The following is a 113191-nucleotide window of genomic DNA, read 5'->3' on the forward strand; positions in this document are numbered from 1 at the left end:
CTAGCGCTGAACCTGCGAGCTTACGACTTCGTGTCGCAAGAGATTCGCGCAGCGGAGGACCCTGAATTTGAGACGTTCTACACGAAGAACATCTTGCTGAACGAGGGCATCCGTGCTTGGATGGCACCTCAAGATCAGCCACACGAAAACTTTGTCTTCCCTGAGGAGGTTCTGCCCCGTGGTAACGCTCTCTAATCCAGTGGTTGCGGGCAGTGGCCGCGACCAAGAGTCATCTGGTTTTGCTTGGTGGGCTGGTAATGCCCGTCTAATTAGTTTGTCTGGTAAGTTGTTGGGCGCTCACGTCGCTCACCAAGGTCTGATTGTTTTCTGGGCTGGAGCGATGACCTTGTTTGAGGTCGCTCACTTTGTGCCCGAAAAGCCAATGTACGAGCAAGGCTTGATCTTGCTACCGCACTTGGCTGCTCAAGGCTGGGGCGTGGGTCCTGGTGGTGAAGTGATCAACACCTTCCCCTACTTTGTAGTGGGTGTACTGCACCTCATTTCTTCTGCGGTACTTGGTTTGGGTGGCATCTACCATGCTGTCCGTGGTCCCGAAACCCTAGAAGAGTACTCCTCCTTCTTTGGCTACGACTGGAAGGACAAGAACAAGATGACCACCATCATCGGCATTCACCTGATCCTGTTGGGAGGTGGTGCTCTGCTGCTGGTGGCTAAGGCGATGTTCTTTGGCGGTCTCTACGATACTTGGGCACCAGGTGGTGGTGATGTGCGGGTTGTCACTAACCCCACCTTGAACCCAGCTACCATCTTTGGCTACCTATTGAAGTCTCCTTTTGGTGGCGATGGCTGGATTGTCAGCGTTGACAACCTAGAAGACATCGTTGGTGGTCATATTTGGGTCGGCCTGGTCTGCATTTTCGGTGGTATCTTCCACATTCTCACCAAGCCTTTTGCTTGGGCTCGTCGGGCTTTCATCTGGTCGGGTGAGGCTTACCTCTCCTACAGCTTGGGCGCTTTGTCTTTGATGGGCTTCATTGCTTCTTGCTTTGTTTGGTACAACAACACTGCTTACCCCAGCGAATTCTTTGGTCCTACGGGTCCTGAAGCGTCTCAAGCGCAAGCGATGACCTTCTTGATTCGTGACCAACGCTTGGGTGCAAACGTCGGTTCTGCTCAAGGTCCTACAGGTCTTGGTAAGTACCTGATGCGCTCCCCCACGGGTGAAATCATCTTCGGTGGTGAAACCATGCGCTTCTGGGACTTCCGTGGTCCTTGGTTGGAGCCTCTACGTGGTCCCAACGGTTTAGATCTCAACAAGATCAAGAACGACATTCAACCTTGGCAAGTACGCCGCGCGGCTGAGTACATGACCCATGCTCCTCTAGGTTCTTTGAACTCTGTAGGTGGTGTGGCAACCGAAATTAACTCGGTTAACTTCGTGTCTCCTCGCGCGTGGTTGTCAACTTCTCACTTTGTGCTCGCTTTCTTCTTCCTAGTCGGTCATCTGTGGCATGCGGGTCGTGCACGGGCTGCTGCGGCTGGTTTTGAGCGAGGCATCAACCGTGAAAGTGAGCCTGTACTCTCCATGCCTGACCTAGACTAAGACTGTCTTTAGTGAATTTGTTTTAGTGTCTAGGTGAATAACTTTCAAGCTCCTGTGTCATAGCAGGAGCTTTTTTAATGGGGCAATGTTTAAGGCGATCGCCCTTGCCTACACAAAAGCAAGAGGATTTGAGAATTTATAGAAACGTAAAGGAAACAAAAAGGAGGGTAAAGCAGGGCCAAGAGTTTGAAATGATAGAGCTAAAGCTCAGTTCTAGGGAGACGAATATGCGTGAATCAGATCTAACCGACGCTTTAAAGTGGACTCCTGAAGCCAAAGTGAAACTTCAAAATATTCCCTTTTTTGTGCGATCGCAGGCACGGCAACGAATTGAGCAATTAGCACGGGAAGGAGAACTGGATACAGTAACGGCTGAACTGGTAGAGCAAGCTCGCTTAGAGTTTGGTCAATAAACACCAACCCCACAGCGCTTCTAATCAACTGCCTTCCGTGTTCATGGCAGTCAAAACGGCCTGCTGGCTGGCGGCTGTATAGATGGAGCGCAGATGATCCATTGCGGCTGAAGTTGGAGGTTGAGCCGTAGCAGCACTGGAGCTAGATTCTGGCTTGATGGAGATCGGGCCTAGCACATCTAAGATCGTTTCCGTGCTAGGAGGAGGCGCAATTACTACCAAAGAGGACTCCAGTTGTTCGTTGTAGTGCCAAAACTGATCGATCTTGAGGGGGGCAATGAGTTGCGATCGCTCATTCGTTGCTTCTTCTGGCGCTGTTTCTGACGTTCCCTCACTGTTGGCACTCCGCATTTGTCGTAAGGCCGCAATAATTTGCTCTTTGGTGCGACCTCGCAACTCAAACAGAACAAACGGATCTTCACTAAAGCGATCGCCCAACAGATAATAAACCGCTCCAATGTGCTTGCAAGGGTTTGCAGGGTCGGGACAAGAGCATTTGCTGTGGATGTCGAACCGCGTCAACGGAAACAAGCTTAAACCATTGCTAGTAAAGACTTCTTCGATGCTTTGAGGCATTTCTCCCGCCAGTAGTTTAGCTGAAAAAATTGCTCGCTGCGACATGGTCTCAATCACATATCCCCATTGTTCATCGTCGAACGGATCGAGGGAGAGCGAGACCTGGTACGGCTCAGGAGCGGTGCCTTGAACTTGGGCAGATACCTTTGGCCCCTGGAACTCTAGTTCTAGAACATTGCCTTGCCGAGCGTAATTGCGAGCTCGTTCTAACCGTCGCCGCCAGCCAAAGGACTCTAGAACATCTACCCAGCGCTGTGCCCACCACTCGCGACTGGGCTGGAGAGAAACGCCATCGGCGGCAGTGGTAGCTTTGGGTGGTGGGTTGTTTTTAGGGAGATTAGGAGAATAGTGGGTCATTCGGCATCCTCATCAATCACAGCACTGCGATCGAGCAAGAGCAGGTTGCGGAGTTGGTCGGTATCCAGCTCGGTTAGCCAATGTTCACCCGCTCCTACTACTTGTTCGGCCAAGGCTTTTTTACTTTCAATTAGTTCATGAATTTTTTCTTCCAGGGTGCCGTTGCAGACAAACTTATGCACCTGGACATTGCGAGTTTGACCGATACGGAATACCCGGTCAGTCGCTTGGTTTTCGACTGCTGGATTCCACCAGCGATCGAAGTGGAAGACATGGTTGGCGCGAGTTAGATTGAGACCTACTCCGCCTGCTTTAAGGGAAAGAATGAAGATTTGAGGGCCTTGTGGATCTTGTTGAAAGCGATCGACCATTTCCTCGCGCTGTTTCTTGGAGGTGCTGCCGTATAGGAATGGAATTTCTTGCTTGAGCTGTTTTTGTAGGTGGTCTTGTAGCAATTTGCCCCACTCAGCAAACTGAGTAAAGATTAGGGCGCGATCGGCTCGGTTAGCACCTACTTCTTCACTCGTCGCTAAAATTTCTTCCAGCATTTCCTCTAAGCGCTGAAGCTTGCCTGAACGAGCTTTAAAGGATGAAGTAGTTAGTTTTGCATCCTTCTTCTTTCCGCTTTCATCCTTCTCCAAATCTGGGTGGTTGCAGATTTGCTTTAGCTTCACCAGTAGTGCCAAAATCATGCCTCGCCGTTTAATGCCTTCAGCGTTATCAATCTCGGCCAAGGAAGCATCGACAGCCCGCTGATATAGTTTTGCTTGCTCGGTGGTGAGTCCACAGAAAATGGTCATTTCCTGCTTGTCAGGCAAATCTTGGATAATGCTGCGATCGCTCTTGAGACGGCGCAGAATAAAGGGTTGCACCAGCGATCGCAGAGTTTTGAGCGAGGCAGTATCGCCATAACGCTCGACCGGAATCGCAAACCGTCGTTGAAAGAAGTTCTTTGGCCCTAAGTAGCCAGGATTGAGGAAGTCCAAAATGGACCACAGCTCCGAGAGGCGGTTCTCTACGGGAGTTCCTGTCAAGGCAATGCGAAAGTGGTTCTCTAACTGTCGGACTGCTTGCGATTGCTTAGCGTCTGGATTTTTAATATTTTGAGCTTCATCTAGCACCACCCCCTGCCAACTCACAGTTTGTAGATCCTTCAGATCTCGCTGAATCAGCGCGTAACTTGTAATGACTAAATGTTGCCCTTTAACAGTTTTGGCAAAAGCTTTACCTTTAGGACGCTTGTCACCGTGATGCACCATCACCTTGAGGGTGGGAGCAAATTTCTTTACTTCTCGCTCCCAATTCCCTAATACAGAAGTGGGACAGACCAGCAAGGTCGGTTGTTCTAGAGCGTTTTGCTCCTGTAGATGTAACAAGAAAGCAATGAACTCCACGGTTTTACCTAAACCCATATCGTCCGCGAGGCAAGCTCCCAAACCCCAGCGCTCCAGAAATGCTAGCCATCCTGCACCACGGGCTTGGTAGGGGCGCAGTTCTCCTTTAAAGGTAGCGGGAGTGGCGATCGCTTCTACGGATTGACTGCCAGAGGTGAGGGCATTGATCAGCTCTTGCAAGGCACCGGAAGCTTCAAAACTCACAACGGGAAGCTTTTCAATCACTTGAGTGTCGCCTGTGCTAATTCGCAAGGCATCCTCTAGAGAGAGAGCCATCTGGTCTTTACGTTCTGCGAAGAAGTTCTGGGCGGCGCGGATATCTTGAGGACGCAGTTCTACCCACTCACCGTTGATTTCGACCAAAGGTGTACTGAGTGCCACCAACTGGTCGAACTCTGCTTTGGAAAGCGTTTGACCCCCAATGGACAAACCCCAGCGGAAATTCAGCAGGCTTTGTAGCCCTAAACGGCGATCGCCCGCAATAGAAGTCTCTGCTTGAATTTTCAGTCCGAGACGGTTGGCCCAGCCCTCTTGGTTGGCTAGCCCAGGGGGGAGAATCACGCCAAAGCCGCTGTCTTGCAAGCGCCAAGCTGCCGTTTTAATAAACTCGTACACCTGCAAAGCGGTGAGACGACAAAACTGAGGTCGTTGCTCGTGTAAGCTCGGTTCTAGCAACGGGTACAGTCTTGAAGCGAGGCCTAAGCCTGCTAGTAGCGTTTCTTGTGGTCGCTCAATCGTGCGGCCTAAATACACTAACCGCTCCACTGGATTGCTCCAAATGGTGGGGGCACTCAGCAAAAAGTCGGCATCATTAGCTGCCTGCAAGAAATACTCTAGGAGCCATTCCATTTGACCGCTGACCGGAGGGTGCAAATAGAAGCAAGTCCGAAACCGCCGTTGCTCCACCAAATAATCTTGGAGCGGAGCTGTCCAGGTCTGCAAAGCGGATTCTAAGCGCCCTACGGTTGTTGGATCGGTTGCGACTAAACCAGATTCAGTGCTTAACGCTTGAAGCCACAGTTGCAGAGCTGGGTCAATGGCCGCGTCTGGTTTACGGCGATCGCCTGAAGCTGGCGTAAAAGTTGGAGGAGTTGCGATCGTTCTAACTTGTGCATCCAGCGTATTGTTTAAGAATTCTCGAATCAAATCTTGCGGAGCTAGGGGTAAGTCTAGGGCTTGAACTTGTGACGCAGCTTGAGATGCAGCTTGATAAGTGCGGCAAACCGCAGGTAAGTGCTGCCCAAACTTTTCTAATCGAGCTTGGTCAGTGGCGCTGTCTAAAAGCACTTGCCAATGAGCAATTACTGTATTGCCATTGGTTTTCACCATTGGCAGAAACTTCGATCGCGCCAGCAAATCTAGGCTCCAACGAGCCATGTGGGACCAAAACCGCAAATCATCGCCCACAAACGAGTCTTCCGCACCAAAGGAACTCAGCGGCAAAGCCTGCAAAAATTGCATTGCAGCCAGTGGGGGTAAACAAAACCCTTCGACTCGCCAAGGAGAGAGACAGAGGACATCGGGTGTGACTTCAGCTTCACTAACTGCCGCAGCCGAATGTTGTGGGATAGCGGCTGTGGCTGTAACCCAAGTGGGTAAAGCCAAAACTTGCGATCGCCAAGTGATCTCGCCATCGGCAGTGGTAGCAGGTTCAACAGCGATCGCAGTACTCGCAGTACGTTTACGAGAGCGTCCCGCGGGAGTTGAGCTTGCGGATGGAGGTGGCGTAGCGGCATTGGCCGCCGGAGTTGGTAAAGTCCACTTGAGCTTGCCCGCTTGTTGCAGCGATCGCAGAAGATCGGCTAACTCGCTAGGTGCGATCGCGAAGGGATGCTCAGGAACTTGGTCAGTGGTAATGGCAGTGTCTTCAGCAATCCGTCGCCACGTCTCACCCCAAACAAAAAAACAGCCCGTGAAATTCAAAGATGAATGCTCGCCTAGTTCTGATGCACTCTGATGAGCCACATTTTTGGAAGTTTGCAGTAACCAACTACCGTGTAAAATTGCCATGCGATTTTAAGTTGCCGAATTTTAGCAGGATTAAAAGTTGGAGTAAAACCTACCGAAGCTTGCCATCTGCGTAGCCATGACTTTCTCGAACTAAAAATTCTGGGCTGATAACTCTTTTGGTGTTCTCTAAATGAACATCCAGTTGCCGCTCTATAAAACGCTGCGAAATGGAATGTCAGCTAAGTTAGATCGGATGCAGCTTGCCGATCGCGAGTGGGTTCGGGAACTGTTGAATATTGTCATTATTGAAGGCCAAACCTATCCTCAAATACAACCTTTGAGCGAAAGTGAATTTGCAGCTTATTGGACGACTCATGATGCCTTTGTCGTGCGGGGGGTGAGCGACCTAGAGGGCCAAGACCTAGGAGGCCAAGAATTACCGAACATCCTAGGAGCGTTTTATCTCAAGCCCAACTTTCCGGGACGATGCAGCCATCTCTGCAATGCTGGGTTTATTGTGCAACCGAGTCTGCGGGGCCAAGGAATTGGACGCTGGATGGGGGAAGCAATGTTAGCGATCGCCACTGCCCAAGGTTATGAGGCCGTGATATTTAACTTGGTGTTTGCCACCAACACCCCTTCCATCAGCCTATGGCAATCTTTAGGATTCAGCACCATTGGCCGAATTCCTGAAGCCGTACAGTTAGGTGATGGCTCTCAAGTTGATGCCCTCATTCTATATCGGTCTTTACGCTGATTGTGCTTACCAATAACTTGTTGAATCATTGCTCAAGCCGTGAGCATCTCTCGGCGCAGTTTCATGAGCAAGCAATGACAAAATCAGCCATCGAAGGCATGGTTTATACCTGCAATTTCTAGCGAACTCTCCACAAAAAATCATTAATTATTGTTGAGTTGAATGACTAAAGATTGAGGGCTAGGCAAGGAATTGCCTTGGCTAATTTATTCAAGCGATCGCCTCCAAAGACTCTCCTGTAAAGGCAGCACAAGGGCATCAGTGCTACGATTGCCACAGAAGAAAAAAATAAGAACAACAAAGGAACGAACGCTACATGGTAGAGATAGACAAGTCAATATCCTTTGATGGTCGGGATATTCGACTTAAGGTTGGTTTACTGGCCCCTCAAGCAGGCGGGTCAGTATTAATTCAATCGGGCGATACGGCGGTTCTAGTGACGGCTACAAGAGCCACAGGGCGAGAAGGCATTGATTTCTTGCCATTGCTGGTAGACTACGAAGAGAGACTTTATGCAGCAGGTCGGATTCCAGGCGGATTTCTCCGGCGTGAGGGTCGTCCCCCCGAGAGAGCAACCCTGACCAGCCGTCTAATTGACCGTCCCCTGCGGCCACTATTCCCCGGTTGGTTGCGGGATGACATTCAAGTGGTGGCAACCACCGTGTCAATGGATGAGCGAGTCCCCCCCGATGTTCTAGCGGTGACGGGAGCCTCCATTGCGGTGTTGTTGGCTCAGATTCCCTTTAATGGCCCAATGGCAGCCGTGCGCGTCGGTTTGGTGGGTGATGATTTTATTATTAATCCGACCTACACCGAAATCGAGTCTGGCGATTTGGATTTAATTGTTGCAGGCTCTCCTGATGGCGTGGTCATGGTGGAAGCAGGCGCAAACCAATTGCCTGAGCAAGACATGATCGAGGCGATCGACTTTGGTTATGAAGCGGTGCGCGACCTGATTCAAGCTCAGCGTGATTTGCTGGAAGAGTTGGGCATTGCTCTGGTGCAAGAAACGCCCCCCGAAATCGACTCGACGCTAGAGACGTTCATTCGCGATCGCGCCACGGCTCAGATTAAAGAGATTCTGGCCCGCTTTGAACCAGACAAAAAGGTACGAGATGCCGCTTTAGATCAGGTCAAAGAAGCGATCGCCAGTGAGATCGCAGCTTTGGAAGAAACCGATGCGGTACGAGTCGCCGCCGCCGCAAACTCTAAAGCGCTCGGCAACACATTCAAAGACATCACCAAAACCCTCATGCGTCGTCAAGTGATTGAAGACGGGGTGCGTGTGGATGGGCGGAAGTTGGATGAAGTACGGCCCATTTCTTGTCGGACTGGGGTACTGCCTTCGCGCGTACATGGCACTGGCCTATTCAACCGGGGCTTGACTCAGGTGTTGTCGGTTGCCACATTGGGGACTCCTGGAGATGCCCAAGAGCTAGACGACCTGCACCCTGACGAGCAAAAGCGCTACCTGCACCACTACAACTTCCCCCCCTACTCGGTGGGTGAAACTCGGCCCATGCGATCGCCTGGTCGTCGGGAAGTGGGCCACGGTGCCTTGGCAGAGCGAGCCTTAGTGCCTGTCTTACCGACTCAACAAGAATTCCCCTATGTGATTCGGGTTGTGTCTGAGGTGCTGTCTTCCAACGGTTCCACCTCGATGGGTTCCGTTTGTGGCTCTACCCTGGCTCTGATGGATGCGGGCGTGCCGATTACCAAACCTGTCAGCGGTGCGGCAATGGGTCTGATTAAGGAAGGTGAGGAAGTCAGAATTCTGACCGATATTCAAGGCATCGAAGACTTCCTGGGTGACATGGACTTCAAAGTAGCTGGAACCGATAGCGGCATCACAGCGCTTCAGATGGACATGAAGATCACTGGGCTGTCAATGGAAATCATTTCCAAGGCGATCGCCCAAGCCAAGCCTGCGCGGATGCACATCCTGGATAAGATGTTGGCGACGATCGACCAACCGCGTCAGGAACTTTCACCCTACGCGCCTCGCCTACTGACGATCAAGATCGATCAAGATTTGATCGGCATGATCATTGGTCCAGGTGGTAAGACGATTAAAGGCATTACCGAAGAAACCGGAGCCAAGATCGACATCGAAGATGATGGCACCGTCACCATCTCAGCAGTCGATGGCGAAAAGGCGAAGCGGGCACGCAACATCATCCAAGGCATGACGCGCAAGCTGAATGCGGGAGATGTCTATGCAGGCCGCGTGACTCGGATTATTCCAATTGGGGCGTTTGTGGAGTTCCTACCTGGCAAGGAAGGCATGATCCACATTTCTCAGTTGGCTGAGCACCGCGTCGGCAAGGTGGAAGATGAAGTGGCGGTTGGCGATGAAGTGGTGGTCAAGGTCCGGGAAATTGACAACCGGGGCCGCGTCAACCTCACTCGTTTGGGCATTCATCCCGACGAAGCTGCTGCCGCGCGTGAAGCTGTGACTGCGGAATAAGTAACATTAGGTTTTAGCCAGTGAACTGGTATATCGGTTCACTGGCTAAAACTCTTAATTCAAGCGATCGCTTTTTTCCTAACTGGAGAAGGGCGATCGCTTTGAGTTTAATTCTGGGTTCCTAAGTAAAACTGCCCCCTCAAAGCCTTAAACTGGAGGTTGCATTTCGAAGTGTTGTGAGTTTGGCTGAAGCACCTGTGCGCAAAATCGTTATTGCTGGCAACTGGAAAATGTACAAAACCCAGGCAGAATCCCTGGAGTTTTTGCAAGGATTTATGTCCGAATTGGATGCAACCCCAGATGAGCGGGAAGTAGTTGTTTGCGCTCCGTTTACAGATTTAGGACTGTTGTCTAAGAGCCTGCATGGTAGCCGAGTTCAGTTAGGCGCTCAGAACGTTCATTGGGAAGACGTGGGTGCCTACACGGGTGAAATTGCTGGTGCCATGTTGGCTGAAATTGGGGTGCGGTTTGTAGTCGTGGGTCACAGCGAGCGCCGACAGTACTTTGGTGAAACCGACGAAACCGTAAACTTGCGCCTGAGAGCAGCCCAAAGGCATAACCTCACCCCCATCTTGTGTGTGGGCGAAACCAAGCAACAGCGTGACGCTGGCGAAACCGAAGCCGTGATCTTTAACCAATTGGCAAAAGACTTAATTGGCGTTGACCAACAGAATCTGGTGATTGCCTACGAACCCATCTGGGCGATCGGCACTGGTGATACTTGCGATTCAGCAGAAGCCAATCGCGTGATTGGGTTAATTCGTCAGAAGTTAACCAACGCCAATGTCTCGATTCAGTACGGTGGGTCTGTCAAGCCAGACAATATTGACGAGATTATGGCTCAACCAGAGATCGATGGTGCTTTAGTCGGTGGTGCCAGCTTAGACCCTAAGAGCTTTGCCCGGATCGTCAACCACCAAGCGTAGAACCTAGCAACTATACCCAAGCAGGGCACTCACAAGAGGTGCCCCTGTTAAAAATTATTCCAATGGGGCGTCACTGCTGACCTGGGTCGGCAAGCAGATGGTAAATACGGAACCTTGGCCAAACTCACTCGCAACGGTGATGTCACCCCCCATCATTTGACAGAAACGGCGACTCAGCGATAGACCCAAGCCTGTGCCACCATAGCGACGGGTGGTTGAAGCGTCTGCTTGAGTAAAAGGTTGAAAAATTTGTTGCATCTGCTCTGGGGTAATGCCAATCCCCGTATCAGCAACCTCGAAGATAAAACAGTCTAAGCTTGTAGCTGCTCCTAAAGCCAGGCGGGTCTGGCTTTTGTAGACCGTCAAGGTAATCAGCCCTTGCTGCGTGAATTTGGTGGCATTGTTTAACAAATTGCAGAGGACTTGACGCACCTTCATCAAGTCAGCCTGCATAGAACCTAAATTAGCCGCCAGGTTAACCTGTAGCTTGTTATCGTTTTCTCTCAGAGACAGATAAATGGTGGCAACTACCTCTTCTACTAATGTCGCCAGGTCAAAGGTCTCGATATAGAGATCCATCTTGCCTGCTTCAATTTTGGAGAAATTCAGGATATCGCTGATTAGTGCGAGTAGATGATGTCCTGACCTGCCAATCGTCTCCAAACCGGAAGCAAACTCCTCATGGCCCATTTCTTGCAGTTCTTCTTGAATTAGCTCACTGTAGCCAATCACAGCGTTCAGCGGAGTCCGTAACTCATGGCTCATGTTGGCTAGGAAGGTATTTTTAGCCCGATTAGCGGCTTCCGCTGCTTCCTTTGCCGCTTGCAATTTAGCCTCCGCTTGCTTCCGCTCAGTCACATCTCGCCAAACAATTAAGCGACCTGTTAAGCGGTGGTAGGAGTCAGTCAAGGGAGAAATGCGCAGATCGAAGCAGCGTTCATCCTCGCCAGTGCCAAAGCTGATTTCGGTATGTGCTTCTAAAAGGCTGCCATACTCCTGTAGTAAATGCGGCCACTGGGCCAGCACACGCATGGCAGGTTGCCCGATCGCGGCGGCATTCCACCCAATCATTTGTTGGGCCGCAGGATTGAGGTCTACAATCCGATTTTGGAGGTCTAAAACCATCACGCCATCGCTCATGCTTTCAATGACGGCATCTCTGGCTACGGGCACAATGTCGAGCAGACGGAAGCGGAACAATCCCCAAGCTGTCGCGGCTCCTGTGACTGTGAAAGCAAATGGAGTGAGGTCTAAGTGAGGAAAGGGATTTAAGCGTAAGAGGTAGAGGGCATTAGCGAGCCAAGGCGCGATCGCCCCAATCAATAAAGCCCAAGCTTGCCCTCGATAGAGCTGGGGAGAACGCAGCAACGCTTGCACGACGAGAACCGTGCCCAACCCAGTTATGAGGTAGGAGTAAGCGGCATGAATCCAGAACCCAATGCCGTGGGTCACGCTCAGGAGGGTGTAGGAGCTAATTTGCTCAAGTTCCGTCTGGAACCAAATTAGCCGATGCCACTCGTTCGTCCACACCAGAAGTGACATGACCAGCGGTTCAATGGTCAGCAGGAGCAAGTTTCTCCGAGTCATCCACTTGGTTCGCCCTGTGTACTGGAGGGCAAAGAGTAACCAAGCCGCTGGCACCACCACAATTCCGAAGTACTGAACTTTCCCTGCTAAAACTTTGCTAGCGAGATCGCTGCTACTCAGTTCCCAGATATATCCGAGCAACCATTCTGAAACACCCAACATGAACAGGGCAAAGGTGTTAGCAATACTCGCAGAGCGACGCCGCCATGCCAGGTACACGAGGGTGATGGAGACCCCAGCGGCAATGAGGAGCGGAATAGCATAAGGAGTAGACTGCCAGCGCAGCATCCTAGAAAATCCCCACGTTAATAAAGGGGCAGCCTAAAGAGGCTTGTTCAGAAAAAAGTGCATTTTTTCTAGTAACTGATTGAAGTTGACTGGCTTCGTTTCGTATTCATCGCACCCTGCGGCTAGACATCTTTCGCGATCGCCTGCTAGCGCATGGGCGGTCAGCGCGATGATGGGAATGGTGTGGGTGGTAGGAGCGGCCTTGATCTGTTGAGTTGCTTGCCAACCGTCCAGAACGGGTAGGCTCATGTCCATTAGAATCAAGTCGGGTGTCTCTGCTTGGGCGATCGCGATTGCTTGAATCCCATCGGCAGCATGTACAACTTGGTAGCCACGCTTTTGAAGCCGCCGTAACATCATAAAAGAATTCACCTCGTTGTCTTCAACGAGTAAAATTTTGGTCATATTTTTTTGCTAACCTGCTGGCTCAAAAACGGCTAAATAACGGCTAAATATTATTGCTGTATAACTAAGCGTCTCTATATCTAGTTGTATAGCAAGATGCTGAAATGACCACCGAGTTCCTACGTGGGTTGACTTCACCTTCAGAATAGTCTATTCGGTATCTTTCGCTACTGTATATCTAGTGACTTCAATGCTAATGCGTGCTACCTGGACAATTAGAAATAATCGCTTCGATTGGGGAGTACGTACTTACTTGATGGGAGTTCTGAATGTTACGCCAGACAGCTTTAGTGATGGTGGACAATTTGACTCCTTAGCGACAGCCTTAGAGCAGGCCAAACATTTAGTTGCAGCTGGTGCAGACATTCTAGATATTGGGGGGCAGTCTACCCGACCCCAGGCCGCTGAGATAGATGTAGAAACAGAACTGGCGCGGGTAATTCCGGTGATAAAAGCGGTGCGATCGCAACTGGATGTGCCAATTTCGGTAGATACAACCAGAGCGGTTGTCGCTAGAGCGGCGGTAGAGGCTGGAGCTGACATCATCAACGATATTTCGGGTGCAACCTTTGATCCAGAGATGCTATCTACTGTGGTTGCCCTACAAGTCCCTCTGATCTTGATGCATATCCGAGGCACCCCTCAGACAATGCAACAGTTGACTGATTATCAAGACTTAGCTGGCGAGATTCAAGCCTTTTTGCAAGCTCGCATAGAAGCGGCGATCGCGGCGGGAATTAACCCTGCCCATCTGATGATTGATCCAGGGATTGGCTTTGCCAAAACTTACTCGCAAAACTTAGAACTGCTGCGCCGCATCTCAGAGTTTCGAGCGTTAGGTTGCCCGATTTTGGTTGGGCCTTCCCGCAAAAGTTTTATTGGTCATGTTTTGAATCAGCCGGACCCACAGCAACGAGTCTGGGGAACAGCGGCTGCTTGTTGTGCCGCGATCGCTGGCGGCGCTGATTTACTACGACTGCATGATGTCCAGGAGTTGCGAGATGTTTGCCTTGTAGCAGATGCAATTTGGCGGCAAGAACTGGCTTAACTTACAGGTAAAACCTGCCTGAGTCAGGATGAAGCACCATTGCCAGGACCGCCACCGAGTCCCGGATCAAAACCATCGGGCGTGGTTGGTGTTTCCATCAAGTTCTCCAAAGCTTCGCTCAAAGCCTTCGGGTCCATGAAAATGACTTTGGAGTTAGGACTTTCACTAATTTTTTCATTAGCTTCTACATACCGCTGAGCAATTAGGTACTTCAGCACCTCACTCGTATTGGGTTGAGCTTGCAGCGCTTTCGCAATTAACCGCATCGATTCAACCGTGCCCTCTGCCTCAGAAATGGAAGCCCGCTTGCGAATTTCCGCCGCTCGTTGCTGCGCCATCGATTCTAGGAGGGAGGGAGGCGGTGAAATGTTCTGCACCTCAACCCGCGTTACTTTCACGCCCCAAGCTGCGGTCGCTTCATCGAGCTGATGCAGTAGAGTTTGGTTAATTTCGGAGCGAGATGAATAGGTGTCTTCTACTTTCATTTGGCCCAAAGCCGATCGCAGAGTTGTTAGCACCAGGTTTTTAATCCCCAACTCCACATCTTCTACCGAGTAGAATGCTCGCTCTAGCTCTAGAATCCGCCAATAAACCACCGCATCCGCTTTCAAAGCCACGTTGTCTTTGGTAATGGCTTCTTGGGGTTCTACGTCTAAGACTTGCTCCCGTACCGTGTCTTCCAAAACAATGGAGTCTACAAAAGGCACGATAAAGTTCAAGCCAGGAGTGAGTTTGCGGTGATAGCGGCCCAGACGTTCTACCAGCGCTTCGTTGCCTTGGTTGATGATTTTTACAGAGCCAACGGTATAACCCACAATGACTAAAGCTAATGCGGCAAGAATAGACTCCATAAGTCAATCAACTCCCGATGAGTGGGTTGGGCAGAAACGCAGAGCCAAAATTACTCAGACTATGACTTTTCAGTTTAGTGGTTAGTTTAGTCAGCTTGAAGAGAGTCTGTCTGAAATGTTAAGGTCCGGGTAGTTGGCAGGGATAACCAGGAGGGTGTTGCGTTGCCGCCCCACTACATAGACCCGCTGCTGGATTGCGATCGCCACATCTGGCAACTGACAGCAAGCTTGCCAAAGCGTTCCTTCATAAATGACAAGCCCCATTCCACCTGCCGGAATGGCAGTTCTGACCCAAGCTTCGGTATCGTGCTTGAGAGTTTTGGCTTCTTTCGGCATCAGCGATCGCATGAAACTCGCTAGGGTGAAGGACAGCACCCCCCATAAAATCATTTGGGCAAGGGGAGAAGGAACGCCAATGGTGGCGATCGCGGTAATGATGGCGGCGATGCCTAAAGCCGGGATACTCGGTTCAGGAATCAGCGTCCCCAAGGCTAGACAGAGCATGCCGCCAATCAGCCACAGACTATGAGCAGGTAAAGTTACCACCAGAGGTGACCAGTGAAGAGGGGATTCGGATACCAGCATTTGCAAGGGAGCTAGGCTACGTCATGCAGCGTCAATCGTGCAGCTCCAAGCTGGTTGGCAAGATAGTTCAGTTGCTAGATCCTACTTCCAGTGTACAAACTAGTGACTCGTTCTGTTGGAATGTCACCAGTCGGGCTTTTGCCATCCTAATCAGCTAGACAACGATCAGCCAGAACCTGGACGATGCGAACCGAGTTGCCACGCAGAGCTGCCAAATGAGGCACTAACGGTGTAAAGCACTGAGTTACAAGCCACGAAATAATAGGCCAGCGCCGAAACCTGCTGATTTACTTGAGTATTCAGTTGATGAGGTGGTAGGGCTGCTACCTTCATCCAAGGCGCTAAGCTGGCTGGCAATTTTGTGTTCAGGCGTAGCGGAATTTGGGCTGTAGAGAGTGATTGGGCGTAGCCAGAAGTTAAAAACGGTTGGTATTGCTTAGCTTCTGGAGTCAGTTGCTTGATAAAAGCCAAACTCACTCCTTGCAGCAATTGGCGGAGATTTGCGGTTTCTTTGCCTTGCCGTTCTCGCACTAAAGCACTTTGGGTAATCAAGTCACTAAAATTCGCTGGATCACCCACACTCAGATGAGTCCCTCCGATCGCGGTGACCAAATATTTAGGATTAGGCAGTTGGGCAAAAGGTTGTAACTGGTGGGTTAGGGTCGGGGTCAGGCTGTCTTCTGTACCCGTCAAAATCAAGGTTGGCGTCGCGACTCGCTTCAACCCTTCTGGCCCAAACAAGCGACCAATGACGGGATTGAGGGCGATCGCCTGCACCACTCTTGGATCGCGCAAGCTCACCCGACGTTCTGGTAGATCAATAGCGGTACATTGCAACCAGTCGGCGGGAGATAAACCGAGGGGGATGTGCTCTTGGCAAAACTGGCGCAACCCGACCACATTCAGTTCCGCTCCTGCCAAAGCCAAGGCTGTGTACCCTCCTAACGAGTGCCCCATGACGCTGGCTTGGTTAGTATTTAGCTTCCCCCGCAAGGCACCAGGCTTCTGATTCAGTTGTGCCAACTGATCTAGCAAAAAGCTGACATCTCTGGGTCGCTCAACAAACTCGGCGGCTGAGAGTAAAGTATCGCGAGCCTGACCTGGTGAAGGACTGGCTAACCAGGCCATGTTACTGCCAGGATGCTCGATCGCGGCTACCGTCAGCCCATAGGAAGCTAAATGACGTGCCAGATAAGCCAGAAAAGTTCGATTTGCGCCAAAGCCGTGAGAAAGCACAACCAAAGGACCACTAGGGCGATCGCTCCAGTAAAGATCCACAGGAAGAGTACGCTGGCGTTGGCGATCGCGCAGCACCAGAGTCTTTTGCTCTACGACTTGAGGACCAGGCACCGTAGGGTCAAAGGCGGCAGTAAAAGCAGAGTCTACCTTCAACTCGCGCTCTAAAATGGGGCTGAGAGCTTGGCTTTCCCAGTAGGAAAAGTTGAGTTGAGAGGCGAGCGCCGCGATCGAAGTGACATCTACCGTCACAGTTTCTTGGGGGAATGCTCTCAAGATCGCCAGGACACTCAAGCCATCGACCTGACGGGCCGCCAACGTAATCGCGGCTTGCAGTTGTTCTACATTACTACCCGGAATCGCCACGCCCAAGGCAGCTAGCATTCTTTGCCCAGCGGGGGAGCGCAACAGCTCATTCACGACTTGATCGCCAATATTCGGGTCAAGTTCTAGGCGATCGGCCAGAGCTTTGCGGATATCAGGGGTCAAGACTAGCGCATAAGGTTTGAGTGCGGGAGACAGTTTTCCCGTCTTGGCAAATTCTTCTAAATCCGCGATCGCGATCGTCTGCTGAAAGGGGCCGAGGCGTAACGTGAGCCGTTCTGCCGCATGACTAGGGCTGGCAATACTGCAACTAAGCGCGACAGCAGCACTGCATAAGAGCCCTTGCATCCACCTTTGATAACGTTGTGGTAAGGCTGAAGGGATGGCTGGGGAGGAGGCGACTCTCGGCTGAGGCCAGAAAAACTGCGGCATGTTCTCGAATGGCGACAAGTTCAACATCAATGAACTGCTAGAACCGCTTTGGCAAATGACTCTGGGCTATGCAAAAGCCTAAGTTTGCCAAAACACTTAGCAAGACAATTTGGTAGAAGGAATCTGTTGCGGGTTGTTCCCACCTGCTTTAAAGGTAGTAGAAAGTTGAAGCGTTTGATGTATTCCTAATGCCGAGCGGCCGAAAGATTGGTGAGAAATTGGTTAGGGAGTCGGAGCGGGGACAGCAAATTCTTGAGCTGCAAATTTGCGCCCGGAAACGGGGTCAATCACAATGCCGTAGCCAAACTTGACGTACTCTGGCTTCAAAATATTGTCTCGATGGCCGTTGCTATACATCCAGCCCTTCTGAAACATTTCAATATCTCGGTAGGTGAGTCCGACGCTAGAGTCTTGGACATAAATAATGTTCTCTCCTACGCCCACTCGCGGAGTCCCACCGATCGCGTGAAACCGCTCGGTCGGCGTGCGGCCCTCTAACGAGTTGTGAGCAAAATAGTGCCGATTCATCATGTCTTGGGCATGGAGTTGTGCGGCTTGGGAGAGGAGCGGATCTTCTACCAAAGTAGGCAAGCCGTTGAGTTGGCGATCGCGGTTCATCACCTCCAGGCCAAGCTTCTGTAGCTCTGGCAAAGAGCGGGGTGCGGAAGCAGTCCAAAGAGTCGCGATCGGCAGACCAATCTTCCAATTGCTGCCACCAGGACCGTTATAGAGACCGAGATGGAAAACTTTTTCCGGTGATAGCTCCGCCCAAAAATAGTGCGCATCTAACGGATGGCCGCGTTGGGCCTGCTTGATGTAATGAAAAACGGGTGGAATCGTCCATAGGACTGCAAACAAGGCAGCGTAGCTTAACCAAACCTGTTTAGGGCAAGTCTTGCGCCAACTCGATCGCGAACTGCGGGAAGACAAACTTGACATACTGCGATCGCCCTATAGGATGCTCCATTTTCCGGGTTTATCCTATAAAAAGGCAGCTAGCAGAGATACCGTGAAAGCACCGTTGCGATCGCTTCTCAGAAATTTCATGCCCGTAAAAGTGCGACATTGAGCGGGTTTCAATCTCCAGTGATATGTACCACTAGCTCGCGGGTGTGACTGCGTTGGCGATGCTCCCACACATAAATGCCTTGCCAGGTGCCTAGGACTAATCGACCCTGAGCGATCGGAATTTGCTCGGAGCTGTGAGTTAAGGCCGTTCGGATGTGAGCGGGCATATCGTCTGGGCCTTCAGCGCTATGAATGTAGCGTTGGCTATCTTCGGGGACAAGCTTGGCAAAAAAGTTTTCTAAATCGCGTAACACGTCTGGGTCAGCATTTTCCTGAATTAGCAAGCTCGCCGAAGTATGCCGCAGAAACAAAGTACAGAGTCCCGTCTCAATCCCTGACTCCGCCACGATCGCCTGAATCTTGGAGGTGATTGTAGCCAGCGACTTACCCGCAGTTGAGATGGTCACGAAACGTTGGTAATGGCGCATGAATTTTGAATAGCTGGTTAATTGAATAAATTTACTGGGCAAAGTGCTGAATCACCGCTTCAGCGATCGCCTGATTGCCATCGGTTCTGACCGCTTCAGACTGACGCGGGGGTTGAGGTGATTGGCGTAAAAACTCCCAGTTGCTGTGGAAAAATTCATCTGGTTGCAGAATTTGATGCTGAGCATGATCCTGGATGCCTGCTAGCAACACGGGCGATTCAGCAAAGTCATCGCGAGTAATGGTGATAATCGGCAAGTTCTGACGGCAGGCTTCGGCAAAGGTGCTGTATCCCGGTTTGGAGACTAAACGGCCACACAGCGGCATAAAGTCAACCGGACGGTATTGGTGATCAGTGACTTGGCGTATGTTCGGTAAATCTGGAGCTTGGCGATCGAAGGTGATGAATTGCCAATCAGGGAAGCGCTGCAAATTCTGATAGGGAATTTGATCTAGACCCAAACCGCCGAAGGTGAGTAAGACGGTTCGCTCTGGCAGGGCAGTGAGATTAAACGTGGCGCGGAGCTGATCTAAATCAAAGCGAGGCGAGCCTCCGGTTAAACCCACATCTGTGATTTGGGGAAAGGCGCTCATCGATTCGTGGAAAGGTAGGCGAAACAGGCGATCGCACTGTTGGAAACAACCCCGAATCCAATCGGCAATTTCTACAAACTCACCGCCCCAAGCTTGATAGATAAAGTCCCAACCAAAGTTGCTCATCATCCAGCAAGGTACGCCTGCGGCTTTGGCAATTTTGGCAGCTAGAGGTGGAATATCTGCCAACACCAGCCCCACACGATTTTGCTGAATAAAGTTCACTTCTGAGGCAATCAGCGATCGCTCTTGGGCCCGGATATGCCGCAGTTTTTCCAGCGTGGCGGCTTTGTCCATCGTGATGCTGTCGCTTTGGATAATCCCGACATCTAAGCCACGGGGACGGTGAATAAAATCGCCAGTCACATACGACTCCAGTAACCAACGTGGTGCCGTTGTCACCATTGCCACCAAAATCTCTGGGCAGAGGCGTTGAATTTCTGCCACTACCGAAGCAGCACGAGTGGCATGACCAAAACCGTGATTGGTGATTGCCACATATAAAACGGGTCGCGACATGCCTAAGCTCTCCTCCTACCCCACCGTTTGACAAAACTGCTGCACGCCTTCCACCAAGCGATCGATCTCCGATTCTAAAGTCAGGTAATGCACACAAGCACGGACACAATCAGGATTCAAAATGGTACGAACCATTAAACCTTGGCTCTCTAAAAACTGGGCCAGTTGGCGGTGCGATCGCCCAGAAGCTTGATCTACCTGAAACGAAACCAAACCTGCCTCCGGTGGTGCAGTCCGCAAGCAATGCACAGAAGATAATTCCTTCAGTTGCTGCCACAGATAAGCACTCAGAGTTTGAATCCGCTGATAACGAGCTTCCACTGAACCCCATTCGCTCTGAGTCGCGATCGCCACTCTCAACGCAGGATACAAGGCATAGTCGGAAGTGGCTACCTCAAACCGTTTGCCGCCTCGTTCCCACCCTGCGGGTTGGCCATTGACATCCGTGGTGATGCCTCGCCAGCCAATAAAGGTTGGTTGCAAGGTTTCTAACGCTTCTGGGCGAATGTATAGCCCACCGACTCCTGCGGGGCCACACCACCACTTATGACCTGTAAACGCATAAAAATCTACCGCTAGCGCTGCCAAATCGAGCGGTAAAACTCCTACCGACTGTGCTGCATCCACTAAAACCCGTACCGGATGTTGCTGAGTTGGGTAGGCGTGGCAAGCCGCCACAATTTCTCCTAGGGGAAGCAACTGGCCCGTGTTCCACAGAATATGGCTGAGAACAACCAGGCGAGTATTAGCTGTTAAATGTTGCGCGATCGCCGCCACGGGATCACCTTCATTCAGCGTTGCCATCAGCGGACAAACATCTACCGCTACGCCAAACCGACGTTGAATTTCTTGAACCACAGCGATGATGCTTTGATGCTCACAGTCAGTCATCAAAATGCGATCGCCAGGTTGCCAATTGATACCCCAGAGTGCAATATTGCAGCCCGTCGAGACGCTATCCGTCAAGGTGATGGTTTCAGCCGTTACGCCCAACTCTGCGGCGATCGTTTGGCGAGTTTGCTGAGATTCCTGATTAATCCAGACATTGCTGCTATTAGAAAATGGGCCAGCTTGTTGCATATGCAAGTGCGCTTGCTGCATTGCTGCTAAAGCCGCTTGGGGCATTGGGCCTTGACCACCGTAGTTGAAATAAGCTTTATTCGCTAAGGCAGGAAACTGGTGGCGATGACGCTCTAGAAGGTGATGAACCGGAAGCTTGCTGGTCATTAGCGGCTCAAGTCAGTGGGCAAGCCTTAGCATTTTAGCAATTTAAGTTATCACGACATGCTCGTAACCTTAGAATGTTCAATGATTTAGCAATTTGCCTAGAGAAATCAATCCTGGGATACATCCCCAATTAGATAGATTCTTATAAATTATTTAAGGAAAAATATTTGATGTTCGTGTGAGGAACTAGAGTCCCTATGGCAAACTGGCAACTACGTAGCTCCCTGTTGAAATCTGCTCTGATTGTTGGACTAGCGACTGTAATGGGTGCTAGTGGCAGCATCGGCATGGCTCTGATCGGGGAGCAGAGCGCGATCGCTCAAGAACAAGCTCCCGCCGAGGAGACTCCTGCTGAGGAAACCCCAGCTGAAGAGATTCCTGCTGAAGAGGCTCCCGCCGAAGAAGCTCCCGCCGAAGAGACCCCTGCTGAGGAAACCCCAACTGAAGAGGCTCCTGCTGAGGAAGCTCCCGTTGAAGAGACCCCTGCCGAGGAAACCCCTGCCGAGGAAACCCCCGCTCCTGCCGAGCAAGCTTCTGACCAACGAGTCCTTCCCATCGTGCTTGTCTCTACTGCTGGAGAAACGGCTAGCACCACAGTTATTCCTGGCTACCAGCCTCGCTTTAGCAAGATTTTAGGCAGTGGTGCCCTACTTGTGAACGACGAAGATCAAGTCACAGGCTACTACTTCGCGACCACAGGTTTAGAGCCTAGCCAGACTCTGCCTTATCACTTTCATGGCGCTCTGACTGGTGCTAACCCCACCAGTTGCGAAGGCGACAAAGCTCTATTAGATTCCGAAGTTGGTGGCGGCGTCATTACAGATTTGGCCGCGATCGCACCACTGCAATCTAGCGCTGGTGGCTTTGGTCGGGTTGGTTCACCCTTCAATCCTGTTCAGCTATCTGCCCCGGTTGCTTTGGCAGACATCGGCTACCTAAACATCCACTCGACCCAAGGCACTCCTGTTGGCCCTGGCATCGTTTGTGCCAACGTACGTCTAGATCCCGCTGGCTTCGTGCGTAAGTAAGCGTTTTGGTAGGGCCAAAGTTTGGAATGATTTGAGCGGTATGGACTACTCAAATCATTCTCATATACAACCACCAGAGGCCTTTTGCCGTTGCTGATCCTGAGATGAATCTGGGTTCTTCGACAAAGTAGGCTGATTTAGCAGTCTCTAAATACCACAACTAAGCAAATTTCCTGCTAGCGTTGAAGGCATGTTCCTGACTACTGAACTCCTACTACAGTATCAACGCTGTAGTCGAAGAGCCTTCCTAGATATCTATGGGGATCTCACTCAACGAGATCCTCCGAGCGATTACTTGCTCAAGTTAATCCAGGACAGCGCGGCTCATCGACGAACTGTGTTGACAGAGTATGCTTGGCAGCAACCCACCTGGCCGCCGAGAGATTGGATTGCCGGGGGCCAAGCCACCCTGGAAATGATGCGGCAGGGAGTAGAGTGCATTTACCAAGGGGTTCTCCTAAGGGAGACACCAGAAGGAGTGACCTTGGTGAGTCAGCCCGATCTCCTGATCAAGCAACCTGGTCAGTCTTACTTTGGCGATTGGATTTACGTCCCAACTGAAATTAGGTTAGGCAAGCGCCCCAAGCTGGAATACCAAATTCTGGCTACGTTTCATACCTATGTTTTGGCTGCGGTGCAAGGCGCTTGGCCTGAGACAAGTTGGCTGATTCTGCGAGAAAAAGGAGCTTACGAAGTCGATTTGTGGACTTTGTTGCCCCAGATGCAAACGATTTTGCAAGAGTGTTTGCAAACTCTGCTTGCCCCAGAAGCCCCCGAAGTTTTCATTGCTCGCAACCGCTGTAACCTGTGTGGTTGGCTGAACTACTGTTCGGGAGTAGCACAAGCGCAACGGCATCTATCGCTGCTGCCTGGAGTCACTGCTAGCCGCTACACTCAGTTGCAAGCCCTTGATCTAGTTACAGTCGAATCTTTAGCCAGTTCTACACCAACCAGGCTGGAGACTTTACCTGGCTTTGGTCCAGAAGTAGCTCAAAGGCTAGTTTGGCAAGCGCAAGCTGTGTTAGAGAACCGAGCGATCGCCTACCCAGACAAGTCACCTTCCAGCAAGCCTTTAAACTTGTCCCAAGAACTGCCGACTGCCCCAGTCGAACTTTATTTTGACATTGAAGCCGAACCAGACCTGAATGTGGCTTTTCTACACGGGGTATTGGTTGTTGATCGCCGAACTCAGCAAGAAACATTCCATCCCTTGTTGGCGGAGCGGCCAGAAGACGAGGTTTTGGTTTGGCAGCAGTTTTTGGAGTTAGTCAACGACTATCCAGATGCTCCGATTTTTCATTTCTGCCCCTATGAGCCTCAAACCGTAGCGCGCTTGGCGAAGCTGTACGACACACCATCTCCTTGGGTGCGACCACTGCTCAACCGCTTTGTCGATTTGCATGAGCGGGTGACTCGTACGGTAATTTTGCCCGTCGAAAGCTATGCCCTCAAACCGATCGCTCGTTGGGTGGGGTTTGACTGGCGCGATGCCAAAGCGAATGGAGCCCAGGCAATCTGCTGGTATAGCCAGTGGCTAGAAACGGGAGATCGCGCTTACCTAGATGCGATCGTGCAGTACAACGAAGATGATTGTCGAGCCACTTACCAGATCAAAGAGTGGCTGGTAGGTTTCTTGCAGGAATCACTTTGCTCAGAGTTGGTCTAGGGGTTCTGCGCCAGAAATTTTGCGTCCCAGAATCACTAAATCTCGCTCTACGCCATCGAGACTAGCGACTTGCGGGAGATAGCCCCACTGCTGGAAGCCAAATTTCTCAAACAACCGCAAACTCGGTTGGTTATGAGCAAAGATGAAGCCGAGCAAGTTTTTTAAGCCTAGCTGGGGGCTGTGCTGAATGGCTTGCTGCAAAAGAATTTGCCCAATTCCTCGACGCTGATAAGGTGCAGCTACGTAAACACTCACTTCGGCAGTGGCTTGGTAGGCGGGTCTGCCATAAAAAGATTGAAAGCTGAGCCAACCCACCACAGTTTGCTCCTGCTCCATTACCCATAAAGGTCGAGATTGATAGTTGCGATCGCGTAACCAAGCCAAACGGCTCTCTACGGTGACAGGTTGAGTATCCGCTGTGACCCTGCGGCTAGGAATGGTGGCATTGTAAATTTCTACGATCGCGGGTAGGTCAGCCTCCACCGCATCCCGAATTGGCATCTAAAAAACCCCTCAAGAAAAATTTGAGAAAACGTTTGACAAACCCGTGAAACATCAGCATAATAGAAATCGCGACTTGCAAGGGACTGTAGTTCAATTGGTTAGAGCACCGCCCTGTCACGGCGGAAGTTGCGGGTTCGAGCCCCGTCAGTCCCGTAAAATAAAATGTGAAGCATGAGGGATGAAGGATGAATTAAAATCTTCTTCATCCCTCATCCTTTTTCATCCCGCCTAATTGCATCCTTTCTAACTTTGACCTATGACTGTTCGAGTCCGTCTTGCCCCCAGTCCCACAGGGAACTTGCATATTGGTACTGCCAGAACTGCGGTTTTTAACTGGCTGTTTGCCCGCCATCAGGGTGGTCAATTCATCTTGCGGATTGAGGACACTGACATAGAGCGATCGCGTCCGGAATACACCCAAAACATCCTGGAAGGTTTGACCTGGCTAGGCATGACCTGGGATGAAGGGCCGTTCTACCAAACTCAACGGATGGACTTGTATCGGCAGGCAATTCAATCTCTGCTCGACAAAGGCTTAGCTTACCGCAGCTACGAAACGCCGGAAGAGTTGGATGCCATGCGGGAAGCCCAGAAGGCGAGAAGCGAGGCTCCTCGGTACGACAACCGTCACCGTAACCTGACACCTGAGCAAGAAGCAGCTTTTATTGCTGAGGGTCGTCAGCCAGTCATTCGGTTCAAAATCGAGGATGGCCGAGAAATTAGCTGGAATGACTTAGTCCGGGGCAAAGTCACTTGGAAAGGGCGAGATCTGGGCGGCGATATGGTGATTGCGCGGGCCGCTGCCGCTGATGAAATTGGACCACCCCTCTACAACTTTGTCGTGGTTGTCGATGATATTGACATGAAAATCTCCCATGTGATTCGGGGAGAAGACCATATTGGCAACACGCCCAAACAAATTCTGCTCTACGAAGCCTTAGGTGCTACAGCGCCAGAGTTCGGTCACACGCCACTGATTCTAAACTCATCGGGAGCCAAGCTCTCTAAGCGGGATGGCGTCACTTCCATTTCCGATTTTAAGCAGATGGGCTACGTGCCAGAAGCCTTAGCCAACTACATGACCTTGCTCGGTTGGTCTGCACCAGACGCCACTCAAGAGTTGTTTACCCTACCTGAAGCAGCTGAGCTGTTTAGCTTCGATCGCGTCAATAAAGCAGGAGCCAAGTTTGACTGGGATAAGCTGAATTGGATCAACAGCCAATACTTGCATGCAATGCCTGTCGATCGCCTGACAGATTTGTTAATTCCCTTTTGGCAAGCCGCTGGGTACCAGTTTGACCCCACAGGCGATCGCGCTTGGCTAGAGGAGCTCACGAGTTTACTAGCAGCGAGCTTGGTACTTCTAAAAGATGCAGTCGAGATGAGCCAGTTGTTCTTCAACCCGATTGCTTTCACTGATGAAGCCAAGACACAACTCCAGCAAGCAGGCTCGGCTGCTACTCTGCAAGCGGTGGCTGCGGCTTTACCAAGCGACCACAGTCTGACTGCCGAGCAAGCGCAAGACATCATCAAGCAGGTGGTGAAAGAGCAGAACGTCAAGAAAGGCCTAGTGATGCGATCGCTACGTGCCGGATTGACTGGAGATTTACAGGGGCCTGATTTACTTCAGTCTTGGCTGCTTCTGCATCAGAAGGGACAAGATTTACCCCGTCTGCAACAAGCTTTGACGGTGGCTCAGTAAATCTTCGCATCAGCTTTGTAGCAAATTAACTCAATCAAAACGAAAGATACTAGTTACTGAGGGAGATAGGGTGGTAAAACTATCTCAAGCAAAGGGTAGGGAACTCCGTTAGGAACCCTACCGTCTTTTTTACAAGAGTAGTTCTCACCAATCATTTACGGAGTGGGATCGGGCGCAAGCGGGCTCATTACACTCCGAATAACAAAAATGTAGGTTTAGAGCAATGGTGATCTGTTAGCGGCATGATTGCTATTTGCTACATTCCGTCAGTAAGCAGTTAAGGGCAACCAGAATGCGCAACAGTGGGCTAGGCAGAGGAGTAGGATTGCCAATCGCGATCGCGATCGTAGCTGGAGGTTTGATCACGACCCCGGCACAAGCGCAGTCAGCCCAATCTCCCTTACTTTCGATCTTTGAAAACGTTAAACTCGGTCCCAAGTTTTCCCCAGACCCAACTAGAATTCAGGGTATTAGTGGGGGGTCAGTGGCGGCTACAAGTATTGCAAAACGCAATGATACGATAACAGGGCCGTGCAGCGGTTATATGGATACTAAGCCAGACCACACCCTCTCGCTGACAGGCTTTTTCGATTACCTCAGCTTGGAAGTCGAAAGCCCTGAAGATACTACCTTGGTGATTCAAGGGCCAGGTGGCACCTGGTGTAATGATGACCATCAAGGCAAAAACCCTGGTATTGCAGGTCAATGGCTTGCTGGAACCTATAAAATCTGGATCGGTTCCTACAAACCTGCTAGCTACCATCCTTACCGCATCAAGCTCTCAGAAGTTCGTTAATGGTTGTCCGTCCATCATCTCAGCCTATCCATTAATGAGTTTAATGAGTTCAGTTTGAGTGGGGAGTTGCTAAGGTGCCAATTCAGTGACTCCACACTCAAGGGCTGAGGCCTTTGCTAGAGGGCCAATCTAAATGACTTAGAAATCTTCTAGAAGAGAGCTGAGGCGGCTCAAAATTGGATCAGATTCGGGAGATAAAGCCGCTGTTTTTGAGACTGGCTCCTTGATAACAAAGATAGGTTCAAGGGCAATGGGGTCAGTAGGAATGCAAGTCTGAGGTGATAATGGTGACGAAACTTCAACCATGCTAGGTGGAGGAGTCGGCACGGAAGAGGGTAAGGTTGATGGAGCCTGGCTAAGCTGAGATTGTAGGTCTGAAAACTGCTGAGCAATGTGAGTCTCGATCGCTTCAACTTGAGTCGTCAAGTGAATGAGCTGACTAGTTAGTTGATTGAGATACTCCGTTGTCGGATTATTCGTGGGTTGTTTCCAGCTAGAAAACCCGCGATCGCTCTTCGTTCCCAATTCCTCTAACTGCTGAATAACTTGCCTGAGCTGAGCTTCAAGCTGATCAAATTGTTGGGATTGGCTAGCAACTAACTTTGCCTCTAGTTGGGCTACTTGTTGCTGGATTGGTGTTAAGGCTGCTTCAAAGTCAATAGCATGACTAACATCGTGATTGACAGACTGAGTGGGCTCAGTGGCTAATAAGGTTTGCTGGAGCGCTTGCTTACAGAGATCACTGAAACTGTCGTACTGCTCTTCGCTCAATGCTGCTTCGATCGCCGCCAGCAAAGTTTGGTCAGCAGCTTCCGGAGTAAATGTAATAGATTTATTCGTCTTTTTCGGGGGAGTGGGCATGGCAGTCAGACCTTGGTGAGTTGAGGATTAACAGTTGCCAACTGGGCGCGACCATAGAGGTATTGGCCTAAGGCATTCGCTTTGCGCGACGGTTGGGCGAGGTGAATACGCAACTGCGCCTCCTCTAGCAAGGGTTGAAAATCTGGCCAGAAAAATTCGCCGCCCCCACCACTGACGATCACATCTGTAACTCGTTCTGGTAGCCAAGCGATTAAACGGTTCGACAACTCACGGGCAAAACTCTTCCGCAAGCTGGGCAGAATAGCATCCAAATCCGTTGGGCGAGTGGCACCACGCGGACGATAAAACCGTTGTCCTTGAGGTCGATTCACCGCTTCGATTAACGAGAGCGACTGACTATCTGCGCCTTGAATTTGACTTGCCACTTGGTCGTAAAACTGGTTCATGGCAAAGGGTTCGCTCTTGGAGGCTCCGCGCGCAAACCGAAAGCGATCGACCATGAGAAAGTCGGTAGTTTGGTGGCCAATATCCACGATCGCGACTGACAAATTTGGTAAGTCGGGACTATGAGCATCTTTGTCTTGGGCTTCACACCAAATCAGGCTGCCATAGCCTTCTGGCATCACCCACACCTGCTGAATGTTGACCGCGATCGCTTCTCCTCGGTAAGCCAAAACATGAGGCGATCGCAGCAAACTGATTAATTGTTCTTTTTCGCGATCGAACTGCTCTTGAGAGTGGTAGGGCAATCCCAAAACCACAGCTAAATCCCCGCTGAGATTGAAATGCCCTATGCAAGCCAACACCTTCACCAAGGCATCTTCAACCTTGGATTGTCCTACGCCTAAGTTGGCTCCAAAGTCGGCTGCTAATTGCCCGATCGCGTAGCCTCGACCTTGGTGCTCCAACCAAATATCTAATAGCGCATCGGTAGAACGGGACTCAAACCCACCCCGTCGCACTTGATCAACGGTTAAGTGAGCGACATTAGCAGCAATCAGTACTACATCATCGGGATAGCGGCTCACGCAAGCTTTAGTAGAAGTTCGACCTAAGTCAATACTCAAAACTGCAGCATTGCTGGAATGGCCATTGAGTGAATTAGAGGGTTGTCTGGCAGTCATCGAATTATTCACCTCTCGCTTAAATTCATAACTGTGCATGCCCTGTCTTGACCACGAAGCACTGATTCAAGCCCCCAGGAGGGATGGTTGAATAGCCAAAACTCGGTAAAGTCTTGGCATAGGTACTAAGAAATGGATACTGAAAAAAGCCTGAGTCTGGCTGAGCCTAGACCTGGTAAACCTAGCTTTGTAAATCCAGATCTGGCGATCGCTTTCTTTAGGCCCTATTTCTATAGTACAAAAGTACTATATAGCATGGTTTATGAGGAGACAAACCCCTTTGCTTGCCCCAATCCTGATAATTAAGTTAAATTTGATTAAGAAGTTGTTTTAACCGTTCTTAAGCAAGCTCCGACAAACCTGAGCTTGTATAGATATGAAGCTAAGGGAAATTAATTTAGCTGCCCTTGATTCAAAAACTCTATTCTGCGAGTGGGATGGCTCACTCACGCCGAATCTAACTGTTGTGCTCCGTGTTGCTCCGTATATAGAGGCCACTAACTTATGAAATTGTCTTGGAAAACAGTGCTGCTGTGGGCACTGCCCGCTGTGGTCATCGGTTTCTTCTTTTGGCAAGGCGCTTTTGCTCCAACTCCAGTAGATATGAGCAAAAACGCGGCAAGTACCCGCATGACCTACGGGCGCTTTTTGGAATATCTAGACGCAAGTCGAGTCACAAGTGTTGACCTTTATGAAGGAGGACGGACAGCAATTGTAGAAGCGGTTGATCCAGAATTAGATAATCGGGTGCAGCGGCTCAGAGTAGATTTGCCTGGTAATGCTCCTGAACTGATTTCCCGCCTCAGAACCGAAAAAATCAGCTTTGATGTGCATCCACCTCGTAATGATGGTGCCATCTGGGGCCTATTGGGGAACCTAGTCTTCCCAATCTTGCTGATTGCGGGACTCTTCTTCTTGTTCCGTCGCTCTAATAATGTGCCAGGTGGCCCTGGTCAAGCTATGAACTTTGGCAAGTCTCGCGCTCGGTTCCAGATGGAAGCGAAAACGGGTGTCATGTTTGAGGATGTGGCAGGCGTAGAAGAAGCCAAAGAAGAGTTGCAAGAAGTTGTAACCTTCCTGAAAAAGCCAGAACGCTTTACTGCCGTTGGAGCCCGCATTCCTAAAGGGGTGTTGCTAGTGGGTCCTCCAGGAACGGGTAAAACCTTGTTGGCTAAGGCGATCGCGGGGGAAGCTGGTGTGCCCTTCTTCAGCATCTCTGGTTCTGAGTTCGTTGAGATGTTTGTTGGTGTGGGTGCTTCTCGCGTCCGTGACCTCTTTAAAAAGGCCAAAGAAAACGCGCCTTGCATCATCTTTATCGATGAGATTGACGCAGTCGGTCGGCAACGGGGCGCAGGCATCGGCGGTGGCAACGATGAGCGGGAACAAACCCTCAACCAGTTGCTCACCGAAATGGATGGCTTCGAAGGCAACACTGGCATCATCATCATTGCCGCAACTAACCGCCCTGATGTCCTAGACTCAGCTTTGCTGCGTCCCGGTCGTTTCGATCGCCAAGTCACGGTAGATGCTCCCGACATCAAAGGCCGTGTAGAAATTTTGCAAGTCCACGCTCGCAACAAGAAGCTATCTGACGAAGTTTCGATCGATTTGGTGGCTCGTCGGACTCCTGGCTTCACCGGGGCAGACTTGGCGAACTTACTGAACGAGGCTGCTATCCTAACCGCACGTCGCCGTAAAGAAGCGATCACCATGCTAGAAATCGACGATGCAGTCGATCGCGTGGTAGCTGGAATGGAAGGCACTCCTCTGGTCGATAGCAAGAGCAAGCGCTTGATTGCTTATCACGAGATTGGCCATGCGGTGATTGGTACCTTGGTCAAAGCTCATGACCCCGTCCAAAAAGTCACTTTGATTCCTCGCGGACAAGCTCAGGGCTTAACCTGGTTTACTCCCAGCGAAGAGCAAGGCTTGATTTCTAAAGCGCAACTGATGGCTCGGATCATGGGAGCTTTAGGCGGTCGTGCGGCTGAGGAAGTGATCTTCGGCGATGCTGAGGTGACTACTGGGGCGGGTAATGACCTGCAACAAGTCAGCAGCATGGCGCGGCAGATGGTGACCCGGTTCGGCATGTCTGACTTAGGCCCCTTGTGCTTAGAGAGCCAGTCAGGCGAAGTGTTCTTGGGCCGAGATTTGATGACTCGTTCGGAGTTCTCCGATGAGATTTCGTCTCGGATTGATGCTCAAGTGCGCTCAATTGTGGAGCACTGCTACGATGAATCTCGTCGCATCATCCGCGAGAACCGTACCGTAATCGATCGCCTGGTGGATCTCTTAATTGAAAAAGAAACCATCGACGGCGACGAGTTCCGCCAAATTGTGGCTGAGTACACGGTAGTACCCGAGAAAGAGCAGTACGTGCCTCAGCTCTAATCTCTAAAACTCAGAAACTCTAAGAAAGGGGATGGTGAAAACTATCCCCTTTCTTGCGTTTACGGCATGACTAGAAGCGTCCTAGCTAAACTCAATTGACTCGTAATACCGACAGTCCTGACACGGCCCTAGAGGATTCACCGCACAACGCAAATGCGCCGATCGCGCATTAAACCGACAGGTAATATCGCCTGTAAGCAACCCCATGCCTTCGACATAGCGCTGGTCGCTAGAAGCTCGACGGAGATTTTGTAAACTCCGACGTTCCGCCGCTACCATTGCCGCCCTTAATCGGTTCTGGGCTCTAGTTTCCGCACGCTGCAACAGCCATAGCGATAATAGGGGAGGCAATAAGCCTAGTGTGATCACTAAAATGATTTCGATCATGGCAGCCCCCTTGCTACAAACATGATGCGATCGCCAAACATTCTTGGGCCGAAAGGCCAGCCTGGTTGACGTTGCTCTACTTAATCACAATCCTAATGAATTCATCTAGGAAGTGTCTAGCTAGCCAAAAATCCCTACAAGTTTTGAGCTTTGCGGAATTCTTCTACCACTTGCTTTACATCGCGGCGTTTGCCGTCTACTTCGTAGTTGAGTCGTCGCATCTCGGTTTCAGAGATTTTACCAGCCAGCCCCTGGAAGACAGAGCGCAGTTCAGGGTGTTTTTGTAGGGTTTCTTGACGCACAATAGGGGCAGCCTCGTAAGGCGGAAAATATTGCTTATCGTCTTGTAGCACCACTAAACCTAGCGAGTCGATCAGGCCATCCGTGGAGTTTCCAGCGACGAGATCGACTTGCTTGTCGGTAAGTGCCCGATACAGCAAGCCTAGGTCCATCACTTTGGGCTGCTCAGCAAATTTGAGATTGTAAGTTTTCGCTAACCCAGGAAAACCATCGGCGCGTTCTAAAAACTCGTAGCCAAACCCTGCTTGCCACTGTGGAGTATATTTGGCGACTTGGGAAAGAGTTTGGAGATTATTCTTACGAGCATCATCGCCCCGAATCACGATCGCGAAGGTGTTGTTGAAGCCTAGCGGTTCTGTCCATTCCAACTGGAACTGCTGAGCATAAGTTTGTTTCACCTGCTGGTAGACCGCCTTGGGATCGCTAATAGCAGTCTGCTTGAGAATTGCTGTGTAAGCGGTGCCTGTGTATTCCGGATAGACGTCTAGCTCGCCAGCTACGATGCCTTGATGGCAGACAAATGTGCCCCCCAGATTCAAACGGCGATCGACTTCGAGATTGGTTTTCGCTTCAATTTCTTGAGCCAGCAACTCCCCTAAAATCACTTGCTCGGTGAAGTTTTTGGAGCCGACCACGATACGCTGATTGCTAGAGTTGCAGCCTGCGATCGCCAAACTCAAAACGCTTGCGATTAAACCCAAGACAACTGTTCTTCTCATCGGGAACCCTTTAGTGTTAGCCGCCGCTCCAGCCAGCCGAAACCAAAATCTGCCAACAACGCCATCACCGCCGCTGGGATTGCGCCAGCCAGAATGAGTTGATTATCCACTACTGCCACGCCGCGAAAGATAAACACCCCTAATCCACCTGCACCGACTGCCGCTGCGATCGTCGCTAAACCCACGCCAATCACCGTCGCCACTCGTACCCCCGCCAGAATGAAGCCCAGGGCCAACGGCAGTTCTACTTGCCACAACAACTGCCAGTCGGTCATGCCCATGCCCACTCCTGCCTCTCGAATCGCCGGATCAACGCTGACAATTCCGGTGTAAGTGCTGCGAATAATAGGGAGTAGGGAGTAGAGAATTAATGCCAAAATCGCCGTCTGTACGCCAATTCCGCCTAAAAATGGCACTGGAATCAAAAAGCCGAACAGCGCCAAACTGGGAATCGTTTGTACAACATTGGCGAATCCTAAAATCGGCTTACCGAGGTGAGGCTTGCGAGTAATCAGAACTCCTAAAGGAATGCCAAACATAATCGCGATCGCCAGGGCAATTCCCACCATCTGCATATGCTCTAGAGTGTGTTGAGCAATCTCACCCGCATAACGGCTCCAAAACTCACCCAGGTTCATTAATTGGCTTCCCGGTCTGACGTGGTATTAAACGGCTGTAAGCACTGGGTAAAGGCTTGCACTTCTGGAAGGGACGATCGCAAAAATTCTTCTCGTGTCCCCCAGAAGCTCAATTGCCCCTCTTGCATTAAGCCAATTCTAGAAGCGAGCAGAAAGGCTTCTTGCACATCATGAGTCACAAATACCACGGTTTTGCCGAGTTGCTGTTGCAGTTGGCGAAACTCTCGCTGAATTTCTAACCGCGTAATCGGATCCAGCGCTCCAAACGGTTCATCCATCAACAATAATGGTGGGTCAGCCGCTAAAGCTCTCGCCACTCCCACTCGTTGCCGTTGACCACCCGAAAGTTCATGAGGATAACGGTGGGCAAAATGCTTGGCGTCTAGGCCCACAAGTTCTAAAAGTTCCTTGACACGGGCAGAGATGCGATCGCGCTCCCATCCTTCCAGAGCAGGTACCACCCCCACATTCCGAGCCACTGTGAAATGCGGAAACAACCCCACTTCCTGAATCACATAACCAACCCGTCGTCGCAGTTGAATCGGATTCCAATGGCTGGTAGGTTTGCCTTCTACCCAAACTTCGCCACTCGTTGGCAATAGCAACCGATTGATCAACTTGAGAGTGGTAGTTTTGCCGCAACCACTCCGCCCCAGCAAAACTAAGATTTCACCTCGATGCACTTCAAAATTTAGTTGAGTAATCAAAGCACGCTGCTTAAGGCGATAGGTAACATCCCAAAACTTAACGGCAACCTGACTCACCTCTGACATCCATCACCTATTCCGCAACCAATTGCTTCTTTCAATCCTAGTTGGATCAGACCTAAACTGCTCAGCGATCGCCCTCAAATCGAGAATGCGATTGACTTACTCTTGAAAGTTTGGCCTACAAAGGCGTAAATCCTCTGAGAAGCAAGTTTTGTCCCAGTAGCGTCTGGCACTACCAAGGGTTTATTGACACTTTCAGATAGGCGAGTCAAGATCTTAAGAAAGGCAAATCTTTGTAAAGGCTGTGTTGCATGTCTTTCGAGTTTTTATCGCTAGAGACTATCCAGGAATTAGCTCGTCAATATGGCTACTGGGCAGTATTTGTAGGTATTCTGCTAGAAAATCTCGGCTTGCCAATTCCCGGTGAAACTGCGACACTTGCTGGCGGTTTCTTGGCGGGTAGCGGTGAACTGAATTACTGGATTGTCCTCGGTAGTGCAGTTCTCGGTGCTTCGCTGGGCGGGACTTGCGGCTATTGGATTGGTAGATGGGGCGGATGGCCACTGCTCGTTGGCCTCGGTCGCATCTTCCGCTTTCGAGAAGAGCAACTGCTAGAAGTCAAAAATCAATTTAGTGAAAACGCCGGAAAGACGGTGTTTTTTGGCCGTTTCATTGCTCTGCTCCGAGTTTTTGCTAGCCCGCTCGCTGGAATTGCCCAGATGCCGTTTCTCAAATTCATGTTTTATAACTTTTTTGGGGCAACGGTTTGGGCTTCTGTAATGGTGACCCTGGCCTTCTTCGCAGGTCGAATCGTGCCCTTAGAACAGCTAGTTGTTTGGGCCGCTCAATTTGCTGGAGTCGCTTTGTTCCTAGCGATCGCCTGGATTGCAGTTCCTATCTGGTTAGAAACTCGTAAAGCTAAGCAATTAGAACGTCCAGATTAATTCTGAAGCTGGATCAAACTAAATCAGCTTTGGATACCTGTTGGTAAATAGGCAAATTTAGCAGATGGAGCAGTTTTGCATTGCTCCATCTGTTTTTTGATTGTCTTAGAGCTTTTGACTAAATCCAAAGCTAAATGGAAAAGGTTAAAGGCGGTTTTGTTGTGACCAAACCCGCGTGGGTAGGCCCCAAACATAGATAAACCCTTCCGCTGCTTTGTGGTCGAACTTGTCTTCTGCGCCGTAGGTTGCCAAGTCTGGGCTGTAGAGGGAGTTGGCAGATTGCCGCCCCACAATATTAGCATTGCCTTTAAATAGCTTGACTCGTACAGTGCCAGAAACGCGCTCTTGGGTCTGTTGCACAAAAGCGTCTAAAGCTCCCTTGAGGGGGCTATACCAGAGGCCGTTGTAGACGAGTTGGCTGTAGGTTTCCTCAATGCCCCGCTTATAGTGGGTGACATCAGCCGTTAGCGTTAGGCTCTCTAAATCTCGGTGAGCTTGAATCAGCACTAAGAGAGCGGGTGCTTCATAAATTTCACGCGACTTAATGCCAACTAAACGGTTCTCCAGCATATCGATCCGCCCGACGCCGTGATTGCCAGCGAGTTCGTTGAGTCGGGTAATCAGCGCTACAGAATCTAAAGCTTCTCCATTCAGGTGGGTCGGCAAACCCTTCTCAAAGCCAATTTCTACGTATTCTGGTTCGTTGGGTGTCTCTGCGATCGCCTTGGTCAAAGCGTAGATTTCTTCTAGAGGCTCAGTCCAAGGGTCTTCTAGGGGGCCTGCTTCAATACTGCGGCCCAAGAGGTTCCGATCGATGCTGTAAGGTGAAGACTTCTTGACTGGAGCAGGAATGCCAAATTTTTCCCCGTAGGCGATCGTTTCTTCCCGGCTCATGCCCCATTCTCTAGCGGGCGCTAAGACTTTGAGATTGGGGTTTAAGGCGGCGATCGAGACATCAAATCGCACTTGGTCATTGCCTTTGCCTGTGCAACCGTGTGCGACCGCATCGGCACCATATTTTTCAGCTGCTTCCACCAATAGCTTGGCAATCAGGGGCCGAGCCAAAGCGGTAGAAAGGGGATAGCGATTCTCGTAGAGTGCATTAGCTTGAATCGCAGGAAAAGCATACGCTTTGATAAAACCTGCCGTTGCATCGATTACCAAGGACTCGCTAGCGCCTGAGTCGAGTGCTTTTTTGCGGATGGGTTCTAGTTCATCCCCTTGGCCCAAGTCGGCTGCTAAGGTAATAACTTCTTCAACCCCCCACTCAGTTTTGAGATAAGGAATGCAGACGGAAGTATCAACTCCGCCGGAGTATGCCAGCACAACTTTCTTGGCGCGACCCATTGATTTTCTCGATTTGGTAGAACAACTGAGTCCCTATTATGCAACCAATATTCATAAATTCTTGTCAGAATCTCTACAGATACATCATTGATGCTTGATTTTGTTGAGTCACTCAAATGCCATAAGCTTTAAGGCTAGCTAGGTAGCCAAGGCATAGCTGAAGATTGGCTGAAGATATTGAGAGTAAGGTTCCCTTGCAGGAGAAGCTGTGTTTTTTAGTGTTGTCATCCCGACCTACAATCGCCAACCGATTTTAGAAAAGTGTTTGAGGGCTTTAGAGCGCCAACACCTAGCAACAGATACCGAGGTGACTGGTTATGAGGTTGTGCTAGTTGATGATGGCTCTACGGATGGCACAGTCGATTGGATACGCACAAGTGCAGCAGAGTTTCCTCATGTCCGGTTGTTTTGCCAAGATCACCAAGGTCCATCTGCGGCTCGGAATTTGGGGGTGCAGCAAGCGATTGGGGATACGATTATTTTTATTGACAGTGACTTGGTTGTTACCGAACAGTTTTTGCAAGCTCATGCGGATGGTCTAAAGCAAGGCCAGCGATCGCTCCCCGCCCCAGCGACCCCCAATGAGCCGCCCCGCCTCTTCACCTACGGTCGAGTGATTAATACCTGCAATTTTGAGCAACCCACCAGTGAGCCCTACAAAGTCACAGATTTCTCAGCCGCCTATTTTGCTACAGGTAATGTCGCGATCGCTCGTTACTGGCTAGAAAAAGCAGGCTTATTTGATACTCAATTCCAACTGTACGGCTGGGAAGATCTGGAGCTAGGCGTGCGGCTAAAGCAATTAGGTCTCAAGCTGATTAAATGCCCCGATGCGGTTGGTTACCATTGGCACCCACCTTTTGCATTAGCAGAAATTCCGCAACTAATTGATAAAGAAATTCAACGCGGACGCATGGGAGTTTTGTTCTATCAAAAGCATCCCACCTGGGAAGTGCGGATGATGATTCAAATGACTTGGCTGCATCGCGTGCTCTGGGGCTTACTCTCTCTAGGCGGCTCCTTAAATGAACGAACCTTAGCTCCTTTGTTGCAATGGTTGATTGAGCAAGGCAAGCCCCAACTAGCCCTAGAGATCGCTCGTATCTTTCTCAATTGGTACAACGTTCAAGGTGTATATGCCGCTTATGCTGAAATGCAGCAGGCCGCTTCGTAATATATCAGTGACCTCCTTCTTTGGGATGCTTGAGTAGATATACACATTTGCAGTACTTTAGCTTTGGTAAAACTGCTCTACTCTATCTGACCTGTCTTTACAAATTACACCTAGGACACCTATGTTGCGACTCAAGAATTTAGTGGTTTTCACGGCGATCGCAGTTGCTTTGGCAGCTTGTGGCCCCAGCACCGACACTACAACAACTTCTGATACTACGACCACGACTGCTCCTACTACGACCGCTCCTGCGGCAGGTCAAGCTTCGCCCGCAACAGCGACTTCAACCATCAGTGTCACTGACCTAGGCGTGCAGAACATTAGTGAAGTGAAGTTCTATTCACTGCCTGCCGGTACTGAATCTACTAATGGTTATTTTGATGCTGTCAACAATAAGGTGACGCCAGAGCATACCTTACCTAAAACAGATATTTTGACCCTCAACGGCTGGGCAATTCTTCCGACTACTAGCAAGTCAGCGAATCAGGTGATCGTGACGCAGGGTGATCAGAATGCTGTCATCGCGATCGCTCCTGCTGGTGTAGAAAGAACCGATGTCGCCAAAGTCACAAACAACCCTAACTACACAAACTCAGGCTGGACTGTAACGCTCGACCCAGCAACCCTGCCAGCAGACAGAGCTGTTCTCAAAGCTTGGGCTTACAACTCTGATACCAAAGAAGCCTTTCAACTGAGTCGAGTGCACACTGTCACTTTCAATCAATAACTCCGACTCAAAGGAAGACTCTGATTGTGTTACGCTAGAAAAGTTGTCTAAATTCGCACATCCAGGATTTCGGGTGTTTCTGAAGAGCCATGAAGCTCAGAAATACACCTGGATGGAGGATTAACCCGAATCAGGAGTTCAAAAAATATGCCAGTCGTCTCTTTGGCTCAAATGATGGAGGCAGGCGTTCACTTCGGGCATCAAACCCGTCGCTGGAACCCCAAAATGTCTCCTTATATCTACACCTCTCGTAACGGTGTTCATATCATCGACTTGGTGCAAACTGCCCAGTTGATGGAAGAAGCCTACAGCTACATGCGAACTGCGGCTGAACAGGGCAAAAAGTTCCTGTTTATTGGCACCAAGCGGCAAGCAGCTGGGATTGTGGCTCAAGAAGCGGCGCGTTGTGGAGCTTATTACGTCAACCAGCGTTGGTTAGGCGGCATGCTCACCAACTGGACCACCATTAAAACTCGCGTCGACCGCCTTAAAGAGCTAGAGCGTCGCGAAGAAACTGGGGCCCTAGACCTACTGCCTAAGAAGGAAGCTTCTGTCCTCCGCCGAGAACTAGAAAAGCTCCAGAAGTACCTAGGTGGCATTAAAGCCATGCGCAAAGTTCCTGATGTCGTCATCATCGTGGACCAACGCCGGGAGTACAACGCGGTTCAAGAGTGCCTCAAGTTGGGCATTCCCATCGTTTCGCTCTTAGATACTAATTGCGATCCTGACTTCGTAGATATCCCTATTCCAGCTAATGATGATGCCATTCGGTCCATTAAGCTAATAGTAGGTAAGCTAGCGGATGCGATCTATGAAGGTCGTCACGGCCAGCTAGAGGCTGAGGAAGACTACGAAGACTACGAAGGTGCGGAGGATGACTTCGACTACGAAGACAACGATACTTCGTTCCTGCCAGAGGAAGAAGCTGAAGCTGAAGCATAGCTATCCTAGAGTTTTCGCGTTCAAGGTCTCAATCGAGTTGAAGTAGGAATCAAGGCAAAATGGCGGACATCTCTGCACAAAGCGTGAAAGAGCTGCGCGAAAAAACTGGCGCAGGCATGATGGACTGTAAAAAAGCCCTTACCGAGAATGGTGGGGACATCACCAAAGCGACCGAGTGGCTGCGGCAAAAAGGTCTCGCTTCTGCTGGCAAAAAAGAAGGGCGAGTTGCAGCGGAAGGTTTGGTTGGTCAGTATATCCACACGGGCGGCCGCGTTGGAGTTCTGGTAGAAGTAAACTGCGAAACTGACTTCGTAGCTCGCGGCGAAACGTTTCAGACCCTGGTTCGCAACGTAGCTATGCAGATTGCGGCTTGCCCTAACGTTGAGTACGTCAAGGTGAGCGACATTCCCACAGACATCGCGGAGAAGGAAAAAGCGATCGAAATGGGTCGCGATGACTTAGCTGGCAAACCAGACAACATCAAGGAAAAAATCGTTCAAGGTCGTATTGACAAGCGCCTGAAAGAAATGACTTTGATGGATCAGCCTTACATTCGTGACCAAAACATCACGGTGGAAGAGTTGGTGAAGCAAACTATTGCTCAGACTGGTGAAAACATCCAAGTTCGTCGCTTCGTCCGATTCGTTCTAGGCGAAGGCATTGAAAAGCAAGAAAACAATTTTGCTGATGAAGTTGCAGCGATGACTGGGACTAAGTAAAAGTTTTAGCTTGCAGCTTTTGACATCCACAAGGATCGACTGAAGCGTAGTTTGGATAGTAATGTGAAGACAGGTCAAGCTCACCACTCTGACCTGTCTTTCTTCTATTTGGCGGCTTCTTAACCATAGGCAGAAGAATGGTTAGATCAGTTGAACAAATTGAACGCGATATTGCTGCATTAGAGCAAATGCTAGCAGGTACGGCTGATGAGTTTTACAGCGTTGATTCTGGCTATTTAGCAGCGTTGGGACAGGCGGTTAAACAGCAGCTAATTTTGGCAAGCTATCATTTGTGTACTCAAGGGTATCCCCAGCAGTTTTTGCGCTTGTCCTTTAACCAAAGACATCAATTACAGCAGTCTTTGAAGCAACTGGCTAAGCAAGCCCAAGAAACTTTATTGGAGCAACTACGGCGCGTTGGCGAGACCCAACCTGAGCAGAAGTCTAGCGATAAACCAGCCGAGCCTGAGGAGTTCTCTCCCGCTTCGCTGGATGTAGCGTTGACAGAAACTGTCGAGAAACAGTGGCTTGCTGACGTGGCGGAACCCCCAACTGTGGAGCCGCAGCCGAAAGAATCAGAAGCTCCAGAACCCGAAACTCTAAAACCTAAAAGCCAAGATGCCGAGCCTCAATGCTTGACACCAGAACGGTTAGTCCGGTGGCGAGAAGGAGTAGAACGGGCGATCGCTCGAACTTTGAGCCAAGTTTCGAAAGAGGCAAATCATCTATTTCAGCAAGTAGACATCTTGCCAAAAGAGCTGCCAGAAGTTTTACTAGAAGCGGCTTCTAAAGCAGAAGAGGCGGCAGACTCAGTAGCGAGTACACCAAACTTGCTGAATTTGTTGGTGGAGACTGTGGATGAAAATCGGCCTGAAGCAATGCCATCAGGACTTTCTATCACTCATATTGTGGCTATTCATTTGCGTCTGGCAGAAATTGAGTTTACGGATAGCACCGTAGCGGTGTGGCGACAGAAACTACGGAATTTATCCGGGCGGTTGCAATCTCTCGGCAAGGAATACCAAAAGAAGCAACGAGAACGAGCGATCGCAGAAGCTGAATCTGCTTGGCGTGCCAGTTGGTTTGAGGATTAAATCGAGATCCGCTGTCCTAACTTAATCCAGGATTTGTATGGAGGATGCAATTGAGCAATTGGCTTTGCCCCAACCTGAAATAGTGACCCCAACCTCCACAGCGGCAATTCCATCTTCCTCGCCGCCTGATTGGGTGCGGCTGCAAAAAGCCTTGGCCGTGGAAGCAGAGCATGGCTTCAATGATTTGGTGGGCAAACAGTCTCGCTTCAGTGAATTTCTCGCTCAAAGCTTGCAGCAGGCTCCAGAAATTTTGCCGAGTCGCGATCGCAGTCGTTGGCAGGAGATGGCGGGCCAATTTACTAATTACTCCGATTTGAGTTTTGCCCAGCGGCAGCATTTAGTGGCTGATACGCGGCGATTTCTTTATCAAGTGCGGCAAACCTGTGAGCGGACGAACCAAAGTAGTGGCGCTGAAAACGGGCTGGCAGCGTCAGAACCGAAGCCAAAACCTCCTAAAACTGCACCACTAGCCGAGTCACAGCGAGCCATTTCTCCCGATGAACCCCTCACTTATCTATCTGGAATTGGCCCCAAGAATGCGGAACGGCTAGCCAAACTAGGACTTTATACGGTTCGCGATCTGCTGTTTTATTACCCTCGTGACCACATTGACTACGCGCGGCAGGTCCAGATTCGTGACTTGGAGGCTGGGGAAACGGTGACATTGGTGGGCACAGTCAAGCGCTGTACCTGCTTCAATAGCCCTCGCAATGCCAAATTAACCATTTTTGAATTAGTGGTGCGCGATCGCAGTGGGCAAATTAAGCTGAGCCGCTTCTTCGCAGGGAACCGATATCGTAATCGAGGCTGGCAAGAGCAACAGAAACGGCTCTATCCCCCTGGCGCTGTGGTTGCGGCTTCTGGCTTGGTCAAGCAAAGCAAGTACGGCATGACCTTAGAAGATCCAGAGATTGAAGTGCTGGATCACTCGGGGAGCAGCATTGAGTCGGTCACGGTGGGGCGAGTGGTGCCGATCTATTCATTAACCGAGGGAGTCGGGGCAGATTTAGTTCGCAAAGCGGTGATTGCGGCGTTACCTGCCGCCGCTCGTCTGGATGATCCCTTACCGGAGCCATTACAGAAGCAGTATGAGCTAACTGGATTGGCAGAAGCGATCGCGCATATTCATTTCCCGCCCGATAGTGCTGCCTTAGATATGGCCCGTCGGCGTTTGGTGTTCGATGAGTTTTTCTATTTGCAGTTGGGGTTGCTGAAGCGTCGCCAGAGCCAGCGTCAAACTCAAGCCAGTGCCGTCCTCGCTTCCACAGGTCAATTGATTGATCAGTTGTATGAGTTGCTGCCGTTTCAACTCACGGGGGCTCAGCAACGGGTGATTAATGACATCCTCAACGACTTGCAGCAACCTGCCCCGATGAACCGACTGGTGCAAGGAGATGTGGGATCGGGGAAAACCGTGGTGGCAGTCGTGGCGGTTTTGGCAGCGATTCAGGCAGGCTACCAAGCAGCGCTGATGGCTCCGACTGAGGTGTTGGCAGAGCAGCATTACCGCAAGTTGGTGAGTTGGTTTAACTTGATGCACTTACCCGTCGAGTTGCTCACAGGCTCAACCAAAACGGCGAAGCGACGGCAAATCCACGCACAATTACAAACAGGCGAACTGCCTTTGTTGGTGGGTACCCATGCCTTGATTGAAGACCCAGTCACCTTTCAGCGCTTGGGCTTGGTGGTGATTGATGAGCAGCATCGCTTTGGGGTGCAACAAAGAGCTAGATTGCAACAAAAAGGTGTCAATGGCATCCCTCACGTCTTGACCATGACGGCAACCCCCATTCCCCGCACTTTAGCTCTGACGCTCCACGGTGATTTGGATGTGAGCCAGATTGATGAGTTGCCACCGGGACGAAAACCCATCCAGACAACGGCTCTGACCGCTAGCGATCGCACCCAAGCTTATGAGTTAATTCGTCGCCAAGTGGCTCAGGGTTGCCAGGTGTATGTGGTGCTGCCCTTGGTAGACGAGTCCGAGAAGTTGGACCTAAAGTCTGCGATTGAGGAACACCAACGGCTGCAAGAGCAGATTTTTCCAGAATTTCAGATTGGGTTGCTGCATGGCCGCATGACTTCGGCGGAGAAAGAGGAAGCGATTAATCAATTCCGCGACAATCAAACCCAAATTTTAGTTTCCACGACAGTGGTAGAGGTGGGTGTGGATGTCCCCAACGCTACGGTAATGCTGATTGAGCATGCCGAGCGCTTTGGTTTGTCGCAGTTGCACCAGTTGCGCGGGCGCGTGGGTCGAGGGGCAGACCAATCTTTTTGTTTGCTGATGAGTAGCTCCAAGGCAGAAACTGCGCGGCAACGCCTGAAAGTATTAGAACAATCGCAGGATGGCTTTTTTATCTCAGAAATGGATATGCGCTTCCGAGGTCCAGGAGAAGTCCTAGGAACTCGGCAATCTGGGTTACCTGACTTTGCTCTAGCCAGCTTAGTTGAAGATCAAGCGGTGCTGGAAGTGGCGCGGGAAGCCGCCGAGAAAGCGATCGCCAAAGATGCTACGCTCGATCGCTGGCCGCTAATGCAAGCAGAACTAGAATATCGCTATCAGCGGCTCATGGGTGGAGCCATCTTCACCTAAACTCCCCGATTGACACTCCAGTTGGCTAGAGCGTTGACAATCCTCTGTAAGACAATTATTGAGTTGCACTGGAACTAATATTTATGCAACCCCCTACTTTTAGAGCCAAACCTCCGGCTCGTCTACTCACGGCGATCGCCTTCACGGGCAGTCTTCTCATCAGCTGTGCTTCCACCTCCGAAACCCAAGCACCTACTCTAGGCGCCACTACGAGTTCAGCCGCCAATCCCTCGGCCAGCCCCCAAGCTCAGGGGATGAACCACGCGCACCCAGGCTCAAGTCATAATACTGCTCTCGATCTAGGCCCCTCTGAAGCTAATTATGATTTGCGTTTCATTGATGCCATGATTCCTCACCATCAAGGCGCGATCGCGATGGCTAAAGCAGCCCAACAGAAAGCGCAGCGGCCTGAGCTAAAGCAGCTTGCGGCAGCGATCATTCAAGCTCAAACTCAGGAAATTACGCAATTGCAGAAATGGCGGCAACAGTGGTATCCCGAATTTGACAGCACTCCGATGGCTTACGACGCAGAGAAGCGCAAGATGCTACCGATGTCTGCCCAGCAACAGGCAGCGATGATGATGCATCAGGACTTCAGTGCATCCGGGGGTGAATTTGATCAGCGGTTTCTCAGTGTCATGATGCCTCACCACGCAGGCGCGATCGCGATGGCTCAAGACGCTTTGCAGAAGTCACAACATCTAGAAATCAAGCAATTAGCTCAAAATATTCTTACGACTCAAAAAGCAGAGATTCAGAAAATGCAGCAATGGCAAGCCGCTTGGTCTCAACCCTAAGCAAATTGGCTGTAAAAACAAATGTAGTTGCGCTAGCTAAGAGCGATCGGTCCCACACTTTCTTGTTCAATCAGGGTATCTCTGTATGTATAGCGATTTATAGCGATTCAAAACAATTTGCAGGAAGTCGGTCACTGTGCGGCAGTTCCAATTTTTTTCCCTTCGCACCAAACTAATCTTGGCTTTTTTGGGAGTAGCGCTGATCCCGCTGCTGTTGCTGTCTTGGCTGAATAAACACACGGCTCAAGTTACCCTCACCAACACTGCCAACCAAGCTTTGTATGCCGCAGCCAGCCAAACTGCCTTAACCCTAGATGCTTTTATCACTGCCAACTTAGACGCAGTTCGAGTGGATGCGCAACTACCCGGTTTAGCTCAGTATCTGAGTCTCCCGCCAAAGGGACGCTCCAACAGTGAGGCTGAGGCCGAAGCTGCTGCCATCCTAAGTACCCTGACTCGCCGAGATTCGCTCAACATCCTGTCCTACACCTTGTTCGATCGCCAGGGCCGTAGTGTGTTGGCCACGAACTTGAAGGATATTGGCCGTAGTCAGGCTACCGATGACTACATTCGGCAACCTTTGCAAACTAAATTTCCTTATGCTTCACCGATCCGGGTCGGCAGGGATGGTTTTACCAGCCTTTATTTCAGCAGCCCAGTCCGTAATGCCCAAGGCACGATTGTGGGTGTACTAGCTGTTCGCTACAATGCCGCCGCCATTCAACAGCTAGTCGCCCAAAACAATGGTTTAGCAGGTGCTCAATCTTTTGCTGTTTTATTGGACGAAAATCATATTCGTCTGGCTCATGGGATTGCTGCCGAATTGATATTTAAGTCTGTGGTGCCGTTACCTGCCAACAAAGTGAAGGCTTTGATCGAGGCGGGACGATTGCCGCAGCGACCTCCATCTGAACTGGCTACTGACTTACCTGCGTTTGAGCAAGGACTGAATCAGATTACCTGCAAAGCAGTCAGAACCTGTCCACCCACATACTTCACTACGGCACTCACTGGGGTCAATCATCAGCTAAGTGCCGTTGCAGCGGCTAGGCTCAGAACCCAGCCTTGGTTCGTGATTTTCGCGCAACCTCAGCAAGTTTTTTTAGCTCCGATTTACGCTCAAGTTCGGGTAGCGCAGAGATTAGCAGTTTTGATTGCGATCGCCGTGATCATCATCGCGATCGCGATCGCCCAATGGCTTGCCCGACCTTTAGTCCACTTAGCGCAACGAGTTGCTCAGTTTACAGCGGGGCAGCTTAATGCGCGGGCTCATATCGTATCGCAGGACGAAATTGGCAGCTTAGCGACCAACTTTAATGCGATGGCGGAGCAAGTTGGCAAACTCTTCCAAGGGCTGGAGGAACGCACCCATGAGTTGGAAGCGAGTCAACATGTTACCTTCGCTGTGAGTGAGTTATCCAAAGCAATTGTTGATCCCGAATCACTTTTGCAAGAAGCCGTTACCTTGTTGCAGACTCGCTTCAATTTGTACCATGTGCAAATTTATTTATGGGAGCCAGCTACGCAACAACTTAGCCGCCAAGCGGGAGCCAGTGGAGCCGATATCTCTTGGCCTGCTCATCGAGAAATTAGCATCCGGTTAGATTGCCCTGATAGCTTAGTTGCCTGTGCCGCACGCACCCAGAGGTTAGCCGTTGCAGAGTCTAGGCGTATAAGTGAGGCGATCGCCCCTGATTTAACTGCCTTGCCAATGGGCACAGAAGCGGCTGTACCGCTAGTCGCACGAGGGCAACTGCTCGGCGTTCTCGACATTCAAGACGTTTACACCGATCACTTTAGTGCGATTGACCTAGACACCTTCAAAACCCTAGCGGGCCAAATTGCGATCGCCTTAGAAAATGCCCGCCTGTTTGAACAAATTCAAAAAACCGAGGAGCGCTTTCGGCGTATTTTTGAAGACGCTCCGATTGGCATGGCGATCGCCAGCTTGGAAGACGAACAGTTGGTTCAGGTGAACAAAGCCTTTTGCCGCATGTTGGTTTATGAGGCCGAGGCGTTAACTCAGCTCTCGTTTAAGGACATCACGCATCCAACCGACTTGAGTAAAGATTTACGCTTGTTCCAGCAAATGGTGACAGGGGCGATCGCCAGTTACCAGATTGAAAAACGCTACTTGAAACAAACTCAGGAAGTTGTTTGGGCCAACCTAACCGCCACCTTGATTCGGGACCAGCAAGGCGGTGCCAGCTACAGCCTCGGCATGATTGAGAACATTACCGAACGCAAACGAGCGGAAGCAGCGCTACGCCAGTCAGAAACGCAATATCGAGAAAAAGCTCAACAACTACAGGAAGCCCTACACGAACTACAGCAGACGCAAGCCCAACTCGTGCAAAGCGAGAAAATGTCCAGCTTGGGGCAACTAGTCGCTGGAGTGGCGCACGAAATTAACAACCCGATCAACTTCATCTATGGCAACCTAACCCACGCCAAGCAGTACCTCCAGGACTTGTTCAAGTTGCTGCACCTTTACCAAACCCACTATCCTCATCCTGCTCCTGCCATTCAAACCACAGCCCAAGAAATTGATCTGGAGTTTTTGGGAGAAGATTTCGAGCGAATTCTCGCTTCGATGCAAGTGGGCGCGGAACGAATTCGGCAGATCGTCCTCTCCTTAAGAAATTTCTCTCGATTGGATGAGGCGGAAATGAAGCCAGTAGACATCCATCAGGGGCTGGATAACACTCTGGTAATTTTGCAGAACCAACTGAAGCCTAGACCAGGCCATTTAGGCATCGAAGTGATTAAAGAATATGGTCACCTCCCTTTAGTTAACTGCTACGCAGGACAACTGAATCAGGTGTTTATGAACTTACTGACCAATGCGATCGACGCTCTGGAAGCGCGTTGCACCCATCAACCCTTGCAAGATGGCGTGGCTCTAGTTGATCAAGACGCTCTGGTTACACCTCCCAAGATTTGGATCAGCACTGCGGTAGTAAAGCCTAATCAAGTCATGATTCGGGTTGTGGATAATGGCCCAGGTATGACCGAGAGAACCCGACAGCGCCTCTTTGATCCCTTTTTTACAACTAAGGAGGTGGGGAAAGGGACAGGCTTAGGATTATCGATTAGCTACCAAATTGTAGAAAAACATCAAGGACAATTGCGTTGCCTTTCGGTACCTGGAGAGGGCGCAGAATTTATTGTGCAAATTCCTATACAACCAGCCCCTAAATTGAATTCTTAACTTTTGTCAAGAAAATGAGTTGATAGCTACTTAAAAATCACTTTTAGCGGCTTGTAAATGAGAAATTGCCATTAATATCTCTAATTTATCTCTAAGTAGCCTAAAAATTCTCAGCTAATTCTCAGTTAGTTTTCAGCTAGTTCTCAGCTAGTTCTGAATGGTAGTAAACGGATCTATTCAGCTCATGATACCTGCCAGTTGCAGATAGAAATTTAACGACAGGATTGGGCTAGGTTTATTACTAATAAACTCACCTATTTCGGAAACTGTTGCTGGGTCTATGATCCCCAATTTTTATTGAAATTTAAAGGGGTGCATAGAGGTATTTGGCGCTTGCGAGTCTTGCCTCTTATGACTGACCAGTGACGCAATTTCTATTTCTTGAGTGAGAGTTAAACGCACTAGCAGATTACAGCTAGAGAGCGATTCGCTATCGATTGGGAACCAGTAAATTGTTCAGTATCGGTGCCATCTAAACCGAAGAGTTTTTCAAAGCTTGAATTATTTCTTAAAGCATTCAACAGACATTAACAAAGAAAAAAGGAATTTTAACCATGAAATCTGCTGCTCTATCTAAATTTATCGGTGCTGGTGTACTCAGTCTTAGCCTTGCTGCACTACCTCTAACCTTGCCTGCTGGTGCGCAAACTGATGCTGGCACCTCCACCACTTCTGGTACAGATACTACTTCTACCTACAACAATACCGACACTGCTACTGAAGGCGATCGCGACTTTGACTGGGGTTGGTTGGGTCTGCTCGGTTTGGCTGGTTTGGCTGGTTTAGCTAAGAAGAGCCACGAAGAGCCTACTCGTTACCGCGAACCCGAAGAAGTCAGCCGCACTGGAACTCGCTACTAATCCATAGAGTTGTCGTAGTTAGCGTGTTATCTCTCCAAAGGCCAGGGGAGATCTGAAGTAAAACTCTCTTCTTCTCTGGTCTCTTCTCAGAACTTTGGTTTGCTTTTGCAACGCTAACTTCCACCCTAAGGTCATATTCAAGCATTTAATTGCTTAGCTGCATTGCATTCCTTCGCTAGAAATTTTTAGAGGATTTTTGACCATGAAACGGACTACTCTATCTAAGTTAGTTGGTGCTGGTGTGCTGGCTGCTAGCCTTGCTGTTGTGCCCCTGAGCCTCCCTAGCCACGCTCAGACTGACAACAACGCAAACAACAACCCCACTCTAGACACAACGCCTTTCCAAGAAACCAAAGATGACAACAACAATTTGGGTTGGTTGGGTTTGATTGGTTTGTTGGGTCTAGCTAATCTCTTCCGCAAGCCGAAAGAAAATGTCCGCTACCAAGAGCCCGATGTCGTTAGCCGCACTGGTTACAGAGAGTAAGCGATCGTTCTCTGCCTAGGATTTTTATTCGTGTAAATCTCCCTTCCCCCTCGTCATTTTCCGGTTGTATCGGATTAGGGCGAGGGATTTGTTATGAAGGCTACTCGGCCCAACTTTTTGCCCTAGACAATGCTTTTTGCCAGGTGGTGAAGTTTTCTAGCGCTGCTGTGGCGGCTTTCGGCTCAAAGACGCGATCGCTCTGGCGATTATTAACTAGGGCCGCGTAGTCTTGCCAAAAACCGGAGGCTAAGCCCGCAGCAAAGGCTACCCCTTGCACAGTCACATCCCGGACTACCGGACGCTCGACCGGAATCCCCAACACATCTGCCTGAAATTGCATGAGGAAGTTGTTGTCGCAGGCTCCCCCGTCTACCTTGAGCCGTTGTACCTTGGTACTACTACAAGCATCTACTGCTTGTACCACTTCTTTGACTTGGTAGGCGATCGCCTCTAAAACTGAACGCACCAGATGCTCTCGCTGGGCTCCTCCGGTAATGCCGAGAAAGGCACCACGAGCGCTCATATCCCAGTGCGGTGCCCCTAAGCCACTCAAGGCAGGCACAAAGTAAACGCCACCGTTATCGCTCACCTGAGCAGCCATTGCTTCCGTCTCTGCCGCATTCTGAATTAGCTTCAGCCCATCGCGCAACCACTGAATGCAGGCTCCGGTGGTAAACATGCTGCCTTCAAGGGCATAACCCACCTCCGGGGCTCCGGTTTCATCAGCCCGAGTCCAAGCCACGGTTGAAACCAATTGTCCTGGCGATCGGCGGATTTCCGCTCCTGTATGAGCGACGAGGAAGCAACCTGTACCGTACGTACATTTGATTAAACCTGCGCGATCGCAACCCTGCCCAAACAAAGCCGCTTGCTGATCGCCCAAGATGGCAGTGATGGGAATTTCAACTCCTAGTAACTGAGCATCTGTCACACCAAACAAACCTAAGCTAGGTCGTACTTCGGGTAAAAGATGGGCGGGAATGCCAAATATGTCGAGCAGCCGAGCGTCCCACTGGCGCGATCGCAGGTTGAACAGCATTGTGCGGCTGGCATTACTGTCATCTGTGGCATGCACCCGTCCCCCTGTGAGGTTCCACAACACCCAAGTATCAATCGTCCCTGCCAGCACATTGTCTAGGTCAATCTTGCCCGCCGTATGGTCTAGGAGCCATTTCAACTTGGTGGCGGAGAAGTACGCATCAATCACTAAGCCTGTGCGATCGTAAATTTCTGGGGCGTAACCCTGCTCCTGTAACTGATGACAAAAAGGGGCAGTTCGGCGATCTTGCCACACAATTGCAGGATGCAAAGGTTGTCCGGTGGTTTTATCCCACAGCAGACAAGTTTCTCGCTGCACGGTCAATCCGATCGCAGCAATCTCAGTGGCGGCAATGCCTGCTTGCTGTACTGCTGTTTGCATCACCCAACAGGTATCTTGCCAAATCTGTTGCGGATCATGCTCTAGCCATCCGGGCTGCGGGTAGTACTGGGTCAATTCTTTGTAAGCCTGCCCGACAATTTTGCCATCGTGGTTAAACAGAAAGGCTCGATTGCCCGTAGTGCCCAGATCTAGCGCCAGAATGTACTTTGCCGATGGATTGCTCATGAGTTGCTTACTGGTGTATCAATCAGCCTGCGATCGCTTGTTCTCATTATGTGTGGGAGACGCAGACTGTGAATGCAGCTCTTTGAATCTGCCCTTAAAGATGCCTTTAAATCTCTTGAGATTGAGTTTCGTGGGATTGAGATATTAGTGGCAGCACAACCGTAAATTTGGTACCGAGATCAGTCTTACTTTCTACTGTAATTTGACCACCCTGGATGTCTACACAGTTCTTGACGATCGATAAGCCTAGACCGACCCCAGGAATGTTAGTCGCATTTTTGGCGCGATGAAAGGCTTCAAAGAGATGCAACTGGTCGGCAGCAGGAATACCAATCCCTTGATCCTGCACGCTCAAAGTGACGCTGGCACCATCACAAGTAACCTCAAGCTCCACCTCGCTGCCCTGGGGTGAATATTTGATGGCGTTTGAGAGCAAATTAGTCAGGATGTACCGTAATAGCCTCTCGTCTAAACAGACCGACGGATGAAAGCTTTGATAGCGAAATCGGAAAGTATGAGAACTGAATGAGGCAACCTGCATGTCTTCTAGCAGATTGCGGCAAAACCGCTCTAGATCCATAGGAGCAGGGTTGGGTTGCAGCTCACTACTACTGGCTTGGCTCAGCAATAGCACTTCATCGAGTAGATGAGTGATATAACGACTAGCAGTTTGGATTTTCTCGAAATGTTGCTGTTTCTTCTCTTGAGTCATTTTGTGCTCGTAGTGCTGCACTAACTCCGTAGAGGAAACAATTACAGTCAGGGGGGTGCGAAACTCATGAGAAACTGTGGTGACAAAACGGGCGCGTAGCTCATTCAGCTCTCGCTCTCTAGCTAAAGCATGGCGAATCTCTTGCTCCGCCTGCTTCTGCTCTGTCACATCCTCAACGGTGCCTACATGCCCCAGGAGAATCCCAGTGTCAGCAAATAAGGGAGACGATCGCGCGTGAACCCAACGAGTCTCACCCTCTGGCATTTGCAGTCGATACTCATCTGCGTAACTCCCACCTTGTTGGATATGCTCAGCCCAAGCACTAAGCACACGATCGCGATCTTCAGGATGCACCCACTCCATCCAACTAGCTCCCCAGCTAACTTCGGTGCCATTCGCTGCGGTGCTCTTGGGGCTCAAAGCTTGCAACCGGGGATTCATGTAAGTTAAACCACCCGCCACATCTGCCAGGAAAATGCCGATAGGAGAACAAGCGCTTAAGGAGCGAAAAAGCTCCTCACTTTTGTGCAGCGCTACTTGAATTTGGCAACGGAGGCTAATTTCCTCCTCTAGCTCCTGAATTGTCTGTTTTAGTTCCTGAGTTCGTTCTTCGACTCGCAATTCTAAAGTTTGGCGGCTGAGTTCTAGCTCTTGGGTGTACTGCCCTACCTGACGGATCAAGCCATTGAAGGCCGTTGCCAGTCGTCCCACTTCATCGTCAGTTAGGGCTGGAGCTTGCAAGTCAAACCGTGATTCTTGAGCTGCTCGTTGCGCCACTTGGGTCACGGCTTCAATGGGACGAGCGATCGCTTGGCTAGTCCGCAGAGCCAGGACAACTGCGAGTACAACCGACAGCAACAAGCTCGTGTAAGTAATTAAACTGTGTAAGTCTTCTGCTCGATGCATGGCGATGTCTGCCTCCATCTCTCTGGCATGGACATCGTCCAGCAAGAGAGTCAAGTCGTCAGACAAACTATCTAGCTCTAGAGCCGCATCACTATTGGTAAATGCCAGCAATGATTGCTGAGCTGCTGAAACATTAGCTGTTTGTAAACGGCTGCGATCTATCTTTCGCAATACCTGATCTAGCTGCTCCGTATAGACTTCAATCGTGCTGTCATAGGTACGCAACCAAGCTTCTAACTCTACACTGGCCTGACTAAATCGAGCATGAGTGACAACCGCAGTCTGCACCTCTGCCCTTAACCCACGAATTTTCTGCACATGACCCAAAAAGTGCTTGTGCTCATGCTCAAACGCTGGAGGATTTTGGAGTAAGGGAATAAATTGTTGTTGGTGACTGCGAGCAGCTAGGACAGCCAAATTCAAGCTGCTCAATAGCCTCTCTTCCTGGTGAGCTGCTTCCCAGTTTCGCGTTGCGACTCTCGCATAGGCGTCTCCCAGAAGGTGGCCAAAAGTAGATCCAATCACTGCTACCCCAATCGCCAAAGCATGAGACCAACCAATTTTTTGGCGGATACTTTTCGCTCGACGCAACGACCAACGAGTGGGAAAGTCCAGTAGGCCAGCACCCTGTCGAGAATCATAGTCTGACAGCGGCTCAGAAGACACGCGGTGCTGTAGGGAAGACTTAGGAGGATGACTCATAGAAGCAGCGCTGTTAAAGTCCTGCCCTTGACTTAAAGGCAAATCAACGTAGATGGCTCTATGATGCTTGAATAAGTTGGAGGGAAGCATCCGCTATTTGCGCAGACTGTCTCAGTCGATTAGCACAGAACAGCAGGATCAACCAGATAAAATAATTTTCTCAGCTCGGAAATTATTTTGCGAATCGCGACATTTAATGTGCGAACGTACACGTACAAAAATAAAAATGGGCGATACAAGATTCGAACTTGTAACATCCTGCTTGTAAGGCAGGCGCTCTACCGTTGAGCTAATCGCCCGTGACCTGCACCCAATCGTTTGGGCACGAGAATTAAATATAGCAGACATTTTTGTTCTTGTTAATATTTTCTGAGACTAAATTTTCGGATTTTCTGGATTTCCTCGTACTTTACTTCCATGCCCTCTGGTCGAACCCACGATCGCATTACCCTGTGGAGCTTGCCATTAGTGGCAGGTCTGACCTATGGGCGAACTCAAAGTAGCAACCTCACCTTACTAGTGGCGGGTGGATTTTTGTTTGGGGGACTGATGTTTGGTCCTGACCTCGACATTTACTCGCGGCAATATCAACGCTGGGGATGGCTGCGATGGATATGGTTGCCCTATCGCAAAATGATGCGGCATCGTTCCTTTTGGTCTCATGGGCCTGTAGTCGGCACAGCGCTACGCCTGCTTTATTTGGCGACTTGGTTGAGTGCTTTGAGCTTAGTCGGAGTGGCGATCGCCCTTGCCCTCGGCTACCCCGTCCCCGACTGGCCTACTGCGACTGATTTGGCTCAACAGTCAGTTTTGCAGTACAGCCCCGAAGTGATGGCCCTGTGCTTGGGCCTAGAACTGGGGGCGCTGAGTCATTCCTGTAGCGATTGGCTGAGTTCTACTTACAAATCGACTCACAAACGCTACAAAACTCAGGGTTGGAAAGGACTGTTTTACTCCAAGCCTAAAAAGCGTCAACGAAAATCAGCTCCTCGCGCCAAACCGCAGTCTAGGATCATGCCTACGAAACCACAGCCTAGAAACTAGATTGATTAAGGTAAAGATTAAAGTAAATAGTCTTGGTTTTTCTCCATGTCACACCCAGAGGGACAAGTTCCGCTTCCGACTACTGCTGCCCTAACTGCTTTGCAACAACTGATCGAGGTGGTGGCTAAATTGCGATCGCCCGATGGGGGTTGTCCCTGGGATTTAGCCCAAACTCCTGAGACTCTAATTCCTTACGTGATTGAGGAAGCCTACGAAACCGTAGATGCCATTCGCAGCGGCGATCAGAAGGCGATCGCGGAAGAGTTAGGAGATCTCCTGCTGCAAGTGGTTCTGCAAGCCCAGATTGCCAGCGAGCAAGGGCAGTTTAGCTTAACCGAAGTCGCCCAAGGCATTAGTGAGAAGTTGATTCGTCGCCATCCTCATGTCTTTGGGGATGTGGAAGTTGCCAGTGTGGAAGAGGTACGGCAAAACTGGGACCAAATTAAAGATCAAGAAAAAGGAGCCACAACTCAGCCCCCCCTCCTCAGCCAAAAACTCAGCAACTATGCTCGGAGCCTACCGCCTCTAATGGCAGCGATGAAAATCTCTCAGAAAGCCGCAGGAGCTGGGTTTGAGTGGGACAGCATTGACGGCGTGTGGGATAAATTCCACGAAGAACTAGCCGAGTTTCACGAAGCACTCCAAGGAGAGGACAAAGCGCACCAAGAATCAGAGCTGGGGGACTTGTTGTTCACGATCGTCAACCTCGCTCGCTGGCAAGGATTAGACCCAGCGGAAGCCCTACAAGGCACCAATCGCCGTTTTATTCAGCGGTTTGTGCAGGTTGAAGCCGTGTGCGATCGCCCCTTAACCGACTACAGTCTGGAAGAATTAGAAGCGTTCTGGCAACAAGCAAAAGCTAAGTTAGGCCACACTCAACCAACGACTCTCTCAGAGCCATAACTAGCTTGGCAAAGTTTTACGTTTCCTCAAAAGACCAGTTGGGTAAAGGTTCCCTTGCGGTGAGCCAAGCGGCAGGAATACTTTCTACCCCGCTATAGGCTGCAACAATTCCACCTACGATCGCGCAAGTTGTATCAACGTCACCAAAACCCCGTGAGGTCAGCCAAATGGCTGCTTCATAGTTGTCAAGGTGTGTCCTTGCACACCACAGGGCAAACGGAACCGTGTCTTGAGCAGAAATGCGGCTACCATTGCCTAGCACCGCAACTGCCTTCAAAACTTTGGTGTCTGCTGGTAAACCCAACGCTTTTTGAACTAGCGATCGCACTTCAGTAGGAGGCACCAACGACAAAACTTGAGTTAAAAACTCAGCACGACTGGGACGAGAGCCATTCATCCGAAATCGCCAAGCCCAAGCAGTTGCCACAGCCACCGCGATCGCGCCTGCAATTGCTTCTAGATGAGTGTGAGTCACAACAGCCGAGCGTTTGCCTGCTCAACTACAGCGTCTAAGTCATCGGCAAAATAAGCGCCTAGAGGAGCAACTCGCATGGCAGTTCCGTTCCCAAAAGACCCCTGACCTTGAAACAGACTAGCAGCCAAAACTTGCCAAGATTGACCTGAACGGATTTTTGCCAGCATGTCACCCATTGCTCGACCATATCCTCGCTTGGCATCGTAATGCTGAGCAAAGCTGGCAACTAGTGCATCTGACTGAATCTCACCATATCGGCGCAGGATAGCCACCATTGAGAGGGCCATTTGGGTATCGTCAGTGAATGACCAAGATGGTGCGGGTAGTATCTGGAATTGTTTCCACTTAGTCTCAATCTTCGGGTCACGAAAGAAGTTCTCACCGAATGCATCTCCGACGGACAGCCCTACCAAAGGGTCTTGAACTCGGCCTAGTCGGTCACTGTTTTGCATTCACCCCTCCTGTGGATGTTGTTTAATTTGCTTAATTTTTGACTTCTATTTCAAAATCATTGCAAGGAGTTACTAAGGCTGCGATCGCTCAGTATTTCCTCGGTGAAAGCAGCTAATTTTCTTTTTTAATGAACACTTAATCGGACTGAGCTATGAAATTTTGTGATCAGATTCGAGCTTGAGAAATACTAATGGGATAGCTAAGAAAAGATAATTCGAGGCTCTATCGATGTCTATACATCACGTCAGAATTATCAATCTTTGAAGCTCTTTAAAGCATCCCATAGAAAACATGATTGATTTTAGCCGCCTCAAGCTTAGAGAACGCATTTTGTTGGGTTATGGAGTGCCATTAGTCCTCACATTTGCAGCGACTGGGGTAGTAGTTGCTAATGCTAGACATGTAATCGAGCAAAGCCGCATCACAGAAGTAGGTGCCCACATTGTTCAAGAGTGTGACCGTTTAGCAATGACTCTGTATAAACGTCAGACTCATGCGCGTGGGTATCTTTTGACTCGAAATGATATCTTTGCCAAAGCCTATGAAGCCAGTGTTCAAGACTATGAGGAAAGAATAGCTACTTTAGAAAAAGTAATTGCTGTTTCGGGTGAGGACCAGGTTGAGCGCCTGCAAAGATTAAAGGTTTTAGGCAAAGAGATTTCAAAGATTAATAGAAGTCTGATTAGTCTCGTAGAGGCTGGCAAAGTCAAGGAAGCTGGTCAAGAGATGGTGAATGGTCGCATCTTAGGGCTGATTGACGAGGCTGGAGGAATCCTGAATGACCTAACTGAGCATGAAGATGAGTTGCAAGCCGAAAGAGTGAAAGCATCGGAGGAAGCCATGCGATCGCTCATTGTGATGGCTGTGGTAGGTGCGATCGCGGCGAGTTTGCTGGCAATCGTAATGGGACTATTCATTTCATCCCGCATCACTCAAACGATTAATCAGATTGTCTCAGTAGTAGCTAGCTCCTCCACAGAAATTGCCGCAGCCGTAGAACAGCAAGAAAAAACAGTTTCTCAACAAGCGGTTTCTGTGAACCAAACCACAGCAGCAATGGATCAACTGAGCGTCGCTTCTCAGCAATCCGCCGAGCAGGCAGAGTCAGCCGCTACAGGGGCACGTCAAGTGTTGGCTTTGGTCAATGGTCAGCAAGATAAGCAAGCCCGCAACAACGGCGACAGCCTGAGAGCGAAAGTGGGTCAAATTGCCGAACAGATTTTATATCTGAGTGAGCAAACCAACCAAATTGGCACAATTTCTACCTTGGTGAGTGATCTGGCGAATCAGACCAACATGCTAGCGCTGAATGCTGCTGTCGAAGCTTCACGTGCCGGAGACCAAGGAAAAGGATTTGCAGTAATTGCGACAGAAATCCGCAAACTTGCCGACCAAAGCCGCAAGTCAGCCGATCGCATTGGCACTCTTGTGACTGATATTCAAAACGCTACCAACTCTACAGTAATGGTGACGGATGAAGGCACAAAAACCGTTGAGAGCATTGTGGCTGCGGTCAATAATATTTCCTTAAGTAACCAACAGATTTTTTTGACTTCTAAGCAACAGGCGATCGCGATTCAGCAAGTGGTGGATGCCATGACTGCGATCAACCAAGGAGCCAACCAAACCGCAAGTGGCATCGGGCAAACCAGAGTGAGCACGCGGCAGTTGAGTGAAGCGACTTTGACGCTGAAAGCAGTTGTGTGATGGAGAGCGCTGTTTTGAGCAGTAAGAAGCAGGTAGCAAAAAGGGCGCAAGCGACGCGCCCCTCTATCAAGATTAATAATCAACAGAAATTTCAACAGGAACAGGAAACAGAAAAGGGGCGATCGCGCCACTTCTAGAACACGACTGGCACGACAATGGCAGCAATAATGGCTCCAGCCCCCAAAATGCACTGCCAGAAACGATGGTAGCTATCAACCGTTTTGCCACCCACTGTCTTGATCTGGGCTAAGTCTACCCAGGGCATAATGCTGCGGCGAAACCAACCTGTCGCGTTCACTTGCGAGCCTAGCAATCCTTGCACTTGATTGGCCCCAAACATGAAGTTGCCCAAAGGCCCAAAGCGAGAAGCGTAGTGGACATACATCATGCCTGTAGGGTCTTGCAGCTTCAGGTCAGAACCAAACTTATAACCCGCATCACCGCGACCAATCAACTCGCCACTGAGTTTCACGGGGCGACCGCGTAGCGGGCTAGCGTAGGGGTCAGACATTAAGCTCATCACGTCAGTCGCTTGGGCACGGCTGAAATCTGGGAACGTCACCATCATCTTGACCAAGATGCCCAGACCCAAACCGAGCAAGCTGAGAGATACTAAAACTTTCCAGCCAGCGAGCGACATCAGCGCCAAACCAATCACTAGACCGATCGCCAAGCCAATGAGCTCAGCACCGTACAACAAGAGATCAAGGGCAAAGTTGCCGTAGAGCTTGTTCTTGTTCAGGGTGCGACTTTCAGCGACCACCCGCGCCATATCGAACTCAGTTTCTAAACCCAACTGTTCGGCGTAGGTGCTCAAGGCTCGGACTCGTTTCCCGGTCAGAGGGTGGGTGGAATTTAACTCCATCAACCAACCCCAGGGGTTAAACATATCCCACAAGAAGACGCGGCCAATTTTTTCTGGTGAGGAAGCCACTCGGTAGGCAGTGCCGACTGAGCTAGCCGCTTTTGGGTCGTAAATTCCTAGCGCCCGCGTACCTTCGATTAACTTGCTGGGTTCCTTAGCTCTTTGGCCTTCTTCTAATATCCCGTAAGCAATTTTGACCAAGGCGCGAGAGAGGGCATTAGGGTTGCCTGTCGTTTCAGCCGCGAAGTGGTCGGCAAAGTATTCTCTGGTGCGAGAGAGATACAAAACTAGATAGGTGCCGATTAGGTAAAAGATGTAAGCAGCGATCGCGGCAGTTCCCATCGCATCTTTAAGCTTGTTGTCGCCACCGCCACGACTCATGCGACGGGCAAAGCTGTAGATCAGATAGGTGATCTGCACCAGGGTAGCGGCAACGGTCATCACGGCAAAGTCCCAGTGGACAATGTGCCCTAGCTCGTGGGCATACACTGTGGCAACTTCGTCATCGTCGAGGTAGGTGAATAAACCTTGGCTGACGACTAAGCGGGCACTGTTAGGCAAGGAGCCGTAGGTAAAAGCAGTGGGGTTTTCGTCGTTGATGATGCCGAGGCGGGGTTGCTTCAGTTTTTTCTGAGCACAAACTTGCTGAATTACCCGCGCTGCTTCTGGGCTATACCGCGCCACTTCTGGTAAAGAAACCCAGCGAGTGCCGTAGAACCAACCTTGGATCAAGTCCATAAACCAAGGCGAAACAAAGAAGGCGATCGCATTAAAGACCAGGGTAAATCCCACGGCAATGCCAAAGCCAACTCCTGGCTGATCGCTACCGAGAATAAACACCAGGCTCAATGCCAGAACAAACACCATGCCAAACAGCAAGGAAATTGTCACCCCCGAAGCCAGCGCTAAACTGCCACCAATCCCCGCCATGGCTAGCTTGGCTCCTGCCTTAGCCGCCCGGTTTAGTTTGCCAGTAGGCGTAGGCTGAGTTTCTGAAGCCGCAGTTCGAGGAGTTGCCTTAGTAGGCTGAGCGGGCGTTGCAGTGGAGAGTGTCTGGAGAGTTTGCTTAGCCCAAGTGTGAACCTGAGGGTTTTCGTGCAGCGACAACTGCTGGCAGAGCGCGATCGCCTTATCAGGCTGCCCTACACGTTGATATGCTTTCACTAACCACATCTGAGCTTGCAATAGTTCTTTTGATTCCGCCAAAGAACTATTGCGACAGAAAGTTTCTAATAAGTTGATAGCTTCCGAGTAGCGCCCTTGTTTTAGAGCGTCTATTCCAGCCTGGAGCGCTCCCGATTGGGATGACATAAGGATTCTCCGTAGAGAAAGAGGGGATTAAAGGGCACAAAAGCTTTAGGTCAATTCAGCAGCCTGTGCAGTTGATCTTTTGATACCCACAGATCCAATTTTTCTACGCAGAAATCCGCAAAAGTACATGCAATCTTTAAGCAATTTGGCTGAGACGCATGACCCTTTTAGCATCCGTTCACAAAAGCAGGTTGGTAGGGGTGGGTTTAGCTATAGCTCGCTAAGGTTTTTACATGACTCACAGCTGAGGCGATCGTGAGCGGTAATTTGTAACCACCTCCATGATTAGACAGCACTGGGCAGTTGGCTTTTTTCGCGACCTCTAAAACTGCTTCAGTCAGCGCTGCAAAATCCTGCTCTGTCCAGCCTGTCGTTTCTTTACCGCAGTCATCCCGATGCGAGTCGTATCCAGAGAAAATCAGAATCAAATCGGGAGTCCAAGGGATTTGGTCCAACGCAGCTCGAAAAGCAGACAGGCTTTCGTTGGCTCGGTAGAATTGACCCGTTAGCCCCATTTTGGGTGGGAAGTCATCGGCGAACCGGGCAGGTAGCAAAGGAATATTGCAATGTCCCACGGCTTCGGCAGCTGTGGTAGTACCACGTTTCAAATCTGAGGCTTTCGCCATGTACAGGTCGATCGCGCTATGGATGCTGAGGCAATACACACTGCGATCGCCACTGAAAATAGATTGCGTGCCATCACCATGATGAATATCCCAATCCACAATTAAGATTTTTTCAAAGCCTTGCTCTTGAGCATATTTCGCTGCTGCCGCCAACGGATTGAGCAAACAATAGCCATGTCCCCAGTTCGCATGAGCATGATGGCCAACCAAGCTAAAGCAGTAAGCTCGCTCTAAGTTGCCTTGTTTCATCTGGGCGATCGCCTCAAACAAGCCACCCAGCCCGTAAGCATATCCAGGTAGGCAATGCTCCAGTCCCCAGCAACCACCGAGAAGATGCGGCATCTCCAAGTTGAACTTCTCCAGTGGTTTTTCTGCCGCCAGTAACACTAACTGTTGCAAATACTCTCTGGTGTGAACTCGCAAGTATTCACTGTATTTCACCCGTCTGGCTGGGAGCGATGGATAGTCAGAGAGGCTGTTTTCTAGCTCTTGCCGAACTTTGCTGTAGTGGGGAAACGAATAACCTTTGAACGGAATCAAATGACTCGGCTTAGACGTTTGACAAGTCTGCGGGTGAAGGTAGGTGGCGAATTTAGGCATAGAGGTCTAGGAGAAAAAGCGAGAGAAATGATGGATAGACAGCATTCACCGTTAGGATTTAAAGGACAAGTCGAGATTTGCTAAACTTTGGCTTGCTTGTGGCTTTCTATCTAAACCTATGATCGCGTCTCAAGTTGCTTCCCTGTCTCTTCCCGATCTGGCTCGGCAAACCCGTCAAGCTGCGCGTAAGTTAGCGACCTTGCCAGCCGAAGCTAAAAATCAAGCGATTGAAGCGATCGCCCAAGCCTTAGAAACTGCCGCTCCAGAAATTTTGGCTGCTAATGCTGCCGACTGCGAAGCCGCTCAAGTTGCAGGCATTAGCAGTTCTCTCTATGCTCGCTTAAAGCTGGATGAAAGCAAACTAAAAGCCGCGATCGCGGGAGTGAGAGATGTCGGACGCTTAGCTGATCCGGTGGGGCAGGTGCAAATTCACCGCGAACTCGATCAAGGCTTGGTAATGAAGCGGATCTCTTGCCCATTGGGTGTGTTGGGCGTAATTTTTGAAGCTCGGCCCGATGCCGTGATGCAGATTTCTTCTTTGGCGATCAAGTCTGGAAATGGTGTAATTCTCAAAGGTGGGCAAGAAGCGGTGCGTTCCTGCGAAGCCTTAGTGAAAGCCATTCATGCAGGATTAGCTCAGACCGAAATTGATCCTGCTGTAGTGCAACTCTTGACTACCCGCGAAGAAACCTTAGAGTTGCTGAAGCTCGATCAATATGTGGATTTGATCATCCCTAGAGGTTCCAATTCTTTTGTGCGTTTCGTCCAAGACAACACGCGGATTCCAGTCTTAGGACATGCCGATGGTATTTGTCATCTGTATGTAGACAAAGCGGCTGATATTCAGAAAGCAGTGGCGATCGCCGTAGACTCCAAAACTCAATATCCTGCGGCTTGCAACGCGATCGAAACGCTACTTGTTCACACAGACATTGCTTCAGAGTTCTTGCTAGAAGCAGCTCCAGCGTTCCAAGCCAAAAATGTAGAACTGCGCGGAGATGAACGTACTAGAGCAATTTTGAATATTGCTGCCGCCACAGAAGCCGACTGGTCTACCGAGTACAGCGATTTAATTCTGTCGATTAAAGTGGTAGACGATTTAGCTGCTGCGATTGATCACATCAACACTTATGGCTCACGGCATACAGAAGCGATCGTCACAGAAGACCCTAAAGCCGCAGCTCAGTTTCTAGCCGAAGTTGATGCGGCAGGTGTGTACCAAAACTGCTCGACTCGTTTTGCCGATGGCTTCCGCTATGGCTTTGGAGCTGAAGTGGGCATTAGCACCCAAAAAATGCCGCCTCGCGGTCCTGTGGGACTAGAAGGATTGGTAACTTACAAGTACGAGATCACGGGGGATGGGCACATTGCTGCTACCTACGCTGGCCCCGCCGCCAAACCATTTACCCACCGAGATCTGTAATAACTACCTCTCTTGCAACACATCACTAAGGGCGAATGGCCATTTGCCCCTACAAAGTCACTTTGGTTTCAACTGCCTTACTGCTGAATCGACACATGGACTGCATTCAACTGACGGGAATTCGCGCTTACGGTTACACAGGCTTTTTGCCAGAAGAACAAGTTTTGGGCCAATGGTTTGAAGTGGATTTAACCTTGTGGCTGGACTTGTCTAAATCGGGAGCGAGCGATCGCATTGAAGACACTCTGGACTACCGCAACGCCATCGAAACGGTGAAGCAACTGATTAAAACCAGCCAATTCGCTTTGGTCGAGAGATTAGCCAGCGCGATCGCAGAGTCTCTACTGCAACAGCCTGCTCACCCAGCTCAACCTGTCGTGGAGCAAGTCCGAGTGCAACTGTCTAAACCTGCTGCCCCGATTCCTGACTTTGGTGGCAGAATTACCATCGATATTACCCGTACTCGTTAGCCACCCGATGCAGCCCCCGCTCAAAACAGAAACTCCACCTCCGTGCATGCCGCTACAAAAGGTGGAGCTATAAAACCCAGTTAGGAGGTATCTTAAAAACCAAGGTAGCCCTAGAAATCTAGACTTTTCCTGACTTTTAATAAGTTCTTAAGCTCTAGTGGCTCTTGAGGCAAGCTTTTGGTTAGATTCGCTACATTTAAGCTATTTATTGAGCTAACGGCGCTGATTTAAGGTCGCAGGATCAATATTGACTAGCGGCAGAGTGCCATTGCCACCCATGACAGTCGGAAAGCGGCCATCCCATTTTTCGATCGCCTGCTGCTGCAATAGCTCTGACGTTAAAGTCAGTCGCTGCAATCGCTGAGCTTCTGCTTGGCCTTTAGCGCGGTTCACAGCGGCCTCTGCGTCCTGCTTCGCTCGAAGTGCAGTAAATTCTGCTTGTTTCGCCTCTTGCTCAGCAATTTGCTTCGCTTCGATCGCTTTGTTGAACTCTGGCGAGAACCCAAAGTTGACCAACGAGACATCATCTACCAGCAGCCCATAAGATGCTAAGCGCTTCTTCAACTGGTCATCGATTTCGCCTTTTAGCTCGGTGCGCTTGGTAAGAATCTCTTCGACGTTCTTCTTGGCAGTCGCGGCTTTCACTACTTCAGAAACCGCAGGCGTAATAATGCCGCTGACAATTTGTTCTTTGCTGCCAATTCGTTGATAGACCGTATTAACTTGCGCCGGATCGATATGCCAGTTGATGGCTACTTCTGTGGTGACATCTTGTAAGTCCTTGGAAGCAGCACGGGCATTAATGTCGTCCTTCTGTACTCGGACACTCATTTTCTTTACCGAGGTCAGAACTGGCATTACTGGGTGGATGCCTTCATCTAACACTTGATTTTGGACTTTGCCAAAGTGCATCACCACGCCCCGCTCCCCAGCGTTGACGATGACAAAGGGGCGAAAAAGCACTGCTCCTAGGAGAAGGGTCACTCCTCCAGCAATGTAGAGAGCTGTATTAGCAGATGGTAGGGGTGGCATTCCGCGTGAGTTGGGTAATGCAGACCGAGTTGACTTTCCAGTCATGAGAGTTGCTCTGAATTTTAAGTTCTTTAAGTAGAAGCGGGTCACTTCTTACCTAACAAAGTGCCCTTGTTTACTTCAACAGTTGCGATCGCTTTGATTCCGCAGAAACTTTGTACATCACAAATCCAACTTAAGGCGCTACCAGTTGCCACTTAATGACTTAGAGCAAACTTTCGTTCCGTGCTGAAAGTTAAAAACCGCACTGCTGATTCGTAGGAAGTATCAAATAAGAAACAACTACCTAAGTAGGTAAATTTTATTGGGAATAAGAAAGTTAAAAACGCCCGTGTGGTAAATTAATGAAAAGAAATCATTCCTAATAAAGCTCCAACAAGGTTTGCACAGATTTACATCGCTAAATCTCAAACCTTTCATTCCTTGGTTACCCTTTTGTCTATGACAGCTACCCCTACCCGTGGGCAACTAGAACGCACTCTCTCGCAGCGGATTCAAGCGCTCTATCGCGAGCAGCTTGGGCATCAGCCTAGTAAAGTAACCTGCCAACTGTTTGATGAGAAATTAGCGATCGTTCTAGAAGACTCCATCACCCCTCCCGAGCAGTTGTTGGCGAACAGTGGTCAAGAAGAACTCGCTAAACAAGTCCGGGCGGATCTATCTAAAGCCATTGAGCCGCAATTGAGGGAGTTGATTAAGGAGGTGCTGGGGGTTGAGGTGCTAGATCTACTCAGCGACGGCAAAATCGATACTGGACGAACTGGCACGATTGCGGTTTTAGGAGCAACGCCCACTGTTCGCGATCCAGCTTCTACCCCTAAAGCTAAAAGGCAGGGGGAGGAGAACTAAGATAGCGGTGAATCAGCTCTTCTAGGTCATCAACCATGTAGGGCTTACTGATGTAGTCGTTGCAACCTGCTTCTAGAAAGCGATCGCGATCTTCTTTTCTTGCCATTGCTGTGACTGCAATAACCGGAATCCTCAGGGTTTCGGGATTTCGTCTTAAGCAGCGTACGATTTCTGCACCGTCCAAATCGGGGAGCATTACATCTAACAAAATTAGATCTGGCAACTGCTCTTCAGCCATACTCAAAGCCATTAAGCCATTCGTTGCAGTAATGAACGAATAGTTTCCTAAACTTAGGACTTGGCTAATGAGTAACAAATTGTCCTCATCATCATCAACCGCCAAAATCAATGGTTGTTTCACACAATTTGGCTGATCGGTTTCCAGGAAACATTTCAAATCCATATCCTGCCTCTGGGACGAAACGAGCGCACCTGCGATCCCTAACAGAAGCTTGGACGAGGCATTTCCGAAGCGGCAATTTGGCGCTTACTTGTGGCGAACTGGCTCGTAGCTATTTGGTCAGGTTGAACGCTCTAGATTTTCTCGATAAAGCATGAATCAACCATTTATAAGATTTCTTGGTTCTTGATTCTACAAGAGATTCGTAAATAAAACGAACTTTCTGAGACGAAATAATACTGAGTGTAACTGTCTTTAATGTAGTTTTGGACCTCACTGGATTCAAATGTTGCATTACTTTAAGACAATCTCTCAATAAGAGCTGACTCAGTTGATAAATCCAATGATGAAGCCAACTTTTATAGATGCCTTATAAAGTCATCGTCACCCCAAGCTGAGCAAACGAGGCATTCTCTCAGCGACTACGAGCAAATATTGAGAATGGCTCGGAATTAAAACCACAAGGTTGACCACTTACTTGAGCAGATTGAAGCAAGTTGTGAAGCTTCTGACAAAAACTACCAGCACTTAAACGGAGTCTAAGGTCAAATCTTAGTTGATTTCGCGAAAAAACTGAACAGTTTGCTTAAAAGCTTAGCTCTCAGCCTTTTTTCGGCTGAATTCTTTTGTTTCTACGACTTATCTGACAAACTAGCTAGCTTGGTAAAAACCAATCTGGTTTAGCGTGCGATAGATTAAACCTTCTAGGCCCTCTAGAGTATAGGGCTTGCTAATGTAGTCATCCCAGCCTAGCTGCAAGATTTGTTCTCGGTCTTCTACTCTAGCCAAAGCTGTTACGGCAATGACGGGAATTGCCTGAGTTTGAGGATGTTGTTTGAGTTGTTGAATGACTTCAACGCCGCTGATATCTCGCAAGACAACATCCAACAAAATCAGATCGGGTTGATATCTCTTAGCTAAGTTGAGAACCGTTTGACCTTGCAAGGTGTTGATACAAGCAAAGCCGAACACCTTCAGAATTTGAGAGAGAAGCAACAAGCTATCCTCATCGTCATCCACTACCAAGATTAGAGGCTGTTTCACCCAAAGATGCTGGTGCTTATGGCGGAAGGACTCCACATTCATGGTCGATTCGTCAATGATTTGTCATGAGCTTAGTGATTCTGAGAGAAATCCAGGTACTGTCTGCACCCAAAGCGCCAAATTTCATCTCAGTTTAATACAAATCATCGGAAATCTAAATAATTTCTTAAGGATTTTCGCCTGAGCTGTTCTATGCTGTACTCTAAGAAACTTTTTTTCAGCAGAGTAGATAAAATGTTTAGCTTGAGTCTGGCTCTAAGCCAATTGGCGGAATCATTCGAGGCGATCGCTTTCTAGCCAAAGGTGGAGGTTAGGTTTTATGAGGACGTGTTACATTCGTTAATAATACTTAATAAACACTAAGTATTATTGCCCTTGCTCAAGTTCTTGATACCGTAACTTCTGCCCTTATGTTGCCAATAGTTGTTAACGAAGAGCTAGTCCACCGCTTCAATTTCTATCTCCATACTTCTGTCAAACAAGGGATGCGTCATCAAGACGAGCTGTATGCCCTTGCTCAGGAATTTAGCCAAACGGCTCGGCTAACGGCTTACCAAAAGGCTTGTGAACTGGTAGAGCAGGGAGTTCCAGTTGTGGTTACTGCCTCCAGCGTAGGATATGCGGTTTGGGTAAGCTTGCGATCGCTAACCCAAGTTCCCGAAAAAACGACTCGCCAGCCTAAGCCCACTCTCTCTAGTTTGCCTTCAAGGCTGGAGCTTTGCTCAGCTTAACCCTTTAGCTGGCTGGCGTTCAGCTACCTCTACCCTTGCAACTACGGTTCCCTAAACAATGAAAATTCGGATTTCTTCAGAGTTGTCTGACGCAGACTTATATGCAATTTGCGAAGCTGCGGATGTGCTGGCTTGTGAGTGCCCTAGCTATTTAGTCCGTCTGGTGCAAGAGGTGAGAGCTTTTCGTCAATATACGACTGACTGTATCCAGCAGTTTCCAGAAGATGCTACGACTCATCACTGGCTAACGGGTCGAGCCAAGCAGGTGGAAAGTCTGCTGTGTCAAACGATTGTGGAACTGTTGCAGAAAGAAAATCTGATTGATGAACAGAATCAAGTTTGTCTAACTCAGCTTTCCGATCGCTCACGGTCTTTAGCATTAGCAGGGTATCAACCTGAAGTGCGCCTAGCAAGTTAACCTGAGTAGGCAGCGATAATCGAGAGCTAACTCCACTGACTCAAGTACTGATTGAGCTGTTGCTCGATTTGCTGTAAGTGTGCCTCGCCGTTGACTAGACTTTGCTCGTAACATTGCGGGGGTGTAGGTTCTGGTTTGAACTGGATTAGCTTAAACTCAAACCCTTTACCAGTCCCCAAACCGAGGATTAAAACTTCTTCCTCAGGTTGATTAGCATCAATAATTCCGAGAATTTCTTGAATTTGGTTATCTACTTTGCGGTTGAGTTCGGCGATCGCGGCAACAGAGCAAAACACCAGATGGGGAGTCGGTTGAAAGTCAACTCCTAAAACTCCTGGCTCCGCCTCCGAGTGTTGCGCTAGTCCCCAAGCCAAGGCCGCTAATTCTGGTTTGTGCGATTCAACAAATAGTTCTAGCTGCTGCCGCCAACTTTGCTCAGTGGGGTCGAGTTTGGAGCTGAAAAATTCTGGCATCGTATTGGTTCCTTTCCAGATGGTTGCACACAGCAAAAGCGGGACTGCCAATGATTTTAGATGGAAGTGGTACCCGTAGCATTTTAGGTTGCGGCACAGGCTGCTGGTAGAGGTGGCTGAGTTGTAATGACAACTTGCGAGTACCCAGTGGTGCGGAGGAGCTGGCTAACCACTTGCTGAGCGCGATCGCTGGCTTTTTGCAATACTCCTTCTTGGCAAGCAGTGGCCACAATTTTTTTCAGGGCTTGTTGCTCTGCTAAGGTTTGTAGATTTGGCGCGACATCTGGCCCTAACCCTAAAAGACCGCGATCGTAGTCGTACACTTGCGATCGCGTTACATCAATTTTGGCATCAAGGATACGCGGAGGCGGCAGGCGGATTTGGATGATGTCGCCATTAATAACCACATCTTGGGGTTGTAGCTGTCCTAAATCAACCCCTGCTCGCACTTCACCATAGGCAATGTACAGCAGCTTGGTAGTTCCGACCACAAACCCTGCCAACTCGCGATTTTGATGCGTCGGTACAATGGCCTCCATCGCAAAGACTGTGGTACTCAGCTCACTCACGCCTTGAATTTGCCGCAACGCTACCGATCGCACATCCACTTGGGGCGCAGTTTCAGTCGGTCGCCACAGGGCTTGTAAATCAAGCCAAAACTGCTGCCCAGAACGCCAAACTCCCAACAACATAATTAGGGCTATAAGGGCGAGCGCGCCGGTTGACATCCAAATTAGTTGATACAGAAACCCATTTTTGTGAGTCGGCGATTGCTGAGGATGTGCGTCTCTCATGGTCCACAGTTGTAGGTTTGCCTAACTCGATCTTAGGTGGGAACTGCGGTCAGCGCGATCGTGGGGCAGGGTTAGCTTTTTCCAAACGAGTCATGCGAGCTTCTACATTCGTCACTCGCTCTTTTAACTCAATTAGCAAGGTTGCTAGGCGGTCCAAAATGGGTGTAGTTGCAGGAGTTGGATTAGGTGGTGTAATGGTAGGTGCCGTAGGACGACTAGGCTCAGACAGGCGGGTACCAGAACGACTCAAACTGTAGATTTGAGCCTCTAAACGGCTGATCTCAGCTCGTAGTTGATAGCCATCTGACTCTAACCGGGCCAAGCGAGATTCTAATAGGGCTGTGGATTGAGCCGCCAAACGCCCTGGCAACAGCACTAACCCCACGATGACTAAACCAGTAAAACCTAGAATTTTTAGCCAGGGACGATTCATAGAAGTTGCCTCCTAAATAGATTCGGGATTGACCTCAGGAGGCAAGTCTGGAGCAGGAGGTTCGGGTTCAGGGTCTGAGTTAGGCTCAGGCTGTGGTTCAGGAGTCGGAGCCGTCGTTTCAGGCTCCGATTCCGGCAGAGGTGTTAAATCAGGTCCACGCTCGGGGCTGGTTTGAATCTGTCTGAGGGACGTGAGGGAAGCAGCCATACAAGTACCTATCAGTAGTATGGTCAACAGGGGAAACCCTAGCGATCGCTTAGCTGCCAGATCGCTCTAGGGGAGCTTGATTCGTTTGGGGCGTAGGTGCTGTAAAAGCCAAATTCCATGTAGAAGTCACTCCTAGCATGCAAACACCCGCAACTAGCCACGCTAAGGCTACCTCAATACGATTAGGTTTAGAGGCCAGAGTGGTGGGCGAAGCCGCGATCGCCAGTTGCATAATGGGGGGCTTGTGGTCAGACAGCTCTAAGGATTCAGGTTCGGTATAAGGCTCTAGAGCTTGTCTGTAGGCGGGAGAAATGAGGGGACGGGGGCTAACTGCAAGCTTGTTTTCCGAAGGGGACACAGGGAACATATAAAACAGGGATTTAATAGAAGCTATTTTTAGATTTAACTTGAAGGCAAGTAGCCTAGCCTCCTTCAAGTGAGACAGGTTCAGCCTTACCCAGTCTCTGTCACAGGCATAGTATGAGGTGTCAAAATAATGTTGTTAGCGACACTCCCGATAGAGACCCTGCAAGTGCTGCCTGAAAAACTTAGACCAACTCATTGGCCTGACTGCTGTTGTTGCTTTTCTGGGTCAATTTGCTCTCGCTCTGACGCTTTCTGCTGAGCATCTTGAGCGGCATTTTTAGCTTTATTCACTGGAGGTAAGCCTGGCGTCGTTGCTTGTGGCGGTTCACTCTCAGTTGCACACCCAATCGTCAATACCACGAACACTAAAGCGATCGCTCCGTGTCTCAATCTGTGCACAAGTTTGGGCATCCTGCTCCCCTAGAACCAGAACCTAGCTCTAGCATACCCATTAACTGGCTTTCAGTGGATCTATCTAGGTATCGAGGACAAATCACATCTACTTGTGATGATCTTAACGCATCCTTATATGGGTCAGCCGTGCCCCAGTGGAGATGCCATTGCTAAGCTGTTTAGCTGAGCCTGATTAGCTGAACCTGAGGCGATCGCCACTAGCAGGTAACCTTCATGCAACTGGTTGTAGAAACTACCGCAATCCCGGTATGACTGATTCTGAACCGATGGCAACCCCTGACTTACCTACCCCGCTCGGGCCTTTGTTAGTCACCTATGACGACATTGCTAGTGCGGCTCAAAGACTAATGGGCCAAGCAACACGGACTCCTGTAATCACTTCGCAAACTGTCAATCAACGCACTCAGAGCCAAGTTTTCTTTAAGTGCGAAAACTTTCAACGCACAGGCTCATTCAAGTTTCGAGGAGCCTATAACGCTCTGGCCCAACTGACAAAAACCCAGAAAAAGCAAGGTGTTTTGGCGTACTCCTCTGGGAACCATGCTCAAGCGATCGCCCTAGCGGGAAAAATTTTAGAGATTCCCACGACGATTGTGATGCCAGAAGATGCGCCAGCGGTGAAGCAAGCAGCCACGCGAGAGTATGGGGCAGAAGTAGTGCTTTACAACCGCAAAACCACCTCACGCGAAGAGTTGAGCCAAAGCTTAGTTTGCGATCGCGGCCTCACCTTAATTCCTCCGTTCGATCATCCTCAGGTTGTTGCAGGGCAAGGGACTACTGCGAAGGAACTGATTGAGGAAGTGGGACCACTGGATCTCCTGTTGGTGTGTTGTGGCGGTGGAGGATTGCTGTCTGGTTGCGCGATCGCAGCTCAAGCTCTCTCGCCTCAGTGCCAAGTGATGGGGGTAGAACCTGCCCGCGCCGACGATGCTACCCGCTCTTTCTATACTCGCACTCTGCAAACGGTTCACAACCCTGACACCATAGCTGATGGAGCCAGGACTCCTGCTTTAGGCCAGGTGACGTTTCCTTTGGTTTTGCACTATGTCCATGACATGGTGACGGTTTCAGAAACAGCAATTTTACGAACCATGTTTTGGCTCTGGGAACGCCTCAAGATTGTGGTGGAACCCACAGGAGCGCTAGCGGCAGCGGCCTTGCTAGAGGGAGTGGTTTCTGTCCCCAATGCTCGCATTGGTGTGCTCATCAGTGGCGGCAATGTAGACCTGAGCCAAGTAGGGCAACTGATGGCTAAGGTGAGAAAAAAGCCCAAATCAGAAAAACCCTTACCCCTAGCCAGAGAGCTGAGTTAGACGGAGCAGTGAGCGCTTCTCCATCTTCAGTCCAGCGATTTGTTCTATTAGTAGAGATCGGAAAAATCGCTGAACTGAAAGGCGATCGCGCGGATATAAATCAGGAGATAGAAACTAGGAGAAGTAATGCAGCGGTTTGTCACTCGCTTCTTGTGACAGCAGAAGCATTATGGGTCTGGGTAGAGCGCACCACCACGCGACCACATCCGATTTCAGAGGCATTGTTACAGGGTTTTCAAGTTCAAGTGCGATCGCCTAAGTGATCTTAAAGATTTGGTTAAGTAGCATCCCCCTTTAGAATGAAAAATTTTTAATTTAGTCTAGGCAGTGCCAGGTCGGGAAGGCTAAGGTTGTGGAGCAGTTCCTTGCCTGCTTCAGATCCAAACCTGGGTTAGGCATCTATTCACTCCACCCCGTCAGGACTTTCACGACCCATGAACCCTAGCAGTAACCCACAAGAAGAATTGCGACGGCGAGAAAAAGAATTGCAAGAGCGAGAACATGCCTTGCGGCTCCGGGAGCTAGAAGCTGAAATCAATCAAACACATCAGCCCCCTCTTTATGAAACTGCGAAACACCAGCCATCTAAAAAGTCATTGCAGCAATGGTCCAAGCAGCTGGTGAATGTGGCTCAGTTTATGGGCATCGCAGTTGCGGTGATCATCACGATTCGGATTGCAACCTGGCTTACGGGGGTGGTGATTGTGGGAGGAGTAGCTTGGGTCGCGTACAAACTGTTTTTTGAAAGCGATCGCTCTAGACGTTGAAAATAGCTACGTTTCGATTCGAGGCAGCAGCGACTAGACAAGAATTAATCGGGCTGTTCCCTCTCTAAAGCTACTTTTACAACGCCCTCTTCCTCCCCTTCATAGGGGTTTTACCCATGAAAAACTGGCCTGCTTGGATTCCGGTACCGAGTGCATGGATGAGCGCTGTACTGTTGGTTTTGCTAACGGGTAGCCTTGCTTTTGCAGTGAAACTAATTTGGCAAATGGGCTATTTTATGGCTCGATTCCTGCCACCTGTGGCAATCTCCTTTGGCGTATTGGCGCTGCTCTCTCCCATTGTGATCATTGCAATTTTTCATCATTTATTACACCTATTTCTCGATCGCTTTTTTCCCGAAACGCGATCGCCTGAAATGGAGCCCAATTTAGGGTTTTTTCCCAGCCTCATGAGTTGGTGGGAAGGCGTGATGGGATGGTCAGCCATTCTATTAGCGACTTTGGCAACCGTTGGGATTGTGGGCCCCTTCTTGCCCACTTGGCGATCGCTTTACCCCTTATATTCCATGTTTTTAGCTTGGGATAAAACTCACTATTTATTCACGATTCCGACAGTAGTTTGGGTGATTGCGGCTGCCTACATTTATCACTTCGAGCATGTAGTTCGTCATCATCTGATTGCAGTTGGGGCAGAAAATCGAGCAAATCGACGTTAAACCAAGATTCTATTTAGGCATCAAGTTATTTCCTTAATTGAGGCAGGATTCATGAGCGTCAAAGTTGAGGCGGAAGGTTTGTTACTCGATCTAGATCGAGTTGCCAGAGTGCGGCATCAAATGGCTCAACATTTAGACAATATTTCGGGAGCCTTGAGTAGAGCTGAGGTGGAGAGTAGCCAAGCTTCTGGCAAGCTGGAGTTAGACGGAGAGATTCAAGATTTAAACCTCACTAGCCAGAACTTGCGCCAAGGTGTGTTCCGCCTGCTAGTTTTGGGAGATATCAAGCGGGGTAAAAGCACATTGCTCAACGCCTTGATTGGCGAGAACCTGCTGCCCAGCGATGTTAGTCCTTGCACTGCTCTGCTGACTGTATTGCGCTATGGCCCGGAAAAGCAAGTTACAGTCTACTTCAAAGGCGATCGCCCGCCTGAGCGCTTAGACTTCACCAACTTTAGGCAAAAGTACACAATAGATCCGAGCGAAGCCAAACAGCTAGAGGAAGTCAAGCAACTCGCTTTTCCCCAGGTCAGCCATGCTGTGGTGGAATATCCTTTACCCTTCCTACAAAAGGGTGTGGAGATTGTTGATAGTCCTGGACTAAATGACACCGAAGCACGCAACGAATTGTCGCTTAGCTACATCAACAATTGCCATGCGGTTCTGTTTGTCTTCCGAGCTTCCCAGCCCTGCACCCTGGACGAACGCCGCTATTTAGAGAATTATCTTAAAGACCGAGGACTCACCGTTTTCTTCTTGATTAATGCTTGGGACGAAATTCGCAAAAGCTTAGTTGACTTGGATGATGCCGAGGAACTGCGAGAGGCAGAAGCCAAGCTGCGGCAGGTGTTTCGCACGAACTTAGCGGAGTATTGCCGCGTCGATGGTCAAGAACTGTATAACCAGCGCGTCTTTGAACTGTCCTCACTTGATGCTCTGCGTCGCCGCCTCAAAGATGCTGCCGACCCGCTAACCGGAACAGGTTTCCCGGAATTTGAAGCCGCACTTAGTCGCTTTTTGACTCAAGAACGTGCTGTGGCAGAGCTGCGCCAAGCGACGACTTTGGCTCGCCAAGCCTATAACCATGCTCACGAAGCGATCGCCCGTCGTATCCCGCTGCTCGATCAGGATGTGCAGGAACTAAAGGAACGCCTGAAGTCTGTGGAGCCAGAATTTGCCAAACTGAATGAGATTCGCGATCAGTTCCAAGCGGAAATCCGAGAGCTACGCGATCGCAAAGCCAAGGAGATTGCGACTGATTTCTGCTCCTACATTCTCAATTTAGGCACCACGTTCGACACTGATTTCTTGCGCTACCAACCAGACATTAGTTTTTGGGATTTTCTCTCTCAGGGACGGCGAGAGGAGTTTAATGCTGCTTGTCGGCAAGCGTTTGAGCGTTACATCAACGAAAAGATCGTAGCTTGGCAACGTACGGCTGAGCAGGAAATCAGCGCTGCCTTTGCTGAGCTGGGTAGAAGTGCTGCCAGCTATGGCACTGATTACAACCGCATCACCGACACCATCACTGAGAAGTTAATCGGGCAAACCATCTACACAGGCAACGCTTCATCAGAAAATAACTCTCCGACTTGGGCGAGATGGGCGATGGGATTCTTCTCCCTAACATCGGGCAATATTGCTGGGGTGTTTCTGGCGGGAGCAGGGTTTGATTGGAAAAACATCCTGGTCAACTATATTGCGGTGATTGGTATTACCAGCTTTCTAGCGCTGTTTACAGGTGCCTTTATTGGGCCGATTGGTATTATGTTGGTCGGTTTAGGGATTGGTGCTTTGCAACTGGATCAAGCTCGCCAAGAGTTTGTTAAAGCCACGAAAAAAGAGTTCGTCAAACATCTCCCTGATATCGCTCGCGATCAATGGAACCCAATCAATCAACTGATCAAAGATTGCTTTGATGCCTATGAGCGAGAAGTGATGAAGCGGATCAATGATGATATTCAAGCACGCAGAGCTGAACTGGACAATTTAGTAGCGCAGAAGGAATCCCATGAGATTAATCGGGAAGCGGAAGCTAAGCGGTTACAAGCCTTAGACGCAGAAGTATTGTCCGAAATCCGTACCGTTGAATCAGTTTATAACTCCATGTTGCTTCTATCCGTTTAGCTGTGATCAACGATTAGGGATATGCCAATTCCTGACTAGCTGGCAATCGCGTCTACTTTTAACTGCTCATTTCGCTCCACTAAAAAACATCAACAACCATGAGTGCCAAAATTGAAGCGACAGGATTTCTCAACGATTTAGATCGCGTGGCTCAAGTGCGATCGCAGGTCGCCAACTCTTTGGGCCGCATGGTCGATACCCTGAAACAATCCGAGTTAGAGGGAGCCAGTAGTTCGGGGCAGCTCGGTTTAGAACGTGATATCGAAGATCTCGCTGTAGCCAGCAAAAACTTGCAGCAGGGCGTATTTCGGCTGTTGGTATTGGGTGACATGAAGCGGGGCAAGAGTACCTTCCTGAATGCGCTGATCGGAGAAAACCTGTTACCTAGTGACGTCAATCCTTGCACCGCTATCCTTACAGTGTTGCGCTACGGGCTGGAGAAGAAAGTGACAGTGCACTTCAATGACGGCACTCGTCCAGAACAGCTCGACTTCAAAACTTTTAAGCAGCGCTACACAATTGACCCAGGAGAGGCTAAACAACTAGAACAACAGAAAAAACAGGCTTTCCCCAACATTGATTGCGCGATTGTGGAATACCCGCTTCCTCTGCTGCAACGCGGTGTAGAGATTGTGGATAGCCCAGGGTTGAACGACACGGAAACGCGGAATGAGTTATCTCTCGGATACATCAACAACTGCCATGCGATTCTGTTTGTTCTACGGGCTTCTCAACCTTGTACGTTGGGTGAACGCCGCTACCTGGAAAACTACATCAAGGGACGAGGGCTGACGGTTTTCTTTTTGGTGAATGCTTGGGACCAGGTGCGGGAAAGCTTGATTGACCCTGATGATACTGAAGAATTAGAAGAGGCCGAAACCAAACTACGGCGTGTTTTCAAAGCCAACCTAGCAGAATATTGTGTGGCTGATGGCTATGACATCTACGAAGAACGGGTATTTGAGTTATCTTCGCTCAAAGCCCTGCGCTTGAGAGTCAAGAATCCAGACGCTGCTCTCGCTGGTACAGGCTTCCCAGAGTTTATGGGCGCACTGAACATCTTTTTAACCCAGGAGCGAGCCATCTCTGAGTTGCGGCAAGCCAGAACTTTAGCGCGGCAAGCAGCTACTCATGTAGGAGAAGCGATCGCCCGTCGTATCCCTTTGCTGGATCAAGATGTGAATGAACTCAAACAACGAATCAACTCGGTAGAACCAGAGTTCGTCAAACTCACCGAGATTCGCGACCAATTTCAAGATGAGATCCGCAACTTGAGAGATCGTCGAGCCAGAGCGATCGCGGATTCCTTCCGTACTTATGTACTGAACCTGGAGCATACCTTTGAGCAAGACTTTTTGCAGTACCAACCGAATTTGCAATTCATGGACTTTTTCAGTCAAGGCAAGCGAGAAGCATTTGCAGCAGAGCTAGAGAAATCCTTTCAGCAATATGTCAATGACAAGTTCTGCGCCTGGAGCCTCACCGTGCAAAAGGATATGGAAGCCGCATTTACCCAACTCTCCAGCAGGGCTGCGAACTATGGTGCCTCTTATACCCAAGTCACTGACCAAATCACGGCCAAGTTAACCGGACAGAAAATTCAAACTCGCACCAACGCCTCAACTGAAGATGATTCTCCGGCTTGGGCGAAGTGGGCAATGGGTTTAGTTTCTCTCGCCAGAGGCAACTTAGCGGGCGTAGCGATGGCGGGCGCAGGCTTCGATTGGCAAAATATTTTGCTCAACTTCCTGACTGTGACCAGCATTGCCGTGGTGGCGTCGTCTATGTTCGGTATTATGCTCGGTCCCTTGTGGCTGGGCTTAATTGGCTTAGGAATGGGAATGGCGCAAGCCGATCAATCCCGCAAAGAATTAGTAAAAGCCACGAAAAAAGAGCTGGTGAAACACTTGCCGCAGGTGGCTCAAGAGCAGTGGCAACCCATTTACAGTGCGATTCAAGAATGTTTTGATTCCTACGAGCGCGAGGTGATTAAACGCATCAACGACGACATTCAATCGCGTAAAGCTGAGCTAGAAAACCTCTTGCGACAAAAAACGTCCCATGAAATTAACCGTGAGAATGAAATCAACCGCCTCAAAGGAATTGAAAAATCTGTCCTCTCTGACAGTCAAAACGTTGAGACGGCCTATCAAAACTTACTTAGGGTTTAAGCGCGATCGCGCTTTGCCCCTCTTCTGACTTATTTAGCAGAAGTATTTAGCGGATCAGCCACATATTGGAAGGTAGGCTCAGAGTTCCAGGGGCCACGTTCGTCTGGCTTATCTCCATCCGTCGATAAGTTGAAGTAGAGTGCTACAGTCTCATCTGGCTGGATGTTGCCAAACATCGGATCAGTGAGTTTGCCCATGGAATCTAGCGCTTTCATAAACATCTGCGTGTGCGAAATTTCGCGTGTCAACAGATGAACGAGGGTTTTTTTGGTTCCTTCATCGGTACATAACTTGATCAACTCTTCGTAGGTTTGACGAGCGCCCGCTTCTGCGGCAATATTTGCTCTCAAGTCACGCACCACATCTCCGCCTTCGTTCAAGTAGCTAGCAGTCCAGTTATTTCCTTGACTATCTAGAAAGTGAGGCCCCTTACCGCGCACTGCAAAGAGCGTACTCTTGTAGGCTTCTGTTTGGTCCACATCTTTTGTATGAACTTCAATCAGTTTGCCTACCATTTCGAGGTGGCTAAATTCCTCGATCGCGATGTCTTGTAACATGTCTCGAATTCCTGCATTCTCCACATGGAAAGACTGCACCCAATACTGCAAGGCGGCTGAGAGTTCTCCGGTGGCTCCACCAAATTGCTCTAGCATCAACTGCGCAAAGCGAGGATCGGGCTCATTAACTTGAACTGTATGAATGGGTTCTTTTTTATGAAAAAACATAATCTTGGCCTCAAGCTCCTAATAAATTCGGTGCAATGAAATTAAGAGATATCTCAAAATTCACTGTGGATTTTCACAATCCTGCGTTCAGCTTAGGAGGCCTTACAGATTCATTCGTACCGCTGGAGGTATAGTTAATCGAAATAATTGATTTTCCTAAAGGGAGTATAAATACTCGCCTGAGCGCACTCTCTCCCCTTTTTTTAACAAAATTTTCAGCCAAAATTCTCTTCAAATTCTGAGCAAAAATATCACTTTAAGACAAGTATTGATGAGGCTCTTTGCGATCGCTTCCCCAGACGCTCCTACAGACATTTCTAGACAAATTTTTTGAGATTGATATCTTATAAACAGGCGTTCAAGTCAACCTTATGCAGTCACCCAACGCTTCCCAGAATTTACTAACGACGCTTAAAACAGCGGTAGGTCTGCTGGACTTAGAACCCAATTCACCCTTGAAGCAAGATGTCATCGCAGTTTGCGATCGCCTGATCAGTTCTGATTTTCGCATCGCAGTATTCGGCCCCTTCAACTACGGCAAATCTACCCTGCTGAATGCCCTACTCGGTGAAAAAGCGCTACCGATTGACCTGATTCCCACCACAGGCGCAGCGATTCGAGTCAAGTACGGTTCTGACTTATCCACTCGGATTTTGTTGAGCAGTGGCGCTGAGATCTGCGAAACGGGCACCGATGTTTTGAAGCGATTTGCCATCTTAGATGATCAGCGGCGGATGCGAGAGGATGTGGCTGCTGTTGAGGTGTACTGTTCCCATCCTTTTTTGCAAACAGGCGTAGAGCTGCTAGATTTACCCGGAACTAACGATCGCGACGCTCAAGATGCCTTGGTTAAAGACCAACTCTTAACCGCAGATCTGGTCGTGCAAGTCTTGGATGGCCGCAAACTAATGACCCTAGGAGAACGCGAAAACCTGCGGGATTGGTTGCTCGATCGCGGCATTACCACCGTGGTATTCGTCGTCAATTTCCTCAACTTACTGGAAACCGACGACCAAAAAGAAGTGTATCGGCGCATGCGATTTGTCGCTGAGAGTTTTCGTTCACAATTACCTCCGGGTGTTAGCAATCTATATCGTGTCGATGCCTTACCTGCCCTGAGATCCCGCCTAAAAGGAGATATGGCAGCGGCTCAGACGGCAGGACTCCCTATGTTTGAATCTGCTTTGCAGAGCATTGTCCAAGCACAGCGTGGTCAGAGCGAACCTCGTTTACCGCGTGTAGTCGTGTTAGCGAACCAAGTACAACAAGCCTTACAAGTTAAGCGAGAAGCGATCGCCCATGAAATCGCCACAGCAGAACAAACCCGCAACAAAAAAGTAGAAATCCGCCAAAAAGTCCAAAAACTGATTAAAGATGGGTTTCTCGCCAGTGCTACTCAATGCCGCGATTGGCTATCTCTCCCTAACCTGCTCGATCGCTACCAAGCCGATGCTGCCGACGCTCTCCAGAGATTTGACTTCGCCACCTGGGAAACCAACACACTGAAACCTGCCTGGAACGAACAAAAGCGATCGCTCGCCGAATGGGTTTACAAAGCTTGTGAGTTTCTCAACTGTCCTCGACCCACAGATCCGTGGTTTGCTTTCCCTGAAGCGCCTCAAGTCTTCCTGACACAAGACCCACCCACAACCAAAAGCTCCAGTTCATCGAGTGATTCTACACCTGTCGCGATCGCCACTGGGCTAGGCTGGGTGTTAGGAGGCCCATTAGGAGCCGCAGTTTTAGGAGGAGCCAGCTATCTGCTCAATCAAACCACTGATACTCCTGCCTCGGCACCGCCCACTTCTGCCGCAGCTTACACAGTCCAAACTCAGCAAGCTTGTTCGGAGGCTGCGAAAGATTATTTAATTCGCTTCAACACTCTGGCTTTGGCAGCACTGCGCGACTACGAACTCACCGCCGAGCAAATATTCAATTTTTCTGTACCCGCCGAACCCCTAGAACTTTCCCACCAACGCCATCAACTGCGATTGCTAGAAGCTACTTTAGAGAATCTAACCCAAGCCTTAGCATCAGTTCCCCATTAGAGCTACAGGATTAGCGCCTTTGCCAGCGTAGGCTATAAGTATGCTTAAGAATGATGCGGTAACGAGAATTACTTGGATAGGCTAGAAGGTAAAACCTCCTATAGAAACCTTTTATGCATACCACCCAAGATCCGTTTCAGAAGGCCAACTATTTCTTTAGAAAAGCCGACTATGTGAAATGGCATCGGCAGCAAAGTAAGCAACAAATTCTGCGATCGCAAGTTGGGTTTATTGAGACTGCACCCTCTCGCCCGAAAGCTTGCCAGGGTTGCGCTCACTACCATGGCGTGGCTTACGGCACTGCTTATGAGAGCCGACATATGTTGATTTGTGGTTTCCATCCCTATGGTTGGGGAAACCAAGGGACTTGCCCTGACTGGGAAGGCGGCTTCTAAGGCAGTTTAAGTGCTGGTATCTGGATCTGTATCTGGGTCACAGCGAATCTCAACCAAAAAGCCGTCGGGGTCATAAAAGTAGATGCCGCGTCCGGTGGGGCGGGTGACTGGGCCTTCTGCGATCGCGACTTGATTTTGGTGCAGTACTGCCACAGCTTGGTCAAACAATTGCGGCTCGATATCAAAGGCTAAGTGATTGGCACGGGTAAAGCCTCGGCTAGGATCTGGATCGGGTGGTGTGAGATCTGGCTCCCAAAACAAATCGAGCACAGTGCCATCGGGCATGACAAAATTAGCAACTTTCCCTGCTTCTACCAACGCTCTCAATGTACTCGGAACTGCATCTCCGGTTAACTCTTGTAGCCCTAACAAAGTGCCGTAAAACTGTCGCGAGGCTTGCAAATCTTGCACATTCAACGCGATGTGATGCATGCGACGCAGCATACCAAGAGCCAAAGTGGGGTTGCAGGTGGAGAAACTAGATTGCATAACGAGCACCATTCCATTCAGAACATATTGCCAAAACGATCGCCAGCACTTCTATTCAATCTAAATCAGATCTAGAGTAGCCATGTCATTTGATTATTCTTTGGACTTCAAAACCATTGATTTCCGCCAGCACCCAGAACTGTATCGCGTTGGCAAAGGCGAACAAGGTGTGCTGATGGTAGAGCCGTACAAGGCAGAAATTTTGCCTCACTGGCGTTTCAAAACTCCTGCGATCGCTAAACAGTCTAGCGAAACGATTTACCAGATGTTTCTGGACTATCTGGAACAGGGAGATTTTGTTGGAGCAGATATGGCTCGGAAATTTCTGCAAATGGGTTACACGCGATCGCGCCGTTACGCCAACCACAAAAACGGCAGAAAATACCAAGCCAATCCGCAAAAAGCGGGTTCTGAAGCTGATCAGCAGGCAGCACGACAGCAAGTTTTGCCTTACGACGTAGATCCGATCAAGGCCGAATCGGCGGCTATCTTTAAGGAGAAATGGGTTGAGGCCAAGACGAACCCGCACTATCTGCAACTCTTAGCCGAGCATCGCCAAAAGTACGAAGCAAAGCCTCTGTGATCTCGCTACCTGGGGTGGGCATACTGACACGGTTACGTGCAGCAATTCAGCCCTAGCCCCTTGTCGGAAAAACAGCATGAGGCACCCTGACGACCAACCCCAACCCTTAGGCCCAACTGATTGGATGCTAGCGAAAGAATTGGGAGCTGTGATTAGCACTCAGCAACGCTTTTACCAATCCTGCGATGGAGCCTTGAGGGCTTTGCTCAGTCTCTCAGAGTGGGGCATTGTACAAGAAGCAAATGATGTCACTGTGTTGCTGGTGATGTGCCCTACGATCGTTGTGACAGATCGGTTGCTGAAGCGCTGCACGAGCCTAGCTAACAAACTATTGAAGGTTGCCGATACGCCCGCTCATCTGCATATTCAAGGGCCAGACTGCTGGTTTCGCTGTCCAGCGGATATTCTCCGGGGGCAATAGCTCGATTTAGAAGGTGAGGCGGTGGGCTGTACCATCATCCTGAAAGCGCTGTTCACCGATGCCCACGAGCTCCACAATAATTTCGCGATCGCTGGGTGTCCAGTTGCCTTGCCGCGCTGCAATTTCTACCACGATTTGCTGACCTTCTGGGAAGACGCAATAGTGAGTCGTAGCCCAAGCACCATCCCGATACTCAAAGGTATGACCATCATCTTCATAATGAGTCCACTCGCCAGTTCCGGGCCAAATTCGTAGCCTAAGTTCGTCTAGCGATCGCTCATTCACATACTGCATCACGGGAGCCATCGGGATGATGCTCCCGGCGGCGACATAAAGCGGCATCCGTTCTAGCGGTGCATCAGCCAGAATGTGAGTTGGCCCCTCAAACTGCTCTCCACTCCACCAGTCGTACCAAGTCCCTGCTGGCAAATAAACAGCTCGACACTCCACACCCGGACGGTAAACTGGCGCTGCCATCAAGGAAGGACCAAGCAACACTTGGTCGTATAAGCTGTAAGTTTTGGGGTCGTTGGGATATTGGTAGAGCAATGGGCGCAGAATGGGTGCCCCTGTGGTTGCGGCTGACCGGAACAAGCTGTAGAGATAAGGCAGCAAGCGATAGCGTAGCTCGATGTATTCGCGGCAAATGGCTTCCACGCGATCGCCAAAGACCCAAGGCTCATGTTGTGCTGTCCCCATTGAGGAATGGCCGCGCATCAGGGGATACAGCATCCCCACTTGCATCCAGCGGGCAAATAACTCTGCGGTGGCATTGCCTGCAAATCCCCCAATATCACACCCCACAAACGGCACGCCTGATAGCCCCATGTTGCAGAGCATGGGCAGAGACATTTCCAAATGCTCCCACAGCGATTGGTTATCTCCCATCCAGACAGAGGACCAACGCTGCACACCCGCATAACCCGATCGCGTCAGGACAAAGGAGCGATCGGTGGGGCGGAGTTTTTCTAGGGCTTCGGCTGAAGCTTGCGCCATGTTTAAGCCATAGAGGTTGTGGGTTTCGGCGTGGGTAGCTTGCTCGTCCTTCGGGCCTTGCGGCGCATCGAGGGGAAACCAAATTTTGTTGCCATTGTCTCCAAAGGGGCGATCGTCCAGGGCAGGTTCATTCATGTCGTTCCAGATACCTGCTACACCCGCTTCCGTCAGGTTTTTGTGCCAATCTGCCCACCAACTGCGAACTTCTGGGCGTAAGAAGTCAGGAAATACGGCTTTGCTGGGCCAGACGTAACCGTGAACTAGTTGTCCATCCGCTTTCCGGACAAAGTAGTCTTTTTCTAGCCCTTGGTCGAACACGGCATAGTCAGCTTCTGGCTCGTATTTCACCCCAGGATCAACGATGGTTACAGTTTTAAAGCCATCCTCAGCCAAGTTGCGAATCAGTTTGTCAGGTTGGGAAAAGCGTTTGGGATTCCAAGTGAAGACCCGATAGCCATTCATGTAGTCGATGTCGAGGTGGATGACATCGCAGGGAATCCGACGCTGACGAAACTCATGGGCGATTGTTTGCACCACATCTTTAGATTCGTAGCTCCAGCGGCATTGGTGGTAGCCGATCGCCCACTGAGGTGGCAGAGACATCCGTCCGGTTAGCTCGGTGTAGGTGTGGATAATCTGGGCGGGGGTGGGACCGTAGATGATGTAGTAGTCAAGTTCGGGGCCACGGGTTTCCATCCGCCACACCCCTGCTTGATCTGCGCCAATGTCAAACTGGCTCCAGTAGGTGCTGTTGAGGAAAATGCCATAGCCCACTTTGGGCCGTAGCGACATAAAGACGGGAATGGCTTGGTACATCTCATCGCTGAGAGAACCGTAGTCGAGGGCGTCTGTAGTCCAGTTGGTTTTGACTTCGGCGAGTTTGTCGAGGAACCCAGTGCGCTCTCCAAATCCGTAGAAGTGTTCGTCGGCTTCAATCTGTTTCCATGCGGCGATCGCGCCTGTCCGCCAAGCCATACCAGGGGCAACATCTTGGGCGAAGGGGCGGTTTTGGTGGTCGAAACAGGTGAGTTGAGCGGTGTCTCGTTGAATTGAAACTCGGATCTGCTTGGTTTTGACTTCAATCGTAGTGGGAGTTTCTTCGAGGTCGAAGGAGACGGCGGGCCATTCGTGGTCGTCTTTGGTGACGGCCCAGGAGCGACGAGGTTGAAAGGTGCCTGTGGGGGCAAGGCGGACGCGAATCAGGTTGGGAGCCAGGATGCCGATCGCGAGTTTAGGGCCACCACAATCGAGGTGAAGGGTGCGATCGTCTTTTTGAATGGATTGAACTGCGCCAATGGTGGACCAGGATTGGGTAGTGGTAGGGAGTTTTCCAAATACTTGTGGCATGTGGGTTCAACCTGATTTTTATCGGTTTAAGTCTGGGAAATCCGAGCCCTTGGAGGCGCTTGCCCCCAAACCCCCACTGAGGGACGGCTGCGTCCCCCAGGCCCCCTCCAGAGGTAACTTCTGTGTGAGGTGGCTATGTTTTAATTCTGGCTTCTCTGGCTCCCCTTCCCTGTCAGGGAAGGGGCTGGGGGTTAGGCCTCACAGCAAGGAGATCCACACTACCCTTGCAACAATGATTGAGCGCCATCGATCCAGACTTCTGTACCTGTGATGTGGCTGGAGTTGTCGGAAGCAAGAAAAAGGACGAGCTGGGCGACTTGTTCGGAGGTGCCTGGTTTGCCGTCGGTGAGGGGGATTTTGCCTTCCGGAAATTCGACGGGTTCTTGGATGTCTTCTAGGGCGCGGCGTTCGGTGTTTTCGTCGATGTTGGTGGTGATGGCTCCGGGGCAGATGACGTTGACGCGAATCCGGTGTTCGGCGAGTTCCAGGGCAGCCATTTTGGTGAAAGCGACTTGACCTGCTTTGGAGCAGGCGTAGGCGGTGGCTCCGGTGTTGCTGAACATGCGGGTGCCGTTGACGGAGGAGGTAACAATCACGGAGCCGCCTTGCTTCTTCAGCAGTGGGATGGCGTATTTGACGGTGAGAAAGGTGCCTTTGAGGTTGACGTTGAGGGTTTTGTCCCACTCGTCGGGGTCTAGTTCTTCTAAGGCAGTCCAAACGCCATTGATGCCAGCGTTGGCAAAGACGATATCTAACCTGCCCCATTTATCTGCGATCGCCTGAATCGCTTGCTGCATCGCCTCAGGTTGGGAGATGTCAGCTAGTACTGGGATGGCTTCTCCACCCGATTTTTGAATCTCTTCTAGGGTCTGTTGCACATCATCGTCACTGCGGCCTAAGGCGGCTACTTTGGCTCCTTCTTTAGCCAGGAGTTGAGCTGCGGCTTTACCGATTCCAGATCCGGCTCCTGTGACTAGTGCCACTCTCCCTGCCAGTTGCATACGATCTGTTCTCCTCAAATGAATGGTAGCGATCGCTTACTTCACGAAATGAATCTCTTTATTTTTTAAGCCGTCTTTGGCTCCTGCTTGGCAAAACTGGTGGGCGATCGCTTCGCCAATTCCTGTGCCTGCTCCGGTGATAGTGGCAACCTTGTCTGCTAAACGTGCGCTCGCAAGCTACTCTTCTAGTTGAGATAGGCGCAGACAAAGTGCGACCTACTACCCCTTATACTCTGCTTCCTTTAAGACTTTTCCTCTGTCTGTAGTAAGGTTTGGCTACCTCTATCTTCAGTGGGTTTAAGAGATGTAAATCCCCTGTTACCTTGCAGGAGTTGTATGAGTGAGATCCCGATGACATTCACGAAAGACGAAACGATTAGAAGTAATGTAGAAGCTTTCCAAAGCTTAGATGTGGATCAGCAATTGGCGCTGTTCTATTTCATTTACAAAGAGATGGGTGGAGCCATTACGCCTGCTGCTCCTGGCGCTAGCACCGTTTCTCCTGAAATCGCTGAAGGGCTGTTCAACCAAGTCAAGGACATGTCCCATGAAGAGCAGCTGCAACTGCAACGTGATTTAATCACACACAAAAACGGTTTGCTGGCTCGTGAATATGGCTCCATAGGTGACACCACCAAGTTGTTGTTCTGGTATCGCTTGGCTCAGGGTATGGACGCTGGCACCATCATTCCGTTGCCTGCCAACTATCAACTCGCGGCTGAAGCCCAAAGTCTGCTAGAGCAAATCAAAGGTCTACAATTCCAGCAGCAAATCACTCTCTTCCGTGACCTAGTTTCCCCAATGGGTGTTGACTCCGCAACTGCTGAGCACGACAGCGAAACAGGTTTGTAAGTTAGCCTCAGAGCTTTCAAATCAAAAATTTTGATGGCAAGCTAAATCTCTTAGCCCTCTCAAATATTTCAATCACTCTTTAAATCACATTTCCTTCCAGAGTTAGCTAACTGCATTCATGTTGCTCAGTATTTGAGGCTCATGAATGCAGTTTTTTTATGGTTTAAATCACTAAAAATTGTTTCAATCTGCTAATTAATTCTTGAGCAACGTGAAAACTGAAGCAGACTCAATCTCCACGTAGCCCTAGGGGCGACCCTCAACTCTTAGTAATCAGTCATGGCAAATCAAAAAATTTTAGTCATCGATGATGGAAAAACCATTCGCATGCAAGTGCGGGACATGTTGCCACAAGGCAGCTTTGAGTTTTTAGAAGCCAAGGACGGAGTTGAGGGCCTAGATTTAATTCGCAAAATTCGTCCCAACATCGTATTACTCGACTTCTTCATGCCGCGAATGAATGGCTGGGAAGTACTAGAGCAAATGCAAGCTCAACCAGAACTCCAAAGCATCCCGCTCGTATTGATGTCAGGGCGCAAAGAAGAAGTCGTCGAGAAAGTGCCAGACTTATTCGATCGCTTCGAGTTCATCGAGAAACCCTTCGGCCAAAAAGCCTTAATTGGAGCCTTACGCGCCGCGATCGCCAAATCCAGAACTCCAAAGCCAGCCGCGATCGCCACTCCCAAACCCACCACCCCTGCCACTGCTGCTACCACCTCCAACTCAGCCATCCCAGCCCTCAACGTCAAGCTCGATCAGATGCAAGCAGACATTGACAGCTTGAAAAAACAACTCGTCCAAATCACCGGATTCATCAAGCAAAAACTCAAATAACCTAATCCCGCACACCCCACAAAAATTCACTTCTGGAGGGGGTCTGGGGGACGCAGCCGTCCCTCAGCGGGGGTTTGGGGGCAAGCGCCCCCAAGGATTCGGATTTTCCCAAAACCAACAATACCTACTAACTTAATCATCTGTAACCATTCAACAGCAGTCATTCAAGCCTCTGCTGTCCATCGCTGCGGTAATCTGGAAAGAGTGACTTTAAGAAAACCCTTTCACTGCACTGCCTTATGTCCTCCGCTGTTTCCAGTCCTGCTCGCACAATCCGCATCGGTTCGCGTAAAAGTCAGTTGGCTTTAGTTCAGACCTACTGGGTTCAGGAACAGTTACAAAAAGCCTTCCCGGATCGGACATTTGAAGTGCACACCATGAGCACCCAAGGCGACAAAATCCTTGATGTCGCGCTCGCCAAAATTGGTGACAAAGGGCTGTTCACCAAAGAACTAGAGCTAGGCATGATCAACAACGAGATTGACTTTGCCGTCCACTCGCTCAAAGACTTGCCCACCCGCCTACCCGAAGGACTGATGCTAGGTTGCGTCACCGAGCGCGAAAACCCCGCCGATGCTCTAGTGGTTCACGAAAAGCATAAAGACAAACAGCTCGCCACCCTACCCGCTGGAGCCGTCATCGGTACTTCCTCCCTGCGGCGACTGGCTCAACTGCGTCACCACTACCCCCACCTCAGCTTCAAAGACGTGCGCGGCAACCTCAACACCCGCCTCGCCAAACTGGATGCAGGTGAGTATGACGCTTTGATCTTGGCAGTTGCGGGTTTGCACCGCTTAGGGATGGGCGATCGCATTCACCAAGCTATTCCTTCTGAGGTGTCTCTCCACGCTGTGGGCCAAGGTGCCTTGGGGATTGAGTGCCGTGAAGGCGACGCAGAAGTGCTGAACGTGATCAAAGCCTTAGAGCACACCCCTACCGCGCAGCGCTGCTATGCTGAGCGTTCTTTCCTACGGGAACTCGAAGGGGGTTGCCAAGTACCCATCGGCGTGAACACCGAGATTAACGGCGATGCCCTCACCCTCACCGGACTAGTTGCCAGCTTAGACGGCCAAACCATCATCAAAGAGAGCATTACAGGCCCTGCCACTGAAGCCGAGCGCTTAGGTACAGAGCTAGCCAACCAGGCCAAGCAGCAAGGTGCCCAAGAAATCTTGAATCAGATTACTGCTGAAATGCGTAGCTAACTTAGTTTTGCCTTGTACTGTAGGGGCACCTCTCGTGGGTGCCTTTTTTTGTGAAGTTTGCAGAGGAATAGGGCATGGAGTGCGATCGCCATCCAGGCAGCTAGAGAGAAAGGGGCAGGAGTCGGTATGATGACGTTACTAGTTCGGCCAATTTGCCAATCTGACCTGTTCAGCTAACCATTTCAGGGGATACAGGAATTAACATGCGAATTCTGTTTGTTGCCGCAGAAGCAGCCCCAGTTGCCAAAGTGGGTGGGATGGGAGATGTCGTCGGTGCCCTACCACAAGTGTTGCGCCAGATGGGCCACGATGTCCGCATCTTTATGCCCTACTACGGCTTCCTGCCAGATAAGATGTCAATTCCAGCCGAGCCTGTTTGGTCGGGTAGCGCCATGTTCCAGACATTTTCTGTTTACGAAAGTGTGCTTCCTGGGACTGATGTACCCCTGTATTTGTTTAACCACCCAGCCTTCCTACCCCGGCATATTTACTCTGGTGAGGACGAGGATTGGCGGTTCACCCTGTTTTCCAATGGAGCGGCTGAGTTTGCTTGGAACTATTGGAAGCCAAATATTATTCACTGCCACGATTGGCATACAGGCATGATCCCGGTTTGGATGCATCAAACGTCTGATATTGGCACTGTATTCACCATTCACAACCTGGCATACCAAGGGCCGTGGCGCTGGAAGCTAGAGCAGATGACTTGGTGCCCTTGGTATATGCAAGGCCACAACACGATGGCGGCAGCCGTGCAGTATGCCGACCGAGTCACTACCGTTTCGCCCACCTACGCCCAGCAAATCCAGACCGCTGCTTACGGGGAAACGCTGGAGGGGTTGCTGTCTTTCATCAGTGGCAAGCTGAGCGGCATTGTCAATGGCATTGACATGGATTCTTACAATCCAGAAACGGATAAGCGCCTGACGCAAACTTTTAATGCTGATACGCTCGATCGCCGCCCTGCTAACAAGATTGCGATCCAAGAAGAAGTGGGGTTAGAAGTCAACTCTAAAGCTTTCTTGATTGGCATTGTGACCCGATTGGTGGAGCAGAAGGGCATCGACTTAATTATTCAAGTGCTCGATCGCTTTATGTCTTACACAGATTCCCAGTTTATTTTGTTGGGAACGGGCGATCGCTATTACGAAACCCAAATGTGGCAAATTGCTTCTCGCTATCCGGGTCGCATGGCCGCTTATTTGCTCTACAACGATGCTTTAGCGCGGCGCATCTATGCGGGATCGGATGCTTTCTTAATGCCTTCCCGGTTTGAGCCTTGTGGCATTAGCCAAATGCTGGCAATGCGGTATGGCTGTGTCCCGATTGTGCGCCGCACAGGTGGTCTGGTAGATACCGTCAGCCACCACGACCCGATGAATCATACAGGTACGGGCTACTGCTTCGATCGCTACGAACCGCTGGATCTCTATACCTGCATGGTCCGCGCTTGGGAAGGCTTCCGCTTCAAGCCGCAATGGCAGGAAATGCAGCAACGCGGCATGCACACCGACTTTAGCTGGGATAAATCTGCTAGAGAATACTCCAACCTCTATAACGACATCCTGGGCATCCCCAACGAGGCTCCAGAACCAGAGAAGCAACTCGAAGGTGTGCATTAACTAGCGATTTTGGGCGCGAAATTCTGCCGGAGTCAGGCGCATGGGTTCGTTAGGGTTCCAAATGCCCACCCCCATGAGTCTGGCTTTTTCTTGGGCACGCTTTAAGCGTTGGTCGTATTTGGTATTTGGCGATCGCGGTACTGCCAACGCATAGCCCGCTTCTACTAGCTTTTCGTTGACTAGCTTACCATCTAGCCAAATGTAGCCCAGTGTTCGCTCGTAGCGATCGCGAGATTCTAGTCCAGGTTCTAGCAGCACAGGCTTACTGCCGATCAGACGCTCTAGTTGTTGCTTAGCGGCGGGTCCCCAAGGTTGCTGGGCTAAATCTGGTGCATCAATGCCAATCAGCCGTACTCGTTCTGGTGTACCAGGGGAGTTATTAGCAGGGCTGATCTCAATCACCTGTCCATTGGCGATCTGCTCCACTTTTACTAAGGTGCCTTGAGCTGACATCGGGCTTTGGCAGGCTGTCAGTGAAGCTACTAGCAACCAGAGGCCGCAGTCAACTCCCAACCTTTGCCACCACCGCCAGCTCTGGAAACGCGATCGCTCCTGGTCTCGGCTCACTCTCAATCTCAAATCTAAAACCTCAAATCCTCAAGCGGCAATTCTAGTCTTCGTCCAAAGGCAGACCTACTTTGATCTTGCCTTTGCCAAAATAGCGACCAAATTGCAGCTCATAGACTTCATCTTCGTCTTGAGTTTCTACCTCTAAATCAGAGCGGGGGTAGCTGACACAGAGCAAGGCATAGCCGCGATCGCGCAAATGGGGAGAGAGACCCACTGCTTCCGGCTGATCGAGTTCGCCAGAGACAACGCGCACCGCACAGCTCGTGCAAGCCCCATTGCGACAAGCAAAGGGTAGCTCTACGCCTTGGTTCTCGGCGCTATGCAAGATATAGCGATCTTCTGGTACCTGAACCGTGTGGTGGGTACCTTTCTGGCGGTAATGGATGCGAACAGAATAGGAACGGGTCATGAATCTCAAAGCGTGCAAGCACTGCAATCAGGGATTTGTCCATTCAGTAGCAGAGAATTTCCGCAGGAAACTCAGTACCACAATGACAATGGACTATCTATAACTGTGCCAGCTTTTGGCCATCGCTGGGACAAATCTAGGCGCTTAGCACTGATAAATCCGTTTTTTCGAGTAAAGATTTTTGATATGAGTTTTGACGGTGTTAAGGCTGACCTGCAAGGTTTGGGCGATCTCTTGGTAGCTATACTCCTGTTTCAGCAACAGCCAAATCTCGGCTTCTCGTTTGGTCAGTTCCAGTTGTGTCTGCACCAACTGCAATTCTTCTTCCAGGATTGCTTGCCGATCTTGCAGCACAATCAAGATTGCCTGTTCTAGATCAGCCGCCGCAGTTGGTTCACCGGAGTTGGGCAGACCTTTGAGCCAGCGAGCCGAAACTTGTAGTCTCATCGTCGGCTCAATTTGGTAATCCGCTAAGACTACCTGGCTCTCTGGGCAATTGCGTCGCAGAAAGAGGCGACAAAAAGTTTCCAGCTCCTCTGGCAAAGTTGAGCGCGAGGGCGGGAACCAACGGCACAGTTCTACCGCCCGCTGATTCCAATAAATCAGCTGGAGGGTGGGGGACACCACCACAAAACCTTGACCTAATGAATTCAGGACAGCCTGTAACAGTGCCAAATCTAACCTGGCAACCTGCTGTTCTAAGCTAGGGGCAGGCGATCGCTCTGAGTCCACCGCTACAGCAGAGGTAGAGAGTGGAAATGAGTTGCTCATCTGAGCCTTCGAGTTCAAAGCTTTTCCTCCAAGCCGAAATAGGGGTTGAACTCAACTCCTAGAGAAGACATAGAGCAATAGGTAGGTGAATAATTTCAGAGAAAAGTCAGTGGTGTTACTAGCGACAGTCAGTCTAGTGCCGTTAGTAACAGCGTCAGCGACAGGCAATTGGCTAGATGCCTTACGAGAACGTAGCTTCTCAAGCGGGTGATATAAATTACATTAGCTGATGCAGATTTTTGTTTATAGCGGTAAAAGTCAGATAAAAGTCAGATCTAGGTCAGTAAAAATAAATGATGGAAGCTTATTTAGAAATAACTCGCCAAAACCTAGCCACTTCTGGTAGTATTTGCTAAGATAGAAATCCTGTGCTGAAATAAGCAGTGCAGACCCCCCAGGAGAGATGGCCGAGTGGTTGAAGGCGCAGCACTGGAAATGCTGTTTAGGGCAACTTAACGAGGGTTCGAATCCCTCTCTCTCCGTTCCCAAAGATATTCTGCAAATATTAGGTTAAGGCGATCGCCCTGCCCTTGTATCACACTACGCACTTCCACCTTAGAGAGGTTGGGCTATGATCCCCATAGCTTCCTAGGGATAAGGTGTGAGTCAGAATGAATGTGAATGAGCTGCTAAAGCGTTATACAGCGGGTGAGAAGGATTTTGGTGCCATAGAACTACCAAAAGCACCGCTACAGGCAGTCATTCTAAGGGGAATTAGCCTGAAAGGAGCTGATTTAGTAGGCGCGAACCTGAGTGGCGCTGATCTTAGCGGCGCTGACCTGAGTGGCGCTAACCTAACAGGCGCTAATTTAACGGGTGTCATTCTGAGCCGAGCCCGTTTGATAGACGCAATCTTGAGAGTTGCTAATTTGACCCGAGCTGATTTAGTCAAAGCTGATCTTAGTCGAGCTAATTTGGTGGGAGCGAAACTAAAAGCAGCAAACTTGGTTCAAGCCAATCTCAGCCGCGCTAGTTTAGGGGAAGCCGACTTGCACGGAGCGAATCTGTATCAGGCTAATCTGCGGCGGGCTCACTTATATGAAGCAGATCTGATTGGAGCGACGTTGCAAGGCGTAGATTTGAGCAGTGCTGACCTGCTAGGTGCCAGTTTAATCCGGGCTGACCTAACGGATGCTATTTTGACTGCCGCAGATTTGAGCCATACTCAATGGACAGGCATCAATCTGACAGGGGCGAAGTTGCATGGGGCTACGTTGCCAGAAGGAATGCTGGCTCTGGTGCAGTCCTATTCCTTGAGCTAGCGCATTCCTTGAGCTAGCGCCTTTCTTGCCCCCTGGTTATTCAGCTCCTTTGGTCACAACGTCACGCTTCAAAGTCCGATAAGCCACAGATCGAGGCTTCTCTGGGATGACACTAACACTGCCATCCGCTTCCATATAAGCAGCCTTGACATCTGCAAGTTCTTCAATCCCTTGTTGGCGAAATTGACTCATTAATTCATCTTCCGTGATCAGTTCTCGCCGCAGGTTGCGCCGTAACAGTTTACCTTTCTCAACTAAGAGCAAGGGTGGGGGATTGAGGAATTGCTGCACCGCTGGAAAACGAAAGCCTAACCAATTGAGAGCGTAGCTCCAAAAAATGACGGTGCCAATCAGAACCGCCCCTTCTGTAATGGAAGTATAGTCTCGCGCCATCGCGTTCTGAGCAGCCTCAGCAAATAAAACTACGACTAACAAATCTGTAATTGCCAAGCTGCCTAATTGCCGACTAGGGAGCGATCGCAGAACCCCAAACAAGACTAGATAAACAATTGAACCCCGTACAAAAAGCTCAACCAAAGAGAGATTAGGGACAAATAGCTCTCGCCAATCAACGCTGAATAAGGAACTCATCAAGCTTTATACCTACCTGCTGCTTTGCTTCGATGCCATCCAGAAAATTCAAGATAATGCTGCTGGACTTTTCCACAAGGAATAAATTCCATTCATGAAATCCCTCGTCAACGACAATAAGCTGAGAGTTAGGGATATGACCTAAAAACTCTTCAGCCACGCTTAGAGGGGTTGTTAAATCCTGACCACCCCAAAGTAGGAGACAAGGCGCTTGGATCTGGGGAAGTAACGGTTTCAGGTCTCCTTCCAAAGCTACCTTCAGGGTTTCAGCGACATTCTGGAGATGAAAGAAACAGTTGTATGTAAAAGCCTGAAAAATCTGCTGAAGCTGCGGCAACCGAGCTTGAGGCATCTGACCTAACATTTCCACCAAGCGACGCGGCAACACATCTGGAATGGTGCCAGAAGGAATCCCTGTGCTATCAATCAGCACTAGGCTGCTTACGACACTAGGCAGCGTGGCGGAAACTTGGGCCGAAATGCCACCGCCTAGGGAGTGACCGATCAGATGCACTTTTTCTAAATTAAGGATGTTAATAAAGTCGATTAAAAATTGGGTGTAATCGTTGTAATTCCAGACAGATTTTGATCCCGTTGTTTTGCCCAGATTGGGTAAGTAGGGAGCGATCACCCGATACCGTTGGGCCAAGAGGCTCAGCATCTCTTGATAGGGTTCTACCGAAACGCCCCAGCCATGCACAAACAAGATTGGTGGTGTAGCGGTGATCGGTCCCCCAATTAAATAGGAAACATTGCATCCAGCGAAGTGAATTTGCTTTTCAATTAACTGTGTGTTCATCCCATCCCCTTTGTGGTTTGTAACTCCTTAAGGATTAGCTCCTAATGGTTGAATCTGCGACAGCTGTATCCATCCGCTTGAGCAAGCCACGCAGTAGCACCATGCCCACGCCTAACGTCTTGTATCCAACGGTTTCAAATAGCACAGTGATTTTGTCGCCTTCGTAGCGCATGACTGTGCCTATGCCCCAGCTTTTATGCACCACTTGGCTGTTGATAGGGAAAGGCTGATGACCTGTTTCTGGCTCATTCGTGATTCCAGCTTTGCAGTTATCACAGAAACCACAAGATTCTGAAAGGCCTTCACCGAAGTAATTGAGAACAAAACGGCGTCGGCAGTCGCGTACTTCGGCATAGCCCCGCATCATTTCAATTCGCGATCGCACATATTGTTGGCGATGTTCTTGCAGGCGCACTGCTTCCTCGACGGCCTCTTCTAGGTCAGGGAGTGATTCGTTGGGTACCACTTCCCCGTTAGGCAAAGTCTCTAGGACTCCTACTTCGCCCAAACGGTTGAGGGTATTTTTGAGTTTGGAGCGGGACAAGTTCGTAGTTTCTTGCAGTTCGCGGGGAGCCATTGGTTCCTCGCGCTCTTGCAACGCCTGCACCACTTGCTCCACATCCTCAGTCTCAATTTTGCCGCCACTGGCAAAAAAGCGACGCAGGTTAAAGTCTTCGGGGTTGTAGAACAAAACTGCCTGAGCCGATTCTCCATCGCGTCCGGCTCGACCGATCTCCTGATAGTAGGAATCGATGGAGTCGCTAATGTCGTAATGGAAAACGAAGCGCACATTTGGTTTGTCCACACCCATCCCAAATGCAGTCGTCGCCACAATCACTTCTGCTTCATCATTCATAAAAGCGCGATAAGCAGCTTCACGAACTTGAGGGGATTTCCCAGCGTGGTAGACCACGGCTTTCACCTCTTGTTCTTCTAAGGCTTCCGCTAGCTCCTCGGCTCGTTTGCGAGTGGCTACATAGACAATGCCTGGTTTCTCAGCCCGCACCACGCGATCGAGTAGAGCTTCCTGTTTCTCACGAGTGTCTTCGTAACGTTCTACCGCTAACCAAATGTTGGGGCGATCGAACCCTTGCACCACAACCTTGGCCTTTTGCATGCATAGGCGATCGACAATTTCTTCCCGTACGGGCGGAGCAGCGGTAGCAGTCAAAGCCAGAACTAACGGATGACCTAAAGCTTCAATCACCGTACCCAAGCGGAGATAATCGGGTCGAAAATCGTGGCCCCATTCACTGATGCAATGGGCTTCATCGACCACAAACAGCGAAGGTGCGGCTGCTTGGAGTTGCTCTAGCACTTCCTCGTTGTTGAATTGCTCAGGAGCTAAAAACAGAAACTCTAGATTCGACTCGGCTAACTGTGCAAAGGCAGCGGCTCGCTCAGACTCAGCGATCGTGGAGTTGACCACACCAACCTCTGCTAACTTCTGGGCTTCAATGGCTGCTTTTTGATCTTGTTGCAACGCGAGTAACGGTGAAACGACCACGGTAGCGCCTGGAATCAGCAACCCAGCAAGTTGATAAATGGCAGATTTACCTGACCCTGTGGGCATCACAGCTAGTGTGTCCTGTCCTCTTAGGAGGGCGGCGATCGCGTCAGCTTGGCCAGGGCGGAGTTGCTCGTAGCCAAGTTGCGCTTGCGCTATTTGCTGAATCTGCTGTTTGGTTTTACGCTGTTTTGCCATCGTCGTTTCTCCATCCTCACCTATCTAAACTTCGTTGCCCCAACCCAAGAGTGCGGCTGCTCCTAAAGCGGCTGTGGCTGCGATCGCCCCCCAAGTGACGGTGGGGTGAGTATCGAGCCAAGTGGTCAGGCTGGGCTGAGTGGGGAACTCGCCGTTTACTTGGTCGTATCCAGAGATCGGCTCATACAAGTTGGTAGGAGCATCTTCAGATTTGGGTTTATCAGTGCGCTGAGCCTCAAACCCACTCTGGCGCATGAAGGCATCCACGAGTTGAGGTGACAACCGCTGGAGTAGAGTGATCGCCTTACCTGCATCTCCCACCACAATGTCGCGCGTGGGATGTTCGGCCACATAAAGAATGACTTTCGCCACATCGGCGGGCGCATAGAGCGGAGGCACCCCCATAGGCTTTACCCCTAACTTAGTGCGAGCTTTGTCAAAGACGGGTGTATTGATCGAAGCAGGCTGCACTTCAGTAACGCTGACTGGCACTTTGTCGTGCATCAATTCCACCCGCAGCGATTCGAGAAAGCCGTTGATGCCATGTTTAGAAGAAGCGTAAGCACTTTGCAGCGGTAAGGCTCGGATCGCCTCTACAGAAGAGACATGAATCAGCGCCCCGCGTCCTTCCCGCTTTAGATGGGGCAACGCCACCATTGCGCCAAACACTTGCCCCATTAAGTTGATATCAATGATTTGCTTAAACTCTTCCGGGGTGGTCTGTTCAAACGAGGCATAGAGTTCTACCGCCGCGAGATGCACCCAGGTATCCAAGCGGCCATATTGCTGAATCACTTTGTCTGCGATCGCCTGGACTTGCTTAAACTCACGCACATCTGCCGCGATCGCGGTGGCATCTCCGCCTGCTTGCCGAATTTCCTCAACTAAGGAATCTAATCCTGCTTGGTTTCGGGCGGAAACAATGACTTTGGCTCCTTCGCGAGCAAATTGCAACGCGGTCTCTCGGCCAATGCCACTAGAAGCGCCGACGATCGCAACCACTTGTTGGTTGATCGGCTTAAGTTGCATGATATAGAACTCCTTGGTTGGGTTTTTTAACTGGGCTAAAGATGAAGAGGTAGAAGTTTCCGGTTGTTAAATTAGATGACCTCTCCCCCAACCCCTCTCCGACGCGGAGAGGGGCTATGAAAAGGGGTTATGGCTCTAGCTCCTAGCTCCCCTTCCCTACTAGGGCAGGGGCTGGGGGGTAGATTCTTATTAAGGTTGCTGAGAATTATTGAGCATTCCGTTGGCTAGCAAAGCCAATGCTCCCACTGCCACTGTTCCCGCCACTGCGCCCCAGGCAAAAGGCGATCGCATGGCGAACCAATCGGAAACGCTGGGAATAACTAGGTTGCCAAAATCACCATCTACGCGATCGAGTCCCTGAGCGGCAGCGATCGGAGCGAAAACGTTATCAGGAGAAGCTTCTGATTCTGGCTCAGTGGTGTGCTGTCCTGGAATTCCCACGACTGTTAAAACGGCATCAATTAGAGGAGGAGAGATCCGCTGCGCCACATCCAACACTCGACCGACATCTCCCACAATAAAGTCGCGGGTGGGATGCTCAGCCACATACAGAATTGCATCTACGACCAAGCGCGGATCATAATAAGGCGGAATTCCAGTGGGCTTAACACCCAACTTGGTCTTTACCTTGTTGTAATACGGCGTATTAATCACAGAGGGCAGAACACTGGTGACGCTGATTGGTATCCCTTCATGTTGCAGTTCTACCCGCAGAGACTCCAACATCCCTTGCAGCGCATGTTTGGACGCACAATAAGGGCTTTGCAGTGGCAGACTCCGCCGACCTTCCATGGAGGAGATATGAATCAGGGCACCCCGACCTTCTCGCCTTAAGTAAGGTAACGCTGCCTTCGCGCCGTAAACTTGCCCCATCAGGTTGACATCAATCACCCGCTGAAATTCCTCTGGGGTAATCTGCTCAAAGCGAGCCAGCACACCCGTAGCAGCAGCATGCACCCAAGTATCCAGGCGACCGTAACGTTCTACTGCTTTGTCAGCGATCGCCTGGACTTGTTGCATATCGGCAACATCCGCAACCACAGCGATCGCGTCACCTCCGGTCCGTTGGATCTCCGTCACCAGAGAATCCAGCCCAGGTTGGCTCCGAGCCGCTACGACTACCTTGGCCCCTCGCTGAGCAAATTGCAGCGCTGCTTCGCGACCGATGCCACTAGAGGCACCCACGATCGCGACTACTTGCTGACTAATTGGCTTAAGTTGCATCACCTCTGTATCCTTATAACTACAAATCCCTCAGGGGCAAATCTCTCCGGGGATGAATCTGTCACCCAGTTAACTTTAATTAGTTGGACAGGTGAACCCTGCCCAACATAACTGCAAATCTAATTTGGTGAATCCCTACTCTTCTTGATGTCGATTTTGGTAATCCTCAGCAGAGGCAGGATCTAAGTCCCAACGATGCTCATCTCGCTGAGTAAATTTGTCGTTACCGTAGAAGTCTTCGCGATCGCGCATTTCTGTGCCCATTGCTGCGCCTAGGTCATCCACAATATCTTGGTCTGGAGTGGCGACGGTGCCGCCTACCATTTCTTCGCCTTCCATGTGCATGGTCCAGGCTGCATCAACATCTCCACCACTCAGCTCTGGGCTAGTCTCGTTGTAGGCCTGTCGGCGGTTGTGCATGGTGCGTCCGCCAGTGGTCCAACCTGGTTGATCTTTCACCCCCGTGCCATAGGATTCTGTGACTTCCTGAGGCACGTCATCATCCGCAATCTCTTCTGGTCCTTCCGCTTCGTCGCTAAACAATGCGGGATTGGTATATTCATTCAGTTCTGGTGCGTCCACATGTTGGCTCGCGTTCAGTCCTGGTTCTGAACCTGGTCCTGACTTGGCACCAGATGAGGTTTGGTTAGCCATTGCCCTGCCTCTCTGTTTTGCAGTTCTATAGTTTGTAGTTCTATAGTTGCCAAGGTAACGAAGATAAATCTGAACTCACTCCACAAATAGGCAGAAACGCAGGAATAAGGATGGGGCGTGTCCTTGGGACTGCAACTGTTTCGCTCGGTTGGCCCTCTGCAATTAGATAGATAACGGCTTGAGAGGTAAGGGAAATCAGAGTGATTATTTGGATAGGGTAATAGGCAATCGCTTAGAAACACCTAGTTCTAAAGTTCATGAATCAATACAAGCAACAGGTGATTGATTTCTTTAATCAGAGAATTGCCTATGACCAAGAAGGTTCTCGGCACCCTCAAGAAGCAGCCCAGCTCTTAAGTTTTGTACCCTTGCAAAAGCATCAAAGAGCGCTTGATATTGCTACAGGTACTGGATTAGTGGCAATTTCGGCGGCACAAAAAGTTGGAGTGCAGGGTTACGTGGTGGGAGTCGATTTTTCTCCTGGGATGCTGGCTCAGGCTAAGCGGAAGGTTGAACCTCTAGGATTAACAAACATTGAGTTCGTTGAAGCAGATGCAGAAGCTGTAGACTTTATGCCCGAAAGCTTTGACGTAATTTTCTGTTGCTCTGCGATCACATATTTGCCTGATATTCCTAAAACCTTAGAGAAGTGGTATCGGTTTCTGAGACCAGGAGGATTTGTGGCTTTTACCTGTCCTGCTGACACTGCTTACTTGGCCCCACTTCAAGGCAAAGTTTACACAGAGCTATTCAATCTTTCCTTACCTCACATTAACGAACCGCTTAACACGCCTGAGAAGTGTCGTAATTTGTTGCTTCAATCGGGTTTCAGAGAGATTGAGGTTGTAATTGAGCCGTCTGGATGCTATTTGAGCTTAGATGACGGTAGATTAAGCTGGAGCGAAAGTAGTTTTTACCCAAGAGGTAATCCCTTATCTCTATTATCTGCTCAACAACTGGAGCAACTTCAGAGGAAATATCGAGCAGAAATTGAGCAGTTGGCAACGGATGCAGGAGTATGGCAAGACATGACGACCTTCTTTGTGAAGGCTCGAAAGTAAGGGCGATCGCGTCTCGTCAGGCTCTGACAAATAGTTAAAAACTCCGCCCAGTTTTTGCCTAGGCGGAGTTTTTCTAATTACAACATCAATCTAAATTGCTTTACCAGCCTTGGTCAGCGGGGTCACCGTAGGGGTCTTCGCTAGCGGGACGAACGTTTCTCCGGTAGCGGGGGTCATCTGCGGGATCGCCGTAGGGGTCTTCACTGGCGGGGCGGATATTTCTAAATGGGTCCGTGCCATAGCCAGCTTGGTCAGCAGGGTCACCGTAGGGGTCTTCGCTAGCCGGGCGGACATTGCCGTAGGGGTCTTGATAGCCAACGCCATAGCCAGCTTGGTCAGCAGGGTCACCGTAGGGGTCTTCGCTAGCGGGACGCACGTTGCCATAAGGATCGTAACCGTAGCCAGCTTGGTTAGCGGGGTCGCCATAGGGGTCTTCGCTGGCGGGACGCACGTTACCGTAGGGAGGTTGGTCCGCTGGATCGCCGTAGGGGTCTTCACTAGCCGGGCGGACCCGTCGGTCATAGTTCACATCTGGGTCATCTCCCAGTAGGGCATCCTGCATTCTCCGGAAAAAATCATCAACCATGATGGATCTCCTATTTCGGTTTGGTTATCAAGCTGCTCACGGAGGCTCAATCTATCTCAGCCTGTATCCACAACCGCTGAGCAGCAGTTTTTCAATGTGTCCTGTAGCAACTATCCTGTAGCAACTAATCACTACCTAAACCTATATTTAATAAGCGGGAGCGGGCTCACCACTTGCGGCTAGATCGCGGAGGTCACGACCTGTTTCTCGACCGTTGTAGCCTTGGAACTCTTGATAGCGTCGAGCTTCTGCTTCAGGTACTCGAATGCCTTCTCGTGGTGGTGTCACCCAATGCACCTTACGCTGAGCATCCCGGTAGTAAACTCGACCATTTTTGGAGAGGTAATACTGTCCTTCTGGCCCTTGCGCCTGTTTGTTGCGATGCTGATTGTAAAGATAGTAAAGCGCGGCTGCTCCAGCCAAAATGGCAACTTTCTGCTTGTTGTTCAACCCTTGGTTTACCCGTGTATCATTACGGGGAGGCGCATATTGCCTGTCATTACGAGTGTTGTAAGTAGGCGGTTGCTGAGGCGAGGTGACTTGAGAATCGCCACAGGCAGCAAATAAGGGGAAGGTTAAAATCAGAGTTAGTACAAGCGCAAACCAACGAGTCGATTTGTGGGTGGTCGATTTGTCAGTGGTGGATAGGCTCTGGCTCATAACAAAAAGATTTGCTAAATGGACAGGATGCTGTTTCTCACTAATTGAACGAGTCAGGAATGTCGTTTTGGGAAAGTTCGTAAATAGCAGCCCAGCTGGGGGAGAAGCAAGGCGATCGCTGGAGTTTTGGAATGCACCCGAACATAACTTTGAATGCAAGTGATCAAGGCGCTCTATAGGCACTCATTAACGCCAAATTTTGGCAAAGTTCCATGCTGCTTGAGGCAGAAGTTAGCTATCAACTTCCCCCCTTGAGGAGTAGGTAATTTAGAAGAGTCGACGAAGTGCAGGCCAAAAGCTTGAAATTATATTTCCTAGCTTTGAGAGCTTTGAGAGCCGTTGAGTGAGGTCTACTGAGATTTGGTTGAGATCTGTCTGTAGGGCGAGGAGAGGTTGTCCTTGGCGGACGTACGCTGAGACGTGCTTACACAGCATAAGCGTCCAATTAATGTGCCAACCCTTAGGAGGATCACCATGTCTCATCACGGCGAACATACGACTGGCACTAGCGACGAGCAGTACGACCTAGTCAGTGTGCTCTACCATGCCTTAGAAGGGGCTGCCACTTGCGAAGTCTATATTCAGGACGCGGAGGAAGCGGGCGACAGCGAGTTGACTCAATTCTTCCAGGAATTACAGGAAGAAGAGAACAGACGAGCAGAACGGGCGAAAGCGCTACTTGCAGCCAGACTGACTCAATCAACGGCTGCGGCTCGGTAAGCATCTATACCTTTGCACTTAATAAGCCAGGTGATGAGTCACAAGACGAGTTAATTCTGGATTTAGTTTATTTCTCTATCTACTGACAAGAATTCAAGAATTAGTTTCGGCTACAACCATTGATGCTTGCGTGTTTCATTGCAGCATTAATGCCCGCAATCAGAGGTACGGAATTCAATTATGGTATCCAATTACGCTCAGAATGGAACTCCCGCCTCTTCGAGACGAGTTGCCATTTTAATTGAAAACGGTGTTGAAGACTCAGAGTTTCACGTTCCTTATACAGCTCTGAAAAAAGCTGGGGCCGAAGTGGTGGTTCTCGGTTCTCGCATGAATGAGCAGTACAAAGGCAAGCAAGGCAGAGTGTCGCAGGAACCTGATGGCACTACTACAGAAGCCCGTGCCGCTGACTTTGATGCAGTGATTATTCCGGGTGGCATGGCTCCCGATAAAATGCGGACCAATATGAAGACGGTGCGTTTCGTGCAAGATGCGATCGCCCAAAATAAGTTGGTCGCAGCGGTTTGTCACGGTCCTCAGGTTTTGATTGAGGGAGACTTACTTCAAGGTCGCACTGCCACAGGTTTCCGAGCCATTCGCAAAGATATGCAGAATGCAGGAGCTAACTATGTGGATGAGCCGCTAGTTGTAGATGGCAATCTACTCACCTCTCGTCGTCCAGGTGACTTGCCGATGTTTACCACTGCGATTTTGACTCGCCTGGGGCTGAGCATTCCTGACACCACGCTGCCTGATGTCAGCGATCGCGATGCAGGTTGGTGGAAGTTAGGCGAAGAGTGGGGTGGCTCTAGTAAGCAGGAGATCGTTAGCGCCATTAATACAGCGATCGCCGGAGAGCGTTACGGTTTAGAAGCTTTCCAGCAGTATGCCGAGAAGACAGATGACGGTGAATTGCGGTCTGTCTTTCAGCATGTCTGCGCTGCTAAGAAACAACATATCCAGAAGCTAGAAGCAAGGTTACGGCTGTTCGGGGAGCAAGAATCTCTGCAAGCAGTCGCCAGCGGTACCTTGGCGACTCTTAAAGGTTGGCTGCAAACTCGTACCGATGATATTTCGATCTTGCGGCGAGCCTTGGGTGACTTGCAAACGGGAGTTGTAGACACCTATGCCCTGCGTAACAAACTGACCGACCCCACCACTACTCTAATTTTTGATGACATGGAGATCGACATTGCCAAGCATGAGCAGCAAGTCGCCGATCTTTATCATGCTCGCATTAGTGTCGGCCCCGTCAGCCCCCCTCAACCTACCTCTGGTGCCGCAGCCAAGATTTGAGGTGGCAGGCTATTGCAGATCACTAGCTCTCTAAGCTGGTCAGGAGATTGAATCATGAAGCGATTTCAAAACCGAACTGAAGCAGGTCAATTTCTAGCATCGTTGCTGACGCAGTATAGCGATCGCGTTGATGTGCTGGTTTTAGGCTTGCCTCGCGGTGGGGTGCCGATCGCCTTTGAAATTGCTGCTGCCCTCCATGTGCCGCTAGACATTTTTCTAGTGCGGAAGCTGGGTGTTCCTGGTCACGAAGAACTAGCGATGGGCGCGATCGCCTCAGGTGATGTACGCGTGCTGAATCAAGATGTAGTGGAGATGCAACAGATCTCCGATACCGCGCTAGAACAGGTGACGCAGCGCGAACAACAAGAGCTGCAACGCCGCGAGCATTTGTATCGAGGCGATCGTCCGGTGCTGTCTATCTCAGACCAGCTCGTAATTCTTGTAGATGACGGTCTAGCCACAGGAGCCACCATGCGAGCCGCAGTCATGGCAGTGCGGCAACACCAACCCCAAGAAATTGTGGTAGCGGTTCCGGTAGGAGCGCGGCAAGCTTACGAGCAGCTCAGCCCCCAAGTGGACGCCATCATCTGTGCTGTGCTGCCAGAGCGATTTGCCTCGGTGGGAGCCTGGTACGAAGCGTTTCCACAAACTAGCGATCGCGAGGTCTGTGAGTTACTACAACGCTCACAAGATGCTGCTTTCCTCTCGGCTCAGCTAGGTGTTAGTTAACAAACTCAAATTTGAAACTCTAAAGGAAAAACAAATGGAACAAAGTAGTAATCAGCCAATCGTGCCTAACCAGTCTGGCAGTAGCGAGGCCAGTGATGCTGAGCGTTGGGCCTCTCTCATCGGGGGAGGTGCCTTGGTGCTTGCAGGTTTACAACAGCGATCGCTCCGGGGCGTTCTGACCGCAGTCGCAGGCGGGGGATTGCTTTATCAAGGTGTGACTAAGCAAAGCACTGTGCAAAAAGCTCAGGGAGTGCTCCAGCAAGCTCAAGACGCTGTGGGTCTCAACAAAGGCATCAAAGTTGAAAAAACTGTCACCATCAACAAGTCTGCCGAAGAGCTATACCGCTTCTGGCGTAACTTTGAGAACCTCCCCCGGTTCATGAAGCACCTCAAATCTGTCACCGCCTACAACGACACGCGATCGCACTGGATTGCTAGCGCTCCCTTGGGCACCAGCGTCGAGTGGGATGCTGACATCATTCAAGAAGAAGAAAATCATCTAATTGCTTGGGCTTCCGCCGAAAACGCTGATGTTGATAACTCTGGCTTTGTCCGCTTCCAACCTGCCACAGGTGGACGGGGTACTGAAGTCAAAGTGGTGATGGAGTACAACATTCCCGGTGGGGCCGTCTCCGCCGCGATCGCTAAACTTCTGGGCGAAGAACCCGAACAGCAAATTGGCGACGAGTTGCGCCGCTTCAAGATGCTGATGGAAGCAGGCGAAATTGCGACCACCGAAGGACAAACGTCCTGTCGTGCATCTCAATAGGCAGGAGTAATCATTCGATGAGAGCAGTTTGCTGGCATGGGGCGAATGATGTCCGAGTGGACACAGTCCCCGATCCCAAGATTCTCAATCCGCGCGACGCCATTGTCAAAGTCACAGCCGCCGCCATCTGTGGCTCCGATCTCCACATTTATGACGGCTACATCCCTACCATGCAGCCTGGTGACATTATTGGTCACGAGTTTATGGGTGAAGTAGTCGAGATTGGCAGCGAAGTAAAGAAATTGCAACGGGGCGATCGCGTTGTCGTTTCATCCATCATCGGTTGCGGGCAGTGCTCCTACTGCAACCTGCAACAGTGGTCTCTGTGTGATAACTCCAACCCCAAAGGCTGGCTGCAAGAGCAAGTCACAGGCTACTCCACCGCTGGGATTTTCGGCTACTCCCATGCCTTTGGCGGCTATGCGGGTGCCCACGCCGAATATATCCGCGTCCCCTTTGCCGACCACGGAGCAATCAAAGTTCCCCAAGGTATCCCAGATGAGAAACTACTCTTTCTCTCCGATGCTTTTCCCACCGGATATATGGGCGCAGAAATGTGCGACATCCAACCGGGAGATACCGTCGCGGTTTGGGGGGCAGGTGCTGTAGGTCTCTTCGCCATGCATAGTGCCTACATGCTCGGTGCCGAACGAGTCATCGCGATCGATCGCTTCCCCGAACGACTCCGGATGGCAAGAGAGTTGGTCAAAGCCGAAGTGATCAACTACGAAGAAGTAGACGCAGGCGAAGCGCTCAAGGAAATGACCGGAGGCCGCGGCCCCGATAGCTGCATCGACGCTGTGGGTCTAGAAGCACATGGTATGGGCGTGGAAGGCTTTTATGACAAAGCCAAGCAAGCCGTAAGAATGGAAACCGATCGCCCCAACGTGCTGCGACAAATGATGGTTGCCTGTCGTAAAGGCGGCACTCTCTCCATCATGGGAGTCTACTCTGGCTTCGTAGACAAAATGCCTTTTGGCGCTGCCTTCAACAAAGCCCTGACCTTCAAGATGGGTCAAATGCACGGTCAGCGCTACATCCCTATGTTGCTAGAGCACGTTCTTAACGGCGGCATCGACCCCTCCGCTGTTCTCACCCACACCCTCCCGCTAGAAGAAGCCAAACGCGGCTTCGAAATGTTCAAAAACAAACAAGACAACTGCATGCGGGTCATGTTCAAGCCATGACCTAACCCCCTAGCCCCCTTCCCTACCAGGGAAGGGGGAAAGAAGAGTCGATCTCTGTTTCATATTTCAGTGCATTACTTCTTGGTTTTATATCAAAACCTAATTCAAAAGCGTAAAGGAGCAAGATTAAATGAAAGCACTCTGCTGGCATGGAGCCAATGATGTTCGGATCGGTAACGTCCCCGATCCCACCATCCTCAATCCTCGCGACGCCATTATCAAAATTACCTCCACCGCTATCTGCGGCTCTGACTTGCATATCCTTGACGGCTATATTCCCACCATGAAAGAGGGAGATATCCTCGGGCATGAATTCATGGGAGAAGTCGTAGAACTCGGTAGCGCCGTCAAGAACGTGAAAATCGGCGATCGCGTCGTCGTTCCCTTCACCATCTCCTGCGGTGGTTGCTTCTTCTGTCAGCGTGATTTGTGGTCTTTGTGCGACAACTCCAACCCCAACGGCTGGATGGCGGAAGCAGCAATGGGACATTCTCCTTCTGGGCTGTTCGGCTACTCCCACATGTTTGGTGGATATGCGGGTGGCCAAGCCGAATATGCCCGTGTTCCTTTTGCTGATGTGGGCCTGTTCAAAGTGCCTGACGGGCTCAGTGACGATCAAGTCTTATTCCTAACTGACATTTTTCCCACAGGTTACATGGCGGCAGAAAACTGCAACATTGAGCCAGGGGATACGGTAGCCGTTTGGGGTTGTGGCCCGGTGGGTCAGTTTGCCATTAAGAGTGCCTTCATGCTGGGGGCTGAGCGGGTGATCGCGATCGATCGCATTCCCGAACGCTTACAGATGGCGAAAGAGCAATGTGGAGCCGAAATCATCAATTACGAAGAGATTGACGCTGGGGAAGCTGTTAAAGAAATGACGGGCGGACGAGGTCCCGATAGCTGTATTGATGCGGTAGGCATGGAGGCGCATGGTACAGGCCCAATGGCAATGTACGACCAAGTCAAGCAAGCAGTACGCCTGGAAACCGATCGCCCCACTGCCCTACGTCAAGTCATTCTCTCTTGTCGCAAAGGAGGCCATGTCTCCCTAGCAGGTGTGTATGGTGGCTTTCTAGACAAAGTACCTTTTGGGGCTGCTTTCAACAAAGGCCTAACCTTTAAGATGGGGCAAACCCATATGCACCGCTACATCAAACCCTTGATGGAAGCGGTACAGCAAGGCAAGATTGACCCCTCCTTTGTCATTACCCATAAACTGCCTCTAGACCAAGCCCCCCACGGATACGAGATCTTTAGAGACAAAAAAGAGAACTGCATCAAAGTTGTCCTCAAGCCGTAGGCCGTAGTCATGGAGATTGACCCTGCTCCTCAACTTGAAAAGACAGCTTTAATCAATCAGTTGCTCTCGGAGCTGAATAACTTGGTTGAAATTCTAGAAGCTGAGCATATCAAGCCTGACTCTTTGCGGCTCCACTCGCCTAGTCAGGCTGATGGGCTGGAGCCTGTCCCATTGCGATCGCCAATTGTTTAACTTGTCGTTATAGGTCGAAAAATCATGAGTGATACCACAGTCATCAAAGTTCAATCTGCCCAGTCTCCTCATGGTGAGTTGGGGCAGAAGTACCTGGCTGGAGGGGTGACTCTAGCCATGCGGATGTGGGAAAACGAGCAACCGGGTGAATCCAAGCCTGAAACTCGTCGTGAATACGAAACTGTCGGTTATGTGATCCAAGGTCGTGCTGAGTTGCACCTAGAAGGCCAAATGGTGCTTCTAGAAACGGGTGATTCTTGGGTGGTGCCGAAAGGAGCCTTACATACTTACAAGGTGTTAGAGCCATTCACGGCAGTTGAGGCAACTTCACCTCCTGCCTTTGCTCATGGACGCGACGAGCAATAGCTTACTCGTTAAGGGAAGCGATCGCAGATTTCTCACCCGCAGATTGATCAGCGGCAGATTGATCAGCGATCGCTTTGTGCGCAGTTGGGATCTCAATTAAAAAGTGAGTACCTTGACTAGGTGTGGAAAGACAGCGCAATTGACCGTGATGTTTTTCCACCACAATTTGATAACTGATCGCCAAGCCCAAGCCAGTTCCTTCTCCCACCTTCTTGGTCGTGAAGAAGGGATTAAACAATTGGTGCTTAACGGTTTCGCTCATACCAGGGCCGTTGTCACCAATGTCTATCAGCACCGTTGCTTTGTGGGTAGTGGTGCGAATCGTGATGCTGGGTATCGTTGCGGGATTAGCTAGCGATCGCTGCTCATAATCTTCCTCTAGAGCATCAATAGCATTGCAAAGGATATTCATAAACACTTGGTTGAGTTGTCCGGCGTAGCACTCCACCAACGGCAGTTCACCATATTCTTTCATTACAGCAATTTCTGGCCGATGGGGTTGTACCTTTAAACGATTCTGTAAAATCAGCAGCGTACTGTCGATGCCTTCATGAATATCCACGGGCTTCATTTCGGCTTCGTCGAGGCGGGAGAAGTTGCGGAGGGATAGGACAATTTGGCGAATGCGTTCGGCCCCAACTTTCATGGAGGCCAAGAGTTTCGGCAGATCTTCGACCAAGAAAGGCAACTCGATCGCCTCAATCTGAGCTTCAACCGCAGGGATTTTCTCGGTGGTATGTTGCTGATAAAGTTGCACCAGATCGAGCAGATCTTCGGCATAGCGGTTGATATAGGTGAGGTTGCCGTAGATGAAATTTACTGGGTTATTGATCTCATGCGCCACCCCAGCCACAAGTTGCCCTAAACCAGACATCTTCTCCGTTTGAATCAGTTGGGCTTGAGTACTTTGGAGATCTTGCAGCGCTTGCTGGAGCTGTAGGGCTTGCTCTTTGAGTTGCGTTTCTGAATCACGCAGAGCCGATTCTACTTGCCGCCGCTCGGTAATTTCGTCCTCTAGTTGAGTGATCACCTGGCTCAACTCGGTGGTGCGCTCTAGCACCCGCTGTTCTAGTTCTTCGTTGTTGCGTCGCAATTTCTCACGGGCTTGCTCTAGGCTTTGTTCTCGGCTGTGGACTTGCTCGGCCATTGAGTTAAACAAGCGCCCCAAATGTCCCAACTCATCTCGGCGTGACTCATCTAGCTGCATATTGAAATCGCCCGCAGCCACCAGTTCTGTAGCCTGCATGAAGCTGGTTAAGGGTTTGGCGATCTGTTGGCGCAGGACAAAAAACAGCACCAAAATTTCTAGCAATAAAGACAAAAAGCCCAAGAGCAAGATGATACGAGCCGTTTGGAAAGCGGGTTGCGCCAAGATCGACTTAGGATAGACCGTAACGAAATACCAATCGGGTCCCTTGATCTTGGCGACAGCTAGATATTCGTCATGCTGCGCGTTGTCAATAATCACCTGACCCGATCGCAGGGTCTGAATTTTCTGAAAGATTTGCTTTAGATGGCGATCGCCCGACTCCTGAATGTCGAACTCGCCTTTCTTGGCTTGAATCTCCGCTGTACGCTGCGGATGGGCAATTAAGCGACCATCGGAGCGCACAATCATGTTGTAAGCCCCAGGCAAGCGATCGTGGATGGTGCGGTTGAGTAGCTCATCTAAGGTGATGTCTTGGCCCAAAGTGACAATGGGGTTGCCGCTGCGGCTGACAGGGGTGGCACAAGTCACCAACCAAGTTTTACCTACAATGTCGTAGTACAAGCCTGTCCAGACTGTTTCTTGCGCTGGGTTATGTTTTAGGTCAGCCGCCCAGTAATATTCCTGGTCAGGCATGGATAAATCTGAGGTGGCATCAGCGGCCCAAGTTGGCACTTGGGGCCAGTAGAGCACCATAATGTTCTCTGGCAATGTGAAATAGGTGTTTTGCAGCTGATGATGCCACGCCGCACCATACATATTCGCCAGTTGATAGAAGGTGAGGACTCGCTGCCGAATATCTGCATTGAGCTGCACTCGCTTGTCGATGTATACGCCTGCTTCACGAGTGCCATCAAAGATTTCTGAGCGATTGCGAATAGCTCCATCAGGCGATCGCGCAAACAAGCGATCGAATTCAGTTTTGGGATCTTGATCCCCTAATTCCTCTAAGCGCCGGAGCAACTCAGTTTTCAAGACTGCTTGGTTCGTTTCTGCCAACGCAAAGATCGTATTTTCTCGCTCCACCCGCTCTTCTACATACTTTTCCAGTTGCCCCAGTGTTTGGGACTTGAAGCTAGAAATCATGTGGAAATAACTGATCGTGGTTGACACCACAATTACACCCGCAATCCTTACTGCCAGCTTGATCAGCGTGCGACGAGTCAGAGAACCAGTAGTCCCAGGCAATAAAACTTTTGCTGGAGGTTGAGCTTCGAGTTCTGAGTTGTCCTCCTCCGGGCGTCCTCGCCAGCGCTGAGTCAAGACGTTAGGTAGTAGTGGCTTCATGTAAGGAGGCTCTTGAATAAATTGCTACAGGGCAAATGAATCAACTGACATGAAAGCTGTTTCAAGAACGGGTTAATTGTATAGTCTGCTGCCGCTATGAAATTTAGGGTGATCAGGCTCACGGTTGAGCAATTGTATAAAATGTTTTTTTCTTAGATTAGCTAGTTATTCTCTTTGAAAAAACTTATAGCTTTTTCCCCTAGAAAACGGGAGGCGATCCGGAAATTCTCAAAGTTTTTTATTATTTAGGGAGCTAATATTAGCCAAAGTTATTTGGATTATTGATGTATCTATTATTACAAACAATGCTTCAGGCAAATTGCTTAGATTGATGCCGCCAAGTGGCTTAATCTAGATGAGCTAAAGGCAGCCTCTGACCAAGCTCGTCTTATTAAGGGAAAACAGGAAGTGTGGCAATGCTTACTGTCGTTTTTTTAACAAACCTATTAGTTATTTATGACAGTGTAAAGATTTAAATTGATTTTCCTTTAAGTAAGAGAGAATACATTTTTGTTGATAGAGCATTAAGGAAGATGAAGTAGCTCCTCCCTCGAAGTTTTATGTTGCCTTTGGTGTTGTCTCACGAACTGGTCCACCCCTTTAAGTTTTTGTATGACCATGAGATTCGCGAAGGGATGTGTTCTGGCAAAGAGCTGTACTGCCTCTGGAGAAGGTTTCCTGCTGATAGCAGACAAGAAGCGTTTGCCCTAGCAATGGACTTGGCCGAGCAAGACAGTCAAGTATGTATTACCTGTATGAGAGTGGAGTACAAGATCTGGATCAGCTTGAGAACCTTGCCTTCAGATTTTGCTGCTGCTCGACCCATATCAGCAGTTGCTTGAACTGTGAGTTGTGATTGCTGCTCGAATAACTGGGTTGAAAGTGGTGGTACCTCAAGCGTGCCTGAGGGATCTTTCTGCCCCCCATGGCAAGTCATCTCTGCGGAACCATAGCCGGATGGCACAATAGCTGAGATACTTTTACCCGTACACTGAGCAAATTGGTCTGTACTGAGTTTTAACCTTGGGCATAGAACTACGCAGCTACGTTTATCTAGACAATATTCAACCGCAGCATGCGGCATTTTTGGGAACCGTGGTGCCTGGTTTTTTGCCACTCCCAGGTGATACTTCGCTCTGGGTTGAAATTTCCCCCGGCATTGAAATCAACCGGATCACAGATGTTGCCCTCAAAGCCACCTCGGTGCGACCAGGCTTGCAAATCGTTGAGCGTCTGTACGGCTTGTTAGAAGTGCATTCCCGCAACCAAGGAGATACCCGGACTGCTGGGATGGCCATTCTAGAAGCATTGGGAGCGAAAGAGCGCGATCGCCTGAAGCCACGGGTGGTTTCTAGCCAAATTATCCGCAACATTGATGCGCACCAAACTCAGTTAATCAACCGTTTTCGGCGGGGCAATCTGATTTTGGCAGGCCAAACCCTTTATGTTTTGGAAGTTGAACCTGCGGGATATGCGGCTCTGGCTGCGAATGAAGCTGAAAAGGCAGCCGGGATTAGATTGCTAGAGGTGCAAGCCTTTGGCAGCTTTGGACGGCTGTACTTAGGCGGAGACGAGCAAGACATTCTCGCTGGCTCCAGTGCCGCTCTCGCAGCTATTGAAAGCGTGACTGGGCGTGAAAACCCCACTGATCGAGGCAAGGAATAAAGGAAGCACTCAATGGCAAATCCAGAACATTTGGCGCTATTGAAAATGGGTGCTGTGCGATGGCTGGAGTGGAGAACTCACAATGGTGCTGTAGAACCAGATTTGAGCGAAGCAGACCTGAGCGGCATTAACCTCCGAGGCGCAGATTTGCAAGGAGTCAATCTCAAGCGGGTAGACCTCAGCCATACGAAGTTGATTGCTGCCAATCTCAGCAACGCCATTCTCAACAACGCTAATCTTCAAGCGGCTGACTTGATAGAAGTTTATTTGTGCAACGCCGAGTTGGTTGACGCTAGCCTGATGCAGGCAGATTTGCGCGATGCCAACCTCAGCGGAGCCAACTTGATCGGCACGGATTTGCGGGGCACCAATTTTAAGCGGGCTGACCTCAGCGGAGCCAACCTGATTGGCACCGATTTACGAGAAGCCAATCTCCGAGGTGCAGACCTCAGTGAAGCTCGTTTGAGCCGCGCCAACTTGAGCGAAGCCAACCTGATGGCGGTTAATCTAAGTCAAGCAGACCTTAGCAATGGCACTCTCTATAACGCGGAGCTGCTTACTGCTCATCTTTACCAAGCTAACCTCACCAAGGCCAACTTAATCCAGGCGCATCTGGGGCGGGTGTATGCTTCTAGAGCTAACTTGAGCGAAGCGGATTTATCTAAAGCCGATTGCAGTTGGGCCAATCTTAGCAAGGCCAATTTGCAAGGGGCTAATCTCAGTTACGCCTATCTGCGGGGCGTTAACTTGAGTGGGGCGAATCTGCAAGGAGCCAATTTGCAAGGAGCTGAGCTGGGCTGGGCCAACCTGCACAAAGCCAATTTGCAAGGAGCCACCCTCCCTGATGGTTCTACCTGTAGGGGCGAACGGCTGTTGGCCCCTACAGGTAGAACCCAAAAGTTTTAATTCACAATCATGATTTGGCGATCGCCCGGGGTTGGAGTTTTAGTTCCACGCGATCGCCGGGTTTTGGCTCTAATAGTTGGGTTGAGAGTTTGCTAGCCGCTAGTTGAGTGCGTAGTGTATCCGTGCTACCCATTGTTTGGATTACCGCCATCAGCACACCTTCAAAGGTGACATCACCTCCAGCGGCGGTCGGTAGCATCACTTGAGGTTGCACCATCTCCGCCAGTTCCAAAGCGCTGTTTTTCCCTTGAATGATTGGTCCTAATACAGGCACTTTCATATCAATGACTGGGGTGATCACTACATCCACAGGTGCCATCTCTTTCAGAACGGGGACATGATAGCCGTGAGGCTCGTAATAAAGAGTGAGTTCAGAGGCAAGTTCTTTCAAGAAATAGGCGTTTTCGGTGACGAAGGGACCAATCGGTGAGCCGGGTAGAGCTTGGATGGTGACCTGATTGTCTAGATTGAAGCTTTCCCCATGCGCCAGAGTCGTTACTTGGTGGTAACCCAACTCGCGCACCACTTTAGCAGCGCTGGGGGAAGCAACAACCGGAATCGAGCGATCGAGTTGTTTAAGTGTAGGCGGATGCGTATGGTCTTCTAACCCTTGAGACAGCAAAATCAAGTCGATGCGATCGGGAATTGGCCGCTCTTGGGGACGGCTGCCCTTAAACAGCCAGTTGATGTTACCGAAAACTAGCGGCCCGACTAACCAGGGGTCTAGCAGAATCCGCTTGCCTCCCATTTCAATCAGCCAAGAGTTGCTGTCTAGCCAGGTCAGGTACATATTTGCTCGCGTCTCGCTTCCTGCTTTTATTTTACGCAGTTGTTACTGTTTACTCACACCGTGGCGATCGCAGTACTACCAATCGCTTGCTAGCATTGCCTCTGAAGCTTTTCTGTATTTTGAATCACTAAAAGTTTTTCTAGTCAGTTGCCCCCTACGAGAGGTTCAAATCCGGGCAATCCCTGCGATTTTGGTTTGTATGTAGATTGTCTCAGTTTTGCCCTGTTGTTGAATCACCATGAG

At 50.1% G+C, this 113191-nt stretch carries 108 protein-coding genes, 3 tRNA genes and 2 pseudogenes (1 of these 113 cut by a window edge); 61 read left to right on the forward strand and 52 right to left on the reverse strand.

The genetic code is table 11. The features are described 5' to 3' along the window. From NDA01_RS06780 to NDA01_RS06790, 3 genes and pseudogenes are all read left to right on the forward strand, one after another. Nucleotides 1-195 (forward strand): annotated as a pseudogene (locus tag NDA01_RS06780) (photosystem II D2 protein (photosystem q(a) protein)); the annotation flags it as partial. Then, nucleotides 179-1564, forward strand: a complete 1386-nt coding sequence (gene psbC / locus NDA01_RS06785) for a photosystem II reaction center protein CP43 (protein ID WP_190436428.1) — start codon at nucleotides 179-181, stop codon at nucleotides 1562-1564. The pseudogene NDA01_RS06780 and the gene psbC, both read left to right, overlap by 17 nt. A 227-nt stretch (nucleotides 1565-1791) precedes the next feature. Further along, complete coding sequence (locus NDA01_RS06790; protein ID WP_348227346.1) at nucleotides 1792-1977, forward strand: PCP reductase family protein; 186 nt, start codon at nucleotides 1792-1794, stop codon at nucleotides 1975-1977. Between the two features lie 24 nt (nucleotides 1978-2001). On the opposite strand, the gene NDA01_RS06795 is transcribed toward NDA01_RS06790, so the two are convergent. Further along, a complete protein-coding gene (locus NDA01_RS06795; RefSeq protein WP_348227347.1) occupies nucleotides 2002-2910 on the reverse strand; it encodes an SWIM zinc finger family protein in 909 nt (302 codons plus the stop codon). Next, nucleotides 2907-6314 carry a DEAD/DEAH box helicase gene (locus NDA01_RS06800; RefSeq protein ID WP_348227348.1) on the reverse strand — a complete coding sequence of 1136 codons (3408 nt, stop codon included), beginning with the start codon at nucleotides 6312-6314 and terminating at the stop codon, nucleotides 2907-2909. Before NDA01_RS06800 ends, NDA01_RS06795 begins: the two co-directional genes overlap by 4 nt. Before the next feature lie 130 nt (nucleotides 6315-6444). Here NDA01_RS06800 and NDA01_RS06805 point away from each other — a divergent pair, with 130 nt between their 5' ends. The 3 genes from NDA01_RS06805 (at nucleotide 6445) to tpiA (ending at nucleotide 10404) form a co-directional block, all read left to right on the forward strand. Next, nucleotides 6445-7011, forward strand: a complete 567-nt coding sequence (locus NDA01_RS06805) for a GNAT family N-acetyltransferase (RefSeq protein ID WP_431193335.1) — start codon at nucleotides 6445-6447, stop codon at nucleotides 7009-7011. A gap of 316 nt (nucleotides 7012-7327) precedes the next feature. Further along, nucleotides 7328-9478: a polyribonucleotide nucleotidyltransferase gene (locus NDA01_RS06810; RefSeq protein ID WP_348227349.1), complete on the forward strand. Its 2151-nt coding sequence runs from the start codon at nucleotides 7328-7330 to the stop codon at nucleotides 9476-9478. Nucleotides 9479-9675: 197 nt separating this feature from the next. After that, entirely contained in the window at nucleotides 9676-10404 is a 729-nt protein-coding gene (gene tpiA, locus NDA01_RS06815; protein ID WP_348227350.1) for a triose-phosphate isomerase, read from the forward strand. 54 nt (nucleotides 10405-10458) lie between these two features. Here the strand turns inward: tpiA and NDA01_RS06820 are convergent, their stop codons facing one another. Together NDA01_RS06820 and NDA01_RS06825 are read right to left on the reverse strand one after the other, a co-directional pair. Continuing rightward, a complete protein-coding gene (locus NDA01_RS06820) occupies nucleotides 10459-12279 on the reverse strand; it encodes a sensor histidine kinase (protein ID WP_348227351.1) in 1821 nt (606 codons plus the stop codon). Between the two features lie 33 nt (nucleotides 12280-12312). Further along, a complete protein-coding gene (locus NDA01_RS06825) occupies nucleotides 12313-12684 on the reverse strand; it encodes a response regulator (RefSeq protein ID WP_348227352.1) in 372 nt (123 codons plus the stop codon). Nucleotides 12685-12880: 196 nt separating this feature from the next. Between NDA01_RS06825 and folP the strand changes: the two genes are divergently transcribed. Then, nucleotides 12881-13732, forward strand: a complete 852-nt coding sequence (gene folP, locus NDA01_RS06830; protein ID WP_431193336.1) for a dihydropteroate synthase — start codon at nucleotides 12881-12883, stop codon at nucleotides 13730-13732. Nucleotides 13733-13755: 23 nt separating this feature from the next. Here folP and NDA01_RS06835 read toward each other — a convergent pair whose 3' ends face one another. The 7 genes from NDA01_RS06835 to NDA01_RS06865 all read right to left on the reverse strand — a co-directional run bounded on the left by NDA01_RS06835 (nucleotide 13756) and on the right by NDA01_RS06865 (nucleotide 20994). Beyond that, on the reverse strand, nucleotides 13756-14583 hold the full coding sequence (locus NDA01_RS06835; RefSeq protein WP_190436456.1) for an SPFH domain-containing protein: 828 nt from the start codon (nucleotides 14581-14583) through the stop codon (nucleotides 13756-13758). A gap of 90 nt (nucleotides 14584-14673) precedes the next feature. Next, complete coding sequence (locus tag NDA01_RS06840) at nucleotides 14674-15129, reverse strand: NfeD family protein (RefSeq protein ID WP_348227354.1); 456 nt, start codon at nucleotides 15127-15129, stop codon at nucleotides 14674-14676. A gap of 204 nt (nucleotides 15130-15333) precedes the next feature. Further along, nucleotides 15334-17187 (reverse strand): alpha/beta hydrolase, encoded by a 1854-nt coding sequence (locus NDA01_RS06845; protein ID WP_348227355.1) that lies wholly within the window; start codon nucleotides 17185-17187, stop codon nucleotides 15334-15336. A gap of 195 nt (nucleotides 17188-17382) precedes the next feature. Further along, on the reverse strand, nucleotides 17383-18099 hold the full coding sequence (locus NDA01_RS06850) for a CAP domain-containing protein (protein ID WP_348227356.1): 717 nt from the start codon (nucleotides 18097-18099) through the stop codon (nucleotides 17383-17385). A 137-nt stretch (nucleotides 18100-18236) separates the two neighbouring features. Continuing rightward, nucleotides 18237-18635, reverse strand: coding sequence for a secondary thiamine-phosphate synthase enzyme YjbQ (locus NDA01_RS06855; protein ID WP_431193337.1), 399 nt, complete (start codon nucleotides 18633-18635; stop codon nucleotides 18237-18239). Between the two features lie 52 nt (nucleotides 18636-18687). Then, complete coding sequence (locus tag NDA01_RS06860) at nucleotides 18688-19767, reverse strand: glycosyl transferase (protein WP_348227358.1); 1080 nt, start codon at nucleotides 19765-19767, stop codon at nucleotides 18688-18690. 15 nt (nucleotides 19768-19782) lie between these two features. Continuing rightward, complete coding sequence (locus NDA01_RS06865; RefSeq protein WP_348227359.1) at nucleotides 19783-20994, reverse strand: aminotransferase class V-fold PLP-dependent enzyme; 1212 nt, start codon at nucleotides 20992-20994, stop codon at nucleotides 19783-19785. A 197-nt stretch (nucleotides 20995-21191) separates the two neighbouring features. Here NDA01_RS06865 and NDA01_RS06870 point away from each other — a divergent pair, with 197 nt between their 5' ends. After that, on the forward strand, nucleotides 21192-22022 hold the full coding sequence (locus tag NDA01_RS06870) for a hypothetical protein (RefSeq protein WP_348227360.1): 831 nt from the start codon (nucleotides 21192-21194) through the stop codon (nucleotides 22020-22022). A gap of 190 nt (nucleotides 22023-22212) precedes the next feature. Next, complete coding sequence (locus NDA01_RS06875; RefSeq protein WP_348227361.1) at nucleotides 22213-23688, forward strand: TM0106 family RecB-like putative nuclease; 1476 nt, start codon at nucleotides 22213-22215, stop codon at nucleotides 23686-23688. Here the strand turns inward: NDA01_RS06875 and NDA01_RS06880 are convergent. Beyond that, nucleotides 23674-24189: a GNAT family N-acetyltransferase gene (locus NDA01_RS06880; protein WP_348227362.1), complete on the reverse strand. Its 516-nt coding sequence runs from the start codon at nucleotides 24187-24189 to the stop codon at nucleotides 23674-23676. The two genes, NDA01_RS06875 and NDA01_RS06880, sit on opposite strands and share 15 nt — an antisense overlap. Nucleotides 24190-24271: 82 nt before the next feature. On the opposite strand from NDA01_RS06880, the gene NDA01_RS06885 reads away from it, so the two are divergent. From NDA01_RS06885 to NDA01_RS06895, 3 genes are all read left to right on the forward strand, one after another. Beyond that, a tRNA-Asp gene (locus NDA01_RS06885) sits at nucleotides 24272-24345 on the forward strand. A gap of 103 nt (nucleotides 24346-24448) precedes the next feature. Next, nucleotides 24449-25894, forward strand: coding sequence for a glutamate--tRNA ligase (gene gltX, locus NDA01_RS06890; protein WP_348227363.1), 1446 nt, complete (start codon nucleotides 24449-24451; stop codon nucleotides 25892-25894). A gap of 292 nt (nucleotides 25895-26186) precedes the next feature. After that, nucleotides 26187-26690 (forward strand): hypothetical protein, encoded by a 504-nt coding sequence (locus tag NDA01_RS06895; protein ID WP_190551661.1) that lies wholly within the window; start codon nucleotides 26187-26189, stop codon nucleotides 26688-26690. A gap of 138 nt (nucleotides 26691-26828) precedes the next feature. On the opposite strand, the gene fcmC is transcribed toward NDA01_RS06895, so the two are convergent. After that, nucleotides 26829-27551 carry a filament morphology membrane protein FcmC gene (gene fcmC, locus NDA01_RS06900; RefSeq protein WP_348227364.1) on the reverse strand — a complete coding sequence of 241 codons (723 nt, stop codon included), beginning with the start codon at nucleotides 27549-27551 and terminating at the stop codon, nucleotides 26829-26831. A 5-nt stretch (nucleotides 27552-27556) separates the two neighbouring features. Further along, nucleotides 27557-28636, reverse strand: coding sequence for a filament morphology actin-like protein FcmB (fcmB, locus tag NDA01_RS06905; protein ID WP_348227365.1), 1080 nt, complete (start codon nucleotides 28634-28636; stop codon nucleotides 27557-27559). A 504-nt stretch (nucleotides 28637-29140) separates the two neighbouring features. Here fcmB and ftsH2 point away from each other — a divergent pair. Continuing rightward, nucleotides 29141-31027 carry an ATP-dependent zinc metalloprotease FtsH2 gene (gene ftsH2, locus NDA01_RS06910; protein ID WP_190436490.1) on the forward strand — a complete coding sequence of 629 codons (1887 nt, stop codon included), beginning with the start codon at nucleotides 29141-29143 and terminating at the stop codon, nucleotides 31025-31027. 81 nt (nucleotides 31028-31108) lie between these two features. Here the strand turns inward: ftsH2 and NDA01_RS06915 are convergent, their stop codons facing one another. The 4 genes from NDA01_RS06915 to NDA01_RS06930 all read right to left on the reverse strand — a co-directional run bounded on the left by NDA01_RS06915 (nucleotide 31109) and on the right by NDA01_RS06930 (nucleotide 33844). Continuing rightward, entirely contained in the window at nucleotides 31109-31414 is a 306-nt protein-coding gene (locus NDA01_RS06915) for a DUF6464 family protein (RefSeq protein ID WP_348227366.1), read from the reverse strand. A 134-nt stretch (nucleotides 31415-31548) separates the two neighbouring features. Next, entirely contained in the window at nucleotides 31549-32433 is an 885-nt protein-coding gene (locus NDA01_RS06920) for a glycine betaine ABC transporter substrate-binding protein (protein WP_190551655.1), read from the reverse strand. Beyond that, entirely contained in the window at nucleotides 32430-33071 is a 642-nt protein-coding gene (locus NDA01_RS06925) for an ABC transporter permease (RefSeq protein ID WP_348227367.1), read from the reverse strand. The genes NDA01_RS06920 and NDA01_RS06925 overlap by 4 nt, the downstream gene beginning before the upstream one ends. Beyond that, on the reverse strand, nucleotides 33071-33844 hold the full coding sequence (locus NDA01_RS06930) for an ATP-binding cassette domain-containing protein (protein ID WP_348227368.1): 774 nt from the start codon (nucleotides 33842-33844) through the stop codon (nucleotides 33071-33073). The genes NDA01_RS06925 and NDA01_RS06930 overlap by 1 nt, the downstream gene beginning before the upstream one ends. 248 nt (nucleotides 33845-34092) lie before the next feature. On the opposite strand from NDA01_RS06930, the gene NDA01_RS06935 reads away from it, so the two are divergent. Next, nucleotides 34093-34725 (forward strand): DedA family protein, encoded by a 633-nt coding sequence (locus NDA01_RS06935; RefSeq protein ID WP_348227369.1) that lies wholly within the window; start codon nucleotides 34093-34095, stop codon nucleotides 34723-34725. Between the two features lie 144 nt (nucleotides 34726-34869). Here the strand turns inward: NDA01_RS06935 and NDA01_RS06940 are convergent, their stop codons facing one another. Further along, nucleotides 34870-36072 (reverse strand): argininosuccinate synthase, encoded by a 1203-nt coding sequence (locus NDA01_RS06940; RefSeq protein WP_348227370.1) that lies wholly within the window; start codon nucleotides 36070-36072, stop codon nucleotides 34870-34872. Between the two features lie 208 nt (nucleotides 36073-36280). Between NDA01_RS06940 and NDA01_RS06945 the strand changes: the two genes are divergently transcribed. The 10 genes from NDA01_RS06945 to NDA01_RS06990 all read left to right on the forward strand — a co-directional run bounded on the left by NDA01_RS06945 (nucleotide 36281) and on the right by NDA01_RS06990 (nucleotide 48679). Next, nucleotides 36281-37246, forward strand: coding sequence for a glycosyltransferase family 2 protein (locus tag NDA01_RS06945; protein WP_348227371.1), 966 nt, complete (start codon nucleotides 36281-36283; stop codon nucleotides 37244-37246). Nucleotides 37247-37367: 121 nt separating this feature from the next. After that, nucleotides 37368-37973, forward strand: coding sequence for a hypothetical protein (locus tag NDA01_RS06950; RefSeq protein WP_190563476.1), 606 nt, complete (start codon nucleotides 37368-37370; stop codon nucleotides 37971-37973). A 147-nt stretch (nucleotides 37974-38120) separates the two neighbouring features. Next, the gene (gene rpsB / locus NDA01_RS06955; protein ID WP_348227372.1) at nucleotides 38121-38915 is read left to right on the forward strand and encodes a 30S ribosomal protein S2; all 795 of its coding nucleotides are present in this window, start codon (nucleotides 38121-38123) and stop codon (nucleotides 38913-38915) included. 59 nt (nucleotides 38916-38974) lie between these two features. Further along, on the forward strand, nucleotides 38975-39634 hold the full coding sequence (tsf, locus tag NDA01_RS06960) for a translation elongation factor Ts (RefSeq protein WP_190551639.1): 660 nt from the start codon (nucleotides 38975-38977) through the stop codon (nucleotides 39632-39634). 137 nt (nucleotides 39635-39771) lie between these two features. Further along, the gene (locus NDA01_RS06965) at nucleotides 39772-40728 is read left to right on the forward strand and encodes a hypothetical protein (RefSeq protein ID WP_348227373.1); all 957 of its coding nucleotides are present in this window, start codon (nucleotides 39772-39774) and stop codon (nucleotides 40726-40728) included. A 37-nt stretch (nucleotides 40729-40765) separates the two neighbouring features. Continuing rightward, the gene (recG, locus tag NDA01_RS06970; RefSeq protein ID WP_348227374.1) at nucleotides 40766-43324 is read left to right on the forward strand and encodes an ATP-dependent DNA helicase RecG; all 2559 of its coding nucleotides are present in this window, start codon (nucleotides 40766-40768) and stop codon (nucleotides 43322-43324) included. Nucleotides 43325-43407: 83 nt separating this feature from the next. Continuing rightward, nucleotides 43408-44121 (forward strand): DUF305 domain-containing protein, encoded by a 714-nt coding sequence (locus NDA01_RS06975; protein ID WP_348227375.1) that lies wholly within the window; start codon nucleotides 43408-43410, stop codon nucleotides 44119-44121. Between the two features lie 136 nt (nucleotides 44122-44257). After that, nucleotides 44258-47332, forward strand: a complete 3075-nt coding sequence (locus NDA01_RS06980) for an ATP-binding protein (RefSeq protein WP_348227376.1) — start codon at nucleotides 44258-44260, stop codon at nucleotides 47330-47332. A gap of 554 nt (nucleotides 47333-47886) precedes the next feature. Then, on the forward strand, nucleotides 47887-48192 hold the full coding sequence (locus NDA01_RS06985) for a WGxxGxxG family protein (RefSeq protein WP_190436535.1): 306 nt from the start codon (nucleotides 47887-47889) through the stop codon (nucleotides 48190-48192). 202 nt (nucleotides 48193-48394) lie between these two features. Beyond that, the gene (locus NDA01_RS06990; RefSeq protein ID WP_190436538.1) at nucleotides 48395-48679 is read left to right on the forward strand and encodes a WGxxGxxG family protein; all 285 of its coding nucleotides are present in this window, start codon (nucleotides 48395-48397) and stop codon (nucleotides 48677-48679) included. A gap of 100 nt (nucleotides 48680-48779) precedes the next feature. Here the strand turns inward: NDA01_RS06990 and glpK are convergent, their stop codons facing one another. From glpK to NDA01_RS07005, 3 genes are all read right to left on the reverse strand, one after another. Continuing rightward, nucleotides 48780-50285 (reverse strand): glycerol kinase GlpK, encoded by a 1506-nt coding sequence (gene glpK / locus NDA01_RS06995; RefSeq protein ID WP_348227377.1) that lies wholly within the window; start codon nucleotides 50283-50285, stop codon nucleotides 48780-48782. Between the two features lie 106 nt (nucleotides 50286-50391). Then, the gene (locus NDA01_RS07000) at nucleotides 50392-52695 is read right to left on the reverse strand and encodes a sensor histidine kinase (RefSeq protein ID WP_348227378.1); all 2304 of its coding nucleotides are present in this window, start codon (nucleotides 52693-52695) and stop codon (nucleotides 50392-50394) included. Nucleotides 52696-52832: 137 nt separating this feature from the next. Beyond that, a tRNA-Val gene (locus NDA01_RS07005) sits at nucleotides 52833-52904 on the reverse strand. 118 nt (nucleotides 52905-53022) lie between these two features. On the opposite strand from NDA01_RS07005, the gene NDA01_RS07010 reads away from it, so the two are divergent. Both NDA01_RS07010 and mazG read left to right on the forward strand, forming a co-directional pair. After that, nucleotides 53023-53649 carry a metal-binding protein gene (locus NDA01_RS07010; RefSeq protein ID WP_190436547.1) on the forward strand — a complete coding sequence of 209 codons (627 nt, stop codon included), beginning with the start codon at nucleotides 53023-53025 and terminating at the stop codon, nucleotides 53647-53649. Nucleotides 53650-53694: 45 nt separating this feature from the next. Then, complete coding sequence (mazG, locus tag NDA01_RS07015; protein ID WP_348227379.1) at nucleotides 53695-54552, forward strand: nucleoside triphosphate pyrophosphohydrolase; 858 nt, start codon at nucleotides 53695-53697, stop codon at nucleotides 54550-54552. A gap of 16 nt (nucleotides 54553-54568) precedes the next feature. On the opposite strand, the pseudogene NDA01_RS31860 reads toward mazG, so the two are convergent. Then, nucleotides 54569-55479: pseudogene (locus NDA01_RS31860) on the reverse strand (ADP-ribosylglycohydrolase family protein). Between the two features lie 292 nt (nucleotides 55480-55771). Here NDA01_RS31860 and NDA01_RS07030 point away from each other — a divergent pair. Next, complete coding sequence (locus NDA01_RS07030) at nucleotides 55772-57187, forward strand: methyl-accepting chemotaxis protein (RefSeq protein ID WP_348227382.1); 1416 nt, start codon at nucleotides 55772-55774, stop codon at nucleotides 57185-57187. Between the two features lie 133 nt (nucleotides 57188-57320). Here NDA01_RS07030 and NDA01_RS07035 read toward each other — a convergent pair whose 3' ends face one another. Together NDA01_RS07035 and NDA01_RS07040 are read right to left on the reverse strand one after the other, a co-directional pair. Beyond that, complete coding sequence (locus tag NDA01_RS07035) at nucleotides 57321-59363, reverse strand: M48 family metalloprotease (RefSeq protein WP_348227383.1); 2043 nt, start codon at nucleotides 59361-59363, stop codon at nucleotides 57321-57323. 206 nt (nucleotides 59364-59569) lie between these two features. Further along, the gene (locus tag NDA01_RS07040; protein ID WP_348227384.1) at nucleotides 59570-60589 is read right to left on the reverse strand and encodes a histone deacetylase family protein; all 1020 of its coding nucleotides are present in this window, start codon (nucleotides 60587-60589) and stop codon (nucleotides 59570-59572) included. Between the two features lie 118 nt (nucleotides 60590-60707). On the opposite strand from NDA01_RS07040, the gene NDA01_RS07045 reads away from it, so the two are divergent. Then, entirely contained in the window at nucleotides 60708-62012 is a 1305-nt protein-coding gene (locus tag NDA01_RS07045) for a glutamate-5-semialdehyde dehydrogenase (RefSeq protein WP_348227385.1), read from the forward strand. A 35-nt stretch (nucleotides 62013-62047) separates the two neighbouring features. Then, the gene (gene folB / locus NDA01_RS07050) at nucleotides 62048-62482 is read left to right on the forward strand and encodes a dihydroneopterin aldolase (RefSeq protein WP_431193338.1); all 435 of its coding nucleotides are present in this window, start codon (nucleotides 62048-62050) and stop codon (nucleotides 62480-62482) included. 213 nt (nucleotides 62483-62695) lie between these two features. Here folB and NDA01_RS07055 read toward each other — a convergent pair whose 3' ends face one another. Further along, nucleotides 62696-63559 (reverse strand): prohibitin family protein, encoded by an 864-nt coding sequence (locus NDA01_RS07055; protein ID WP_431193339.1) that lies wholly within the window; start codon nucleotides 63557-63559, stop codon nucleotides 62696-62698. A gap of 396 nt (nucleotides 63560-63955) precedes the next feature. Between NDA01_RS07055 and NDA01_RS07060 the strand changes: the two genes are divergently transcribed. Next, on the forward strand, nucleotides 63956-64363 hold the full coding sequence (locus NDA01_RS07060) for a Na-translocating system protein MpsC family protein (RefSeq protein WP_190436570.1): 408 nt from the start codon (nucleotides 63956-63958) through the stop codon (nucleotides 64361-64363). Here NDA01_RS07060 and NDA01_RS07065 read toward each other — a convergent pair. Then, nucleotides 64338-64724 (reverse strand): response regulator, encoded by a 387-nt coding sequence (locus tag NDA01_RS07065; RefSeq protein WP_348227386.1) that lies wholly within the window; start codon nucleotides 64722-64724, stop codon nucleotides 64338-64340. The genes NDA01_RS07060 and NDA01_RS07065 overlap by 26 nt on opposite strands. A 690-nt stretch (nucleotides 64725-65414) precedes the next feature. Continuing rightward, nucleotides 65415-65849, reverse strand: coding sequence for a response regulator (locus NDA01_RS07070; RefSeq protein ID WP_190563504.1), 435 nt, complete (start codon nucleotides 65847-65849; stop codon nucleotides 65415-65417). Nucleotides 65850-66217: 368 nt separating this feature from the next. Here NDA01_RS07070 and NDA01_RS07075 point away from each other — a divergent pair, with 368 nt between their 5' ends. Continuing rightward, the gene (locus NDA01_RS07075; protein ID WP_348227387.1) at nucleotides 66218-66538 is read left to right on the forward strand and encodes a hypothetical protein; all 321 of its coding nucleotides are present in this window, start codon (nucleotides 66218-66220) and stop codon (nucleotides 66536-66538) included. A 58-nt stretch (nucleotides 66539-66596) separates the two neighbouring features. Next, on the forward strand, nucleotides 66597-66956 hold the full coding sequence (locus tag NDA01_RS07080) for a hypothetical protein (RefSeq protein WP_190551610.1): 360 nt from the start codon (nucleotides 66597-66599) through the stop codon (nucleotides 66954-66956). A gap of 26 nt (nucleotides 66957-66982) precedes the next feature. On the opposite strand, the gene ccmS is transcribed toward NDA01_RS07080, so the two are convergent. The 6 genes from ccmS to NDA01_RS07110 all read right to left on the reverse strand — a co-directional run bounded on the left by ccmS (nucleotide 66983) and on the right by NDA01_RS07110 (nucleotide 69640). After that, nucleotides 66983-67429 (reverse strand): beta-carboxysome assembly chaperone CcmS, encoded by a 447-nt coding sequence (gene ccmS, locus NDA01_RS07085; RefSeq protein WP_190436582.1) that lies wholly within the window; start codon nucleotides 67427-67429, stop codon nucleotides 66983-66985. Nucleotides 67430-67512: 83 nt separating this feature from the next. Continuing rightward, a complete protein-coding gene (locus NDA01_RS07090) occupies nucleotides 67513-68157 on the reverse strand; it encodes a DUF4230 domain-containing protein (protein WP_348227388.1) in 645 nt (214 codons plus the stop codon). A gap of 115 nt (nucleotides 68158-68272) precedes the next feature. Next, a complete protein-coding gene (locus tag NDA01_RS07095) occupies nucleotides 68273-68656 on the reverse strand; it encodes a hypothetical protein (RefSeq protein WP_348227389.1) in 384 nt (127 codons plus the stop codon). A gap of 12 nt (nucleotides 68657-68668) precedes the next feature. Beyond that, on the reverse strand, nucleotides 68669-68863 hold the full coding sequence (locus tag NDA01_RS07100; RefSeq protein ID WP_348227390.1) for a hypothetical protein: 195 nt from the start codon (nucleotides 68861-68863) through the stop codon (nucleotides 68669-68671). 49 nt (nucleotides 68864-68912) lie between these two features. Next, on the reverse strand, nucleotides 68913-69221 hold the full coding sequence (locus NDA01_RS07105; RefSeq protein ID WP_190436591.1) for a hypothetical protein: 309 nt from the start codon (nucleotides 69219-69221) through the stop codon (nucleotides 68913-68915). 200 nt (nucleotides 69222-69421) lie between these two features. Then, entirely contained in the window at nucleotides 69422-69640 is a 219-nt protein-coding gene (locus NDA01_RS07110; protein ID WP_190563516.1) for a hypothetical protein, read from the reverse strand. Nucleotides 69641-69891: 251 nt separating this feature from the next. Here NDA01_RS07110 and NDA01_RS07115 point away from each other — a divergent pair, with 251 nt between their 5' ends. From NDA01_RS07115 to NDA01_RS07140, 6 genes are all read left to right on the forward strand, one after another. After that, entirely contained in the window at nucleotides 69892-70956 is a 1065-nt protein-coding gene (locus tag NDA01_RS07115; protein WP_348227391.1) for a threo-3-hydroxy-L-aspartate ammonia-lyase, read from the forward strand. A gap of 8 nt (nucleotides 70957-70964) precedes the next feature. After that, nucleotides 70965-71219, forward strand: coding sequence for an acyl-CoA thioesterase family protein (locus tag NDA01_RS07120; RefSeq protein ID WP_348227392.1), 255 nt, complete (start codon nucleotides 70965-70967; stop codon nucleotides 71217-71219). Nucleotides 71220-71390: 171 nt separating this feature from the next. Then, a complete protein-coding gene (locus NDA01_RS07125; protein ID WP_348227393.1) occupies nucleotides 71391-71723 on the forward strand; it encodes a hypothetical protein in 333 nt (110 codons plus the stop codon). A gap of 116 nt (nucleotides 71724-71839) precedes the next feature. Further along, nucleotides 71840-72397 (forward strand): hypothetical protein, encoded by a 558-nt coding sequence (locus NDA01_RS07130; RefSeq protein ID WP_348227394.1) that lies wholly within the window; start codon nucleotides 71840-71842, stop codon nucleotides 72395-72397. A gap of 51 nt (nucleotides 72398-72448) precedes the next feature. Beyond that, entirely contained in the window at nucleotides 72449-74524 is a 2076-nt protein-coding gene (locus tag NDA01_RS07135) for a dynamin family protein (RefSeq protein WP_348227395.1), read from the forward strand. 98 nt (nucleotides 74525-74622) lie between these two features. Further along, a complete protein-coding gene (locus NDA01_RS07140; protein ID WP_348227396.1) occupies nucleotides 74623-76695 on the forward strand; it encodes a dynamin family protein in 2073 nt (690 codons plus the stop codon). Between the two features lie 29 nt (nucleotides 76696-76724). On the opposite strand, the gene NDA01_RS07145 is transcribed toward NDA01_RS07140, so the two are convergent. Continuing rightward, on the reverse strand, nucleotides 76725-77420 hold the full coding sequence (locus NDA01_RS07145) for a manganese catalase family protein (RefSeq protein WP_190551590.1): 696 nt from the start codon (nucleotides 77418-77420) through the stop codon (nucleotides 76725-76727). A gap of 371 nt (nucleotides 77421-77791) precedes the next feature. On the opposite strand from NDA01_RS07145, the gene NDA01_RS07150 reads away from it, so the two are divergent. Continuing rightward, the gene (locus tag NDA01_RS07150) at nucleotides 77792-79468 is read left to right on the forward strand and encodes a dynamin family protein (protein ID WP_348227397.1); all 1677 of its coding nucleotides are present in this window, start codon (nucleotides 77792-77794) and stop codon (nucleotides 79466-79468) included. Between the two features lie 113 nt (nucleotides 79469-79581). Continuing rightward, the gene (locus NDA01_RS07155; RefSeq protein ID WP_190436621.1) at nucleotides 79582-79863 is read left to right on the forward strand and encodes a hypothetical protein; all 282 of its coding nucleotides are present in this window, start codon (nucleotides 79582-79584) and stop codon (nucleotides 79861-79863) included. Nucleotides 79864-79869: 6 nt separating this feature from the next. On the opposite strand, the gene NDA01_RS07160 is transcribed toward NDA01_RS07155, so the two are convergent. Then, a complete protein-coding gene (locus tag NDA01_RS07160) occupies nucleotides 79870-80352 on the reverse strand; it encodes a VOC family protein (RefSeq protein ID WP_348227398.1) in 483 nt (160 codons plus the stop codon). Nucleotides 80353-80434: 82 nt separating this feature from the next. Between NDA01_RS07160 and NDA01_RS07165 the strand changes: the two genes are divergently transcribed. Both NDA01_RS07165 and NDA01_RS07170 read left to right on the forward strand, forming a co-directional pair. Then, a complete protein-coding gene (locus NDA01_RS07165) occupies nucleotides 80435-80935 on the forward strand; it encodes a DUF4385 domain-containing protein (RefSeq protein ID WP_348227399.1) in 501 nt (166 codons plus the stop codon). Between the two features lie 76 nt (nucleotides 80936-81011). Beyond that, the gene (locus NDA01_RS07170) at nucleotides 81012-81356 is read left to right on the forward strand and encodes a hypothetical protein (protein WP_348227400.1); all 345 of its coding nucleotides are present in this window, start codon (nucleotides 81012-81014) and stop codon (nucleotides 81354-81356) included. 6 nt (nucleotides 81357-81362) lie between these two features. Here the strand turns inward: NDA01_RS07170 and NDA01_RS07175 are convergent, their stop codons facing one another. Both NDA01_RS07175 and NDA01_RS07180 read right to left on the reverse strand, forming a co-directional pair. Beyond that, nucleotides 81363-83699: a glycoside hydrolase family 31 protein gene (locus tag NDA01_RS07175; protein WP_348227401.1), complete on the reverse strand. Its 2337-nt coding sequence runs from the start codon at nucleotides 83697-83699 to the stop codon at nucleotides 81363-81365. A gap of 218 nt (nucleotides 83700-83917) precedes the next feature. After that, nucleotides 83918-84700: an SDR family oxidoreductase gene (locus tag NDA01_RS07180; RefSeq protein ID WP_348227402.1), complete on the reverse strand. Its 783-nt coding sequence runs from the start codon at nucleotides 84698-84700 to the stop codon at nucleotides 83918-83920. 351 nt (nucleotides 84701-85051) lie between these two features. Here NDA01_RS07180 and NDA01_RS07185 point away from each other — a divergent pair, with 351 nt between their 5' ends. Both NDA01_RS07185 and NDA01_RS07190 read left to right on the forward strand, forming a co-directional pair. Beyond that, nucleotides 85052-85552 (forward strand): orange carotenoid protein N-terminal domain-containing protein, encoded by a 501-nt coding sequence (locus NDA01_RS07185; protein WP_348227403.1) that lies wholly within the window; start codon nucleotides 85052-85054, stop codon nucleotides 85550-85552. A 279-nt stretch (nucleotides 85553-85831) separates the two neighbouring features. Further along, complete coding sequence (locus NDA01_RS07190; protein WP_348227404.1) at nucleotides 85832-86386, forward strand: response regulator; 555 nt, start codon at nucleotides 85832-85834, stop codon at nucleotides 86384-86386. Nucleotides 86387-86412: 26 nt separating this feature from the next. On the opposite strand, the gene NDA01_RS07195 is transcribed toward NDA01_RS07190, so the two are convergent. Beyond that, a complete protein-coding gene (locus tag NDA01_RS07195; RefSeq protein WP_348227405.1) occupies nucleotides 86413-86550 on the reverse strand; it encodes a hypothetical protein in 138 nt (45 codons plus the stop codon). Nucleotides 86551-86625: 75 nt separating this feature from the next. Between NDA01_RS07195 and hemC the strand changes: the two genes are divergently transcribed. Both hemC and glgA read left to right on the forward strand, forming a co-directional pair. Next, nucleotides 86626-87591 carry a hydroxymethylbilane synthase gene (gene hemC, locus NDA01_RS07200; RefSeq protein ID WP_190551569.1) on the forward strand — a complete coding sequence of 322 codons (966 nt, stop codon included), beginning with the start codon at nucleotides 86626-86628 and terminating at the stop codon, nucleotides 87589-87591. Nucleotides 87592-87794: 203 nt separating this feature from the next. Next, nucleotides 87795-89213: a glycogen synthase GlgA gene (glgA, locus tag NDA01_RS07205; protein WP_348227406.1), complete on the forward strand. Its 1419-nt coding sequence runs from the start codon at nucleotides 87795-87797 to the stop codon at nucleotides 89211-89213. Here the strand turns inward: glgA and NDA01_RS07210 are convergent, their stop codons facing one another. The 3 genes from NDA01_RS07210 to NDA01_RS07220 form a co-directional block, all read right to left on the reverse strand. Then, nucleotides 89214-89780 (reverse strand): thermonuclease family protein, encoded by a 567-nt coding sequence (locus NDA01_RS07210; protein WP_348227407.1) that lies wholly within the window; start codon nucleotides 89778-89780, stop codon nucleotides 89214-89216. A gap of 43 nt (nucleotides 89781-89823) precedes the next feature. Beyond that, nucleotides 89824-90192: a 2Fe-2S iron-sulfur cluster-binding protein gene (locus tag NDA01_RS07215; RefSeq protein ID WP_348227408.1), complete on the reverse strand. Its 369-nt coding sequence runs from the start codon at nucleotides 90190-90192 to the stop codon at nucleotides 89824-89826. A 144-nt stretch (nucleotides 90193-90336) separates the two neighbouring features. Further along, nucleotides 90337-90981, reverse strand: a complete 645-nt coding sequence (locus NDA01_RS07220; protein WP_348227409.1) for a LuxR C-terminal-related transcriptional regulator — start codon at nucleotides 90979-90981, stop codon at nucleotides 90337-90339. Between the two features lie 379 nt (nucleotides 90982-91360). Here NDA01_RS07220 and NDA01_RS07225 point away from each other — a divergent pair. Then, nucleotides 91361-91445, forward strand: a tRNA-Ser gene (locus NDA01_RS07225). A gap of 129 nt (nucleotides 91446-91574) precedes the next feature. Then, nucleotides 91575-92225, forward strand: a complete 651-nt coding sequence (locus NDA01_RS07230) for a pentapeptide repeat-containing protein (RefSeq protein WP_190551560.1) — start codon at nucleotides 91575-91577, stop codon at nucleotides 92223-92225. A gap of 36 nt (nucleotides 92226-92261) precedes the next feature. Here NDA01_RS07230 and NDA01_RS07235 read toward each other — a convergent pair whose 3' ends face one another. From NDA01_RS07235 to NDA01_RS07260, 6 genes are all read right to left on the reverse strand, one after another. Then, complete coding sequence (locus NDA01_RS07235) at nucleotides 92262-92816, reverse strand: DUF421 domain-containing protein (protein WP_190436663.1); 555 nt, start codon at nucleotides 92814-92816, stop codon at nucleotides 92262-92264. Next, nucleotides 92794-93615: an alpha/beta fold hydrolase gene (locus NDA01_RS07240; protein WP_348227410.1), complete on the reverse strand. Its 822-nt coding sequence runs from the start codon at nucleotides 93613-93615 to the stop codon at nucleotides 92794-92796. The genes NDA01_RS07235 and NDA01_RS07240 overlap by 23 nt, the downstream gene beginning before the upstream one ends. Nucleotides 93616-93649: 34 nt before the next feature. Then, on the reverse strand, nucleotides 93650-95320 hold the full coding sequence (locus tag NDA01_RS07245) for a RecQ family ATP-dependent DNA helicase (RefSeq protein WP_348227411.1): 1671 nt from the start codon (nucleotides 95318-95320) through the stop codon (nucleotides 93650-93652). A gap of 24 nt (nucleotides 95321-95344) precedes the next feature. Further along, nucleotides 95345-96349: an SDR family oxidoreductase gene (locus tag NDA01_RS07250; RefSeq protein WP_348227412.1), complete on the reverse strand. Its 1005-nt coding sequence runs from the start codon at nucleotides 96347-96349 to the stop codon at nucleotides 95345-95347. 189 nt (nucleotides 96350-96538) lie between these two features. Further along, complete coding sequence (locus tag NDA01_RS07255) at nucleotides 96539-97573, reverse strand: SDR family oxidoreductase (RefSeq protein ID WP_348227413.1); 1035 nt, start codon at nucleotides 97571-97573, stop codon at nucleotides 96539-96541. Between the two features lie 135 nt (nucleotides 97574-97708). Beyond that, the gene (locus NDA01_RS07260) at nucleotides 97709-98227 is read right to left on the reverse strand and encodes a DUF6335 family protein (RefSeq protein WP_348227414.1); all 519 of its coding nucleotides are present in this window, start codon (nucleotides 98225-98227) and stop codon (nucleotides 97709-97711) included. 257 nt (nucleotides 98228-98484) lie between these two features. On the opposite strand from NDA01_RS07260, the gene NDA01_RS07265 reads away from it, so the two are divergent. Beyond that, nucleotides 98485-99288, forward strand: coding sequence for a class I SAM-dependent methyltransferase (locus NDA01_RS07265; protein WP_348227415.1), 804 nt, complete (start codon nucleotides 98485-98487; stop codon nucleotides 99286-99288). A 100-nt stretch (nucleotides 99289-99388) separates the two neighbouring features. Here NDA01_RS07265 and NDA01_RS07270 read toward each other — a convergent pair whose 3' ends face one another. Both NDA01_RS07270 and NDA01_RS07275 read right to left on the reverse strand, forming a co-directional pair. After that, on the reverse strand, nucleotides 99389-99874 hold the full coding sequence (locus NDA01_RS07270) for a hypothetical protein (protein ID WP_348227416.1): 486 nt from the start codon (nucleotides 99872-99874) through the stop codon (nucleotides 99389-99391). Nucleotides 99875-100021: 147 nt separating this feature from the next. Next, nucleotides 100022-100534, reverse strand: coding sequence for a hypothetical protein (locus NDA01_RS07275; RefSeq protein WP_190436682.1), 513 nt, complete (start codon nucleotides 100532-100534; stop codon nucleotides 100022-100024). Between the two features lie 474 nt (nucleotides 100535-101008). On the opposite strand from NDA01_RS07275, the gene NDA01_RS07280 reads away from it, so the two are divergent. From NDA01_RS07280 to NDA01_RS07315, 8 genes are all read left to right on the forward strand, one after another. After that, the gene (locus NDA01_RS07280; protein ID WP_190551542.1) at nucleotides 101009-101254 is read left to right on the forward strand and encodes a hypothetical protein; all 246 of its coding nucleotides are present in this window, start codon (nucleotides 101009-101011) and stop codon (nucleotides 101252-101254) included. A gap of 180 nt (nucleotides 101255-101434) precedes the next feature. After that, the gene (locus NDA01_RS07285; RefSeq protein ID WP_348227417.1) at nucleotides 101435-102550 is read left to right on the forward strand and encodes a DJ-1/PfpI/YhbO family deglycase/protease; all 1116 of its coding nucleotides are present in this window, start codon (nucleotides 101435-101437) and stop codon (nucleotides 102548-102550) included. 54 nt (nucleotides 102551-102604) lie between these two features. Further along, a complete protein-coding gene (locus tag NDA01_RS07290) occupies nucleotides 102605-103279 on the forward strand; it encodes a phosphoribosyltransferase (RefSeq protein ID WP_348227418.1) in 675 nt (224 codons plus the stop codon). A 34-nt stretch (nucleotides 103280-103313) separates the two neighbouring features. Beyond that, nucleotides 103314-104048: an SRPBCC family protein gene (locus NDA01_RS07295; protein ID WP_348227419.1), complete on the forward strand. Its 735-nt coding sequence runs from the start codon at nucleotides 103314-103316 to the stop codon at nucleotides 104046-104048. Between the two features lie 17 nt (nucleotides 104049-104065). Then, a complete protein-coding gene (locus NDA01_RS07300) occupies nucleotides 104066-105235 on the forward strand; it encodes a zinc-dependent alcohol dehydrogenase (RefSeq protein ID WP_348227420.1) in 1170 nt (389 codons plus the stop codon). 130 nt (nucleotides 105236-105365) lie between these two features. Beyond that, entirely contained in the window at nucleotides 105366-106535 is a 1170-nt protein-coding gene (locus tag NDA01_RS07305) for a zinc-dependent alcohol dehydrogenase (RefSeq protein ID WP_348227421.1), read from the forward strand. Nucleotides 106536-106544: 9 nt separating this feature from the next. Then, nucleotides 106545-106727: a hypothetical protein gene (locus NDA01_RS07310; protein ID WP_348227422.1), complete on the forward strand. Its 183-nt coding sequence runs from the start codon at nucleotides 106545-106547 to the stop codon at nucleotides 106725-106727. A 24-nt stretch (nucleotides 106728-106751) separates the two neighbouring features. Next, on the forward strand, nucleotides 106752-107093 hold the full coding sequence (locus NDA01_RS07315; protein WP_190563579.1) for a cupin domain-containing protein: 342 nt from the start codon (nucleotides 106752-106754) through the stop codon (nucleotides 107091-107093). A 1-nt stretch (nucleotide 107094) separates the two neighbouring features. Here NDA01_RS07315 and NDA01_RS07320 read toward each other — a convergent pair whose 3' ends face one another. Beyond that, nucleotides 107095-109587, reverse strand: a complete 2493-nt coding sequence (locus tag NDA01_RS07320) for an ATP-binding protein (protein ID WP_348227423.1) — start codon at nucleotides 109585-109587, stop codon at nucleotides 107095-107097. Between the two features lie 560 nt (nucleotides 109588-110147). Between NDA01_RS07320 and NDA01_RS07325 the strand changes: the two genes are divergently transcribed. The 3 genes from NDA01_RS07325 (at nucleotide 110148) to NDA01_RS07335 (ending at nucleotide 112158) form a co-directional block, all read left to right on the forward strand. Further along, the gene (locus tag NDA01_RS07325) at nucleotides 110148-110429 is read left to right on the forward strand and encodes a hypothetical protein (protein ID WP_190551524.1); all 282 of its coding nucleotides are present in this window, start codon (nucleotides 110148-110150) and stop codon (nucleotides 110427-110429) included. 181 nt (nucleotides 110430-110610) lie between these two features. Beyond that, the gene (gene ccmP / locus NDA01_RS07330) at nucleotides 110611-111252 is read left to right on the forward strand and encodes a beta-carboxysome protein CcmP (RefSeq protein WP_190436712.1); all 642 of its coding nucleotides are present in this window, start codon (nucleotides 110611-110613) and stop codon (nucleotides 111250-111252) included. A 12-nt stretch (nucleotides 111253-111264) separates the two neighbouring features. Continuing rightward, a complete protein-coding gene (locus tag NDA01_RS07335) occupies nucleotides 111265-112158 on the forward strand; it encodes a pentapeptide repeat-containing protein (RefSeq protein WP_348227424.1) in 894 nt (297 codons plus the stop codon). Nucleotides 112159-112165: 7 nt separating this feature from the next. Here NDA01_RS07335 and NDA01_RS07340 read toward each other — a convergent pair whose 3' ends face one another. After that, nucleotides 112166-112948, reverse strand: coding sequence for an MBL fold metallo-hydrolase (locus tag NDA01_RS07340; protein WP_348227425.1), 783 nt, complete (start codon nucleotides 112946-112948; stop codon nucleotides 112166-112168). A 238-nt stretch (nucleotides 112949-113186) separates the two neighbouring features. Between NDA01_RS07340 and NDA01_RS07345 the strand changes: the two genes are divergently transcribed. Beyond that, nucleotides 113187-113191, forward strand: partial view of a hypothetical protein gene (locus tag NDA01_RS07345; protein WP_348227426.1) — the beginning only. Its footprint extends 202 nt past the window's final position; the window shows 5 of its 207 coding nt (coding positions 1-5); its start codon is at nucleotides 113187-113189; the stop codon falls past the right edge of the window.

Source organism: Trichocoleus desertorum AS-A10, assembly GCF_039962155.1.
In the GTDB taxonomy this organism is placed as follows: Bacteria; Cyanobacteriota; Cyanobacteriia; order FACHB-46; family FACHB-46; genus Trichocoleus.

What these genes read in the sequence shown, in the direction of transcription:
- NDA01_RS06930 (WP_348227368.1), bottom strand. Translation starts at nt 33,844, where the DNA reads ATGTCAGAGGTGAGTCAGGTTGCCGTTAAGTTTTGGGATGTTACCTAT.
- fcmC (WP_348227364.1), bottom strand. Translation starts at nt 27,551, where the DNA reads ATGCCCACTCCCCCGAAAAAGACGAATAAATCTATTACATTTACTCCG.
- tsf (WP_190551639.1), top strand. Translation starts at nt 38,975, where the DNA reads ATGGCGGACATCTCTGCACAAAGCGTGAAAGAGCTGCGCGAAAAAACT.
- NDA01_RS06935 (WP_348227369.1), top strand. Translation starts at nt 34,093, where the DNA reads ATGTCTTTCGAGTTTTTATCGCTAGAGACTATCCAGGAATTAGCTCGT.
- NDA01_RS07340 (WP_348227425.1), bottom strand. Translation starts at nt 112,948, where the DNA reads ATGTACCTGACCTGGCTAGACAGCAACTCTTGGCTGATTGAAATGGGA.
- NDA01_RS07215 (WP_348227408.1), bottom strand. Translation starts at nt 90,192, where the DNA reads ATGACCCGTTCCTATTCTGTTCGCATCCATTACCGCCAGAAAGGTACC.
- NDA01_RS06915 (WP_348227366.1), bottom strand. Translation starts at nt 31,414, where the DNA reads ATGATCGAAATCATTTTAGTGATCACACTAGGCTTATTGCCTCCCCTA.
- NDA01_RS07255 (WP_348227413.1), bottom strand. Translation starts at nt 97,573, where the DNA reads ATGCAACTTAAGCCAATTAGTCAGCAAGTAGTCGCGATCGTGGGTGCC.
- NDA01_RS06870 (WP_348227360.1), top strand. Translation starts at nt 21,192, where the DNA reads ATGGCAAACTGGCAACTACGTAGCTCCCTGTTGAAATCTGCTCTGATT.
- NDA01_RS07190 (WP_348227404.1), top strand. Translation starts at nt 85,832, where the DNA reads ATGGCAAATCAAAAAATTTTAGTCATCGATGATGGAAAAACCATTCGC.
- NDA01_RS07235 (WP_190436663.1), bottom strand. Translation starts at nt 92,816, where the DNA reads ATGAGTTCCTTATTCAGCGTTGATTGGCGAGAGCTATTTGTCCCTAAT.
- NDA01_RS06975 (WP_348227375.1), top strand. Translation starts at nt 43,408, where the DNA reads ATGCAACCCCCTACTTTTAGAGCCAAACCTCCGGCTCGTCTACTCACG.
- gltX (WP_348227363.1), top strand. Translation starts at nt 24,449, where the DNA reads ATGACTGTTCGAGTCCGTCTTGCCCCCAGTCCCACAGGGAACTTGCAT.
- NDA01_RS06850 (WP_348227356.1), bottom strand. Translation starts at nt 18,099, where the DNA reads ATGTCAAGTTTGTCTTCCCGCAGTTCGCGATCGAGTTGGCGCAAGACT.
- NDA01_RS07135 (WP_348227395.1), top strand. Translation starts at nt 72,449, where the DNA reads ATGAGCGTCAAAGTTGAGGCGGAAGGTTTGTTACTCGATCTAGATCGA.
- NDA01_RS07305 (WP_348227421.1), top strand. Translation starts at nt 105,366, where the DNA reads ATGAAAGCACTCTGCTGGCATGGAGCCAATGATGTTCGGATCGGTAAC.
- NDA01_RS07125 (WP_348227393.1), top strand. Translation starts at nt 71,391, where the DNA reads ATGAACCCTAGCAGTAACCCACAAGAAGAATTGCGACGGCGAGAAAAA.
- NDA01_RS07080 (WP_190551610.1), top strand. Translation starts at nt 66,597, where the DNA reads ATGAAAATTCGGATTTCTTCAGAGTTGTCTGACGCAGACTTATATGCA.
- NDA01_RS06875 (WP_348227361.1), top strand. Translation starts at nt 22,213, where the DNA reads ATGTTCCTGACTACTGAACTCCTACTACAGTATCAACGCTGTAGTCGA.
- NDA01_RS07300 (WP_348227420.1), top strand. Translation starts at nt 104,066, where the DNA reads ATGAGAGCAGTTTGCTGGCATGGGGCGAATGATGTCCGAGTGGACACA.
- NDA01_RS07140 (WP_348227396.1), top strand. Translation starts at nt 74,623, where the DNA reads ATGAGTGCCAAAATTGAAGCGACAGGATTTCTCAACGATTTAGATCGC.
- NDA01_RS07275 (WP_190436682.1), bottom strand. Translation starts at nt 100,534, where the DNA reads ATGAGCCAGAGCCTATCCACCACTGACAAATCGACCACCCACAAATCG.
- ftsH2 (WP_190436490.1), top strand. Translation starts at nt 29,141, where the DNA reads ATGAAATTGTCTTGGAAAACAGTGCTGCTGTGGGCACTGCCCGCTGTG.
- NDA01_RS07270 (WP_348227416.1), bottom strand. Translation starts at nt 99,874, where the DNA reads ATGGTTGATGATTTTTTCCGGAGAATGCAGGATGCCCTACTGGGAGAT.
- NDA01_RS07100 (WP_348227390.1), bottom strand. Translation starts at nt 68,863, where the DNA reads ATGGCTGCTTCCCTCACGTCCCTCAGACAGATTCAAACCAGCCCCGAG.
- NDA01_RS07010 (WP_190436547.1), top strand. Translation starts at nt 53,023, where the DNA reads ATGCCCTCTGGTCGAACCCACGATCGCATTACCCTGTGGAGCTTGCCA.
- NDA01_RS06865 (WP_348227359.1), bottom strand. Translation starts at nt 20,994, where the DNA reads ATGACCAGCAAGCTTCCGGTTCATCACCTTCTAGAGCGTCATCGCCAC.
- NDA01_RS07315 (WP_190563579.1), top strand. Translation starts at nt 106,752, where the DNA reads ATGAGTGATACCACAGTCATCAAAGTTCAATCTGCCCAGTCTCCTCAT.
- NDA01_RS06985 (WP_190436535.1), top strand. Translation starts at nt 47,887, where the DNA reads ATGAAATCTGCTGCTCTATCTAAATTTATCGGTGCTGGTGTACTCAGT.
- NDA01_RS07295 (WP_348227419.1), top strand. Translation starts at nt 103,314, where the DNA reads ATGGAACAAAGTAGTAATCAGCCAATCGTGCCTAACCAGTCTGGCAGT.
- recG (WP_348227374.1), top strand. Translation starts at nt 40,766, where the DNA reads ATGGAGGATGCAATTGAGCAATTGGCTTTGCCCCAACCTGAAATAGTG.
- NDA01_RS06790 (WP_348227346.1), top strand. Translation starts at nt 1,792, where the DNA reads ATGCGTGAATCAGATCTAACCGACGCTTTAAAGTGGACTCCTGAAGCC.
- NDA01_RS07280 (WP_190551542.1), top strand. Translation starts at nt 101,009, where the DNA reads ATGTCTCATCACGGCGAACATACGACTGGCACTAGCGACGAGCAGTAC.
- NDA01_RS07285 (WP_348227417.1), top strand. Translation starts at nt 101,435, where the DNA reads ATGGTATCCAATTACGCTCAGAATGGAACTCCCGCCTCTTCGAGACGA.
- NDA01_RS07265 (WP_348227415.1), top strand. Translation starts at nt 98,485, where the DNA reads ATGAATCAATACAAGCAACAGGTGATTGATTTCTTTAATCAGAGAATT.
- NDA01_RS07195 (WP_348227405.1), bottom strand. Translation starts at nt 86,550, where the DNA reads ATGACTGCTGTTGAATGGTTACAGATGATTAAGTTAGTAGGTATTGTT.
- NDA01_RS07245 (WP_348227411.1), bottom strand. Translation starts at nt 95,320, where the DNA reads ATGGCAAAACAGCGTAAAACCAAACAGCAGATTCAGCAAATAGCGCAA.
- folB (WP_431193338.1), top strand. Translation starts at nt 62,048, where the DNA reads ATGGCCATTTGCCCCTACAAAGTCACTTTGGTTTCAACTGCCTTACTG.
- NDA01_RS07170 (WP_348227400.1), top strand. Translation starts at nt 81,012, where the DNA reads ATGAGGCACCCTGACGACCAACCCCAACCCTTAGGCCCAACTGATTGG.
- ccmS (WP_190436582.1), bottom strand. Translation starts at nt 67,429, where the DNA reads ATGCCAGAATTTTTCAGCTCCAAACTCGACCCCACTGAGCAAAGTTGG.
- NDA01_RS07115 (WP_348227391.1), top strand. Translation starts at nt 69,892, where the DNA reads ATGACTGATTCTGAACCGATGGCAACCCCTGACTTACCTACCCCGCTC.
- NDA01_RS06950 (WP_190563476.1), top strand. Translation starts at nt 37,368, where the DNA reads ATGTTGCGACTCAAGAATTTAGTGGTTTTCACGGCGATCGCAGTTGCT.
- glgA (WP_348227406.1), top strand. Translation starts at nt 87,795, where the DNA reads ATGCGAATTCTGTTTGTTGCCGCAGAAGCAGCCCCAGTTGCCAAAGTG.
- NDA01_RS06810 (WP_348227349.1), top strand. Translation starts at nt 7,328, where the DNA reads ATGGTAGAGATAGACAAGTCAATATCCTTTGATGGTCGGGATATTCGA.
- NDA01_RS07035 (WP_348227383.1), bottom strand. Translation starts at nt 59,363, where the DNA reads ATGTCATCCCAATCGGGAGCGCTCCAGGCTGGAATAGACGCTCTAAAA.
- NDA01_RS07070 (WP_190563504.1), bottom strand. Translation starts at nt 65,849, where the DNA reads ATGAATGTGGAGTCCTTCCGCCATAAGCACCAGCATCTTTGGGTGAAA.
- glpK (WP_348227377.1), bottom strand. Translation starts at nt 50,285, where the DNA reads ATGAGCAATCCATCGGCAAAGTACATTCTGGCGCTAGATCTGGGCACT.
- NDA01_RS07320 (WP_348227423.1), bottom strand. Translation starts at nt 109,587, where the DNA reads ATGAAGCCACTACTACCTAACGTCTTGACTCAGCGCTGGCGAGGACGC.
- fcmB (WP_348227365.1), bottom strand. Translation starts at nt 28,636, where the DNA reads ATGACTGCCAGACAACCCTCTAATTCACTCAATGGCCATTCCAGCAAT.
- NDA01_RS07165 (WP_348227399.1), top strand. Translation starts at nt 80,435, where the DNA reads ATGTCATTTGATTATTCTTTGGACTTCAAAACCATTGATTTCCGCCAG.
- folP (WP_431193336.1), top strand. Translation starts at nt 12,881, where the DNA reads ATGCGTGCTACCTGGACAATTAGAAATAATCGCTTCGATTGGGGAGTA.
- NDA01_RS06965 (WP_348227373.1), top strand. Translation starts at nt 39,772, where the DNA reads ATGGTTAGATCAGTTGAACAAATTGAACGCGATATTGCTGCATTAGAG.
- NDA01_RS07130 (WP_348227394.1), top strand. Translation starts at nt 71,840, where the DNA reads ATGAAAAACTGGCCTGCTTGGATTCCGGTACCGAGTGCATGGATGAGC.
- NDA01_RS07335 (WP_348227424.1), top strand. Translation starts at nt 111,265, where the DNA reads ATGGCAAATCCAGAACATTTGGCGCTATTGAAAATGGGTGCTGTGCGA.
- NDA01_RS06835 (WP_190436456.1), bottom strand. Translation starts at nt 14,583, where the DNA reads ATGGAGTCTATTCTTGCCGCATTAGCTTTAGTCATTGTGGGTTATACC.
- NDA01_RS07090 (WP_348227388.1), bottom strand. Translation starts at nt 68,157, where the DNA reads ATGTCAACCGGCGCGCTCGCCCTTATAGCCCTAATTATGTTGTTGGGA.
- NDA01_RS07290 (WP_348227418.1), top strand. Translation starts at nt 102,605, where the DNA reads ATGAAGCGATTTCAAAACCGAACTGAAGCAGGTCAATTTCTAGCATCG.
- NDA01_RS07030 (WP_348227382.1), top strand. Translation starts at nt 55,772, where the DNA reads ATGATTGATTTTAGCCGCCTCAAGCTTAGAGAACGCATTTTGTTGGGT.
- NDA01_RS07160 (WP_348227398.1), bottom strand. Translation starts at nt 80,352, where the DNA reads ATGCAATCTAGTTTCTCCACCTGCAACCCCACTTTGGCTCTTGGTATG.
- NDA01_RS07155 (WP_190436621.1), top strand. Translation starts at nt 79,582, where the DNA reads ATGCATACCACCCAAGATCCGTTTCAGAAGGCCAACTATTTCTTTAGA.
- NDA01_RS06805 (WP_431193335.1), top strand. Translation starts at nt 6,445, where the DNA reads ATGAACATCCAGTTGCCGCTCTATAAAACGCTGCGAAATGGAATGTCA.
- NDA01_RS07040 (WP_348227384.1), bottom strand. Translation starts at nt 60,589, where the DNA reads ATGCCTAAATTCGCCACCTACCTTCACCCGCAGACTTGTCAAACGTCT.
- NDA01_RS06800 (WP_348227348.1), bottom strand. Translation starts at nt 6,314, where the DNA reads ATGGCAATTTTACACGGTAGTTGGTTACTGCAAACTTCCAAAAATGTG.
- NDA01_RS06795 (WP_348227347.1), bottom strand. Translation starts at nt 2,910, where the DNA reads ATGACCCACTATTCTCCTAATCTCCCTAAAAACAACCCACCACCCAAA.
- NDA01_RS07325 (WP_190551524.1), top strand. Translation starts at nt 110,148, where the DNA reads ATGTTGCCTTTGGTGTTGTCTCACGAACTGGTCCACCCCTTTAAGTTT.
- NDA01_RS07230 (WP_190551560.1), top strand. Translation starts at nt 91,575, where the DNA reads ATGAATGTGAATGAGCTGCTAAAGCGTTATACAGCGGGTGAGAAGGAT.
- NDA01_RS06880 (WP_348227362.1), bottom strand. Translation starts at nt 24,189, where the DNA reads ATGCCAATTCGGGATGCGGTGGAGGCTGACCTACCCGCGATCGTAGAA.
- NDA01_RS06940 (WP_348227370.1), bottom strand. Translation starts at nt 36,072, where the DNA reads ATGGGTCGCGCCAAGAAAGTTGTGCTGGCATACTCCGGCGGAGTTGAT.
- NDA01_RS07095 (WP_348227389.1), bottom strand. Translation starts at nt 68,656, where the DNA reads ATGAATCGTCCCTGGCTAAAAATTCTAGGTTTTACTGGTTTAGTCATC.
- NDA01_RS07240 (WP_348227410.1), bottom strand. Translation starts at nt 93,615, where the DNA reads ATGAACACACAGTTAATTGAAAAGCAAATTCACTTCGCTGGATGCAAT.
- NDA01_RS07260 (WP_348227414.1), bottom strand. Translation starts at nt 98,227, where the DNA reads ATGGCTAACCAAACCTCATCTGGTGCCAAGTCAGGACCAGGTTCAGAA.
- NDA01_RS07145 (WP_190551590.1), bottom strand. Translation starts at nt 77,420, where the DNA reads ATGTTTTTTCATAAAAAAGAACCCATTCATACAGTTCAAGTTAATGAG.
- NDA01_RS07175 (WP_348227401.1), bottom strand. Translation starts at nt 83,699, where the DNA reads ATGCCACAAGTATTTGGAAAACTCCCTACCACTACCCAATCCTGGTCC.
- NDA01_RS07075 (WP_348227387.1), top strand. Translation starts at nt 66,218, where the DNA reads ATGTTGCCAATAGTTGTTAACGAAGAGCTAGTCCACCGCTTCAATTTC.
- NDA01_RS07045 (WP_348227385.1), top strand. Translation starts at nt 60,708, where the DNA reads ATGATCGCGTCTCAAGTTGCTTCCCTGTCTCTTCCCGATCTGGCTCGG.
- NDA01_RS07150 (WP_348227397.1), top strand. Translation starts at nt 77,792, where the DNA reads ATGCAGTCACCCAACGCTTCCCAGAATTTACTAACGACGCTTAAAACA.
- NDA01_RS06860 (WP_348227358.1), bottom strand. Translation starts at nt 19,767, where the DNA reads ATGTCGCGACCCGTTTTATATGTGGCAATCACCAATCACGGTTTTGGT.
- NDA01_RS06820 (WP_348227351.1), bottom strand. Translation starts at nt 12,279, where the DNA reads ATGCTGCGCTGGCAGTCTACTCCTTATGCTATTCCGCTCCTCATTGCC.
- NDA01_RS06925 (WP_348227367.1), bottom strand. Translation starts at nt 33,071, where the DNA reads ATGAACCTGGGTGAGTTTTGGAGCCGTTATGCGGGTGAGATTGCTCAA.
- rpsB (WP_348227372.1), top strand. Translation starts at nt 38,121, where the DNA reads ATGCCAGTCGTCTCTTTGGCTCAAATGATGGAGGCAGGCGTTCACTTC.
- NDA01_RS07000 (WP_348227378.1), bottom strand. Translation starts at nt 52,695, where the DNA reads ATGCTTCCCTCCAACTTATTCAAGCATCATAGAGCCATCTACGTTGAT.
- hemC (WP_190551569.1), top strand. Translation starts at nt 86,626, where the DNA reads ATGTCCTCCGCTGTTTCCAGTCCTGCTCGCACAATCCGCATCGGTTCG.
- NDA01_RS07185 (WP_348227403.1), top strand. Translation starts at nt 85,052, where the DNA reads ATGACATTCACGAAAGACGAAACGATTAGAAGTAATGTAGAAGCTTTC.
- NDA01_RS07180 (WP_348227402.1), bottom strand. Translation starts at nt 84,700, where the DNA reads ATGCAACTGGCAGGGAGAGTGGCACTAGTCACAGGAGCCGGATCTGGA.
- NDA01_RS07060 (WP_190436570.1), top strand. Translation starts at nt 63,956, where the DNA reads ATGACAGCTACCCCTACCCGTGGGCAACTAGAACGCACTCTCTCGCAG.
- NDA01_RS06895 (WP_190551661.1), top strand. Translation starts at nt 26,187, where the DNA reads ATGCGCAACAGTGGGCTAGGCAGAGGAGTAGGATTGCCAATCGCGATC.
- NDA01_RS06920 (WP_190551655.1), bottom strand. Translation starts at nt 32,433, where the DNA reads ATGAGAAGAACAGTTGTCTTGGGTTTAATCGCAAGCGTTTTGAGTTTG.
- NDA01_RS07055 (WP_431193339.1), bottom strand. Translation starts at nt 63,559, where the DNA reads ATGACTGGAAAGTCAACTCGGTCTGCATTACCCAACTCACGCGGAATG.
- NDA01_RS07110 (WP_190563516.1), bottom strand. Translation starts at nt 69,640, where the DNA reads ATGCCCAAACTTGTGCACAGATTGAGACACGGAGCGATCGCTTTAGTG.
- mazG (WP_348227379.1), top strand. Translation starts at nt 53,695, where the DNA reads ATGTCACACCCAGAGGGACAAGTTCCGCTTCCGACTACTGCTGCCCTA.
- NDA01_RS07310 (WP_348227422.1), top strand. Translation starts at nt 106,545, where the DNA reads ATGGAGATTGACCCTGCTCCTCAACTTGAAAAGACAGCTTTAATCAAT.
- NDA01_RS06990 (WP_190436538.1), top strand. Translation starts at nt 48,395, where the DNA reads ATGAAACGGACTACTCTATCTAAGTTAGTTGGTGCTGGTGTGCTGGCT.
- NDA01_RS07250 (WP_348227412.1), bottom strand. Translation starts at nt 96,349, where the DNA reads ATGCAACTTAAGCCGATCAACCAACAAGTGGTTGCGATCGTCGGCGCT.
- NDA01_RS06845 (WP_348227355.1), bottom strand. Translation starts at nt 17,187, where the DNA reads ATGTTGAACTTGTCGCCATTCGAGAACATGCCGCAGTTTTTCTGGCCT.
- NDA01_RS06825 (WP_348227352.1), bottom strand. Translation starts at nt 12,684, where the DNA reads ATGACCAAAATTTTACTCGTTGAAGACAACGAGGTGAATTCTTTTATG.